Origin of the sequence: Qipengyuania sp. GPGPB31 (assembly GCF_038396345.1) — a bacterium.
GTDB classification, from domain to species: Bacteria; Pseudomonadota; Alphaproteobacteria; order Sphingomonadales; family Sphingomonadaceae; genus Qipengyuania; species Qipengyuania citrea.
This window is the reverse complement of record NZ_CP149572.1, coordinates 1,804,842-1,917,487: the sequence shown is the minus strand read 5'-3', so window position 1 is coordinate 1,917,487 and position 112,646 is coordinate 1,804,842. Positions and strand designations below refer to the sequence as shown.

Below are 112,646 nucleotides of genomic sequence, written 5' to 3'. Positions count from 1 at the left end.
TCCTGATCGGCACTGGGGCTGGCTCCGAAGTGATGAGCCGAATCGTCGCGCCGATGATCGGCGGAATGATCACAGCTCCGCTTTTGTCCATGTTTGTACTTCCCGCCGCATATCTGTTGTTGCGGCGTCCCCGGCCAGATCGGCCAAACCACTCCGAAGGAGAAGAAAAATGCGTACCACAACCCTCTTGACCTCATTGGCCGCCCCGCTGGCGCTGGCAGCCTGTGATTCCGGCCAGGATATGGCTGAGATGAACGATATGCCGATGGCTGAAGATGGCATGATGATGGATGATCAGGACATGTCGGCAATGGACCCTGGTGACATGATGCAGACCGCCAGCGCTGAGGGAACCGTCACCGCCATCGATGGCGAAGCTGGCACGATCACCGTCGAGCATGGCCCGGTCGCCGCAATTGACTGGCCGGCAATGACGATGGCGTTCGAGGCAGACGAGCAACTGCGGAGTGATGTCAGCGTCGGTGAGGGAATTTCCTTCGAGTTTCGTACTGGTCCTGAAGGCAGTGTGATCACGTCGATCACGAAGCAGTGAAACGATGGGGCGGCGTCGGACAAATCCGGTGTCGCCCTCGAGGAGCAACGCTATCATGAACCGCAAAGGCCAGGTATTCCCCATCGAGCGTCGTGCATTGCTGAAGCACGCGGGCCTGGCCGCAGCGGGATTTGCGGTCATGCCGCTTGCAGCGTGCGAGGCACCCAACAAGCTTTTGCAGGGCAGCACTGGCGGTTCCAACCCGCTCGCCATACCGCCGTTGCAGGTGGGCCGGATCGAACAGGGCGAGCGTGTTTTTCGCCTCTCCTTGACCTCGGGCCAGAAGGAATTCGTGGCTGGCGTCGCCTCACCCACGATCGGCATTGACGCACCCTATCTCGGGCCGACACTGGAAATGCGCCGCGGCGAACGGGTGCGCTTCCACATCGACAATAATCTGGCCGAAGGCGCCACGGTCCATTGGCACGGGTTCGAACTCCCCGCCTCTGCCGATGGCGGACCGCATCAACTGATCTGCCCAGGCGAGAGGTGGAGCCCGTCTTTCGAAGTGCGCCAGCGCGCCTCGCTCTACTGGTATCATTCGCATCTGCACCGCAGAGCCGGGTCGCAGGTTTATGCCGGACTTGCCGCGCCGATCTATGTGCGCGACGATCAAGAAGAGCGCCTCGGTCTGCCGAGCGAATATGGCATCGACGACATTCCGCTGATCGTCCAGGACCGGATAATCGATGGGTCCGGTCAACTGATTTACCCAAGCGGAATGCAAGCGCGCATGATGGGCGTTCGTGGCAACCGGATTTACGTCAACGGCACCGAAGACGCTGTCTTTGACGCAGCGACCGGACAGCTCCGTCTGCGCCTTCTCAACGGATCGAACGCACGGTTCTATGATTTCTCGCTTGAGGGCGGTGCACCGATGCAGCTTATTGCGAGCGACGGCGGCTTGCTTGATCGACCCCATCCTGTCCGGTCGCTCAGGCTTGCGCCGGGGGAGCGGGCGCAGATCATCCTTGATCTCGCCGAAGGACGCCCGCTGCGCCTTGTCGCCAGCAGCCCGGACAACATGATGGGCATGATGGGCGGACAGGGCCGCGGCATGATGGGCGGAGGGATGATGGGCCGTGGAAATGACGGTGATCCTTCCGACGGGGTATTTCGCATTCTCGACATCAGGCCCGCAGATACGGCTCGGTCTGTCAGGCTGCCGGCCGAACTTGCTCCGCTTGGTGTGCCCGATCCATCGCTCGCCGTGCGAACCCGCCGGTTTGTGATCGATATGGGTATGATGGGCGGGGGAATGTCGATCAATGGCGCGGCGATGGACATGGATGTCATCAACGAACGCGTGCCGGTCGGACAATGGGAAATATGGGAGATCGCCAACGCTTCGATGATGGCGCACCCCTTCCATATCCATAATACGCAGTTTCGCGTGATCGAGCGCAATGGCCGCGCGCCGCCGCCGCTGGAAACGGGATACAAGGACACCGTGGTGGTGAACCCGCGCGAACAGGTGCGCGTACTGGTCCGCTTCGAGGAAAACACCGACCCGGACCTGCCCTACATGTACCATTGCCACATCCTCGAGCACGAGGATGCAGGTATGATGGGGCAATTCGTCGTCATGAACAGCTAGGAAGGAAATGTTGTGAGCAAGGATGAAAGCGTAATCGAGGGCACTGCCATCGACCCGGTATGCGGCATGAGCGTTGCGATCGACGGCGCGAAGCACATTGCGCCGTATGAAGGCGCCGAGCACTATTTCTGTTCTTCGCGCTGCCACGACAAGTTCCTTGCTGATCCCGAACTCTACCTGTCGGGCGCGCACCTCAATGCGGTCGAAGAGGTGCCTGAGGGGACGATTTATACTTGCCCAATGCACCCTGAAATCCGGCAGCCCGGCCCCGGTTCGTGCCCGATTTGCGGAATGGCGCTCGAACCGGAGATGGTCTCGCTCGACGATGGACCAGACCCTGAACTGATCGATATGCGTCGCCGCTTTTGGTGGAGCGCGCTCCTGACGCTGCCATTGTTCGTCTATGCAATGGGCGACATGGTTCCCTGGATCAGTTTCGACCAGCTTATCGAATCTGCCTATGCGCAATGGGCGCAGTTCGCTCTCGCTACCCCCGTCGTTCTGTGGGGAGCCTGGCCGTTTTTCACCCGCGCCGTCGAGTCGCTGAAGACGCGCAATCTCAACATGTTCACGCTGATCGGGTTCGGCGTGGCGATCGCCTACATTTTCAGCGTGGTGGCAACGATTGCACCGCATATTTTCCCGCCCGCGTTTCATGACCATTCGGGGCGGGTCGGGGTCTACTTTGAGGCCGCGGCTGTCATCACGACGTTGGTCTTGCTGGGGCAGGTCCTCGAGCTCAAGGCAAGGGGCTCGACCTCCAGCGCATTGCGCGCGCTGCTCGAACTGGCTCCGCCAAGCGCGGTCAAAATCTTCGGGTCCGGCGACGAGCGCGAGGTGCCGCTCGATCAGCTGGCCACCGGTGATCGTCTGCGCGTCCGTCCCGGCGACAAAGTGCCCGTCGATGGCGAGATTGAGGAGGGTTCGAGCGCAATCGATGAATCCATGATCAGTGGTGAACCGCTGCCCGTCGCCAAGAAAACCGGCGACACAGTTATAGGCGGGACAGTCAATCAGACCGGCGGCTTTGTCATGCGCGCCACCGGTGTAGGCAAGGACACGATGCTGTCCAAGATCGTCCAGATGGTAGCCGAAGCGCAGCGCAGCCGCGCACCGATCCAGCGCTTGGCGGATCAGGTGGCGGGCTGGTTCGTGCCCGCCGTGGTGGTGATCGCCATCGTCACGTTCATAGTCTGGGCTATCTGGGGCCCCGCGCCCGCGCTGGCCTATGCGCTGGTCAATGCCATCGCAGTCTTGATCATCGCCTGTCCGTGCGCGCTTGGGCTTGCCACGCCGATGTCGATCATGACCGGTACCGGTAAGGGCGCGCAGCATGGCATTCTGATCCGTAACGCCGAGGCGCTCGAAACATTGGAGAAGATCGATACGCTGGTGGTCGACAAGACAGGCACGCTGACGATGGGCAAACCCGACCTGGTGGCAGTGACACCTGCAAACGGAATTGACGAAACCGAATTCCTGGCCGCGGTCGCGGGTGTCGAGATGGGAAGCGAGCATCCGCTGGCCCATGCGATCGTCGAAGGCGCAAAAGCGCGCGGCGTATCGCCGGCCGAGGCCACAGACCTCGCCTCGACCACCGGCGAAGGTGTCGAGGCCAGCGTGCAGGACCGCCGCGTTGCTATCGGCAATGAGAAGATGATGCGACGTGTCGGTATCGACGATGACGTCTGGCTTGGCTCGGCGGAGGGCGGTCGCAAGCAGGGCCAGACAGTTATGTTCGTCGCGTTCGATGGCCGTCCGGCAGGTCTCATTGCGGTAGCCGATCCGATCAAGCCGACCAGCGCTGCGGCGATTGCGGCGCTCCATTCGCGCGACATCCGGGTGGTGATGCTCACCGGCGATAGCCGTGGCACAGCCGAAGCGGTGGCGCGCGAAATGGGGATCGACGAGGTGCATGCCAATGTCTCTCCGGAAGACAAGCACAGCAAGATTGAGGAGCTGAAGGCACAAGGCCGCCGCGTCGGTATGGCCGGAGACGGCATCAACGATGCCCCCGCGCTGGCCGCTGCAGATGTCGGAATCGCCATGGGTACCGGCACCGATGTGGCGATTGAGAGCGCAGGCGTGACTCTGGTGCGCGGTGATTTGACGGGGGTAGTCCAGGCCATCGTGCTGTCGCGCTCAACGATGCGCAACATCCGGCAGAACCTGTTCTTCGCGTTTGGTTATAACACGCTTGGCATTCCGGTCGCCGCAGGCGTGCTGTTTCCGTTCTTCGGATTGCTGCTGAGTCCCATGATCGCGGCGGCGGCCATGAGCCTCTCTTCTGTATCGGTGATCGCGAATGCGCTGCGGCTGCGGAGCCTGCGCCTGGACACATGACGCCGAATGGCGGCGATCACAACAAAGCCGTCGTTACCCATTCGCCGGTGACGAACACACCGACAAGGATCACGACTGCAGAGAAAATGTATGTTAGCGTCCGCTTGCGCGCCGCGAGGCTGTGCGAGGCCCGGGTTCCCAGCCAGCCCCCCATCGCGCCTCCGCCAATGAAGAACCCGGCGATCGGCCAATTGATCAGCCCGTCCAATGCGTAATTGGCGGCCGTGGTGGCGCCGAAAGCGGTTACGGAGACTAGCGAAGAGCCGATCGCATTGAGGATCGGCATGGCCGTCGCGGAAACCAGGCCCGGCACTACCAGGAACCCGCCGCCGATACCGAAAAAGCCAGACAGTGCGCCGACAACAAACCCACCGGCCGCCAGCCGCGGGGTCAACCGCAATGCGGTCGCTGCGGTAAGGCGGACATCCGGGTCGGACCCACCCGATTTTTCGCGTATCATCGACAGGCCGACAATGATCATCACCAAGCCGAACAGGCCCAGCAGGAGATCGCCCTGTGTCATCTTCCCCATAGTCGATCCCGCCGCTGCACCGATAATACCGAATGCCGCGAAAAGACTTGCGCAACGCCATTTCACACTGCCGCCACGGGCATGTAACAGCAGGTTGGCCAAGGCGCTCGCGGCCACGGCGGCAGCGGATGTGGCGATTGCGACATGTGTGTCGCGAACGCCGACAACATAGATCAATAGCGGCACGGCGAGGATCGATCCCCCGCCGCCGATCAAACCCAGCGAGAACCCCACGAGGAGCCCTGAGGCTAGCGACAATGACGCCTGAACAAGACCGATATCCATCAGGCGGGCGCAGCCGTCATTAACTTGTCTCGCCGGGTCCGCTGCCGGCTTCGCCGTCCGGACTGCAATAGATGGCGTAAAGCGTTTCCAGCACACGCCGTGTCGCATCGCCGGACAGGGAATAGTGGATTGAGCGACCGTCTCGCCGCGCTGCGACCAAACCGTCCTTGCGCATCAGCGAAAGATGCTGCGAGACGACGGTTTCACCGATCTCCAGCAAATTGGCCAGCTCGCCCACGCTGCGCTCGCCCTCCACAAGCTGGCAGGCGATCATCAGGCGGTTGTGGCTGCCCAATGCCTTGAGCAGGGTCACCGCCTTTTCGGCTTGTTTGCGAATATCTTCGGCTTGCATACTTGCATATATGCGAAGGTGTGCATATAAAGTCAATCGTAATCTGCCGCCGCGCTATTGCGGGCCGGGAGCTTTGAGCCAGATTCAGGATATTCCTTATGACCCACATCAAGACCCTCAACGACAGTTTCGCCGTCTCGGCTGCTCCGCCTTCCGAGAGCGACCTGCGCGCCTTGGCGGAGGATGGTTACAAAGCCGTCGTCAACCTGCGCTGCCAGGATGAGGCGGACCAGCCAATCGCCCCGAACCGGGAAGGTGAAGTTGTGGCATCGCTTGGCCTCGAATATCGTCACCTGCCGATGGCGGGCGGCGCCATGTCGGATGAACTCGTCGATGAATTCAGGGCCAGCGTCGAAGCGCTCCCGAAGCCGGTTCTGGTCCATTGCGCTTCGGGCAAGCGCGCAGGGGCCTTCACAATGATGCATCTGGCGGCGCAACAGGGAATGGGCGGCGACGCGACGCTGCAGCAAGCGGCGGATATGGGCTTCGTTTGCGATGAACCGGCGCTGGAAGATTTTGTCCGTAATTACGTCGACCGAGCGCAGGACTGATCACTCCGACCCGCCTTCAACCTGCATACAAAAAGAGCTTTCGATGAAACCTGACGTAGAGGCATTTTTCGACACAAATACCAATACGGTGACCTATGTCGTGTCCGATCCCGCGGCCAAGGTGTGCGCGGTGATCGATCCGGTGCTCGATTTCGATGCCGCAGCGGCACGAACCGCGACAAAGTCCGCCGATAAGGTGATCGATTTCGTCCGGGAGAAGGGTTTCAAATGTGAGTGGATACTGGAAACCCATGTCCATGCCGATCACCTGTCCGCCGCACCTTACATTCGCAGCGCGCTAGGCGGCAGACTCGCTATCGGCAGCCAGATCACCGTCACGCAGAATACCTTCGGTCCGATCTTCAATGCCGGGGTGGACCTGCCGCGCGATGGGCGCCAGTTCGACCATTTGTTTGCCGATAATGACAGCTTCGACCTGGGCACCATATCGGCTCGGGCACTCCATACGCCGGGACATACGCCCGCGTGCATGACTTATGTTATCGGCGATGCCGCCTTTGTCGGCGATACGCTGTTCATGCCCGATTACGGCACGGCGCGCGCCGACTTTCCCGGCGGCGATGCACGTACGCTCTATCGCTCTATTCGCCGGATCTTCGAGCTACCAGGCGAGACGCGGCTGTTTATGTGTCACGACTACCTACCGGAAGGCCGCTCGGAGCATCGGTGGGAAACTACGGTACAAGACCAAAAGCACAGCAACATCCATGTCCACGCCGGGATCGGCGAGGATGCATTTGTGGCCATGCGAGAGGAGCGCGACGAACAGCTGGGTATGCCACGTCTCATCCTGCCATCAATCCAGATCAACATTCGTGGTGGGAACATGCCTGGCGCAGAAGAAAACGGCACGATCTATCTGAAACTGCCGGTCAACGTTTTGGGTGAACCGCAAACACCGCCCGAAGAAACAGGTCCACGCACCCAGTAAGTTTGCCGTCGATGCATCAACCTGAGGGTGGAGGGTGCATTATGATCCGGAATGTCGAAAACAACCTAGCGATATGGGCCGCAAAAGTGCGATTGATCGATCCGGTCTTCCGCCTCTCTTTGAGCCTCATATTCATCATCGGCGGATTGGGGCATTTTCTTGCACATGAATATATGCTCGACCGGATGGCATTGTCGCCATGGAAAGATCATGTTGTTTTAATTGGTGATGCGTCCATCCTTTTGTGGCTGTCTGGCTTGGTGTTCATCGGTGCAGGCACATCGCTGGCCTTGGGGTGGATGACTCGGCTCTCATGCACCGCGCTATTTCTCACTCTCGTTCCGATAACTTTCGCGATCCATATCGCCCCTGGCCACACAGGCCCGCTACTCAAGAATATCGCTATCCTGGGGGCGCTGGCATTTGTCTTCGTTCGCGGACCAGGAAGTCATTCAATGGATACGGCGCTCGGTCGCGCCGCTAGTTGAGCGACGAGCACGCTGACCCGCCACATACGAGCAAAATCTCGCAAAAGATTTTGACGTGCTTTGCAAGAGTTTCACGCTTCAAGCTACGCGCTTCAGCCGGACGCGTTCTTCCACGCCCCCATGGAACCAAGATAGATGTCGAGGTGCTCGAAACCCTTGCTGGCCAGCCAGCCCGCAGCAACGCTCGCGCGCATTCCGCTCGCGCACATCAGCGTGTAGTGATGATCCTGCTTTAGCTCTTTCCAGCGGGTATTCAGCTCGCCGACGTAGATATGTTCTGAGCCATCGATACTGGTTTGCTGGCGCTCCTCGAGATCACGCACATCGAGCAAGGTCCATTGGCCGCCGTTCTGGTCGAGTCTTTGCGCGACTTCATCGGTGTTGATCATGGGAACGCTGCGCATCGCCGCGCCCTGTGCAGCTGCAGGAACGACGCCCACGTAACCACCAATGATGTTGTCAAAACCGATGCGCACCAGATGCGCCATCGCATTGGCAAGCTGGTCTTCTTCGGAGGCGACCAGCGCTATCGTCTCGCCCTCGGTGATGAACCACCCTGCGAAAGCCGGGATCATTCCCACCGGAAGGCACATCGCGCCCGGCAGGTGGCCGCCGGCATAGCCAAGCGGTTCACGAACGTCGATCAGGTGGTCAGCGCCGCTCTTGGCAATTTGCTGTAGCCCCATCCGGCGGGGGCGCATGATGCGCGGAGCAGCATCTGCGCCTTCCAGATTGAGCCGCTCCATTAACCGGAAATAGGGCGGCTGGTAATGGTGCTCTGCTATTTTCGCCTGAATGAATTCGTCGCGATCAGAGATACGCAGGCGCGAATTATTGCGGCGTTCATGGCCGACCGTGGAGAATTCCCGGTCCGCCATACCCGATCCGCAGACCGAACCCGCGCCATGCGCCGGGTAAATGATTGCCTGGTCTCCGAGACGGCAAATCTTTTGCAGGGAATCGTATAGCAGCCCGGCAACTTCCTCCTTGCGTTCGGGATAGAAATCGGTTCGCCCGACATCGCCGACAAACAGCGCATCGCCTGTGAAGACGCCAACCGGTCCTTCGGAATATTCGCTGTCATGGATAACGAAGGCGAGATGGTCGTCAGTGTGACCGGGCGTTTCAAGCACTTCGATTCTCAGTTGTCCCAGTTCAAAGCAATCGCCTTCGCGCGCAGTCTCGGCAAACACGACTTCGCCTGCTGAATTGGGCCCGTGATAGACCCTCGCGCCGGTCATTTCGGAAAGGATCGGCGATCCGCTGATGAGGTCCTCATTGCGATGGGTCTCGAAGATGTGGGTGATCTCCAGTCCTTCGGCGCGGGCCTTATCGACATAGATTTCGCAGTCTCGGCGCGGATCGATGACCGCAGCCTGCCCGCCGGCACCGATAATGTAGGAGATTTGCGAAAGACCCGGGGTCTTGATCGTCTCGAAATACATGTGGCTTCCTTGTGTCCTACTCGAAATTTGTGATGTTCAGGCCGATTGAGCCTCAATCAGTGGTACCAGGCTCAATCGATCCCCAGCTCGGCTTTGATGGCGGCAGGGCTCTCTAAGCTCTCGTTTTCGGGCCGACCGATGGCAGGCTTTGCGTTGATCCAAATGTCTTCGAGTACAAACTCGAGAAGGCTCGCTGCAAGATCCGCGTGACGGCATCTAAAGCAACCCTCTGCCAGACGTTCGTCGGTAATCACCGCTTCGCCGGTATAGGGTTCGTCAAGCAACCACCCGGGCCGCGCAGCCGTCCACCTGATACCCGGAGCGTCACTCAGCATCGCCTCCATTGCACGCATCTGTTCCAGGATGTTGAACAGTGCAGGCTTGGCCGTCAGCTCAAACCAGGCAGGAACGCTCGACTGGTGTTCGACGAAGGCCGCAGAGATCACAGCAATTCGGTCCATATCGGCTTGCTTCATCGCTTCGAGCAGATTTCGCGTTCCTTCGGTATAAAGCGGTGGCGGATCGATGGCATTGCTCGGACCAAACCCGACACCGAGAGTTGAAATTACCGCGCGGCATCCATCGAGCTGCTGTGCGAAATCATCCGACAGAACATCGCAGTCGATATATTCGAACTCGCCTATACGCTCGCTCGGCTCGGGCAGATTGTGTTCAAAGGCGCGGATCGGTACGTCACGGCCAAAGGCATGCTTCAAAAGCTCGGTGCCTGCTTTACCGCCGGCACCGAAGACAGCAATCGGCCTGGTATCGGGCATGGGATCGCTCCTTTTCAGAAATGATGTCTGCAAGAAAAATCAGCTTTAGCGGGCGCACGGGTGAGCCATCACTCGACCGTGCGCCCTGCTTCAATCAGGCTCCGCCGCCGGGACAGGTGGTATAGCCCCAGAAGCCGAATTCATCCTTGGCTCTTGGCGCAGCCACGATCATCTCCTGCATCTGCAGGCCCGCATCGCCTTCATCATCCAGCATGCGCGTCTTGATGCGAAGCTCGCCGTTCGAATAACTGTCCGGGCCATCGGCAGTGACCGGAATAAGGGTACCGTTGATCTTGACCGCACCCTGGCCGCTATCGTCGTAGACGAAGGACGGGAAGGCAATTTCGGTCAGACGAAACTGACAGGAATTTTGCGCGCCCAGTGCAGCGATATCTGCGCCATTCATGGTTTCGGGAAGCATCAGGCCGGGGCTGACATTTGCCAGAGCAGTGGCGGCATCCTCAATGGGGGCTGCGGTTGCGGGCGGGTCTAGCTGTGCCTCGCGGTCATTGCCCGGGGCGGTGTTGGAATTGCAGGCGGCGAGCGGCAATGCGATGGCCGCTATAAGCGCGAAGTTTTTCATTGCTGCATCTCCTCTGGCAGGCGTTCTTCGGTTCGCGGTCCGTTCTGCTCGATGTCGTCGATCAAATATTTCATCTCGGCGATTTCGCGGCGCTGGGCGACGATGATAGCCTGTGCGAGCTCGCGCACTCTTGGATCCTTCAGACTTGCGCGTTCGCTGGTCATGATCGCGATCGAGTGATGCGGGATCATCGCGGCCATATATTCGGTATCGTCTACGGTGGTCTGACTGCGCACCAGCCACAGGGCGAGGGCGAACACGACGGCACCGACGCCAAGAATGATAAAGTTCTTGGTCCGGTCCTTGTACATGCCCCACATAAAAAGGAGCATCACGATCATCATCATTCCGCCCATGACGAACATCATCCAGAAGCGGGTTTCGCTCCAGAAGATATCGTCGACGGTGAAGGTGTTGGCATACATCAGGAAGAACATAATCACGGTCGAGGTCGAAACCATGGCCATGAACCGCCAGTAGCTGCCTCCCCCTCCCTTGTCCGAGTGGCGCGTCTTCTCAGTCATGCTTTTTCTCCTTCATGCATCATGGTCCAGAATAGCTGCGCCGAGCAGCTGATGAGTGCGAAGCCTGTCAGGGCTTCGATGCCGGCGAGCACCCTCAGGTGGTCGGTCGGATAGATGTCGCCCAGACCAAGCGTGGTCACGTTGATGAGCGAGAAATAAAAGTAGTCCATCCAGTCCATTGTCGGGGCCTTGTCGAACCCTCCAAGATCCCATTCCGCGCCGAGCCAGAAGCCGACCGCGAAAAGGATTGCGACCAGAAAATGCGAACTGAGGACGAGCAGCGAGACGCCAAGTTTGGCCAGCGTGTCTCGCCTGCGGCCGAGCAGGCGGTGGCCGACACCAAGGATCGCGAGGTGTGAGGCGATAGCCAAGAGGAACAGGAAGACGGAAAGAATGAGCGCAATGATCATAGGAAGGCCTTTGCGCCCATCCACAGACCCATGCCCATCATGAACAGGTTCTCGGTCAATGAGACGAAGCCAAGCGGAACATTACTGCTACCCCCGACGCAGGCGCATTTGAGCTCGCGCTTATCGATGTAGACCGCCTTGAATACGCTGACGGCGCCAATAGTCCCGATGAACAGTGCTAGCGGAGCAGAAAACCAGGTCAGCGCGCCAGCGGTCATGAGAATACCTGCGGCGGCCTCACCGAACGGATATACGAAGCCATAGGGGACCCAGCGTTTGGCCAGCAGATCGTAGTTCAGGAACATTGTCGAGAAGCTGCGCACGTCTTGCAGCTTCTGGACGGCCAGCAAGGTCATCGACAGGCTCACGAACCACTCTGCCGCGCGCACGGTAAAGAGGTTGTCGAAGAACGCCCAGCTCAGCCCGAGCGCGAGCAGCAGAGCTACCGCGAAAATCGCGATGACGGGCTGATAACTGGTTTCGCCCTCCTTGGGCTGCGAGCGGCTTTTGCCGAAGAATTCGCGCACATCGTCATAGCCACCGATGCGCCTGTCTTCGATAAAGGTTTGGGGCGTGGTCTCGACCTCGTGCTTGTCTTTAAACGCGTCGGTCTCTTCCCTGCTTGTCAGGTGATTGTCGTCGATCTCGAATCCCTGTCGCTTGAGGAGATCGATCGTCTTGAGACCATAGGGGCAAACGTGATCCTCCATCACCATGCGGTAAACCGTCGCTGTTCGGGTCGTCATAATTCGCTCCGTTTGTTTTTCGTGATGGCGCTACTGGGCAATGCGCAAGCCGGGCACGGTTGTGCAGTGGAGCCCGCCTCGAGAGCTTCCCACCTGGAAAGGAAGTGCATGGTCAACTCGCCTCTCCCGTTCCATCGTTCTCGGGCGATGCTGGTGCGCCGGGATTGCGCGAGAGGTAGAACCATTGGCCAAGAAAAACGGCGGCGATCCCGATCACGGCGTAGGCCACGACGGCAGGATCGCTGCGCAATTTCGCGACAGTGAAAGCTGCCAGGACCACGCCATCGGCTGCGAGTGCAGCGAGAAGCACCGAGGCGCGTGCGCCGACTTTTCCGCGCAGGTGGCGCAGGACGCCCCAGTGAACCAGCATGTCCATGACGAGATAGAAGAAGGCGCCCAGCGATGCGATACGGGAAAGATCGAACAATACGGCCAGCGTTCCGGCAACGACAACCGTATAGACCAGCATGTGGCTGCGGATCCCGCCGCTCATGCCGAAATGGCTATGCGGGATCATCTTCATATCGGTCAGCATCGTCAGCATCCGCGACACCGCAAAAACACTCGCGATGACGCCCGACGTGGTGGCAGCGATCGCGATCGCGACGGTGAAATAGAAACCGAGATCGCCAAGTGCCGGGCGCGCCGCCGCCGCCAGTGAATAATCGCGTGCTTCGATAATCTCGGAGATGCTGAGGCTTGAGCCCACCGCAACAGCGACGAGCAGATAGACCACGATGCAGATGCCAATCGAGATCATGATTGTGCGGCCGACGTTCTTGTGCGGATCGACGATCTCGCCGCCACTATTGGTGATCGTGGTAAAGCCCTTGAAAGCGAGAATCGAAAAGGCAACCGAGGCGACCAGGGCTTCCGCGTTGGTCAGCGATACAGGCTGCGAGAATGCTCCTGATGAAAAACCGCTCACCCAGATCGCCGCTACTGCAAATAGCGCAATGCCGCCGATCTTGATCGCCGACATGATAAGTGAAAACCCGCTAACGGACTTGTTGCCCGCTGCATTGACGAAATAAGCAAAGATAATGAGGGCAAGCGCTGCCAGAGAGACAAGCCATCCGCTGCTTTCGAGATCGAACGGACGCAGCGCATATGTTGCGAAGGTCCTTGCCACGAGACTTTCGTTGATAACCATCGACAGGGCCATCAGCAGCGAGGCTGATGCGGCGATGACGCCGGGCCCGTATGCTTTTTGCAAAATCATCGCGATGCCGCCCGATGAGGGCCATTTGTTCGACATCTTGATGTAGCTGTAGGCCGACAATGAAGTGACCAGCGCCCCGGCGATAAAGGATAGCGGAAAGAGGGGGCCGGCAAGTTCGGCGATCTGCCCGGTGAGTGCGAAGATGCCCGCACCGATCATGACGCCGGTTCCCATGGCGATGCCGCCCAGCAGCGTTATGGAGCCTGCGGTATTGCCCGTTCGATCGTGACCATGGTCTTGCAATACATTCCCCTAAGGATGTCCTCCCGTCCGAGAAACATCATTGCCGAACAGTACGTTCGGCAGGGCTTCACCCCTCAAAAAAGATTCTGCGAGACTCCAGGCGCCTGTGTGCGACCGGGTTATAGTTACATCGGCCCGGCTTCTCTTCGTTGAAGGTGCGCCTGAGCTTCGCGAACATCCAGCTCCCGGGTACTGTTTCCGGTGCGCAGCATGAGATGAGCGACACCCCCTTCGGTGTAGTAGACCGGATGCACGCTTTTCTCGACGATCACCCTGCAAACGGTCAGCCCGCCAAGCCCATGGAAACGACTATGGACCAGGGCACAAGCATCCCCGCCCAGGGCGTCTCTTGCAGTGTCCATCAAAAGTCGTTCGAATCCATCTTGGTTCGCGTGCTTGAGCGTTCGCATATCCGCTTCAATGCCCGCAACAGTCCCGTCATCTTCCACGCCGATCAAGAGCGTGCCACCTTCATGGTTGAGAAAACCCGCTATTGTCTTCACGACAACCTGCTGCAGGCGCCGGTTTACGCGCTCTTCGCGTCTGTCCCAACGCATAGACGACTTGAACTCGACATGCTCTCCTTCGCCCCGGGCAATGAGCAAAGGTAGCTCTTCTTCAAGCTCGCGTTCGAGGAAACGAACTTTCGAGCGTTCATCCAAAAGGCGGCTGTGATAAATACCAAACCCCAGCCCAATCGCAGCGCCCAACGCCACATACACAGCGCTCATCGTTAGCATTTCAAACGCGAATGCCGAAGACAGACGGTCAAGCAGAAAAGCGAGCGCGTTGCTTTGGGCGGCAATATTCGAGGCACCGAATTCATACCAGTAGACAAGTGTCGTCACCGGATGAAGGATCGCGAAACCCATGACTGCGCCTATGGCGGTGTGCAGGAGCAGACCCCGTCTATCTTCGCTGGATCGATATCGCGAAATTGTTCGTCTCCTGTTGAGGCGTCATTCTGATTGGTGTCACCAGCCTTCTTTTGTCGCATCCGACACCCGCGTGGAACCAAGTGCTTGTTCCGATCGATAGAGCGCCGTTCCAAGCCAGTCTGATTTCCTCAAGCGTTATCTGAAGTACCGGTACAAAGGCACCACGATCACCGCGATGTACCACCCATATAAGAAGCTGCCGATTGCGCCTGCGAGAAATCCAGGGAGTGTCAGCCATTCGAATCCGGGAAGCAGCGGTTCCCAGGCTTCATGCATATGGAACCGTTCGGGCGCGAGCAGGCCGAAAGCTATGCAGATCAAGTAGCTGAGGAGCAGAAACAGGCTGAGTGTACAGCCCCAGGCGATGATCGAGGATTTGAGCGAATGCTCTGACATCATGGTTCTCCTGTTGAATTACCGTCATCTGGGCTGGTCGGCGTTTACGGATAGGATGCGAAGACTTTCTGGCCGTCCGGACCGAAAGCGATGACCTCATAGGGCTGCACTCGATCGCCCATTTCCATGCCGGGGGAGCCTAGCGGCATTCCGGGAACGGCGAGGCCGGTCACGCCCTCGGGCCTTTCGCGCAGGAGCCGCGCGATCGCTTCGGCGGGCACATGACCTTCGATGATGTAGCCCTCGACTTCCATTGTGTGGCACGACCACAGATCCTCCGGTACGTCCTTGGCTGCCTTGAGCGCACTCATATCGTCAGTATCGACCGAAGCCACTTCTGCTTCCATGCCGCCCTCGACATGTCCTGCCCAGCTCAGGCAGCAACCACATCCCGGATCTCGGAACATCGTGTAGGTGGCGGCCTGTGCGGCATTCGAGCAGGCCGCAAGCGTGAGAAGAACCGATGCCGTCAGCGAACGCCGCAGCGGCTTCGATGGGTTGTCTTTGATCATGTTACATTGCCTTTCTTGGAGCCGCGCCAGAGCGAAATGGTTCCGGTTGCGGTATGGATTTGAGCGAGCAGCTCTGCGCTTGCAAAAATTTCGCCGAGCAATTTCTCGACTGCTCCGTCAGCGCTCGGCTGGGTGTCTGGTAAACCGTCGAGGAGCTGAACGGTCGCGCGGAACATTGCGCGCATGAGCGGATGGTCCTGGCGCATGTAATCAGCGATCAGCACCATGCCGCCAGGAGCTAGCAAGGCCTCCATTTGCTCGAGGATTGCGCGCTTCTGCGACACGGGAACCTGGTGCAAAACAAGCGAGCTGACGATCATATCGGGTCGCCGATCACCCGAAAGGTCGAGACTGTCGAGAAATCCGTTGTGCCATCGAACGAGGCCCGCAGCAGGACCAAGCTTGCGCCGTGCGATCGCAAGCGCTGCCGGATCGGGTTCTACGCCTAATAAATCTGCTTGGGGGCAGCTGGTCATGAATGCTCGCAACAACGTCCCCGTGCCGCAACCTACATCCATGACCTTATCGCCAGGTTTTACTCGAGCCTGTTTGACGATCTCCCGGCGCCATTTCGCCTCGCGCGTGAAAACGCCAATCGCACGATCATAGAGCGGTGTGAGCCAGCTGTGGCCAAGCAGAGGAGTGAACTCCCGTTCCACTTTTGTGAGGCGTGCATTTTTCACCACATAATTTCCGATCTGTTCAGACAACCTTCGCTATTGTTCGTTGCACGTTCTGATACGCACAGCCGGGCCGCAGCCCTCAAAAAAGAAACTTAAGGGTTCGGGTATTCTATTGCGTATAGGAAGCGGGCAACCGACAGGAGCAATGGATGCGAAACAATCAGACACTCGATGCGATGCTTGGGACGCTGGGCACACAGGACTCCTTCAAAGTTCCGGACGATTTCATGACCGGCGTGTGGCAACGGGCAGGCCAGCTTGGCGAAATCGTTGAAAGACGCCGCAGGATGGCCTTGTTCGCGGGCCTGTTCGTCGTCGGCCTGGGAGCCGGCGCAGGCACCAGCGGGTGGCCTGCACAATTTGCTGGTTCCCAACCTGGCATAGCAGATAGCATCATTGTCGGAGAGCGGCTCTCGCCCTCCGCGCTGCTGCATGTGGAGCGCTAGACATTGAAGAAATTGCATATTGCCCTCGCGGTGCTGCTCGCGGCGCTCGCCGGTTGTCTCGGTGCGCTCGCCGCAGATCGCTGGGCCAATCACGATGCTGATACGGGCCTGCATGCGTTCGTGCATGATGAACTCACACTAACAAACGAGCAGAAGCAACGCCTTGAAACACTCGAAGCGCGCTTCGCTGTGGAACGGGCCAGGCTCGAGGCCTCTGCGCGCGCTGCCAACGCCCAACTCGCGCAGGCGATGGAAGCCGAACACGAATACGGACCCGGGGTGGGGGCTGCCATCGACGAGGTTCATGCCCGCATGGGCGATCTCCAAAAAGCAACGGTCCGCCATGTCTTCGACATGCGTGAAATTCTCGACCCCGATCAGCAAAGACAATTTGACCAGCAAGTGTCCAAAGCTCTCACCGACAGCCCGCGCAGCTGACCCCGCATGCCGGTAAAAAAGGGGGGCAATTCAGAACAAATACTTGTCGCGCAGGTCGTGGCCGGCAGCAGGCAGGCGTTTTCGTCTCTTGTCGAAGCCCACATCGCGCGGCTGATTGCGCTGGCGACGCGCATGCTGGGGTCTTCCTCCTCCGCTCAGGACGTGGTCCAGGACAGCCTCGCATCGGTCTGGCTCACCCGGCATCGTCTCGATGCATCCAAGCCTATCGGCCCTTATCTTACAACAATTGTCCTGAACCGGTGTCGCGACCAACTTCGCCGAAGGAAGGTCGTCGGTTTCTTCGGTTTTCCGAGTTCCGACGAGGTACAGGCGGTGGCCGACGACACGCCCGATCCCGAAAACCTTGCAGCGAGCCGTGAGCAACTCAGGCTCGTCGAGGCGGAGATCGGGCGGTTGCCCATACGCCTGCGCGAAGCGCTTGTGCTCGTAAGTGTCGAAGGCCGAAGCCAGGCCGAAGCCGCCGCGTTGCTCGGCACGACCGAGAAGGCGATCGAGACGCGCATATATCGTGCGCGCAACCGGCTGAGAGAACGGGTCAAAAACTTTGAGGGGTACAGCTGACAGGCGCGTAAGGGTGGGTGTATGTCACATCAGGAGCCGCATTCAATGATTTCCGTAAATCGACGCAAATTCCTTGGTACGGGAGCAGGCGGGATGGGCCTGCTTGGCCTTGCCGGAGCAATGCCGGCCTGGGCGCGCGGCGGTGACCTCCTGGCGGGAAATGCCCGTAAGGGACTGGACGAGGTGGCGGGGCCGAATATCGACCTCACCGTAGCCCGGTCCGCCTTCGCAAGCGGCAACAGGCGCGGCGGCGCGATCGCTGTCAATGGCAGTATTCCAGGACCTCTCCTGCGCCTGCAGGAAGGAACGACGGTCCGGCTAAACGTGCATAACCAGCTTGAGGAAGATACGTCCATTCACTGGCACGGGCTTCTCGTACCATTTGAGCTCGATGGCGTTCCGGGAGTGAGCTTCCCCGGCGTCAAGCCGGGTGAGACCTTCACCGCCGAATTTCCCGTGCGGCAATCGGGAACTTACTGGTGGCATTCGCACAGCGGCCTTCAGGAACAGGCGGGCCACTATGGCGCGATCGTGGTCGATCCCGCAGGTCCCGATCCGGTGCAGGCCGACCGCGAATATATCGTGGTGCTGAGCGAATTCAGCGACATGTCGCCGCACGCGATCTTCGACAAGCTCAAGAAGGGCGAAGGCTACTTCAACTACAACCAGAACACCTGGACTGATGATTATCCGCTGTCGGGTGAAGACCGCCGGATGTGGGCGAAGATGCGCATGATGCCGACTGACATCCTCGACGTATCGAGCGCGGCCTATACCTATCTTCTGAATGGCCATGGCCCGCTGGACAATCTGGAGTATCTGTTCCGGCCGGGTGAGCGGGTGCGCCTTCGCTTTGTCAATGCCGGCGCGATGACTTTCTTCAATATACGCATCCCCGGCCTACCCATGACAGTGGTTCAGGCTGATGGACAGAATGTCGAACCGGTCGAGGTCGATGAGCTGCAGATCGGTGTCGCCGAAACCTACGACGTTGTCGTCACCCCGCGCGAGGAACCGGCCTACACGCTGGTGGCGGAGTCGATGGACCGCTCTGGCATGGGCATCGCGACGCTGGCGAGCAGGCCCGGCGCGCGCGCAGCTATACCTCCGCTGCGCGATCCGCCGCTGCTCACCATGGCCGACATGGGCATGAGCGGTATGGACCACGGTGCAGGGACTGGTGGTGACATGTCAGGGATGGATCACGGAACCGATGGTGCCATGGCGGGCATGGATCATGGTTCGAGCGGAGCGCCGAACGGCGACGCAATGGCGGGGATGGCAGGCATGTCTGGCATGCAGATGCGCGATACGTCGCGCCTTCCGCCTGACGTGAAGGTCGGCCCGGGCCTCGACATGGTATCGATGAACCCGGTCGATCGCATGGGCGATCCGGGCATTGGCCTTGCCGATGTGCCCCATCGCACGCTCGATTATCGCAAGCTTCGCGCGCTGAGGCCGCACGAGGAAGGCAGAACTCCGTCCCGGCGGATGGAAATCCATCTGACCGGCAATATGGAGCGCTACATGTGGTCGTTCGACGGCAAGAAGTTTTCCGCCGTCTCCGACGAACCGATCCGCTTTGCCTATGACGAGCGGGTACGGGTCAAGCTCATCAACGACACGATGATGGCGCATCCGATCCATCTCCACGGTCATTTCTTCGAACTGGTCAATGGTGCCCCTGCGGATCGCCAGCCCTTGAAGCACACGGTAATCCTGCAGCCAGGCGGCAGCGCCCAATTCGACCTGACTGCCGACGAGCCGGGTGACTGGGCCTTTCACTGTCATCTTCTTTACCACATGCACGCCGGGATGTTTCAGATCGTCACGGTCGCCAATCCGGACGGGAGCGAAGCATGAAGACTTTTCTAGCAAGCCTGCTTGCCTCGCTCGCTGCCGGAACGATGCTGTCGGCACCGGCTTCGGCACAGCATGCCGGGCATGACACCAGTCAACCCCAGCCCGGGGCTCAGCCGGTCACGGGCCAGGATGCTGCGGACAGGTGTGCGCAGGAAGCGCAGCGCCATCGGGACATGGGCCATGCCGTTGCGGACGGCGCCTGCGAGCCGACCGCCAGCGACCAACCGGCGATGGATCACGGAACCATGGATCATTCGCAGATGAGCCAAGGGGCGATGGCCGAAGGTGAAGAAAGTTCGGGCATGGAGATGCCCATGGCGCAGTCCGGTCAGGAATCCATGGAAATGGATCACAGCCAGATGAATCATGGCGATATGCCTCAAGGCCAGGCGAGCCAGAGCGAGATGGACCACAGCCAGATGGACCACAGCCAGATGGACCACAGTCAGATGGGCCAGGTTTCCGCGCCGTCACCAGCCATGCAGGGAATGGATCATTCCGCAATGCAAGGGTCTGCCGACGATATGATCCCGCTCCTCCCGCCTCCGCCCGAAGCTGGCAGCGGCCCCGCGCGCGCCGGTATTGCAATTTGGGGCGAGGAAGCCATGAACGAAGCCCGGCAGGAGCTGGTCCGCGAAACCGATGGCGGCATGCGGCTATGGATACAGGGCGACCGCGTGGAATACCGGGCGCGCGAAGGCGCGGACGGCTATCTTTGGGACGTTCAGGGTTATTACGGCGGCGATATCAATAAGTTCTGGTTCAAATCCGAGGGCGAAGGCAGTTTCGGCGAAGCCGTCGAGGGAGCCGAGATGCAGGCGCTGTGGAGCCGGGCCATCGCCCCCTTTTTCGATCTGCAGGGCGGTATCCGGCAGGATCTGACCGGACCGGAACGCACGCATGCAGTCATCGGCATTCAGGGCCTCATCCCATACCAGTTCGAAGTCGATGCCGCAGCGTTTGTGTCGAACAAGGGCGATGTTACCGCAAGGATCGAAGCCGAAGTCGATCAGCGGATCACGCAGCGACTGATCCTTCAGCCTCGCGCCGAAATCGCTCTGTCCGCTCAGGATATTCCGGAGCTGGGAGTAGGCGCAGGCCTCGATACGATCGAGGCGGGCTTGCGGCTGCGCTATGAATTCGCGCGCGAGTTCGCGCCGTATATCGGCGTCTCTCAGGAATGGCGGATTGGCGATAGTGCCGCCTATGCCCGTGCGGCCGGCGAAGACCCGAGCGTGACGAACTATGTCGTCGGTGTCCGGTTCTGGTTCTAAAAAAGGGGAATAACTAATGAAAAAGTCGATGATTATTCAAGGTTTGATGGCTTCGGCCCTCGCAGTTTCCGCAGTACCGGCAATGGCGCAGACCATGGATCATTCGGCGCATCAGGAACAAACTGACGCGATGGAGATGGACCATTCGGCGCAAGGCATGAACCATGCCGATCACATGGCGGCCATGAACGACGATGTCGCCGGTGCAGAAGCGGTTCTGGTCGCCTACCGTGAGGCATTGATGGCCCGCGACGCTGACGCAATGGATGCCCTTTTTGTAGACGAATCTTTCGTTTACGAGAACGGCAAGGACGAAGGCAGCTTCACGCATTATATGGAGCATCATCTCGGGCCCGAACTGGATGCAATTACAAGTTTCACCTTCGGTGATCCGACCGTTGCGGTCACCCGCATGGGGCATCTCGCTTACGGGCGCGAAACGTACACCTACCGGATCGAACTGACGGATGGTCGGGTTATCGAGCGCGAGGGCGTGGCAACATCCGTACTTGCCCATGACGCCGATGGCTGGAAGATCGTGCAATACCATTCGTCGTCGCGCGCGCCGCGCAACCGCTGATCGGAGTGCGAGGGGCCAACCGGGTGGCGAAGCGCTCGTTCAAGCTGCGCCTGCATGTCCTGGGCAGCAAGCTGCACAAATGGCTGGCGATCTTCGTCGGCCTCCAGGTGCTTCTGTGGATGGCCACCGGAGCTCTGATGTCCTTTCTCGATCTGGAGGAAGTACGATCCGAGCATGTCATCTCGCGTGCAGCGCAAACGCTTCCCGACGATGCCGCCATCCCGCGATGGCTGTCCGACAGCGATGACATTACCGCAATCACGACCCGGGTTCTTGATGGCAAGACTGTTACTGAGGTGCGGCGAGCCGATGGCGCGGTGAGCCTGCATGAGCCACAAAGCGGGCGCATACTATCTCCCATTCCAGCAGCCACGGCACGTTCAATTGCGCGCCGCGCCTGGGTCGGTCCGCAAACATCCATCCATGCGGCGCGCCTGGTCGACGAAAGCGTTGGCACCGAATTCAGGGGCCCGTTTCCTGCATGGCAAATCACCTATAATGACGTGGCTAACACGCGCGTCTATGTCGATGCATCGAGCGGTGCGGTCCTCTCCGCGCGAAGCGACACGTGGCGGTTCTTCGATTTCATCTGGGGGCTGCACATCATGGACTGGACGCAGCGCGACCGGATCAACAGCTGGTGGCTTTTGCTGTTCGGCATCGGCGGGACAATTATCGCGATCTCGGGCTTCGTTTTGCTGGCGAACAGGTTCCCGAGGATGAAGCGCCGGGCGAGACATGGCCAAGTCGCTCGTTGAGACTGCTTTCAGTTCAGTTGCGCTCGGTTTGAGCAAACCGAACCAGAAGGATGGTTAGCAGAGGCACGATCGTCCACATCGCGATCGGGATCAGCGCCATGCCGGTCAATGGATCATGGGGCATCAGATCGCTATAGCGCCAGCTCAGCAGGCTGTCTGACGGTAGCGACGTCGCCATGATTTCGACAGCGATTGCAATGACAAGGCCGAAACCGAAGTAAATTGCATAAGATATCCTGGCGCCTCGGCGAAACCAGGCGCGCCCGCCCTTGATGGCTGCGAGCGAGTAGGCTGCGAGCAGGATAAGTCCATCGCCCAAGCTCGCAATGCCGCAGCGAATGGTCTGTTCATAGGGTTCGAGATTGCCCGGAACGAAAAACGGCATCTGGTAGATTTCCCAGACGAACGCGATCAAGCTGCCGCAAATATAGACTAGCCAGTGGGTTCTGGTCACCTTGCCAGGACACCGCAGATATGTGCATCACAAAGCCGCGCCTGGCCTGCATTTTCGGTCCTCAATCGCGTCTGCATTGCCAGATTACTCAGCCTCTCCATCATCCGCGTTGTCGGCAAGCCGAGCAGCGCGGTCAAGAAATTTGCGCATGTCGTTCGCTGCCAGTTCGGTGAGGGGGTGCCTGCTCGCATCGGGACGGGGCTCAATCATGTCCGCGCGCTTTCTGATCTGTTCAATCTGCTCACTGCTCGCTCCGGACAGCAGGCCAAGAACGATGTTTTCGAGCGTGATGAGCCGAATGCGCATCTGCACCAGTTCGGCGTGATCCGGTTCCGGGACTTCCCAGCTGCCGTCTTCGTTGACCGCGCTCATTGCGGCATTCCCGGCGTCTTTTCCGATGTCATGACGTTACCTCTCTTTTTTCTCCCGGCTTATGCCGGAAACGTGGCTGAAAATCAGTAATGCTGCAACCGGCTCGGCTGTTGTCCTGCCCTTCGCAACCACCATCTTTTGCGTGATTGTTTGAGGGGGAGCGACGTTCGCTGCGTAAAGGTGATGAATGCACAAGGCATCCACCACATGACCAAAGAAGGGAATTCGACGATGAAACGCACAACCCTGGCCCTCTTGCTCGCCACTGGCCTGACAGCCTCCCCGGTAATGGCACAGCAGCAGCATGACCATGCAAATCAAGCTGCAGCACAGCAGCAGGATCACAGTGGCCACATGATGCAGGATTCCGAGGCCATGACAGCCCATCGTGAGAAGATGGCTGAAATGCGCGCGCTGATGCAGCAGGCCCGCGCCGCGAGCGATCCCGCCGAACGCCAAAGGCTGATGGCCGAGCACCGCGAAAAGATGCAGGAGCACATGGCGGGCATGATGCAGGGGGACAACGCCGATATGATGGCGGCTTGTCACCAGCGCATGACGATGATGCACGATATGATGGGGCAGATGGCTGCCCAGCAGGACATGGCGCAGCACGACTAGGAACCGGCGGCCCGGGTGGGTGTGCTAACGCCCCCCGGGCTTCGCTCGTTGCCATGGATCGAAATTTGGCCAGACGTTCAATCGCCCGAGCACGCGAAATTCGAATGCATCCCGCGCTAGCGTACCCTCAATAAATTGTTCTGAGGGGTGAGAGCTCCAGATGCGTAGCAATCTGCATAGGCAGCGGTAAGTCGCCATGAAAGGGTACCCGTCATTATGAAGCCATTCCAACTGTTAGCGCTTGTTTGCGCAAGTCTTCTTTGGGTCAGCCCGGTGCACGCGCATGGTGACGAAGCGCATGGCGGGGCCGAGAGCGCAGCTGCGCCTGCGACAGCCAGTCCAGCGCACAATTCCGGTGAAGCTCAGGAATTATCGAATGGAGCATCGGGCGACACTCATGCTTCCGGCGGGCACGACGAAGCATCGGGAGAGACCGCCAATGTGAACGAGGAGGGCTTCGTTGGTGTGCTCAAGAGATTGCATCCCGCCACGGTACATTTCCCGATTGCCCTGTTTCTGATGGCCGCGCTGGCCGAGCTCTTCGTCGGTAAGCGAAGAGGGGCCGGCTTGGAGCCTGCGGTACGCGTGCTCATTTACGGTGGTGCGGGCGGCGCCGTCATTGCGGCCATATTCGGGTGGATACACACCGGACTGTGGTTTGGCGGTGATACGGCAATGCAGCTCCATCGCTGGAACGGCATGCTCATTGCCGTTCTGGGTCTTGTGCTCGCCGCGCTCGCGCACCGCCGCCCGGAGAGCCGGACGATGCTGCGCATTGCGCTTGCTTCGATGGCTGTGCTCATTCTCGCCCAGGGGTTCCTCGGAGGCGAACTGGCGCATGGCCAGAACCATCTCGGCATATCTTGGCTATAGAGGATAGTATGATGCGTAAAAGCAAGTCGAAGATGACAGCCACCGGTCTCGCTCCAGCCGTGGCTGCCCTGTTTTTCCTCGCCGGGTGTGACGAAGCGCAGGTTTCGGCACCTGACGCGCAGACGCCAATTACTATCGGAACTGCGCCATCGACTGCCACAGCTTCCCCCGGTGTTGATGGCACGGAAAATTCCTCGGATGCTAACGGCGAGGCGCAGCCGGTGACTGCAGGAACTTCCCCTGAGAGCATGGACGAGGTCTCAAACAGGCCGCGCTCCGGCAACTCACGCGCGGCACCCGTGCCGCCGATTCAGCCGGCAGATGCGAGCGCAGTTACGCCAACAGCCGAGCCCGCCGACCCGCATGCGGGTCACGATATGCAGTCGATGCCGGATCACGATATGAAAGTCATGTGACGAAAGCGGGCAAGACCTCGAGTCTCTCTTGCCTGGCCCATCGAACAGGCGGTCCCGACTTCCCCCCGAAGCCCTGCGGGTCGCAGGTGCAATGGGGCCGCTTTGAAACCCCGCGTATGACACGCTCATGCGCGGGGTTTCTTCTGCACAAGGCAATTTTCAGGAGAGCCGCGATCTGAAACGAATACCGTGTCGTGCAAGTGTCATCCCCCTCCCGAACGGGCGACCGGAACAGTGCTATCGGAGCTGTGATAATACTGGTTCTGTAGGCGCTGGGCCTCTGCCCGATACGATGATTGACTGCTGCGTCGCCGCTTCAATTTGGAGAATTCCACATGATGATCGAGAAGAAGGATAAAGACCTTTTGCGATGGGAAGAAGAAGGCGGCGCGCTGCCTTGTGGACCGCAAGAAGCTGTGGAAGCTGCATGTGACAAACGCGATAGTTCCGAACGCTCTGATGCAAGCAACGTAACGCCTGATAGCGCAGAAATGAAAAAGCTAGCCTGTCACGATGAATCCCGGCGATCTCCTTTTACGCTAATTCCTTGCAACTGATATGTCGTCGGATAGCCCCGAGACGATGGCCTCGGGTGTCGAGCGCTGCCGGGTCGATTTCGGCTTTGAGCAAGGCCGGGTGAAGCGCTTCACTTGGTGGGGGTTGCCTCATAGGCTTGGGTCTGCCTCTGACCTTGAGCCGTGTTGGAGTCTCCTGTTGATTGCGGCGCTGCCCGCGATTTCATGGACCTTCTTGCTGGAAGCGGAGGCACCGCGGCCTGCGAATAAAGCGTTGGACCATGGCGCTGCCTTCATGCCCACTCCGAACCCAGTCCGGCTTTTCCTGCGAACCTGTCTGAATCAGGTCAGCTGAGCCCGGCAACCCATTTTCTTTCCGGCCGTGTTGCCCGCTGCGCGGGCTGCCCGCACCACCCGGCGTAAACGGGTTTCCCTTGGCGCTGCGCGCCTGCGGTGCAGTCCTCCCATGCCCTGTTTCTCATCGACGGTCGCAAGCCGGAAATGGTTTCCGGGTTGAGAGCTGAAGGAGAATTTATCATGACCAATATCGTTATCCTCACCGGCCGCATTGCCCGCGATCCCGAAACACGGGAAACCAAGAGCGGAACCAGCGTCACCGGGATCACCGTCGTCACCGATCGCCCCGCTCGCGACAAGGACGGCAAGACCTACAAGGATGAAAACGGCTACACCGCCAAGGACAGCGAATTTCACCGCGTGACCTGCTTCAACGGCCTCGCCAAGACGGTCGGCCAGTATTGCTCGAAAGGCCAGCTGGTGTCGGTACAGGGCCGTCTGCATTACACCCAGTGGGACGATCAGGACGGCGTGAAGCGGTACGGCTGCGAGATCCTCGCCGACAAGGTCGACTTTCTCTCGCGCGGCAATAGTCAGAGCGGTGAATCTGGCGGCGAAAGCGATAATCGCGACGCTCCCGAAATCGACTGATCTTTCCCAACTGATCTCTCCCGAAGGGGTCCTGTCCTCACCGGACAGGGCCCCTCCTTGTGTTGTTCAGGAGCGTAAGAGCGGGGAGGGGCTGACCCACGGAAATCTTATTGTGACGGGCGTGCAGCCACCGCATCAAGGACGGCGGGGCCCCACCATTTTGTCTTCTTTCGCTGCGCTGCAGTTCGACAAAATCGTTTCCCCCAACGCCACTTCGTGGTCGCCCGTGCGGGCGATCCTGTGACCCGGCACCTGCACGCCCGTCCGCCGGTCCTCCTGCCGTTTCAAGGCAGGCATCAGGAGGATATCATGGCTACACTCACTCAATCTGTATCGAGCTCGGACAGCTATTTCGAAGCTCTGGCTGTTGCTGAACGGCGTGCTTTGCACAGCTTCTTCGACCAGCATGTCGTCGAGGATGACGACCTTGGTCATTTCGCCTTCGATGAGGGCGACTACAATGCGGTGCCGCCGCATCTGGCAAACCGCATAGTGCATACTGTGCCCGGTGCGATGCTCGAGTTCTGACGCGCGATTGGGCAGGAGCCTTCTCCGGTTCCTGCCTCTTTGCGTCTCCGCATGCAGGAGTGATGGCTGCGAAAAGCGGAGCGGGGCTGGGGACGCGCTCTGTCCCGCGCTGCCTCCAGCAGCGCTCCTGAGGGCGCGGCATATTCGTTTTGGGGCCCCCCGCGCACTGCGAACCGGTAGCGGGTCGGACCGGCGCGAAGCTGGCGGGACCGACAAGTCCCGGTCCCTGGCTCCGCACGCGATCCTTGGCCGCCCCCTTGTTCGCGGTGCGGAATTTGTTGGGGGGCGCTCATGGTCGGGTGGGCGATAGACTCTCGTGCATCCGCACGGGCAGCGACACATATTTGGCGGCAGGGCAGCAAGGCACGGGCGACAATTGTTCTCGCGTAGTTCTGTCGCTCCCCCATGGGACCAATTGCCCGCCATCACTCTCTGCAACAAGCGGCAGCTCGCCGCACCATCCATCCCATGTGTTGCGGAGACTACCGATGACTGCCGTTCCTGAACCAGTTCGCCCCCATTTTCTGCGAACGCCCGATGCTGCTGTGCATCTGGGCCTATCGCCGCGTACACTCGAGAAACACCGCTGCTACGGGACCGGTCCCGTCTACCACAAGCTGGGCGGGCGGATCGTCTACCGGCGCGAGGATCTCGATGCCTGGGCCGAACAAGGGGTGCGCCGCTCGACCAGCGATCCGGGCAAGGGCGTGGTCCATCCGGCCAAACGGATCGACGGCTACACTGGCCCGGTTCGGCGCTGAGGGCCCGTTCAATGGCGTCCCGCACGACCTTCGCCAGCGCAGCGCAGCAGCTCGATCTGTTCGTTGGAACCAGCGCAGCAATCGCGGCGCGCGATGCGCAGGATTTGATGGCATGGCCCTTTTTCAGCCTCGCCAAGTCGAAGCGGGTGAAGCCGATCGACTTTCGCATGGGCGACGTCTCAATTCTTGTCGAGGCCACTGCCGAACATGGCATGGCAACAATCTGGGACGCCGATGTGCTGATCTGGGTGGCCAGTCAGATCGTCGAGGCGCGCGATGCCGGAAAGCCAACGTCGCGGCTCATTGCCGCCACGCCGCATGAAATCCTCGCCTTTACCCGCCGCGGTACCGGCAAGGCCGCCTATGAGCGGTTGAAAGCCGCGCTCGACAGGCTGCAATCGACCAGCATCGCGACATCGATCCGCCAACTGGGCGCACGCCGTCGCCACCGCTTTTCCTGGATCAACGAATGGCGCGAATGCCTCGATGGCAATGGCCGTGCGCTCGGCATCGAGATGATCGTGCCGGACTGGCTCTATGGAGCGGTAATCGACCGAGCGCTCGTACTCACGATCGACCCGGCCTATTTCACGCTGACCGGGGGCCTGGAGCGCTGGCTCTACCGGATCGTGCGCAAACATGGCGGCAAACAAAAGGGCGGATGGAGCTTCGACATTGCCCATCTTCACCTCAAATCGGGCGCGCTTTCACCGCTCAAACGGTTCGCTTTCGAGATGCGCGCAATCGTCCGGCGCCAACCGCTCCCTGGCTATACTCTCTCGCTCGACCACCAGCTGGGCCGCGAGCGGCTCAGTTTCGTGGCAATTCCCGTCGATCCCTTCGATGTCGCCCGTCGGCGGATCGGCATGCCTCCTGTGGACAAGTCGGTGTGATGTTCGGACTATCAGGAACCCCCGCACACGGACTATCAGGAACCGGAAGTTCGGACTATCGGGAACCGAAATGCTGCGCAAACCCGCAGAAATGCTGGCCTTGCGAGCTCCTTAACTATCCTAACAAGGAATCTTGTCGATTCCTGCTAACGTCGCCGCGCCTGTGCACGGCCGACCGGCTGGCACCGCCGCGCAGCAGCGCCGGGCGATGCGACGGCGATCCGCCGCTGACCCACGTCACTCTGGTGTGGCAGGAAGGCCTGCGCGAAGACTGGCTGCGTTTCGGCAAGCCGGTCGGTCAGCGCATCATCGATCGCAGGACACGGGTTGAGAGTTATACGCCCGGGCAGCTCTTCGCGTTGGTGCGCTGGGCGTCCAACGCATATGGCACCATCCGTTCGGCTCTCGCCATTGCGCGCGCGGTCGCAGCGGGCGACACCTATTCTACTGTGCCGCAAGTCGATCCTGGTGCAGACATACTGCTCTCGGTCCAGGGCTGGCCAAAAGTTCGCCGGGTCCTTGGCCTGATCGATGCAATCGAGGCAGCTGGCACCGATCCGTGCGATGTCGCGCCCGACCACTGGCGGCACATGCACAACCGCCTTGCAGCTGGAATGGAGCCACGCGCCTATAGTCCAGACCGGCACGGCGTATGGCTGCGCTACCGGAATCTTCGGCCATGAAGCGTCGAACGGTCCTCATCACGGGCACTGTCTGTGCTGCCGCATTGGTCAGCGCCGTGCTGCCGCTCTCGCGCGTTCTGATCTGGAATGCGACCGCCAGTGTGCCGACGGGGCTGTATCATATCCGCGGTACGACTGGTCTGCAGGTTGGCGAGCGCGTGGCGATCGATCCGCCGCCTCGGCTGCGCGATTACCTTGCGACACGCGGTTATCTGCCGACGGGAATTCCGCTGCTGAAGGAAATCGCGGCACGTCCCGGCGACACTGTCTGCAGGCAGGGTCTGACCATCACCATCAATCGTGCGCGCGCCGGTGTGGCGCGCTCGGCAGACAGTATCGGGCGCGCTCTGCCGGTCTGGCAAGGCTGCCGGACCATCGCAGCAGGCCAGATATTCGTCATGAACCGGCGCGCGTCAGGCAGCTTCGACGGGCGCTATTTCGGACCCATCGCGCGCGATCACTTGCTTGGCCGGGCCAGCCCTGTCTGGACCGACGAGCACGGTGACGGCGCGCATATCTGGTTCGCGCAGCCAAGCATCACCGCAACCTCAATCAACAACCAAGGAGACGATCAATGACATATATCGGCACATTCACAGCGACCCGCGATGGCTTCGAAGGGCGCTTGCAGACGCTCACACTCGATACAAGGCTCGCCCTCGTACCTGCGCAACCGTCCGAAACCGAGAATGCGCCGGACTACCGGATCATGGTGGGTGACAATGACGCCGTCTACGAAATTGGTGCGGGCTGGAAGCGCGTCGGCGACAAAGCCGGCGACTTTGTCGCGGTGCTGATCGACGATCCGGCATTCGCCCGGCCAATACGCGCCAATCTGTTCGCATCCGATGACGGCTCCCACGTTCTGACGTGGTCGCGCCCTGCGCAGCGCGCCAGCAAGGCTTGAACCGTGCGCCTCGGTATCGCACTAACCGCGCTTCTCGCCGCGCTGGCGCTCGCGTATCCTCTGCAAGCGAGCGGGCAATCGCGCGCAGCGCAAACGCACCCAGATTCGATCGATATTGCAGCACATGTGCGCGAGGCCTCGCAGCGCTTCGGCATTCCCGAGCACTGGATTTATGCCGTGATCCGCATTGAAAGTGCGGGCCGGACGCGCGCAGTGTCGTCGGCAGGCGCGATGGGATTGATGCAGCTCATGCCTGGCACCTGGGCGCGCCAGCGCGATCGGTACTCGCTCGGCAGCGATCCTTTCGACCCGCGCGACAATATCCTCGCGGGCACATCGTACTTGCGCGAAATGTATGACCGCTACGGTGTAGCTGGCTTCCTTGCAGCTTATAATGCGGGGCCGGGGCGCTACGAGGCCTGGCTTGCAGGACGGCGTTCGCTCCCCCTCGAAACCCGCCGCTATGTCGCGAAGATTGCGCCCCTGCTGCAGATCGAGCGCATCTTCGTCGCGGCGGGTTCACACTCTGCGGACGCTCCGGGCGCGCCCGATGCACCTGTTTCCACTTCGGATTATGCCCCCGGCGATCGGGGTCTCCCGGAGGCCTCGGGCACCGCTTTTGTCCGCCCGGTACGGCCCGCGCATGATCTTTTCGCGCCCATATCGACAGTTGCCGACCAATGACAGCCAGGCGGGCATCCCTGCGTTCTGCGTCGTCCGCTAGCGAAGTTTTGCGAACGGGTTGCGGGCTGGTCAGAAAGGGTAAGAGAGGATGGCAAGATAAAAGCAGCGCCGTCGACCGGGCTGCATGTGGTTGGTTTTCCAGGGCAATTAGCGCCGTCTGGACGACTACAGTGCCGTCGCTACTGCTGATTTTCTGTGTTTTTTCAAAGGCGAAGGCGCCATCGCCTCTTGTTGCGCGGCATGGCTGACGATGATTTCAATATCGAGCCCGGGCGTTCGCGCGACAGCGGCGCTCGCTCCTACAGAAAGGCCAAGACGCTGCTCGGCCGGGTAGCTCAGGTCTCTCACAAGGCTGGATACACACGGTCCAAGGCAAGCGGCGCAGGCGGTCGCGGCACGGGACATTATGGACGCGGTAAGCTCGCTGCGCTGACGCGCAGCAGAGGCGCATTTGGGCGGCGTGTCCTGATCAAGGCCCGCGTTGTTCGCCAATGGCAATCCCAGACCAGGTCCGCGCCGCTCGCGCGTCATATCAACTATATTCAGCGCGAGGGAGCGACGCGCGACGGATCGCATGGCCGGATGTTCGATGCCACGTCCGACGAGGCCGATGGGGACAGCTTTGCCGAGCGCTGCGAGGACGACCGGCACCACTTCCGCTTCATCGTCTCGCCTGAGGATGCGAACGATATGGGCGACCTGCGCGCCTTCACGCGTGAATTGATGACCGACATGGCCAGCGATCTCGACACCAGCCTTGACTGGGTGGCCGTTCCTGTCGCGATTATCGAGAGGGCCGTATTTCGCCGATCTTCGGTTAAACTGTGGCGCGCGGCATCGTTGAACGGGGTCCAACACAGGCCTGCGCTGGATCCCGCGATGACTATCCCTGCGGTCAGCATTGTCGCATTCGATGCAGTAGCTACCAGCACTGATCCCGCGCACGCCATCAGGCAGGCCAGAATGACAGGAGTGCGAGGTCCGAGCCGAAAAACAAAGATAGCAGTTATTGGCAAAGCCACCATAAAGGCGGAAAATGCGATACTCGCGATATGCCCGCCATCGGCCACCGAAAGGCCGAACTCATCGGCGAACTGGGGCATGAAGAGACCTAGACCGACTCTCGCGGGACCGAAGCCGATTGCAGTGGCGAGAAATCCAGCGATCGTGAGACGCTCGGCCGAGTTCAACGCGTTCTTTGTCCTGCAGTGCTGCACGAGCTAGAGCATGGTTTCGGTGAAGATGCCAAGAGGCTTTACCTCATTCCCCAGCAAGCGACCGGGTTAATTCCGCCAAGCGCTCACGGAGCAGATGGTCCGTATCCCGAGCTTGCTGGCGAAACGCATTTAACGCTTGGTTTTTCGCGGCCCCTTCGTACTGATCGAGCGCAATGGCCGTTTCCAGCGACACGATGTCAGCAGCCAGAAATTTGCGGATCGCTCCAATTACGGCGACGTCTCGCACCCGTCCCTGCGCTGTCGACGCTACGTCGCGCAATGCATCGTCCATTATGCCATTTGCCCAGAGATTAGGTTTCCCATCAGGATCACCCAGCATCTGGCCGAGGATGTTTGCTTCTTCATTGGACCGAGTAATCAAAGTACGGAAGGTCTCTCTCGTAACGGCATCGTTTGTTGCGACAGCAACTTTCTGCATCCTGCACGCAAGTGAGCGACGGCCCTCCCGCAGGTCATCAAGCGCCACTCGTAGCAATTGGCTGAAGTTCGTCGTGGTCATACTCCGTGAGCGCCGGACGTTCGAGTTTGTTCCAGCCTTCCCTTGTTCCGCGGGTTTCTCGACTTTTCATAATAATGTGAGCGTGTTAGATAACATTTCTTATCGTCAAAAGCAGAGCTTGGGCGGAACCTATCGATCTAATTGAAATTGATTCTGCATTCGTCCGAACCTGCAACACTAGGTTCAGGAGATGCCCTTGTCTTTCAATCCACTTACAGAAAAAGGCATTCCGATCGACCGTCAGTTCCGCAATTGGTCGGAATTGACGAGCAAACCTTTCGACACCCGCGAGGTCCATCCCTATACGAGATGCCGCGTGATCCTGATGAACGGGATCGAGGTGGAGGCGATCATCAATTCGCACAACGCCGCGCGCCGCATTGCCGATACGGGCGTTAAGCAGATGCTGGCTCTGGTCCGCAAGGAGGATAGCTTAGCGAACTCGGGGGTCATCTACCGTTCCTCAATCGTAGCGTCCGATCAAACTGCAGATATTGCATGACGACAAAGCGTCTAAAGAATCATGGTCCGACAGGCACCAAGAGATATTTTATGGGCGCACGCTTTCGACGCTTATCGGCTAGGCGAAAAGTACGCGCATATGAGCCCGATCACAGCGATGCGCTCAGTGCTTCCTGATTAATCTTCCGTGCTTTCGTTTGGCTTACCTATCAGCCAGACCCCCGTTTTGCCGACCAGTTCCATAGAGCAGACAGGTCTTCCGTTTTCGTAAAGGTCGGCCTTGGTCCCGCGCGCAACCTTCTTCGCCTTGTCCAGCGCTCCAGCAATTGAAACGCTATCGAAAGCGATCTCTTCGCGTGCCGCAGAACGTTGGTCCCAAGAATGCAGAACGTAGTGACTCATAAGCAACCTCACTTCTGAAATTGATTTCCGGTCCCCGTCCTTGCCTTTTAAATATCCGCTTTCCGGCGACGAAACGAAATCCACGCCCCTGGCGCACCGTTTCCCCGCCTCAACGGCCGAGCTTAGAATATCATCTGCACTCACTACGGCAACGGCAATGGCTGTTAAACGGTCGCATGACGGGAACCATTGGTCGCACATGATCAAGAGCGAGCCGCAAGTAAACACACAGTACCCCTCTTAGCCCACTTGTTGAACGTCCTGTCTGACAGGGTCCACGAGTTCCGGATCAACATTCAATCGAAGGCATTTTTTGCCGTAGCACCGGCCCGTTCTCGATGTGCTTTCGGGTAGTCTGGTGTGTTTCAGCAAAGGAGGGGGTGTATCCCCTTCGCATACGGAATTGCAGGAGACATGAAATGCTCCTAGACCATGACCCTCGAATCAGGAGGGATTATGGCTGGCGGCGACGAGATCGAGGATTTGCTTGGCGGCTATCGGAAGAAGCCCGAAGAAGAACAGCTCCGCTCGACGATAGAAGGGAATGGGCCGGAGCAACCCAAGAACGAGAACCCCTCAGAAATGGTTCAAGTGAATGGCCCGAAGGACGCGCCCACAGTTTTTGCAGACGGTCTGCTATTTGCCACACTGGTAAACGGGAATGTCCGCCTCCAATTCGCGGAATATGTCCCCCACGCGACCAATGGTCCGGACCCAGGTTTGAAAACTCGGGTGATTGCCAATGTCATTATGCCGCTGGAGGGATACCGTGGCATGATGGAGTATTTGAATACCGTGAGCGGCCCCTACATATACGGGGAAGATGCGTCCGATGGCGAATAGGGCTAATCAACCGAACGCAAATTGGCCGGATCAGGCGCGCGTTTTGTTGGGGCAAGACGGCAACCCTTGGAAGCCGAACAATCCTCCGCAACCCCCTTCCAACACCGGCGGTGGCGATGGCGGTGGAAGTGGAGAGCCAAGCATGAGCACCCGCGTAGATCGCCTTGAAACGCATCGTGGCTGGCTGTGGAAAGTGATGGGTCTGGCTTTTGCTGCAATCGGTGCCAGTTTCCTCTTTCTACTCACACAAATCGACAGTCGTTTTGATCGGGTGGACGAACCCTTAGACACGGTCCGAGAGACCGTTGCTCGCCAATCTGCTACTCTTGACGCCCAAAATGCCACTTTGGGGCGGATTGAAGGAAAGCTTGATGCCGAAAATGACCCTACAAGAAGCGCGAACGCTGGGAAAAATTGAAGAGTTCATCGCCGAGCACGAAAGCGAGATTGGCGACCGAGCAGCTTTCGAAGCTACGCTGCGCTCAATGGCCGGAACGTCGAAAGAAGCTCGGGAAGCATCGTCTCCGGACGATTGCGACGATTGAAGCGATACTCGAATTCCTTGACGTAGCTGTTCAGGTGCTTGGCGCTGACGCTCGTGTGAGTGCCGTTGATTGAGCATTTCAGGTGACGCCAGAAATTCTCGATGCCGTTGACCGTGACAGTCTCGGCAAGGCGGTAATCGTAGTAAGCATATTCCATCGCGCCGTGGTTCACGCGAGCATGGCGATAGCCAGCATCCGAGAGGCTTGCGTAGCTGCGCAGTTCGTCAGTGTGGACGTTGCCGCCGATACGGACGTTGGCGGTCACAAACGGCTCTAGGGTAGCGCGGCGCTGGTTCGGGACCACTTGGGCCACCAGATCGCCGCCACGTTCCAGAGCGCCCACTACAACGGTCTTGGCAGCGCTACCGCGATTGTGCTTACCGCGCTTCACGCCGCCCATGAGAGTTTCGTCAATCTCGACGTTCGTGCCTTCACCGCCAATGGGAATATCGCCGTCAACATCGGCCATGTGTTCGCGGATTAGCTTCGCCATACGCCATGCGGTCTTGTAGGTGACGCCCAGCTGGCGCTGGAGTTCCTTGCCGCTCACGCCGTGACGGGTGACGGTGAACAGGTGGATTGCATAGAACCACAGTTGCAGCGGAGTGCGGGTTTTCTCGAACGGGGTGCCTACGGTCGGGTGCAGGTGGTGGCCGCACCACTGGCAGGAATAGGCGCGCTCCGCTTTGATACGGAACCACTTACTTTCGCGCTCACACTTGGGGCACTCGTAACCCTGTCCAAAGCGAACATCGAACAGGTGCTGGAGGCAGGTTTCATCGTCAGGAAACTGGCGGAAGAACTGGGCGGTAGTGAGTGGCTTCGTCATGCATATTGTATAGCAGACCTATTTACGTATGGCAAGGGGATACACCCCCAAAGGAGTGGCAAAATGCATACTGAAGCAGAAAAAAATTCCGCTGTTATTTCGAGTGATCGCGTCGAAGGTACAGCCGTCTTTGATCGCGGCGGGAAAAACATCGGCCACGTAGATTACGTATTGATCGAGAAGCGCGGTGGACAGGCAACAGAGGCAGTTTTGTCGGTCGGCGGTTTCCTGGGAATGGGTGATGAGAAGCACTGCGTCCCTTGGTCGAAGCTCGATTACGATACCGACCTTGGTGGCTACCACCTTAACATCGACGAAGATGCCCTTCGCGAAGGGCCGCGCTTCACTTCCGAGGAACGACACAAGGCCTACGACGATAATTTCCGGTCTGGCGTTCACAAATACTATGAAACAGCGCAGGTAGCTTAGCACTATGAGCATTGGGGGGCCCGGCTTGACTGTCGGGCCCTTTTGCAACTGTCATTCCGGCCGCGACCGCGGTTACAGCCCTTTAGCGGAGGCTCAGTTCTTGCCCCCATTCCGGATATCAGAGAGTCGAATGATCACATCATTGGTTTGCCGCTCGTAACGGTGATTGTAGCTCCCGAAATGTAGCTTGCGTCATCGCTCGCCAGCATGACGTATGGCGGCGCAAGTTCGGCGGGCTGCGCGGGGCGGCCAAGCGGATAATCCTTGCCGAATTCAGCAACATCCTCTTCCGGCATCGTCGAGGGAATAAGCGGTCTCCAAACCGGCCCGGACGCGATGCAGTTCACCCGTAGCGGCCTCGTGGCTGTCGATCGACATCTTTGGCATCGCCTTCTCCGCCACGGGATTGGACAGCAGGTCTCTACCCCATAATCGTCGGAAAGTCATTCGGCAAAGGCGCCGCCCAGGATCGCCGCCATTCCCGCACAATAGGCGACAAGCACGGCGATTGAATCGTAGCCCATGCGGAGCATGGCCTTGTCCCGCCGTTCGAGCAGGCCGATCAGGACCAGCATGGTCAGCAATATGCCGAGGAGCGCGGCCACCATCGCGCTGCGATCGACCTGATTGAGTACGAGCGGACCCGCCGCCAAGATATCGATCAGCAGGATCAGCGTCACATCGAACATGTTTCCGCCCAATATATCGCCAATAGCCAATTCCACACGGCGAATGCGAACCGCGGCAATTGCCGTGCTGAGTTCGGGCAGTGACGTGGCGAAGGCGAGTAGGGTCAGGCCCATCACTCCGGTATCGGTACCCGTTTGTTCGGCCATCCCCTCCGCCGCCAATGTCACGAGTGTGCCGCCTGCACAAATCAGCACGGCTGCTGTCACGGTGACGCCGACAAGTCGGATATTGGAAAGCTCGGAAGGAGCTTCTTCTTGTCGATCCACCTCCGGCAAGGCTTCCGGCGTCCAGCCTCTCGAAGAGACGCTCCTCCCTAACCGCCAGAGGCACAAAAGATAGATTGTGGCGATCAGCACCGGGAAGAAGCCGACCCCGATACCCCATAATTCCCAGTCGCCCACCATCACGCCCAGCGCCACGAGCACCAGAAGCACGATGCTGACTGCCGCGTTGAGCATAACGCGCGGCCCCGGCACCATACTGGTCAGCGCATTTTTGCCCACGAACAGATCAGCCAGCGCGATGACGACCACCTGAAAGGCGACCCCGCCGACGAGATTATTGACCGCCATGCGCGGATTGTCGGAGATTACCGCAACGCTGGTGGTGGTGATTTCGGGCAACGAAGTCACCGCGCCCAGCAAGATGACGCCGATAGTCCCCTGTCCGATGCCACTCCGCTGCGATATCGTGTCGGCATAGCCCGCCAGCCGTGCTCCGGCGAACCAGACGAGCACGGCTCCGGTCAGGAACAGCGGGACGAGCGCGAACAGAGACAAGCCAGCAAGGCTCATGTCACTGTCCAAGATAAGCCGAGGTCAACAGGAGTGCTCCGAAGCCCAGTGCGAAGGACGGGCTCGATATACGGCGCTTAGCCTTGGGCTGGTCGGCTTCGGGCACGATATCCTCGATCGTCGCGGTCAGTAGCAGGCCCGCGAACACAGCGAGCACGAAGCCCGTCAGCACATCCCCCGCTCCGGCCAACACGGTATACCCCGCGAACGCACCGATCACCGGAAGCAGCGGATAGATCGCCAGCGCGCTTAGCCGGTGCCTGCGCGTAATCTTTGCCGAGCGGAAATTCGCAGCGATGGCGAAGCCACCCGGCAAGTTGCCCGCCACTTGAGACAGGGCCAGCAGCAGCCCCAGTTCGCGCGCCACCGCTCCCCCGCCGCCGGTCATCAGTCCATCGGTCAGCAAGTCAACGCCCACTGCGGCATAGGCCCCCCAAGTGGTCGCACGGCCTGCGGCGCTACCCATTCGGTCGCGGATCTTTCGTGTGGCTTTGGCGATACTTGCGGAGCAGATTGCCCCGACGATCAGCGCCACGACCAACAGCCAGGTCTCGATCCGCTCCTGCGAACGCGGGATGAGCTCAATTGCGGCAACCGCGGTGGCGATCCCAGCAGCGGCATGGAGCGCGCCGCCGACCAGCCATTCGGGCGGCTTGCGCCACTCGGCCAGCGCAACGCCAAGAAGATTACCCAGCGAAGGCAGCAGCGCGAGAGCGAGTACCGCAAGAAGGCCAGAAGACTCCATACTGTCAGCGGATCACCGCTTGAGCGCGTCCGGCACGCTATCGAACCGCACCGCCACCAAAATCGCGTCGAAGGGCGCCTCGTTCGGCAGACCCTTCAGACCATCTCCCGTAATGATCTCGCAATCGTCGTAGGCCAACTCCCTAATCCGCGCCGCCGCCTGCCTTGCCAGCGCCTCGTGCCACTTGATCGCATGGACCTGCCCAGCAGGGCGGGAGAGGACGGCTGCGGCATAACCCGTTACCGCCCCGACCTCGAGCAATCGGTCGTCTGCCCCGACTTCCCCCGCATCCATCCGGTGATCGACGTAGGTCTCGCGCGGGGCTTTGGCAAAGGCGGACAGAAACGCCTCGTCGCGAAAGCCGCGCGCGGCAATCAGGTTGCGGTTGATCAACTGGCGCCGGTCAGCATAGTCGGTGCCGCTCACGATGCACCTCCAGCCTGGTTGGCGAACACCACGCGCGTCCCCTGGCGCACCGCATCCGCCAGTTCCTTCGCATCCCAGTTGGTAAGCCTTACGCAGCCATGGCTGGCGGTCTTGCCGATCAGTTGCGGGTCGGGCGATCCGTGGATGCCATATCCGGGTTTGCTCAGATCGATCCAAATGCCGCCCACCGGATTGTTCGGCCCGGGCGGGACGATCAGCGTTTCGTCGGGACCCCATTCGCGCCCGCTCGGATCGAAGGTATAGTTTGCATCGGGCGCTACCGCGACCACCTCCATCGAACCGGAGGGGCTGGGAAATTGCGCGCTGCCCACCGTCGCGGGATAACTGGCAAGGATATTGCCCCGCTCGTCGAAAGCGACGACCGAATTGTCCGACTTGCGGACCTCAATCCGGGCGACCTGCGAAGGAAGTGTTTCCTCTCGATGCGCAACAATAGTGATCCGCGTCCCCACGCGGCTGAAATCGGCCTCGGGATTGAGCGCCCGAAGCAGGTCCTGATCCATATGGAACCGGTCTGCGATCAGCTCCTGCGGCGAGGTCCAGCCAACACGTTCCAGCGCTGCCATTGCCGACATAGCGTCGGGAACACGAAAGAACGGTCCGTCCACGTCGTCGCGCGTGATCGTGTAGGTCTGGAAAATCTCACCGCTCTGCGACTTTATCAGTGATCGCATCAGCTGCGGATCGAGGCCTCCCTCAGCAGGAAGCCCGCGGGCGCGTCGGAAATGCTGGATCGCCCGCATCGTGTTGCCGCCCATGTAACCATCGATCACGCCGGGCGAATGGCGGCTTCGATCGAGCATAACCTGCGCGGCAAGCACTACGCGCGAACGAGCGCCAGAAAATGCCGTTTCCGGCACCGAGGGTGGGATTTTCAGATCAAGACTTTCGCTTTGTGTCGTCTCGATACCCGCTTCGGCATCGGTTGTTGACTGGGCCGGCGATACCGAGGGAACACAGAGAAGCGCGGTGGCGATCAACACCACCAAATTTCGGTCAATGCGAAGAAATCCAAGCATGGTTAAGTAACTGGGCTGTCCGCGCGGATGTTCCGATCTGGTCAATTCCGAGAAAGCTGTTGAGCGTACGATCTGACATTTAAACCAAGGACGCGCATCCGACGTACACAAGCAGCATCCCGATTTCAGGCGGCGCTACTAAACCGGATTACCTCGTGGTGGACGTTGTGGACGGCGGCCGTGCCCCGCCAAGCACCTGGGTCCTGTCCTGCGGGGAAGCGCGGCGTACTGCACCGCGTGGGGCGATACGCCAAACGGTGTTCGACACATCATCCGCGACATATAATACGCCACGCGCCTCGTCGTATGTCACGCCCACCGGACGCCCCCTCGCATGCCCGTCTTTCAAGAAACCTGTGAGCAGGTCGATCGGCCGCCCATCCGGGCGTCCACCACGGAAGGGCACAAAGACGACCTTGTAGCCCGACGGATCGGCGCGGTTCCAGCTTCCGTGCATCCCGACGAAAGCACCTTCGCCGAACCGGCCACCCAAGCCACCGTCGGTTGTGAAATCGACACCAAGTGCGGCAACATGTGAGCCCAGCGCGTAGTCAGGCACTACGGCCTTTTTGACCAGGTCGGGCCTCGCCGGCTTGATCCTCGGATCGACGTTTTGACCGTAGTAACTGTAGGGCCAGCCATAAAAGGCACCGTCGCGCACGGAAGTCAGGTAATCAGGCACGAGTTGCGGTCCAAGTTCGTCACGCTCGTTGACGACCGCCCAAAGCTGCTCGTTCCACGGGTCAAAAGCGAGTGCTGTGGGGTTGCGGATGCCGGAGGCAAAAATCCGGCTGGCGCCCGTTTCGCGGTCTATTTCCCATATGACCGCACGGTCCTCTTCCACATCCATGCCGCGTTCGCCGACATTACTGTTCGAGCCAATGCCTACATATAACTTCGAGCCATCGGGGCTGGCGGTCATCGCCTTCGTCCAATGGTGATTGATCTTGGCAGGGAGCTTTGTAACTTCGGTGCCAGATCCCGCGATACTGGTCGCTCCCTCGGAATATTCAAAGCTTACCAGATTTCCCTGATTGGCTACGTAGAGCGTGCCATCAACGAAAGCTAAGCCGTAGGGTGCATCGAGACCCTCGATAAAAGTAGTCTGGAGATCGGTCTGCCCATCTCCGTCCTCATCGCGCAGCAGCGTTATCCGGTCTCCGCCTTCGACCGGGCTTTTGCCGCGCTTCTTTATCCAGCCTGCGATAACATCCTTGGGCCTCAACTTTGGCGCCTTGCCGCCAGAACCCTCGGCGACCAGAATGTCCCCATTGGGCAGCACGAGCGTCTGCCGTGGAATCTTCAGATCCTGTGCAATGGCGGAAACAGTGTACCCCTCGGGTACGATGGGTAGTTCGTCCCCCCATCCTTCCGGCGTCGGAATTTCCATCGCCGGCACGAGAGCATCGTTCTGTTCGGGAAGCTCGGGACGCTCGCCAGTCTGATCGAGATCGGGATCGCTGCTGACCTGGCACGCGGCAAGCGCGAAAGTAAGCGGCAAGACGAGATAGGCTAGGCGGTTCATGCACGTTTCTCCACCGTCTGGGTGCTGTAGGCGACAAACGCTGCGATCAAGGCCAGGATCGAGCACAGTATCGAAAGCACGAGGCCCAAAGTGCCGACGGAATGCCAGCCATCACGAGCATGCTGGAAAGCATTCAGCACACCGAGACCGAACATTGCGGCGATGACAATCAGATAGAGCGTACCGCGACCTTTCGCGTGTCGAGCTCGTCCGAAGAAGAGGGCGAGCAGTGCCGAGGCGAGGACCAGGCCAGCGAACAGGTCTGCCCCGGCAATGAGCCAGGACGAGAAGTTGGACCACTGGATCTCCGCCGTATTCAGATAGGTTATATCGGTAAGTAGAGCGGCAGGATAAAGCGCCACGGGAAAGGCGAGCAGTATCGCGTGCAAGGGATTTGCAAAAGAACGAGAATTAGTGACTGTGCGATCCATGCGGGCAATCTCCTCTTCCGGCTTTGCCACTCTGACTAACCAACAATCGCGGGGAAGGTGCCGAAGATTACACCCGCCCCAGCCAGACCGAGGGCGCCGAGAGCGAGCGGCGAGCGTGGAGCACGTAGCCTCAGGACTTGTCCCAGCAATGCGGCGATTGCGATGAGACCAGCTCCTATCGCGATGATCCGCGCGATCCCGTCATCGGGGAAAACCAGCACTCCGGTGTAGCTGATAGCGAAATGCGCCGACCAGATCACGAAGGCGATCAGAAGCGTGCGATAGATCGAAGGACGGTCGATGGGCTCGCCAATCTCGCTGTTCTTTGCTTCAGACACCGGGGAACACCCTCGGCAAGAGAGTAAAGACCATGCCCTGCAGCGCGCAGAACATTATGAAACGTGCGACAATATCCATGGTGACGTTTGTCGGAGTGGTCATGATTCCCCGCGCTTCGCGAAAAGCGAGATAGGTGGCCATGATGACAGCGACCACGACCACCTGTCCCTGAAGCACCGAAAGCATAAAAACAGTCGCACCCATCCCATTCGCGGTGGGTTCAAGACCCGTCGCGAGCCATCCAGTCACATCGAGGTATAAGGCTCCGACCAGCAGGGTCGCAGCAAGTGCCTCCAGCATCCAGGGCAGGTCTTCGGCAAGCCGCCCTTCTTTCGATGCGAGAAACCGACGCCCGCCCCAGGCCGCAAGAAGCGCCGCCGCTTCTATCCCGACAATGATTGCAGTTGCGCCGAGCGGCGGAGGCGCACTCCAGACTTCGGGATTGATGCCATAGAGATAGAGGTAGGCGAACACGGCCATGAAGCCGATCATGCCGATTACGACCATCAAAGTGTTCAACGCCCACCAGCCGTGGCTTTTCGGCCCGGTGATGGCGATCGGAACTTCGATACCGCCGCCGATGTCGGCGCTTTCCTGTTTGATGGGACGGTCGGTTTCCCAAAGCCATCGAAGCGTACTTAGCACTGCTACAATCCCGCAAAACACTGCAAAGGCGTAGCCCTGCACCGTCAGCGAGAGGAAAAAGAGAGCGGTGAACACAGCTGCTGACAATGGCCATGGCGACGGGCCGGGCATGAGTTGAACGTACTGTGGTTCAGCCATCACGGTCGAGGTGATCAACGTCTCGCGCTGACCAGTGGCAGAGTTCGGGAGGAAATAGCGCCCTTCTTCGACTTCCTTCGAGATTTGGGGGCGATCCCATAAAGGCTCGCGAGACGTAACCAGCGGGATCGAGCGAGTGGAGTACAAACCGGTGGGAAGCCATTCGAGCGTACCGCCCCCGTAGATATTACCTGCATCGTCATGAACCGTGAAACGAAAGCGGCGCGCGAGATCGAACAGGAAAAGGAGTATCCCAGCGGCCATCACGAAAGCGCCGATGGTGGACACCAGATTGAGCAGATCGAGATCGCGCCCGGGCAAATAGGTATAGACCCTGCGCGGCATACCCATCAAGCCGGTCAGGTGCATGGGGAAGAAAGTGATGTGAAGACCCGCGAACATCAGCCCGAAGACCCACTTCCCGACACGCTCAGATAGCGCCCGGCTGCTAGTCATGCCGTGCCAGTGGTAGAACGCGGCGAACATCGGGAAAACCATGCCGCCCATCAGCACGTAATGGAGGTGGGCGACGATGAAATAGGTGTCATGCGCCTGCCAGTCGAAGGGCACCATGCCCACCATAACGCCGGTCAACCCACCCATCGTGAAAATCACTACGCTGCCGACTACGAATAGCGCAGGCGTGGTCCATCTTATCTTGCCGCTGGCAAGCGTCGCAATCCAGCAGAACACCTGGATGCCGGCCGGCAGGCTGACCGCCATGCTGGCGGCGGAGAAATAGCCTGCCGAGACGCGCGGCATGTCGGTAGTGAACATGTGATGCGCCCAGACGCCGAAGCTGATGAAGCCGGTAGCGACCAGCGCCAGAACGTTGAGGCGGTACCCAACGAGCGGCACCTTGGCGACTGCGGCCACCATCATGCTCATCAGACCCGCGGCTGGGATAAAGATAATGTAGACTTCTGGATGGCCGAAAAACCAGAAGAGGTGTTGCCACAGCATGGGATCGCCGCCGCGTAGCGCATCGAAGAAAGGCCAATTGAAAGCTCGTTCGATCTCCAGCAGCATCGTGCACAGGATCACACTGGGGAAAGCGACCACGATCATTACCGCGAACACCAGCATGGCCCACGCAAACATCGGCATCTTGTCGAGGGTCATCCCCGGCGCGCGGGTGCGCAGCACACCCACGATGATCTCGATCGCTCCGGCAATGGCCGAGATCTCGATGAAGCCGATGCCGAGCAACCAGAAGTCTGTATTGATACCGGGACTGAAGGCGATGCTCGTCAGCGGGGGATACATGAACCAGCCGCCGTCGGGCGCCAACCCCACGAACAGCGAGAGAAAAAACATCGTTCCGCCTACGAAATAGGCCCAGAAGGCGAATGCTGACAGCCTGGGAAACGGTAGATCGCGTGCCGCCAGCATCTGCGGCAAAAGCATGATCCCGATCGCCTCCACCATTGGCACGGCAAACAGGAACATCATCACCGTTCCGTGCATGGTGAAGAACTGGTTATAGGTATCGACGCCGAGGAAATCCTGCATCGGAGCGGCGAGTTGCACACGCATGCCCAGCGCCAGAATTCCTGCTGCTAAGAAGAAGCCGAAAGCAGTGACGACGTACCAGAAGCCAACGTAGTTGTTATTGACCGCGGTAAGACGTGCCCACCCCTTGGGCGCGCGCCAGATGCGGTTCAATTCTTCGACTTCGCTATCGGGACGCTTCTCGGTGGGGAAGCGCTCATAGAGCGAATAATCGAAACCCGTCTCGGATCTCATTTCTGCTGCTCGAGCCAGATGGCGATAGCTTCGAGCTCGTCGGCATTGAGCATGTCATAGCTCGGCATGCGATTGCCAGGCTTGAGCGATTGGCTGTCGCCGATCCAACCAATCAGCGTCCCGCGGTTGTTCGGCAAAATACCCGCTCCCAGCGTCCGGCGCGACCCAACATGGGTGAGGTCCGGGCCAGCGAGGCCGTTTGCCTCAGTCCCTGCGACACGATGGCAGGCAGCACACCCGGACTGCATGAATAGTGTTCTTCCGGACTGCTGACCGGAATTTGTGTTAGCGCCCGCACCCGTACGCGTAACTGTTGATCGCTCCGAACCCTGCGTCCCTGATCCGGACGATGATTCTACTTGCCGCGTTATGTCGAGGCCCGCTGAAACGAGGCGCTCATTCCGCTCGGCATACCATTCTCGAAAATCGTCGTCCTCATGCGCTACGGCAACGAAGCCCATCAGCGCATGTTGCCGCCCGCAATACTCCGCGCACACCCCGCCGAATTCTCCTGGGCGATCGGCTTCGATCCGCAGCAGTGTGCGTCGCCCGGGGATCATGTCCTTCTTTCCCGATAGATGCGGCACCCAAAAGCTGTGAATCACATCGGCGGATTCCAGTTCGAGCACCACCGGACGTCCGACGGGAATGTGAATCTCATTCGCATCTTCCATCACAACCGCGCCCGATGGGTCCAGATATTGCACACGGAACCACCACATTTCACCGGTAACGCGAATACGCATCTCGTCCCCGTGGATCGGCTCTGTCAGGCTGGCCGTAAGTGTGAGTCCCCACACCAGTAGCGCGGTCAATACGACGCCCGGAAAGGCCACCCCGCCGAGCAAGATCGCGCGTTCGCCTCCTAGCTTCGCTTTCCACTTGTCTGGTCCCTTGATGGCGACCCAAAGAGCAAACACCACGACCAATGTGACGAAAGCGCCCAAACCGAAAAGCGACCAGGCCAGGGTTGTAACTTTGCCTGAATACGGACCTGCCGGGTCGAGTACCGGAGGTGGCCAACCCCAAAGTGCGTCAATCATGGTCGAGACCATACAAATAGGCTGCGATATCTGCCGCCTCAGCCTCGCTAATTGGCATTGGCGGCATGGAAGAGCCCTCCTTCACGGAAGGTGCGTTGCGGATGAAGGCCGCCAATACGTCCGGCCGGTTCGGCAATTGGCCAGCTATCAAGCCGACATCGTCGAAGCCATCAAGCGATGGTCCCAAGCGCCCGGATGGCCAGTCCAGCCCGGGAATTTCGTGGCAAGATCCACAGCCTGCGCGCTTGATTGCTATTAAGCCGCGATCCTTCGGTCCGATAGCCGGCTCTCGCCGCGTCTCGACCGGGTCCTTGCATGCGGCAAGCGCTGCACAAGCGGCTAAGGCTACGCCGGCCACGATGGCTTTCCAATTCCGATGCTCCACACTCCCCATTCCCATGGGAACCGGACAATTGCATGCTTCGTTCCCGCCAGACGATGCTTTTCCGCTCTAACCTGTCCGTCGCCGCCTTTGCTATGGCGCTGGCGTCATGCACTCCTGCCCCGATCGACGATCCATTCGACGACACCGGCGAATTGATTGCCTTATCAGGCGGGGACGCGGGTCCGCAGGCCGCTTGCCACACTTGTCATGGGCTGGACGGCGGCGGCGACGGAGCGTTGGTGCCGAGAATAGCGGGCATGGATACGGGATATCTTGTGCGGCAGCTGGGCTTTTACGCGGACGGCCAACGTAGCCATCCCCAAATGACTTGGCTTGCAGGCCGTCTAAATTCCGAGGAGCGGTTGGCTGTGTCAGCCTATTACGCGGCCATGGACTTTCCCGAGGGCATGGAGGGAAGCACGACTTTGACTGAACCCTCGTGCGAAATTGCGAAAGCATACGAGATCTACCATGCAGGCTTACCCGAACGCGCTCTATCGTCCTGCGCATCTTGCCATGGGGAAACCGGTCTGGGCTCGGGTGGCGGCAACCCACCCCTGATCGGTCAAAGCGCTGAGTACCACGCCGAACAATTGCGCCGCTGGCGCAACGGTGAGCGATACGGCGATGCACTAAACGTCATGCACGATGCGGCCAGCAAGCTGCAAGAGAGCGAAATTAGCCCACTCGCGGCGTATATTGCGTATGGTCCGGAGCCGTCTCGTCGTCTCGGATTTCCGGAAGAATGCCCCTGACTGTATCATCGCGATCCCAGAAATGGTGTTTCAATGCCGCAATGACATGCAGCGGCACCAGCAATGCGAGGCCGATAACGCCTAGCACATGAAGGCTCTCCGCCCAGTCGAGTACCTGATACTGCCACGCTGGGGAGAGTGTATGAAAGGGCATCGGGGGTATAGCGACCAATCCGGCAAGCCGCAGAGGCTGCACCGGCTGTATCGCCGACCACATCGCCCATCCGCTCAGCGGAAGTAGCGCGAACAGGCCATAGAAAAGGTACTGTGTGATATGTGCTGCCGTGCTCTGCCAGCCTGGCGCATCGGCGTCGTTGACCGGATCGGGGACAAAAAGGCGCCAGCCAAACCTTAAGATGGCGAGGAACAGGATGGTCAGCCCCAGCTCGCTATGCAATTCGTAGGTGGCAAGCTTGCTTGCCCCGACGGGATAGCGCAACATCATCCAGCCTGAGCCGAGCTGAAAGAGAACCAACCCTGCCATTATCCAGTGAAACCAGACACCGACCGGAGAATACTTTCCATGCTCGGTATAACTGACCGCCCATCTTCGGATCAGGTCATGAAGCCTCATGCAGCCGCTCTGTTACCAAGCGATCGATAGAGTATCGTCAATGCAGCGATTAGATAGACCAGGCTCGCGGGGGCCCACATAATGATACCCGCAATCTGCTGATCCTCTATTGGCGAGAGACCCCACAAGCGGGTCGTTAGCCAATGTGGGGCATAATACGCACGGTGCGCAAAGGTAAGTAGCGCGCCAAGTGCCCCCATTGCGACCATCGTCGCCAACAGCCCTGTCGCGGCAGCTGGAGACGGCGATCGAATGACCTTGACCCACCATGCTGCTGCCGTGGCGACAATGCTGATTTGCATGAGCCAGAAAACCGCGTCGCTACGCATCGCGAGTTCGTACAATGGAGGTGCATGCCAGGCCAGGAAGGTGATGGCATGTACCGCAGTCCATACGGTCAACGTCCCGGGCAAGCTCTTGTCCTCGAGCCGAAAGGCCGCAATGAGCAGTGGGGCGAAGACCGCTGCGAGTATGACATCGTGGATGATGCGAACTGTGAACAATGCGGATCCGAGCGCGCAGAAGGGGCTGATGTAGAGAAGGCAGAAGACGATCAGGATTGCGTATGTCGGCGTGGCTCTCAGACTTTCGCGTTGCCAATATGCGCCCCCTACCACGACCAGAAGGCAGGCGACCAATTCGGGTGCGAAATTCCAATTGGTTAACCAGCCCCCAGGATCTGGAGCTTTTCCGCAATAGGGCAACCAATCGTGCAGCATCCGTCTCCCGTGAGCGTGTGGTTAGATCAGCAATTGCATGCTCACAACAGTCATTGGTGTCCTGCAAACCGACGCAATGAGCAGAAAGCGATCGCAATCTAGGATGAAAGACGCTCGGACAGAATTTAGGGTCCCGAGAGCATGTAGGTAGGCCATAATCGGTGAACCGCATTCGCTCTGATCATACCCGTGAGCCAGGTGAAGGTCGGCTTTGGCTACAATCGCGTCTGAAGCCGACAGTCCGCTACCGGCCCAACAGCGGACAAACCATACAAGCTACTTCGATTGCGCGATCCGCTTGCAAGCGGATCCGACCATCGACCAGATGGTTTCGATCACTTCCTCAAGGCTGACTTTTTCCAGGTCGATTGACTCGGCGTATGCGGCCCATTGGCCTTGCTTGGTACCATCCTGCGCCATCTCTTCCGACAGGCCGGGCGGGCGATCGATTGGAATCTCAGTTCCTCTGCGTGCGAATGTCGCCGCTATGGCAGCGTCGAGCTCGTCGTCCGAGACGTCGAGGGCCTGGGGCATCGCCCAGAGGTCGTAATAATCCTTCATACGTCCGTTCGCGATGCCCAGCTGAACCATCGCCTGAAATTTCTCGGCTATCACTGTGGCAGGCGGATAGGCGCGAATGTCGGGCGGTGGAAGATCGAGCAATGTCGGGTAGGTGAGTTCATGGGATGGGTGGGCAAGGGCGTCACCAAATCCGATGTCGATGGTGACCGGGATCCTCGTTCGCTCGAGATAGGCGAAGGTCTTGAGCCTCGTCCCACCATATTCCATCTCTTCTCTGATGGGATTGGCTTTCAGAGCGTCGAGATCGAATTCTATGCCATCCTCAACCGCGATGCTCATGATCTCCCGAAAGTCCGCAACGAGTTGCTTGGGGCCTTCATCGCCATGACCCAGGAAGTCGGCATCGCGGGTTTCGCGGCTTTCGCTTTCCAGCCAGACGGTAACCAGCATTCCGCCTTTGAGGACGAATCGATCACGATGGGCGGACTGCGACAGGCGATAAAGCAGGCGTTCGAGCGCAAAGCGAACGAGGACAACTTCAAACACCCGGCCGTTCGCACGTGCGATGTTGAGCAGCCGGTCTTTGACCGATTTTGCCAGATTGATGGGCTTCTCACCCATTCGAGGTCAGCGCCTCGAGATAAGGCTTCATCGTGCTCCAGGCTCCGCCTTCAATCGCGGCCTGAGAGATTTCAGCCGGTGTGGCCTTGCGCTGTTCAAGCGCGGCCCTCAGTCCCTCAATTGCGACTGATCGATCGACGAGCTTTGGGTTTCGAAACATATCGGCAAGCGTCTTCGGCACAGAATATATCGGAACGGATACGCCGGAGACCTTGTGATGCTCGATCCCTTGCTGGTGATAGGAATCGCTAAATCGAACAGTGCGTGTAGGGGGATAGGAGGGGGCGGGAGACCAGTCGCTGCTGCCGATAGCAACCCACACTTTGCGCGGCATCTGATCGGTCAGTTCATGAAAGGCGAGCGCTGAGAACATGGCGATCACGCCATTGGGGATGCGTTTTGCAATTTCAGCGAGCGATTGGTCGGCATCGATGTCTGCGTCGGCGGTCTGGTAGAGCCCGCGCGAGATGCGGTTGATCTCTCCATCGTCGACCGCCCGGGCTATGGTTTTTCCATCGACACCCGCTTCGCGCAGCTCGCGCGCGCGCAGGATCGGTTGCTGCGCAAAGAGCCCGCGCATGATCTCACGTTGTGTGGGTTGGGTCGCCGCCTTCATGTCACAAATCCTTGCACTCGACATGCCCCTATCAGAGGTTTTGTGACAAGTCACGGTGAAGGGTCTCCGAAAATCGGGAACGCCTAAGATACCATGAGCAGGCGCCATTGGGGGCAAACACGAGAAATTCACAACCCAGCAAACGAGGGCGGCATCGACACGAGAACCGTGCCTGCTGGATTCGCACCGCCCTTTCCGGCCAATTTCACTCTACTCTACGCTTCGCGCAAATTCCTGTTGCCTGACAGCATTTTGATGTCCTTTTGATCTGCCTCGCGAGTGCAGCCGGTGGTCGGTTGCCGCAATTCGAGGCAATTCATGAGCGTTATTCCGATCCGGTCCGAGGCATTGTCGCGCGGCGCGCGCATGCTGCGCACGGCGCTTGGCTGCGAGATCGCACGCTGGCTTGAAGAGCCTGCGGTGATCGAAGTGATGCTCAATCCCGATGGTCGTCTGTGGGTCGACCGGCTGGGCGAAGGCCTTGCCGCGACCGACTGCCTGATGAGCGCCGCCGACGGAGAGCGGATCATCCGGCTCGTTGCCCATCATGTCGGCGCCGAGGTGCATACTGGAGCTCCGCGCGTCTCGGCAGAGCTTCCCGATGGCGGCGAACGCTTTGAAGGTCTTCTGCCACCGGTGGTCGCCGCGCCGAGCTTTGCCATCCGCAAGCCTGCTGTCGCCGTCTTCACGCTCGCCGACTATGTCTCGGCGGGAATCATGGATGCATGGCAGGCCGAGGCGCTTGGCGCTGCGGTTGCGGAGCGAAAGAACATCCTGGTCGCGGGCGGCACATCGACCGGCAAGACGACGCTTACCAATGCTTTACTCGCCGAAATCTCATCGAGTCCCGACCGGGTTGTCTTGATCGAGGACACGCGCGAACTGCAATGTGCCGCGCCCAATCTCGTCTCGCTGCGGACCAAGGATGGCGTTGCAACTCTGTCCGATCTGGTCCGCTCGGCGCTGCGTCTGCGACCCGATCGCATTCCCATCGGTGAAGTGCGCGGCGCTGAAGCGCTCGATCTGCTCAAGGCCTGGGGAACGGGTCATCCAGGCGGGATCGGCACAATCCACGCAGGCTCTGCGCTCGGCACGCTGCGGCGGCTCGAACACCCCGTTTCGTTTCTCGCTTCATGTCGGCGATGTCGGTCACAGCCTGGTGGTCGGCCCAACCGGCGCCGGCAAGTCTGTCCTGCTGGCCTTCATGGCGATGCAGTTTCGCCGCTATGCCGGCGCTCAGATATTCGCTTTCGACTTCGGTGGCTCGATCCGCGCCGCAGCGCTTGCCTGCCGCGGCGATTGGCAGGATCTCGGTTCAAGCCTTTCGCAGGACAGCGACAATGGCGTCCTCCTGCAGCCGCTTGCGCGCATCGACGAACCGGCCGAACGAAACTGGGCCGCCGAATGGCTGCAGGCTATTCTTACCTCGGAAGGTGTTGCGGTCGATCCGGCCACCAAGGATCATCTGTGGACTGCATTGACGTCGCTCGCCACAGCGCCTGTTGCGGAGCGGACGCTTACCGGTCTTGCGGTTCTGCTCCAGTCGCAGGCATTGAAGCAGGCGCTCGCGCCCTATTGCATCGGCGGCCCGTTCGGACGGCTGCTCGACGCCGAAAGCGAACGGCTCGGTGAAGCGCGCTTCCAGGCGTTCGAGACAGAAGGGCTGACCGGCTCGGCGGCAGCGCCTGCGGTCCTTTCCTATCTCTTTCACCGGATCGAAGGGCGGCTCGACGGATCGCCTACCCTCCTCATCATCGATGAGGGCTGGCTGGTGCTCGACAGCCCTGCCTTCGCTGCGCAACTGCGCGAATGGCTCAAGACGCTGCGCAAGAAGAATGCGAGCGTGGTCTTCGCGACCCAGAGCCTCGCCGATATCGAAACATCGGCGATTGCGCCCGCCATTATCGAAAGCTGCCCGACCCGCATATTTCTGCCCAATGAGCGGGCGATGGAGCCGCAGATACAGGCGATTTATCGCCGCTTCGGGCTTAATGACCGGCAGATCGAAATCCTCAGCCAGGCTGCGCCTAAACGCGATTATTATTGCCAGTCGGCACGCGGTAATCGCCTGTTCGAACTCGGGCTTGGAGAAGTGGCGCTCGCTTTCACGGCTGCCTCTTCGAAAAGCGATCAGCTCGACATTGCCCGGATTGCCGAAAACGAAAGGCGCGAAGGTTTTACCGAAGCCTGGCTGAGGCATCGCGGCCTCGACTGGGCCGCAGAGCTGCTCGCTATTCCCGAGCCGAATTCGGCCTTTTCAACCCTCAGAATGAAGGAGACTTCCAATGACCTTTCGTAAGAATTTGAACGGACTGGCTGGTGGCCTTGCGCTTGCTGTCGCCGGCGTGGTTGCCACAGCACCGGTGCCCGCCCATGCGCAGTTCGGCGGTATCGTTTACGACCCGTCCAACTATGCCCAGAATGTGCTGACTGCAGCGCGAACGCTTGAGCAGATCAACAACGAAATCCGCATGCTGCAGAACCAGGCGACTTCGCTCATCAATGAAGCCAGGAACCTGCAGAGCCTGCCGCTCAATATCGTCCAGCCCCTACAGCAGCAAATCCAGCAGACCCAGCAATTGCTGCAGCAGGCCCAGCGCATCGCTTATGATGTACGCGAGATCGAGACGACGTTTGAAACGCAATACAAGAACATCCCGCTCGGTGCTTCGCAGCAGGCCATGGTGACAAGCGCCGAGGTGCGCTGGCAAAATAGTGTCGCCGCTTTCGAGGATGCGCTCAAGGTGCAAGCGGGAGCGGTTGCCAATATCGAAGGCTCGCGCGAAGCGGTGAATAGCCTGCTGGGCGCGAGCCAGTCGGCTGCCGGTGCCTTGCAAGCTGCGCAGGCCGGGAACCAGCTGCTTGCACTGCAAACACGCCAGCTCGCCGATCTTACCGCGACCATGGCGGCCATGGGACGAGCGCAGGCACTCGACGCTGCCGAACGTGCGGCGGCGAAGGCTCAGGCGCGCGAGCAGCTACGGCGCTTTCTGGCGACGCGCCCGCGCGATCTTCCGGCCAAATCGGACTGACCCGCCATGGATAGCAAAGTCCTCGCGCGCACCGGTGCAGCCGTTTTTGTAGGCCTCGCTGTCGCCATGACGCTCGTGCAATTGCGCGAGGAGCCTGCAGTGCGTCCCGAGGCTGCCACGAGCATCTGGGAGCCTGACGGCGATCCGCTGCCTGCGCAGCTCAGGGCCTGCGCGCAAATGGGCGAGCTCGCGCTGTCCTCGCCCGATTGCCGTGCCGCCTGGGCCGAAAAGCGCCGCCGTTTCTTCGGGGTTGAGCACCCCGACGCTTACGCCGCGGTAGGTGATAAGCCCGTGACGAGCGCTCCTGCGCCTCAATCTCCTACGCCTCAATCGCGCGGAGAGAATTGACATGGGAGGCACCGGCGTCGTCGACCGTTTTCTAGCGATTTTCTCGCAATATATCGACAGCGGGTTCGGCCTGCTTTCGGGCGAGGTTGCCTTCATCGCGACGACGCTGATCGTTATCGATGTCACGCTCGCTGCGCTGTTCTGGAGCTGGGGCGAGAATGACGACATTATGGCGCGCCTCGTCAAGAAGACGCTCTTCGTCGGAATCTTCGCCTATATCATCGGCAATTGGAGCGCGCTGGCCAATATCATATTCCAAAGCTTTGCCGGACTTGGCCTCAAAGCCAGCGGTTCTGGCCTTGGCGCTAGTGATCTGCTGCAGCCGGGACGGGTCGCGCAGGTGGGGATCGATGCTGCCGCGCCCTTGCTTGCGTCGATGGCCGATCTGCTCGGCTATGTAAGTTTCTTCGAGAACTTCCTGCAGATCATCATCCTGCTGGTGGCCTGGGCCTTGGTGGTCGTCGCCTTCTTCATTCTGTCGATCCAGCTCTTCGTGACGCTCATCGAATTCAAGCTGACGACGCTTGCAGGCTTCGTGCTCATCCCTTTCGGCCTGTTCGGCAAGACCGCTTTCATGGCCGAGCGCGTGCTTGGGAATGTCGTCTCTTCAGGCATCAAGGTGCTCGTGCTCGCCGTCATTATCGGGATCGGCTCGACGCTTTTCGCTGAGTTTACCAGTGCCATTCCGGGCGAGCCGACCATTGAAGATGCGCTGGCGATCGTGCTCGCCAGTCTTACCCTGCTCGGGCTCGGCATATTCGGTCCCGGTATTGCCAACGGCATCGTCGCAGGCGGCCCGCAGCTCGGCGCAGGGGCCGCGGCAGGCACCGCTGTGCTGGCCGGCGGGGCAGCCGTCGGCGGCATTGCCGGCGCCAAGCTTGCGGGCGGCGCTGTAGCCAGCGCAGCATCCTCGGTCGCCAGTGGCGCATCGCGCGCTGCTGGAGGCGCCACCATGGCCTATGCGACAGGTTCGGCAGGCAAGAGCGGCGGCGCCGCGGTTGCAGGCGGCATGGCCGGTGTCGGACGTGCCGCAGGCGGTGCTGCCCTCTCACCTCTGCGTAAGGCGGCGGATAGCGCCAAAGGAAATTTTCGCGAAGGTGCGCGCGCAGCGGCCAGCAATATGGGTGGCCGGGTTGCTTCCTCGTCGGGGTCGCCGTCTTCAGCGCAATCCGAAAGCGGCCCGCCGAGCTGGGCGAAATCCATGAAACAGCGACAGTCTCTGGGACATTCCGCGTCGCTTGCCGCGCACACCGTGCGCGCTGGCGACGGGCACGGCGCAGGCGCTTCCATCGACACTCAGGAAAAGGACTGACGCCTCATGTTTAAACGCCCTTCGATCCGATACGGCAAGACACCGCAAGCCGAGACACCTTACCAGCGCGCGGCCCAGGTCTGGGACGAGCGCATCGGTTCGGCGCGGGTGCAAGCGAGAAGCTGGCGCTATGCCTTTTTTGGTGCGCTCGCGCTGTCGGCAATCCTGACTGGCAGTCTCGTCTGGCAGAACGCGCGGGGAACCATCGTTCCCTGGGTGGTCGAAGTGAACAAGCTCGGCGAAGCGCGTAGCGTCGCGCCCGCCAATGCCGCATTCGACCCAAGCGATCCGCAGATTGCGTTTCATCTTGCCCGGTTCATCGAAAACGTGCGCGCCATTCCCGACGATCCGATCGTGGTGCGCGAGAACTGGATGTCAGCCTATGACTTTGCCAGCGACAAGGGTGCGCTGGCGCTCAACGACTATGCGAGGGCCAACGATCCGTTCGCCGCGATCGGCCGCGAACAAGTTGCGGTCGATGTCACAAGCGTAATCCGCGCTTCGCCAAGGAGCTTCCGCGTGGCCTGGATCGAGCGCCGCTACCGTGACGGCTCGCTCGCCGAGACGAGCCGCTGGACCGCGATTCTGGGCATCGCCGTCCAGCCACCCACCAACGCGGATGCGCTTCGCACAAACCCGCTCGGAATATTCGTCACTTCCATCAACTGGTCAAAGGAGCTCGGCTGATGTCCCGCTCGCATACAACACCCACAATCGGCTTTTTCGGCCTTGTCTCGCTCGCTCTCGCCTCGCCTGCCGCAGCGACACCGGCCCCGCAAGCGGCGGCGTCAATCGACGCATTGGGCGCGCTCGCAGGGGCTTTCCCGGCCCTGCAAGACAACATCGGAATTCCTCACCTTTTCAGTTCGCGGCAGGCCTCCCCCACTGCCGCGCGCCGCTCCCCTGGCTCTGGCCCCGCCCCTGACCCCCAAAGCCAAGTGGGAGCGGCGAACGATGCCGCACGGGTCGAGCCCGACGATGTCGGATTCGACAATGCGATCCAGCGCTATCCCTATACCGAGGGCGCGCTGTTTCAGATCTATACCAAGCCGGGCCAGGTGACCGATATCGCATTGCAGGAAGGCGAAAAGCTCGTCGGTCCCGGACCGGTTGCTGCCGGCGATACGGTGCGCTGGATGATCGGCGATACGCTGAGCGGGACCGGCGCTACCGCGCGCGTCCACATCCTCGTCAAACCCACCCGGCCCGATATTGCGACCAATCTCGTGATCAACACCGATCGGCGAACCTATCATGTCGAACTGCGGGCGAACCCCAGTGTCTATATGGCGTCGGTCAGCTGGAGCTATCCGGCAGACGAATTGATCGCTCTTCGCCGGGCCGAAGAGGACGCAGCGCGCGCCGCGCCGGTTGCAAGCGGATTTGCGCTCGAGAATCTCAATTTCGACTACCGGATTTCGGGCGATAGGCCCGACTGGCGACCGGTGCGGATATTCGATGACGGGCAGCGCACCCTGATCGAGTTTCCGCCCGATATTGCGCAAGGCGAGATGCCGCCGTTCTTCGTTATCGGCGAGGATGGGCAGGCGGAGCTGGTCAATTACCGCGTTTCGGGCCGCTACCTGATTGTAGACCGCCTGTTCGAGAAGGCCGAACTGCGGCTCGGCGCCAAGCGCAGGCAGGTTCGGGTCAAAATCACCAATCGGGCGTGGGGCCGGTCATGAACAATGAAGCCGAACCGGACCGGCCTAGTGATGCTGAATCCATCGTTCGTTTACGCGGAGAGGGACCGCGCGTCGTCCGCCTCTCGCGCAAAGCCATCGGCATCGCCAGCGCCGCTGCTCTGACACTGGTTGGCGGCGCGTTGATTTACGCCCTGCAACCGGTCTCGGAGGCAGGGCCGGATGAGCTGTTTGGAACCGAAACAGTGGCGGTCGCCGACGGTCTTGCTTCGGGCCCGAGCGACTATTCGCAGGTACCGCGTCTCGGCCCGCCGCTTCCCGGCGATCTCGGCGAGCCCATCAGCCAATTGTCTTTGGCGATCGTTCGCTGGCGGGCTCCACTGATCTGCCCAGCGCCGCTGAGAGAGTAGCGCCTACCCGGTCGGCGGCCTCTTTGGCCGGATCATAATCGATGTGGGCATAAATCATGGTCGAGCGCATATTGGCGTGGCCGAGGATAGCGCCAGTCATAGCGAGGGCTTCGCCACTCGAAGTGGCGATGGCACCCATGGTATGGCGCAGTGTGTGCGGCGTCACGTTCTTGAGACCGGCCTTGGCAACGATCTTTGGCCATAGTTTTTTGGTTCCCTGGAAGTAGCCTTCCCCGGAGTCCGCCGGGAATACATATTTGCTGTCATCGTTTCTTGAGATCGTCCTGATCAATCCGAGTGCCGCCCCTGAAAGTGGCCGGGTCGATTGCCCGGTCTTGCTGTCGGCCAGCACCAGCAATCCACGCTCGAAGTCTACTTCGTCCCATTTAAGCTCGACGATCTCCTGGCGTCGACAGCCGGTCAGGATCCACATGCGGGTGATGTTGAGAGCCTTCGGATTAAAGCCCTCTTCCTCTAGCTTGTCACAAGCTTCGCCGAGCTTCCTGATTTCGGCGAGTGACAGAAAACGCGTCCTTCGACCGTCGGTTTTCTTGACCACGGCTTTCTCGCAAGGGTTCGAATCGACCAGTCCTCGTCGGACTGCGAAGCTGTACATGGCGGAAAGGTCCCGAAATGCTTTTCGGGCAGCACCGGGACCGCCGCGCACGACAATACGTTTTCGGTGGCCGATCTTCTGGTCCTTACGTGACTTGCCCTGCTCGACATCGCGGAAGAAACGTTCGATATCGCCAGCGGTCAGTTCGTTGATCCGCTTATGACCGAGCAGGCGAACCACGTGATGACGCAAGCGACCAATCGTGTGTTTCTTGGTCAAAGGTTTCATCGGCTCGCCCTGCCGTAGCCCGCGCTGGATATAGCATCCTTCTTCTTCATAGAGATCGACCAGCCCGGCGATCTTCAGTTCAAGGCGCTTGGCATTGCGTTCGGCCGCAGGGTCGGCACCAAGAGCTGCTGCCGCAAGAACCTCCTTGGCGCGCTTTCGTGCCTGCTCGACAGTCAGCGCACCAAATCGACCGATCGACACGAAGCGTTTGGGTGCCGAGCGGCCGCCGCCTTCGGCCCGGTAGCGAACAACGAAAGTCTTGATCCCGCTTGGGCCTACTCGCACCCCGAAACCCGAAATCTGACTGTCCCAGATCTCATAGCGCCTAGATCTTGGCGCCGTCGCATCAAGCAAACGCTTTGTGATCAAAATCGACTTGGGACTCGCCATTTTATGCTCCGTCAAGCGACCCCAACCTTGGGTGTCGGGGTGACCACCGGGTGACCACGGGAACGGAAATCGCCGGTCACCTCTGGAAAAGCCTAGCGTAGCCGAACTCAAAAAATAATCAAGATATCAGATATTTGAGGGCATTTTGGCGTAGAATCGAAAAGCATAGAAAAGGCGACTGGGAAGTTTGCCAAGGTTGGGGTCGGGCGTTCGAATCGCCTCGCCCGCTCCATTTTCCTAGATAATCCGGATATCTGTTGGCCGATGAAAGGCCTGCGCGCCCTGCGGCGCGCGCGGTCGTTGGTCGCTTTGCCGGGCCAATTCGTCGAGCGGCAAGGCAATCGGGCCAAAAAGAGGTTGCGCCACAGGCTGAGCGCGCTAACAGCGACGATATGTTGTATCGTCTTGCTAGCTCGCTTCGTCTCGTCGGCTCCACCGTCTCGCTCGCGGCATTGGCCGTGGGCAGTCAGGCCTACGCCCAGTCCGCCGAACCGGCAGATCCCGCACGGGACGCCGAAAATCCCCCTTTGACCGACGATCTGCACGACCGGCGGATCAACTATCAGGGCCAGATCGTCGTCAGCGCGCAAGGGATACGCGATCTCGATCTGCTCGCCGGGACCGACGTGGTCGAGGGCGAGGAATTGCAGCGCAATCTCGCGGGCCAGATCGGCGACGTGCTCGACAGCCAGCCGGGCGTATCGGCAAGCGGGTTCGCGCCCGGGGCATCGCGCCCCATCCTGCGGGGTTTTTCCGGTGAACGGGTCAAGGTGCTGATCGACGGAATCGGAGCGATCGATGCCTCGAACACCTCGGACGATCACGCGGTCTCGATCGATCCGCTGACCGCCGAACGGATCGAGGTGCTGCGCGGCCCCGCAGTCCTGCTGTTCGGCAGCCAGGCGATCGGCGGCGCGGTCAACGTCATCGACAAGCGGATTCCGCTGCGGCTGCCGAGCGAAAGCGTGCATTTCGACTTCCTTGCCGGCGGCGACACCGCCGCCGACCAGCGTGAAATCGGCGGATCGGTCGATATGCGGCTGGGCAATAGCGGCTTCGTCTTCCATGCCGATGGTTCGTGGCGCGAGACCGACGATCTCGAAGTCCCCGGTTATACCGTCGCGCCTGCGCTGCGCGCCGACCTGCTGGCCGATGCTGCCGAAGAGACCGAGGAAGGCAATCTCGAAGAAGCCGAGGAATTGCGCGAAGCCGCCGACCAGCGCGGTTTCGTTCCCAACACCGGCACCGAGACATGGACTGCGAACGCCGGGCTCGCGTTCTTCAGGAACGACAGCAGCCTTGGGTTCTCCTTCGGGGTTTACGATACCCAATACGGCGTGCCGGGTCGCCCCGGTGCGGGCCACCATCACGGCGAGGAAGAAGGCGAGGAGCATGATGAAGACCACGGCGCCGAAGAGGAAGAGGGCGAAGAAGCCGTAAGCATCGGCCTGCGCCAGTACCGCGCGGATCTGCGCGGCGACATCTATCTCGGCGAAGGCCTGTTCGAACGCCTGCGCCTGCGCGCCGGCTATTCCGACTATACGCATACCGAATTCGAGGGCGACGAAATCGGTACGGTGTTCGATGTCCAGGGGATCGAGGCCCGCGCTGAGCTGATCCAGAACGACAGCGGCCCGTGGCGCGGTTCGATCGGCATGCAGTATTATTTCCGCGATTTCGAAGCGATCGGGGCCGAGGCCTTCGTCGCGCCGAACCGGACGGACCAGTTCGCCGTGTTCGCCTTGCAGGAATATGGCACCGGACCGCTGCAGGTCGAGGGCTCGCTGCGCTACGAAAACACGCATACCGAAGCCAATACGCTCGGCATCACGCGCGATTTCGACACCTTCTCGGGCGCGGTGGGGCTGTCTTACGAAGCGACGCCTGCCATCCGTACCGGTATCAACCTGTCACGGGTGGCACGCGCGCCCGCCGCCGAGGAACTGTTCTCGAACGGGCCGCATATCGCGACGCAGGCATTCGAGATCGGCGATCCCAACCTGAAGCAGGAAAAGGCCTGGGGCGCCGAACTGTTCGCCCGCGGGAGCCTCGCCGGCGCGACGTTCAGCCTCGCGGCGTACCGCACCTGGTTCGACGACTTCATCTACCTGTCGCAGACGGGCGCCGAAGAGGACGACCTGCCGGTCTTCGTCTTCCTGCAGCAGGATGCGACCTATTCCGGGATCGAGGGCGAAGTGGCCTTCGATCTGCTCGATACGGACAACTTCACGCTGGGGACCGAACTGCTGGGCGAATACGTCCACGCCAAGCTCGACGACGATACCTTCGTCCCGCGGATTCCGCCGTTGCACCTGGCCGCCGCGCTCAAGGCGTCGACGGGTGACTTCGACGTGCGCGGCGAGGTCGAATGGTATGACAAACAGAACGACATCGCGCCGTTCGAAACCGCGACCGACGGCTACACCTTCGTCAACGCATCGATCGCGTGGCGCCCGTTGCGGGGGACCAATTCGGTCACCCTGTTGCTCAAGGCGGACAACATTTTCGACGTCTCGGGCCGCCGCCACACCAGCTTCACAAAAGATTTCGTCCCGCTGGCCGGGCGCAATTTCAGCGCCAGCCTGCGCGCCAGTTTCTGAACCGGTCCGCCCACCCGGGTTTTCGGTGACCGCCATGGCTAGCCTTGGCGGTCACCGTATCGGTTCTGCCGCGCTTACTGTTCGACGGCCAAGGTCAGTTCGGCACGTTCCTGCAGCCGAGTGACCAGCGCTTCGCCGAGGAACGAGCCCGGAGTACCGACCCCGCCTTCGGCATCGCTTTCGAGCAGGCCCATGCCGGTTTCCGCCAGCATCCGGCTGGTCGAACCGTATCCCGGGTCGTACTTGCCCTTCACGGCATAGTGCAGCCGCTTGCCGTCGTCCCATTCGCCCACGAAAAGGACATCGTAGAAGCCGTTCTCCCGCTCCTCCTTGGTCGGGCCTTCGCCCGGCTTGGGGGGCTTGGCACCGAACGGGTTCTTGAGCATCGAGACGACCGCGTCGGCTGCAGCCTTGCCGGCCTCGCCGGGGCTGGTCAGCATCATCTCGTCATAGCGGAAGTCTTCGCCATAGGGATGGCCGCGCAGGAAATTGGTGCGGTGGACGTTCTTGGTGTTGATCGTCGCCATAATGAACGGCGCGGCCCATTTGCCCAGTTCGTCCTCGTAGTGCGGCATCATGCCCGAAGGTTGATCGGGGCCGGTGAAACCCGGCGTCAGGCCGAAGGGATCGTTGAGTACCTTGATGATCCCGGGGTTCTTGGCCGCGTTCTTCATCGTTGCGGTGAGGCTGGCCGCAGTGCCGCCCGAAAAGGTCCCCTGCATCGCGCGGACGCGGCCCTTGACGCGCGGAGCGGGCGAACCGTGGCGCTTCACCGCCTCCTGCTGCAGCATCAGCACGCCGAGATCGAAGGGTATCGAATCGAACCCGCTCGAGAAACAGATCCGCGACCCACTGTTCTTGGCTGCCTCGTGATGCAGGTCGATCTGTTCGCGCATCCAGCCCGGCTCGCCGCATAGGTCGGCGTAGTCCGTCCCGCTCTTTACGCAGGCAGCGACCAGTGCGTCGCCATAGAGCTGGTAGGGCCCGACCGTGCTGAGAACGACCTTGGTCCGCGCGCACATGGTGTCGAGGCTGGCGGGATCGTCAGCGTCGGCCACGACCAGCGGCGTGCTCGCCGGTGCGCCGATTTCGTCGCGGACCGCTTCGAGCTTGTCCATGCTGCGCCCCGCCATTGCCCATTTCGGAGCATTGGCGGCATTGCCATATTCGCGCACGAAATGCTCGGCGACGAGACGCCCGGTGTACCCGGTGGCGCCATAGACGATGATGTCGAATTCGGTGTCGGCCATGTCAGTCTCCTTTGCCGCCTGAATGCGCGTGGCGGGCAGGAGAGTCAAAGACGTTACGGCGTGCGCGGAATGCGCGGGAGGACGCCCGACTGGCTCGAAATGGCCAGCAAGCGCCCGTCTTCAGCGAAGTGCCGGGCACTTCCGTGAACCACGCCGCGATCGAAGGCGGCAAGCTCGGTCACCGAAAGCACCCAGCCATCGTCCGCCGACTGGATATGGCGATAGGTATCGTCGAGGCTGGAGCCGCCGCGCGCGGCGTGATGCGCGCCGAGGAAGAAGTCCGAGACGATTGCCAGCCAGCCTGAATCCGCTGCGAATCCCGCCTGCGAGCGGGACCACAGCGCCTGGATGCCGCGCTCGTCGTCCTGCATCGCTACGCGGGTCTCGAGCTGGTCGCCCAGCGTACCGGGCACGCCCCAGCTGCGATCGCCGCTTTCGCATTCAGCGGGGGGCGGGACGTCGGGCATTGCGGCGAAGATGCGCTGCTCGCTCGGCTCGCGCGCGCCCAGCGCCGCACTGACGCGGTGGGTCAGCCGGCTGTTGCTGCGAATTTCCGCCTGCCATTGGCCCACCGACTGGCCGCCGCCGCACTGCTCGCAGGAAACGACCAGCTCCTCCGCATGCGTGGTCGGGGCGAGGAACTGGATGTTCGACCATAGCAGCGTCTGCCCGCTCGCCAGTTCGAGCGCGTCGACCGCTGCCGCCAGTGCGACCCCGCCCATCACATGCGGTGCGCCTTCGGGCCCAACCGTGGCAGGCGGCATGACCGGCAGGACGTATTCGCCCTCGCGCTCGCCCGGCGCGACACGCCAGAAGGGAAAGCGTGAAACGCTCACCCGATCGCGGTCACAGCCGCGGCAGCGTCACGCCGCGCTGACCCATGTATTTGCCCGCGCGGTCACGGTAGCTTGTTTCGCAGCGCTCGTTGCCCTGCAGGAACAGGAACTGGCACGCGCCTTCATTGGCGTAGATTTTCGCCGGCAGCGGGGTGGTGTTGGAAAATTCCAGCGTCACATGGCCTTCCCAGCCGGGTTCGAGCGGGGTGACGTTCACGATGATCCCGCAGCGTGCATAGGTGCTCTTGCCGAGGCAGATCACCAGCACGTCTTCGGGCACGCGGAAATATTCAACCGTCCGTGCCAGCGCGAAGCTGTTGGGCGGGATCACGCAGATGTCGGTTTCGCGGTCGACCAGGCTGTCGCCGTCGAAGTTCTTCGGATCGACCACCGCGCTGTTCACATTGGTGAAGATCTTGAACTCGGGCGCGACGCGCGCGTCATAGCCATAGCTCGACAGCCCGTAACTGATCACCCCTTCGCGGCGCTGCGCCTCGACGAAGGGCTCGATCATGCCCTCGTTCTGCGCCTTGTCGCGGATCCACTTGTCGGAAAGAATCGCCATGCGAGAACGATTCCCGAGCCGCGCCACGGGGGCAAGCGGCCCGGGAATCTTATCCGCCCTTTAGCTCGCCAGTAGCGTGGCGTTGCCGCCGGCGGCGGTCGTGTCGATGCACACCACGCGTTCGGTTGCGAACCGTGCGACGTAGTGCGGCCCGCCCGCCTTGGGGCCGGTGCCCGACAGGCCTTCGCCGCCGAACGGCTGGCTTTCGACTACGGCACCGATCTGGTTGCGGTTGACATAGAAATTGCCGACCTTGGCGCGCGCCTCAACAAAGGCGCGCGTGTCGTCATTGCGGCTGTGAAGCCCCATGGTCAGCCCGTAGCCGGTCGCGTTGATATCCTCGACCACGCGGCCGAGATCGGCGGCGCGGTAACGCACGACATGGAGGATGGGGCCGAAGTTCTCGCGTTTGAGGTCGAGGATCGAATCCATTTCCACGATCGTCGGCGCAACGAAGCACCCGGCATTGGCACCGCGATGAAGGCGGCGGCGCCATACGGGGAAACCGCCCTTCTTGCGCCGGGCGACATGCCGTTCGAGCGAGGATTTGGCGTCCATGTCGATCACCGGGCCGACATCGGTGGCCAGGTGCTCTGGATTGCCGATCGTCAGCGCCTCGAAACCGCCGCGGATCATCTTCAGCATCTCGTCGTAAACGTCGTCCTGAATATAGAGCACACGCAGCGCCGAGCAGCGTTGGCCCGCGCTCTGGAACGCGCTGGCGACGACGTCGCGGGTCACCTGCTCGGGCAGCGCGGTCGAATCGACGATCATCGCGTTCTGTCCACCGGTTTCGGCGATCAGCGTGGCGATCGGGCCCTCGCGCGCGGCGAGGCCGCGGTTGATGGCCTGCGCAGTCTGCGTCGATCCGGTGAAGGCGACGCCCGCAATGCGCGGATCGGAAGTGATCATCTCGCCCACTTCGCCCGCACCCGGCAGTAGTTGGAAAGCCTCTTCGGGGATGCCCGCCTGGTGGCACAGGCGCACCGCCAGCGCCGCGATCAGCGGCGTCTGCTCGGCCGGCTTAGCGACGACCGTATTGCCCGCGGCGAGCGCAGCGGCGGGTGTCCCGATGAAGATCGCCAGCGGGAAATTCCACGGGCTGATGCAGGCGAACACGCCGCGGCCATGCAGGCTGAGCCGATTTTCTTCGCCCGTTGGCCCGGGCAGCGGGATCGGGCCGGTAAACTGGCGCCGCGCCTCATTGGCGTAGAAGCGCAGGAAATCGACCGCTTCGCGCAGCTCGAGCACTGCGTCCATCAGCGTCTTGCCCGCCTCGCGCTGGCACAGGCTGAGGAATTCGTCGGTGTGTTCCTCGAACAGATCGGCCGCCGCTTCGAGCAGCACCGCGCGTTTCTCGCCGCCGAGCCGGTCCCAGCCCGGCTGGATCGCTTCGGCGCGCGTAATCGCTTCCTCGACTTCGAAATCGAGCGTATCGCGGCGCGTGCCGACTTCGGCCGACAGGTCGTGCGGCTTGTTGATCGGGGCGATTTCGGCATCGGCACCCGACATAAAGGTCGGCTCTGCCGTCCAGTGCCGGTTCTCGAGTGCGGCGAGGCGTTCCTGCAGCGGTTCGAGCACCAGCGGATCGGACAGGTCGATCCCGGCCGAATTCTTGCGGCCCGGGAAGATGTTTTCCGGCAGCGGAATGGTTGGATTGCGATAGGGATCGAGCTGCGCCATGTCGGCCACCGGATCGGTCGCCAGATCGGAAGCGGGCACTTCGGCATCCGCCATGCGGTTGACGAAAGAGCTGTTCGCGCCGTTTTCGAGCAGCCGCCGGACCAGATAGGCCAGCAAATCCTTGTGCGTGCCGGTGGGGGCATAGATCCGCACATTGGTGCGGTCGTTACCTTCCATCTGCGCGAGCGCGCCGTAGATATCCTCGCCCATGCCATGAAGGCGCTGGAATTCGAGTGGCTTGCCGCCCGCCAGCGCCTTGATCGCACCGATGGTGTAGGCGTTATGCGTGGCAAAGGCGGGATAGATGGCATCGTCTGCGGCCAGCATCTTCTCCGCGCAGGCGAGATAGCTCACGTCGGTGGCCAGCTTGCGGGTGAAGACGGGGAAATCCTTGAACCCGCCAACATGGCTGAGCTTGATCTCGGTATCCCAATAGGCACCCTTGACCAGCCGGACGAAGAACTTGCGGTCGTATTTGCGGGCCAGCCGCGCGGTCCATTCGACCATCGGCACGCCGCGTTTCTGATAGGCCTGGATGGCCAGCCCGAACCCTTCCCAGCGGCTGCCGTCGGGCCGTGTGAACAGGCTGTCGTCGCGCGCGAGGGCCTCGATCAGATCCATCGACAGCTCGAGCCGGTCGGCTTCTTCGGCATCGATGGTGAAATGGATATTCGCATCGCGCGCAGCGGTCGCGAGATCGCGCACGATCGGCAACAGGTCGGCGATCGCCAGATCGGCATGCAGGAAAGTGTATTTCGGATGCAGCGCGGACAGCTTCACCGAGATGCCCGGAGCGGTCCGCACGTCGCCGGTCGATTCGCGCACCAGGCGTTCGATCGCTTCGTGGTAATTCACCCGGTAGCGTTCGGCATCGGCGAAGCTCATCGCGGCTTCGCCAAGCATGTCGAAGCTGTGCGTCAACCCGCGCGCGCGTTCGGGGGCCGCGCGCTTGAGCGATTCATTGATCGTGCGGCCATAGACGAACTGTCCACCGAGGATGCGCATGGCCTGCAGCGTCGCGGTGCGGATCACGGGTTCGCCCAGCCGGTTGACCGCGCGCTTGAGCGTCTTGCCCATGCCCTTCTGCGCTTCCTCGGGACGTTCGAGCACTTCGCCCGTCAGCATCAGCGAGAAGGTCGCGGCGTTGACGAAGGTGGATGAGCTTTCGCCCATGTGTTCGGCCCAGTCGATATCGCCGATCTTGTCGCGGATCAGCGCGTCGGCGGTCGCCGCATCGGGCACCCGCAGCAGCGCTTCGGCGAGACACATCAGCGCCACGCCTTCCTCGGTGGCGAGGCCATACTGATGCAGGAAGGCATCGATCCCGCTGGCCTTGCGCTTGCGCGCCTCCTCGATCAGCCGGGTGGCGATCTCGGCGGCTTCTTCGTGCTTGGCGCTCGCCCCGCTGGCTTGTGCCATGCGCTCGGCGACGCAGGCGTTCTCTTCCGCGCGGTAGGCCTCGCGGAGCGCTTGGCGGGAAATGGGGGACAGGCGGGCAGGATCGTGCAGGGCCATACGACTCCGGACAGAAGGAGGGATAAAGCAGGCCCATTGGACCTGCGGTGTATCCCTTTCAAGCTTTGCGGAGCGCGCTGGTTCCGTAGCGTCGTGTCAGTCGCGCGCGCCAAACCAGTCGGCGACCGCCTGCTGTGCTTCGTCAGGCAGGTGCAGGCCCAGCTTGCTGCGCCGCCACAGCACATCCTGCGCGGTGCGCGCATATTCGTGGTCGACGAGGTAGCGCAGCTCAGCCTCGTACAGCGTACCGCCGAAGTGCCGGCCGAGATCGGCCAGCGCAGTTGCCCCGCCCAGCACACGGTCGATCCGCGTGCCATAGGCGCGCGCCAGCCGCAGCAGCATTTCGGGCGGTATCCAGGCATAGCGTTCACCCGCCTCCCACAGGAAACCGGCGAAATCGGCATCGGGCATGTCACCGCCCGGAAGCGGCGCATGGGCGGTCCAGTCGCGCCCCGGCAGCGGCATCACCTCGCCCAGCTTTTCCAGCGCATGTTCGGCCAACTTGCGGTAGGTGGTGATCTTGCCGCCATAGACCGACAGGATGGGCGCCCCGTCCTGCGCGTCGAGTTCGAACACGTAGTCGCGGGTCACGGTCGAATTGCTTGCGGCATCGTCTTCGTACAGCGGGCGCACGCCAGCATAGGAGGACACGATTTCCTCTTCCGTCACCGCGCTGGTGAAATAGCGCGAGGCCGCTTCGCACAGATAGCGGGTCTCCTCGGGGGCGATCGTCACGGCGTCGAGATCGCCTTCGTATAGCAGGTCGGTCGTGCCGATCAGCGTGTAGTCGCGCTCATAGGGGATCGCGAAAATGATGCGCCCGTCGGGTTGCTGGAAGATATAGGCATGCTCACCCGAAAACCGCCGCGACACGATGATGTGGCTGCCCTTGACCAGCCGCAGATGCGCCGGTGTGCCGGCCCCCAGTGCGATCTTGGCCACCCGGTCGACGAACGGACCCGCCGCATTGATCACTGCGCGCGCCGTCACGGATCGTTCGCCAGCAGCACTCCGCAGTGTCGCGCTCCAGCCATCCGCGCTTCGCTCCAGCGCGGTGCATTCGGTACGCACGCATATCTCCGCGCCGCGTTCCTCGGCGTCGCGTGCGGTCAGCACGACCAACCGCGCGTCTTCGACCCAGCAGTCCGAATATTCGAAACCGCTAATCAGCCGGTCCTGCAGGATCGTGCGGTGCGGGGCCACGCGCAGCTTAACGCGCTTGCTCTTGGGCAGGCTCATCCGTCCGCCGATGCGGTCGTATAGCGCGAGGCCCAGCCACAGCATCCACTTGGGCCGCATGCTCGGTTCATGCGGCATGACGAAGCGCAGCGGCCAGATGATGTGCGGGGCGTTGCGCAGCAGCACTTCGCGTTCGCGGAGGCTTTCGGCAACGAGGCGAAATTCGTAATTCTCAAGATAGCGCAGCCCGCCATGGACCAGCTTGGTGCTGGCCGAGGAGGTATGCGAGGCCAGATCGTTCTTCTCGACCAAGAGCGCCCGCAGGCCGCGGCCCGCGGCATCGCGGGCAATGCCTGCGCCATTGATCCCGCCGCCGATAACAAGGAGGTCGTAGGCTTCGTTCATTGCTGGCGGATCACGCGGCCGACGACGGCATCAAGCCTGGTCATCAGCGCCTTGTCGCGGGCCTCGGGCGCGGTCACCACGGCATTGTCCAGCGCATGGTCGATGGGCGATGGCGTGCGTTTGCGCGGCAGGGCCTTGCAGAACGCCTCGATCGTTTCGCGCGCCAGCCGGGCATTGTCCTGCATCCGGTCGAGGACCTGACCGACATCGACCGCTTCGGTCTCGTCACGCCAGCAATCGTAATCGGTCACCATCGCCAGCAGGGCATAGGGCAGCTCCGCTTCGCGGGCCAGCCGGGCCTCGGGCATTCCGGTCATGCCGATCACTTCGGCGCCCCAATGGCGATAGAGCCGGCTTTCGGCGCGGGTGGAAAACTGCGGCCCCTCCATGGCGAGATAGGTCGCGCCCTCGGTGCATTCGCCCCCTGCTGCGGCGACGGCTTTCGCAGCGTGTCTGGACAGGCGGTCGCACACCGGATCGGCCATGGAGACATGCGCAACGAACCCGTCCTCGAAAAAGCTCGATGGGCGACCCTTGGTGTTGTCGATGAACTGGTCGACGGTGACGAACCTGCCCGGTGCCAGCTCTTCCGACAGCGAACCGACCGCGCTGACCGCGAGGATATCGGTGCAGCCAGCGCGTTTGAGCGCATCGATATTGGCGCGTGAATCGAGCGTCGAGGGGGCGATGCGATGACCGCGTCCATGGCGCGGCAGGAACCGCACGCGAACGTGCCCGATGGTGCCGCACAGGATCTCGTCGGAGGGATTGCCCCAGGGCGACTGTACCGCAATCCATTGCGGATCCTCCAGCGCATCGATGGCATAAAGCCCCGACCCGCCGATGATGCCGATGGTCCAGTCGCTCATATATCCCCTCTGCGTCGCCGGCCGATCGCTTGTCGCAGCTTCTCCCCTACGGGAGCTTGCCGCTTGCGGTTAATTTGTGCCTGAGCGGTGGCGTGTGGCAAGCGGCAAGTCCAGAGGGGAGTTGCAATCGGGCACTCGTGGCGCCCGCATCCGTATTCATCGTGCGGGGCGTGGCGGTGCGCTTGACAGCCAGCCGCGTTTACCGCGCAAACACCGCCTAGGCGGGGCATAGGGAAAGATGATGGCCGAAACGAATATCGAACCGACACTGGCAAGCCTGAGCGAACGCCTGCGCGTCCTGCACCGGCAGACACGCGAGACGCCGCTGTTCAACCCGGTGTTCCAGTTGTCCCTGGATATTTCGCGCAAGCTCGAAAGCGGCGATTTGGGGATCGCGGACCTGGGCGGTCTGGTCGACGAGCTGGAAGCGCAATCGCTCGATGCGCGGGCCAATCGGCTGCGCAACCTGCTGGCGCCGGCCGACGCGGGCGAGCGTCTCGCATCGCTCGCATCGAGCGGCGCGGCGTTCGATAGCTATCGCGCGTTCTGGGAACAGCCGCACATGCACGTGGTCTTCACCGCGCATCCGACTTTCCTGCTGTCCCCTCAGCAAAGCGAAGCGGTCGCGCAGGCAGTCGCAAACGGAGGTGACGTTCGGCCCGGGGCCGCAGGGGAGGCGCCGGAAATCACGCTGCGTTACGAACACCAATGCGCGATGGCCGCGCTCGCCAATGCGCAGGACGCGCGTGACCGGATGGTGAGTGCGGTGCTCGACCGGGCGCAGGCCGAATTTCCCGGGCGCTGGTGTGAATTGCAACCCCTTCCGTTCCGTTTCGCCAGCTGGGTCGGCTATGACATGGACGGGCGGACCGACATCAAGTGGTACACCTCGATTGCATTTCGTCTGTCGGAAAAGGCGCAGCGGCTCGAACGCTATGCCGCCTCGCTCGCGGCGATCGACGAAGCGCATCCGCTTATCGCCAAATTGCGCAGCGCCGCTGAACATGCCGCCGCCAGTGCCGACGAATTTGCCGGCGATCTGTCCGATCCCGCCGATCTTTCGGCAGCGGCCAACCGGCTGACCGCAGACCATGCCGACAAGCTGCTTTCGCTCGAACCGCTGATCGACCGGCTGGAAACCGAAGCGCGCGATTGTGCGGCCGAACGGGCGGTTGCGCTGCGCACGCTCGTTTCCGCGATGCGCGCCGACGGGCTGGGGATGAGCTGGATTCACTTCCGCGTGAATGCCAAGCAGCTCCACAATGCGATCCGCACCAAGCTGGGTGATGCGGCGGATATCGACTTGTCGAGCCGCGGCGCAATCGCCGCCTTGCGCGAACTGCTGGCCGGGGTCGAACCGCAAAGCGCCAATTTCGCCAGCCTCGCAGTCGAAAGCTCGACCGCGGTGCGGCAGTTCCTGGTGATGACTCAGATCCTCAAGCATGTGGATGCCGATGCGCCGATCCGCATGCTGGTGGCCGAATGCGAGCAGCCCTCGACCGTGCTCGCCGCGCTCTATTTCGCCAAGCTGTTCGGAATTGCCGACAAGGTCGATGTCTCCCCGCTTTTCGAGACCGAGACCGCGCTTGAACACGGCGGGCGGTTCCTCGACCTGCTGCTGGCCGAGCCCGACTACCGCGCCTATGCCAAGACCCGCGGCCGGATTGCGATCCAGACCGGGTTCTCCGACGCCGGGCGCTTCGTCGGCCAAATCCCTGCCAGCCTCGCGATCGAGCGGCTGCAGGGCCGCCTGGCCGAGGCAATGGATGCCAACGGTCTCGGCGATGTCGCCGCGCTGATTTTCAACACGCATGGCGAAGGGATGGGGCGCGGCGCGCACCCTTCCGGCTTCGAAGACCGCATCGAATGGGCCCTCAGCGCCTGGACGCAGCGCCGCTTCGCCCGCGCGGGGATCACGCTCGAACCCGAAGCGAGCTTTCAGGGCGGCGACGGCTACCTGCTGTTCGCCACCCCCGATATCGCGCTGGCGACGCTGACGCAGATCGCCGCGAACAGCCCGGCGCATACCGACGCCGATGTCCCCACCGATCCCTTCTACCGGCGGACCGACCTCAGTCTCGATTTCTATCGCGCGATCAAGGATCACCAGCGCGATCACCTGGAAAGCCGGACCTACAGCCGCGCGATCACCGCCTTCGGCCTCGGCTTGCTCAACCAGACCGGCAGCCGCAAGTCGCGCCGGCAAAGCGATCTGTCTGCCGATCGCGAGATGAGCCTGCGGCAGATTCGGGCGATCCCGCACAACGCCATCCTGCAGCAGCTTGGCTATCCGGTGAACATCATCGCCGGGGTCGGCAGCGCGGCGGAAAGCAATATCGAGGAGATCGGTACGCTCCTGTCCGAAAGCCCGCGTGGCCGGCAGATCATGCGGCTGGTGCGCGCGTCGAATGCACTGGCCAGCATCAAGACGGTTGCGGCCTTCGGCGAACTGTTTAACTCCGCCTATTGGGCCAGCCGCCCCTATCGCGGGACCGAACAGCATCTGGGCGCGGCCTGCGAGGCCTTGGCCGAATATCTTATCAAGGACGATCGCAATGGCGTGTTTCGCCGGCTGGCATCGCGCCTGCGCGTCGACGCGTTGAAGCTGCACCGATTGTTCGAGCTGGTGCCCGACGACGATCCGCATCCCGAACGCGAAAGCGTGCGCCGGGCAATCGGCGTGCTCCAGGCCGTGCGCCTGGCGCTGTTGCAGCACATGTTCCTCAAGGCGATCTCGGTTCCGGCATTCAGCCGCGCCAACGACATCAGCCGCACCGATGTGCTGGAAATGGTCTTCACACTGCGCATCGACGATGCGCTTGCCCAATTGCGCCGCGCCTTTCCGACCAGCTTTCCGCGCAAGGACGATTTCGCGCTCGACGAGCCGGGCGAATATCCGCGCGGCGAGGGCGAAGGTTATGCCGCGATCCGGCGCGATCACATCGATCCGATCGAACAGGCCTACGAACTGTGCCTGCGAATTTCGACTGCCATCGCGAACGAGTTCGGCGCGCACGGCTGATTGAATTCGCTGCGGTTCGCGCGCATTGTCCTGCCCTGTCAGCTGGGGGGAGGACAGAATCGTTGGACAATTTCCTGTGGGGTGTGGCCGCCGGGGTGCTGGGCGTTGCGGCGCTCGCCTTTTTCGCGTTCACGATGTTTCGGCGCGGGCCGCTGACGTTCCAGATCGACGGGTTTTACACCCATGTCGCCGATGGCGATGTCGGCCCCCTGATCCGCGATGTGCAGGCGGACGTCCCCGATGCCGCGGTGTGCAGGCTCGACGACCGCATGTCCTGTTCGATCCGCGAGGCGGTGCAATGCCACAATGAAGCCGGCCGCCCCGATTGCCACGTGCTGCTGCTGTCGGGCGGCGGCCAGTGGGGCGCCTTCGGTGCGGGGCTGTTCGACACGCTGAGTCGCAACAGCGGCAACGAACTCGCCCTTGGTGGCGTGGGCGTCATCACCGGCATTTCCACCGGCTCGTTACAGGCGCTGATGCTGATGGTCGCGCTCGATCCGAAGCAGACCCCGGATATGCGCCGCTTCGCGCTCGACCGGCTCGTCTGGGGTTACGCGCCGGAGCGGGAAAGCGATGTGGTTAGGCGCACCGGGCTGATCGGCGTTCCGCTGTTCGGTTCGGCGGCAGGCACGCAGCGGCTGCGCCAGCGTATCATCGAAGCGCTCATGCCGGGCGGCGACGAACGGCTGATCGAGGCGATCGGGCAATCCAGCATCGAGGCTTTCGCCGGCTTCGTCGAAGCCGAGCGCGGGGTGTTCCGCTATGCCGATATCAAGGAATTGGTGAATGCCGCCCCCACGGCCGCGGCGGCAGCGGAAGCGCTGGCGGCGGCGACCATGGCCTCCTCCGCCATGCCGGTGTTCCACCAGCAACTGCGCGTCGCGGGAAGCGATGGCGAAGCGCTGGCGCTCTACGATGGCGGGGTGCGCCGTTCGGTCTTCTTTGACCGCGCGATGGCGGCGGTCGACCGGGAAGTGCGCGAACAGATGAAGGGCCATGCACTGGCCAAGATCGCCGGCGGTGCGACGCAGGCTGCGATCGCGCAGGATTACGAAGATACTGCGCCCACGGTCTATGTCGTGCGCAACGGCCCCACCGTGCGCAAGCGCGATGCCGCTTTCAACACCAGCTCTGGTCCGCTCAAGAACGGACAGCGCGGGTACGATCTGCTGGTCAATGAAAGCGAGATCGGGGCCATTGCGGGCCTGCGCCTGAACAATCCCTACGGACGGATCATGCTGACCAGTGCCGACCGCTACGACACTTTCCCCAGCAACGTGGGCGAGAATTTCAAGGACGACGAAATGTTCAAGCCCGCCTTCATGGCGCGGCTGCGCGACCTCGGCCGGCACAAGGCCGAACGCCCCGAAGGGCCCTGGTGGCCGCTCAGCAGGATCGAACAGGTCTGAGAGAAATCTTTCGGGACTGTTGGTGCGGTCGAGAAGACTCGAACTTCCACGGCCTTGCGGCCACAACGACCTCAACGTTGCGCGTCTACCAGTTCCGCCACGACCGCACACAGTCTGCATCGGAGGCCCATCACAAGGACGGCCCCCGCCGGTAGGAGCGCGCCACTAGCAGCGAGGCTGCGCTGCCGCAAGCACCTTTATCGCATGGTAGCGCCGGTTAGCGCGGAGCCCAGCCGATATCCGCGAACACCGCCGATTTCGGCACATCGGTGACCGCTTCGTTGATGGTCAGTTCCTCGCCCGGGGCCAGCGTCGATTGCGGCGGCTGGACCACCCAGCTGTACACCTGCCGTTCGCGCTGGTCGCGCAGTACGATCAGGATCGGAGGGATCGGGCGGGATTCGCGCGCGGTATTGGTGACGATGATGCGCGCGCCGAAGAATTCGGTCCCGTTGGGCAGCGTGCGGCGTTCCTGTTCCTCCACCGGGAAGGCAAGTTCCAGGTCGGGTTCGGCAACACCGAACAGCGGGCGCGAAACCGGTACCCATTCGGGCAGGCCGACGTAATTGACCGCGGCAATAGTGGCGAGCGCGATGGCGGCGAAGATCGCCGCCGCCCAGGTCCACAGCTTGGCGATGTTGCGCCGCGGGCGGAACGGGGGCGCATGCTCGAACCGCGAGGGGCCTTCATCGATTTCGGCGGCAGGCGCGGGGGGCAGGTCATCCTGCACTTCGCCATAGGGCGGGGCGGTTTCGTCGAAATCGGGACCATCCGCCGGCACGGGCCGGTCCGGGGTTTCGGCAAAGGTGAACCCGGGTTTCGCTGCCGGATCCGGCTGTTCCTGCGTATCTGGCGCGCTCGCTGCGGGCGGGGGCGGCGGCGGAGCGGGTGCAGCCGCCGGTGCCGGTCGCGAGACGGGCGCCATGTCGCCGGGCGTCAGCCGGTCCGCGTCGGGCCCGTCCTGGAACCAGCTGTGCTTGCATTTGGCGCAGCGGACGGTGCGTCCGTCGATCCCGATCGCACTGTCGGGCACGACATAGCGCGTGGAGCAAGCTGGGCAGGCGATAATCATGGTGACCCAAGGCTTAGGCCGGTGCGCGAATCCCGACAAGCGACTGTACTGTTCGCAAACCCCCATGGGCGCTTTTTTCCACATGCAAGCGCGGTTATAGGCTGTGGCCGACGATGATGGGCGCTTTTTTCTTCTCGATCGACCGGGCTGCGCGATGAGCGTGGCCGAGCAGGAGATCGTCAGTTTCGACAATGTCGGATTGCGCTACGGTACCGACCGCGAAATTCTGTCCAACGTGTCCTTCACGCTGTTTCCCGGGCGGTTCTATTTCCTCACCGGTGCAAGCGGTGCGGGCAAGACGTCCCTGCTGAAGCTGCTTTATCTTGCGCAGCGGCCTTCGCGCGGGGCGATCCGCATGTTCGGCACCGATGTGATCACCCTGCCCCGCGAACGGCTGCCTGCCTATCGCCGCCGCATGGGCGTGGTCTTCCAGGACTTCCGCCTGGTCGACCACCTTTCCGCCTTCGACAACGTCGCCTTGCCCTTGCGCGTTTCGGGCGTGCGCGAGGCCGATTTGCAGGGCCCGGTGGCCGACATGCTCGAATGGGTCGGCCTGGCGCATCGCGCTGATGCCCGCCCCGCAACCCTGTCGGGCGGGGAACAGCAGCGCGTGGCGATCGCGCGGGCGGTCATCGGCCGGCCCGACATGCTGGTGGCGGACGAGCCGACCGGCAACGTCGATCCCGAAATGGCGCTCAAGCTGATCCGCCTGTTCGAAGCGCTCAACCGCCTTGGAACCACGGTGGTGGTGGCAACGCATGACGTGCACTTGCTGAGCAAGGTGCCCGATTCGCTGATCATGCGTCTGGACAAGGGGGTGCTGTCGGACCCCACCGGCGCATTACGCTATCCCCCGCGCCGGATCGGAGCGGGGGAATGAAGAAGCCTCCCGTTATTGCCGGTGCTGCCGAGCGCGGACTGTCACCTTTTCGCGGACGCCGCGCCGCGCATCTCTTGCCCCAGGCGCGGCTGGGAGGGCCGATGCCGTGGGTGATCGCCATCATGGTTGCCCTTACGGTGCTTGCCGCAGGGGGGGACTTGCGCTCGCCAATCTCGCCGATCGGGCGCGCGGCGAACTGGCGGGCAGCGCAACCGTGCAGATCGTCGATCCCGACCCGCAATCGCGCTCGCAGCAAGCCGATGCAGCGGCCACCCTGCTGGTCCAGGATCCCGCGGTCGCCGGGCTGGCGATCGTCCCGCCCGAAAGCGTTGCGGATTTGCTCGAACCATGGCTGGGTACTGACGATCCGGAACAGGCGGTGCCGCTGCCCGCGCTGATCGACCTGCGGCTGCGGGACGGCGCCGATGCCGCCACGCTGGACCGGCTGCGCAGCCTGCTGGCGGATGCGGCACCCGCTGCCCGGATCGATGCGCAGGCGCAGTGGCTGGCGCCGGTCCTCGATGCCCTGTCGGCGCTCGGCTGGATGGCGTTCGGACTGATCGGCCTGCTTGCCTTCACCAGCGCGGCGGCCGTGTGGCTGGCCGCCCGCAATGCGCTGGGGGGCAATCGCGACACGATCGAAATCGTGCACCTGCTGGGCGGCAGCGACGCGCAGATCGCGCGGATATTCCAACGTTCGATCCTGGCCGATGCCGTGATCGGCGGCGCGCTGGGTCTGGTAATCGGGATGGCCGCCGTGTGGCTGATGGGGGCGCAGTTCGCCGCGCTCGATCCGGGCCTCGTATCCAGCGGGGGGCTACAGGGCAGCGATTGGCTGGTCTTGGCCCTTGTCCCCGTGGGGGCGGTTGCTCTAGCGGTGCTGACAGCACGGTTTACCGTGCTCGCTTCGCTCAGGAAAATGCTGTGATCCTCCGCCTCTTCGCTGCAGCTGTGCTGGTCTATGCGTTCGGCTTCCTTGCCTTTGCCGTCTCGCTGCCCAAGCCGGTGAGTGGGCAGCGCACCGATGCCGTTATCGTGCTGACCGGCGGTCCGGGCCGCATCGCGCGCGGGCTGGAAGTGGTCGACGAGGGGCTGGCCGAGCAGATGTTCGTTTCCGGCGTCGATCCCGAAGTGACCCCGGCCGAATTCGCCACCGAATTCGACGTTCCGCGCCGGACAATGGAATGCTGCGTCAAGCTCGGATATCTCGCCGTCGATACGCGCAGCAATGCGGGCGAGGCCGCGCAGTGGCTCAAGGAACACGATTATACGAGCGTGCGCCTGGTAACCACCGACTGGCACATGGCGCGGGCGGCCTCCGAATTCGCCGGCACGCTGCCGCCGCAGATCGATGTGCTGAAGGACGCAGTGCCCTCGCATCCGAACCTGCCGACGCTGTTCCTCGAATACAACAAGCTGCTCGCCGCGGCGATTTCGCAAGGTCTGCCAGACTGATCCGCCTATGCGATTGTTACGCAACCTTGCCTTCTACTTCGCTTTCTATCTGGGGAGCCTACTGATTACCTCGGCATCGCTGGCGGTTCTGCCGTTCAGCGTGGAAGCGTTCCGCCGGCAGGTGCGCAACTGGTCGCAGTGGCAACGCTGGTGCCTCACGCATCTGCTCGGCTGCGAGATCGTGCTCGAAGGCGCGCCGCTGGCCGAACCGGTGCTCTATGCGATGAAGCACGAAAGCTTTTTCGAGGCGATCGATACGCCCGCACTGTTCGATTGCCCCAGCGTCTTCGCCAAGCAGGAATTGTTCAGCATCCCGTTGTGGGGGCGCGCGGCAGCGGCGTTCGGGCTGGTGCCGGTGGAACGCAATGCCGGGGCCCGCGCGCTGATGACCATGATCCGTTCGGCCAAGGCGCTCGCGGCGGATGGGCGTCCCCTGGTGATTTTCCCCGAAGGGACGCGGGTGCCGCATGGCGAAAAGCGTGAACTGCAATCCGGCTTTGCCGGCCTGTACAAGATGCTCGGCCTGCCGGTGGTCCCGGTCGCGGTGGACAGCGGGCCGGTCTATCACCGGCTCTACAAGCAGCCCGGACGGATCACTTATCGCTTCGCCGAACCGATCCCGCCGGGCCTGCCCCGGGCCGAGGTGGAAACCAGGGTGCGCGAGGCGATCAACACGCTGAATCCCTGAGGACGCCACCCGGCACGACGTTTTCCATCTTGCGAAAAAGGCATGCTGTGCAGTCATTTATGACGCTATGCAGTGGTCTCTGTAGCACTAAATTGCGCATACGCGTCTATCCGGCCTTATTGTAAACGGGTCGATAACCTTCTCCTGTCTATCGCGAGCGGATGGATTCGCCGTCCGTCCCCAATCCGAAACCGGAACAACTGCGCCTGGCTGCGCTGGGCGAGCTGGGCGTGCTCGACACCGAGGCCGAGCGCGAGTTCGACGCACTCGCGCGGGTTACGGCCTCGATCATGGGCGTACCCAATGCCGGGATCAGCCTGGTCGATGCCGATCGCCAGTGGTTCAAGGCCTCGCACGGGATCGAGATCGGGGAAACGCCGCGCGATATCGCCTTTTGCGATCAGGTGGTGGCTCGCGGCGAGGCGCTGCTGATCGCGGATACGCTCGAGTCCGAAGAGTTCGCCGCCAACCCGCTGGTCACCGGACATCCCAGGCTCCGGTTCTACGCCGGCGCGCCGCTGATGCTCGACTCGGGCGAGTGTGTCGGCAGCCTATGTGCGCTCGATACGGTGCCGCATGCCGATTTCCCCATCGAGAAACTCGACCGGTTGCGCGATCTCGCGACACTGGCATCCGAGTTGCTCGAGGCGAGGGGGCGCCGATTGCGCGGCGAGATCGCCGCCAAGATCGTTTCGGCCACGCCGCATGCGGTCATGGCCGCCAACCACCGCGCCGAGATCGTCTACTGGAATACTGCCGCCGAGAAGATGTTCGGACTGCCCGCGGCCAAGGCCATCGGGCGCAATGTCATGACCATCATCCCGAAGAAGTTTCACCATGGTCACCAGGAACGCTTCGAAGCAGCCGCAGAAGGGGGGCCGACGCGCCTGGTAGGGACATTCGTCGAACTCGAAGCGCGCCATGCCGACGGCACGGTTTTCCCGGTGGAACTGTCCTTGGCACCATGGGGCAGCCAGGACATGGGCGGGTTCGCCGCAGTCATTCGCGATACGACCGACCAGATGAAACTGCGCGCCGAACGCGACCGCAACAAGCAGTTCCTCGACGCGGTGGTGTCCAATCTGCCGTCGATGCTGTTCGTCAAGGACACCGACACGCGCCGCTACCTGCTGGTCAATCGCAAGGCCGAAGAGGTCATTGGTCGTTCCGCCGAGTCGATGAAGGGAAAATCGGATGCGGAACTGTTCCCGGGAGCGGGCCAGACCTTCGAACACAATGATTTGAAAGTGATCACCCAGGGGGGAACGAGCCAGACCGAAGCCGAATTCGAACGCGATGATGCCACGCGCGTCCATATCAGGACGACGCGGGTGCTGATCGATGGTCCCGACCGGCCCAACCAGTATCTGCTGGGATTGTCCGAAGACATCACCAGCATGCGCAAGACCGAGGCCGCCCGCTGGCGGCTGGCCAATTACGATACGCTGACCGGCTTGCTGAACCGCGGCAGCATGCTCGCCCAGATCGAACGCCTGATCGAGGCGGAGCACCGATTCGCCATTTTGAACATCGACCTGGACCGGTTCAAATCGGTGAACGACCAGTTCGGGCATGTGACCGGGGACGAAGTGCTCAAGGTGGTCGGCGCCCGCCTTGCTGACCTGTCCGACGAGAACACCCAGATCGCCCGCATCGGCGGTGACGAATTCGTCTGCCTGATGACCGGCGAGCGGCTGCGGGAACGCGCGGCGCGGTGCGCGGAGATGATCATCGCCGGGCTCCGGCAACCGATCAAAACGCGTGGCATTACCGCGCATCTCGGGGCTTCGATCGGAGTGGTCCTCTATCCCGATGATGGCCGCTGCGTCGAATCGCTGCGGCAGAACTCCGACCTCGCCATGTACCGCGCCAAGAACGAGGCGAAGGGCGAGCCGTGTTTCTTCGATGACGAGATGGATGCCGCGGAGCGCGATCGCCGCACGCTCGAGCGCGACCTGCGCACGGCGATCGAAGAAGGCCGGATCGACATCGCCTACCAGCCGATTGTCTGCGTCGCGACCGGCGAGATAACCAGTGTCGAGGCGCTCGCGCGGTGGAGCGAACCCGATCGCGGGGCGATCCCGCCCGACATTTTCATCGCGCTTGCGGAGGACTGCGGGCTGATCGACGAACTGGGCGAACAGATCCTTCGCCGCGCCTGCATCGACGGTCTGGCCTGGCCGGAGAAGCTCAAGGTCGCGGTCAATCTCTCGCCGCGCCAGTTCTATTCGGGAATGCTGACCGATACCGTACTGCGCGTGGTCGAGGAAACGGGTTTCCCCGCCCACCGGCTACAGTTCGAGATTACCGAGAACCTCGTCATCCAGAACGCGGCGGAAGCGTTCTCGCAGCTGGAGGAGCTCAAGAGCCACGCGATCGGGATCTCGATCGACGATTTCGGCATCGGCTATTCCTCGCTGAGCTACTTCCAGTCGTTCAGCTTCAACAAGGTGAAGATCGACAAGTCGTTCGTGTCCGAACTCGACCATTCCAAGGCCGCGAAGGCAATCGTCCAGGCGGTGGTCGGATTGGCCACGCAGCTCTCGATGTCCGTAGTGGCCGAAGGGGTGGAAACGCCGTTGCAGCGCCAGATGCTCGAAGACCTCGGCTGCAGCCATCTTCAGGGCTATCTTATCAGTCGCCCCGTCTCAGCCAGTGCGATCAGCGCCATGGTGATTTCCGAAGCAGCGCTGCTGCCGGCCTGATCTGGATCCAGCCGGCTGAGCTTTGGCGCCTAGTGGTCCTTGCGCCCGAAATCGGGGCGCGCATCATCCTGGCCTTCGTCGATGATCGACCGGCGGATGGTGCGGGTACGGTCGAACAGGTCGAACAGCGTATCCCCATCGCCGTTGCGAATTGCCCGCTGGAGCAGGCTGAGATCCTCGGTGAACCGTCCCAGCACCTCGAGCACGGCATCGCGGTTCGACAGGAAGACATCGCGCCACATCGTCGGATTGCTGGCCGCGATACGCGTGAAATCGCGAAACCCGCCCGCCGAATATTTGATGACTTCGCCGCGGGTGACCTCTTCCAGGTCGGATGCGGTCCCGACGATGGTATAGGCGATCAGATGTGGAATGTGGCTGGTCACCGCCAGCACCAGATCATGGTGCCGCGCATCCATGACCTCGACCGTGGCGCCGAGCCCGACCCAGAAATCCGCCAGCGCATCGACCGCGGTCTGCGGCGTATCCTCGGCCGGCGTCACGATGCACCAGCGCTGCCGGAACAGCGTGGCAAAGCCTGCATCCGGACCGCTGTTCTCGGTCCCGGCAACCGGATGTGCGGGAATGACGATGGCCTCGGGGAGGGCTGCGCCCAGCGCTTCGCACACGCTGCGTTTCGACGAGCCCACGTCGCTGACGATGGTGCCGGGCGTGATATGCGCGGCAATCGCCTGCGCGGCGGCTGCCATCGCGCCCACCGGCACGCACAGGATGACGAGATCTGCATCGCGAACGGCGTCGGCCGGCGTTTCCCCGACCGTATCGACCAGGCCCCGCGCCGCCGCCTGCGCGCGGACGTCGCCATCGGCATCCCAGCCCGTGGTGGTCAGGTCGGGCAGGTTTTCGCGTACTGCGAGGCCGATCGACCCGCCGATCAGTCCCAGGCCGATGATCGCGACACGGCGGATGGTCATGCCGCGTTCCCGCACAGGCGCTGCAACACGCCGGCGATATCGTCCATCTGGCTGGCTGTGCCGATGGTGATGCGCAGCGCCTGCGGCAGCCCCTGGCCCGGCAGATGACGCACTGCATAGCCCGCTTCGGCAATCGCGTGCAGCGCGGTTTCCGCCTGCAGCGCGCCTTCGAACAGGACCAGCACGAAATTCGCCTTGCTCGGGACCGCACGCAGCCCGTGATTGCCAAGTGCTTCGATCGCCTGTGTAAAGCGCTTGCGCTCTTCGCGGTTGGCCTCGCGCGAACGGGTAACGAATCCGTGGTCGCTTACCGCGGCGATCGCAGCGCGCTGTCCGCCTGCCGTGACATTGAAGGGGCCGCGGATGCGGTTGAGAACGTCGATCAGCTCGGGGGCGCCCGTCGCCCAGCCGATCCGCTCTCCTGCCAGGCCATAGATCTTGGAGAAGGTCCGCGTGACCAGCACGTTTGCGGCATTCGCAGCAAGCGCGAACCCGCCATCGGCCTCCTCGGGTTCGAGATATTCGGCATAGGCCTGATCGAGCACGAACAGGACGTCGGTGGGCAGGCCGGCGTGCAGGCGCCCGATTTCGCTACGCGGCAGGTACGTGCCCGTGGGATTGTTCGGATTGGCGAGGAAGACCACCCGCGTGCGATCGGTCACCGCAGCCAGCATCGCATCGACATCGGCGCCGAAATCGGCATCCCCGACTTCGACCGGTGTCGCACCGCAACGGCGTGCGGCAATATCGTAGACCGCGAAGCTGTAACGGCTGAACAGCACTTCGTCGCCCGGCCCGGCGAATCCCTGCGCGGCAAGGTTGAGCAACTCGTCCGATCCGGTGCCGCAGACGATCCGCGCCGGATCGATGCCGTGTTCGCGCCCCAGCGCCGCGCGCAATGCGCTGGCGTCCGGATCGGGATATTCTGCGGGGGCGTGATCGCGCGCCAGCGCCGCCAGCGCAGCGGCGCTGCAACCCAGCGGGTTTTCGTTGGCGGACAGCTTGGTCAGCCTGCGTCCGTCCGCGCCGGTGGACTTGCCCGGAACATAGGCGTGGATGCCCGCAATCCAGGGCTTCATCGCGGGTTTTCCCGCGCGTGTATCGTTCTCTGCCATAGCGGCTTTGTCGCATGGAAGAATATCGGCCCTTCGACAAGCGGCAGGCTTGTGGTTAGAGGCAGGCTTTGATTGTTTCCGTCCAAGGTCCGATTGTGTCCACCGCCTCGCAAACCCTTGTCCTGCCTCATGCCCTGCCGCTCGATGGCGGCGGCGAACTGGCGCGTGTCGAGATTGCCTACGAAACCTATGGCGCGCTCGATGCGGACCGATCGAACGCCATTCTGCTGTGTCACGCGCTGACCGGCGACCAGCATGTCGCCTCGCCGCATCCGGTGACCGGCAAGCCCGGCTGGTGGCAGCGCATGGTGGGGCCGGGCAAGCCGATCGATACCGACCGCTTCCACGTCATCTGCGCCAATGTGATCGGCAGCTGCATGGGCTCGACCGGGCCGGCCAGCGACGCGGGCGGCGGCAACCCGCATGCGATGCGCTTCCCGGTCATCACGATCCGCGACATGGTGCGCGCGCATGTCGGCCTGCTCGACACGCTGCGGATTGCGCGGCTGCATGCGGTGGTCGGCGGATCGATGGGCGGGATGCAGGCGCTGAGCCTGGCGGCGAACTGGCCCGAGCGCGCCGAGCGCGTGCTGGTGATTGCCTCGACCAGCCGCCATTCGGCACAGAACATCGGCTTTCATGAACTGGGGCGGCAGGCGATCATGGCCGACCCGCGCTGGCAGGGCGGCGATTACTACGGCGGCGAGGCGCCCGAAAACGGGCTCGCCGTCGCGCGGATGGCGGCGCATATCACATACCTGTCGGAAGAAGCGCTGACCGCAAAGTTCGGGCGCAATCTGCAGGATCGCCCCGATGGGTCGAAAGGCGCCAAGACATTCGGGTTCGACGCCGATTTCCAGGTCGAAAGCTATTTGCGCTACCAAGGCAGCGGGTTCAGCCGCCGCTTCGATGCCAACAGCTACCTCTATATCACCCGAGCGATGGATTATTTCGATCTGGCAGAAGAACATGGCGGGCGGCTGGCAGATGCTTTCGCTGGCACCACGGCACGCTTCTGCCTTGTGAGCTTCGACAGCGACTGGCTCTATCCCACGGCCGAAAGCCGGCACGTGGTCCATGCGCTCAATGCGGCGGGTGCTGCGGTCAGTTTCGTCGAACTGTCGGCCCCGCATGGCCATGACAGCTTCCTCCTCGATGTCCCCGCGCTCGACCGGGTCGTGGAAGGTTTTCTCGGTTGACCCTGCGCGCCGACCTCGCCGTGATCGCCGACCATGTCGCGCCTGGCAGCCGCGTGCTCGATATCGGCTGCGGTGACGGTGCGCTCATGCTAGCGCTGCGCGAAAAGCAATGCGACGTCCGCGGGATCGAAATCGATGGCGCCAGTGTCGAGCGCTGCGTTGCACAGGGCCTGTCGGTCGTACAGGGCGACGCCGATCGCGACCTGCGCGACTATCCCGACAAGGGGTTCGATTACGCGGTGCTCAGCCAGACGCTGCAGACCGCGGTGCGGCCCGACCGCATGCTCGACGAATTGCTGCGGGTGGGCACGCGGGCCTTCGTCAGCTTCCCGAATTTCGCGCACTGGCGCACGCGCGCCGCACTGATGTTCGGTGGGCGCATGCCAGTGACGCGCAGCATCCCGGTAAGCTGGTACGAAACGCAGAACATCCACCACGTCACCATCAGCGATTTCCGCGATCTGGCGCGCGAGAAGGCAGCGACGATCGAACGCGACTGGTATTTCGCCAGCCGTGGCCCGATCGGCCGGAAGGGCGCCAATGCGCGCGCCGAATTTGCCGTGTTCGAACTTTCACGCTGAGATTAGCGCGCGCTCGGACGCGCAGGCGGGGGATGACGGAGATTCGACCGTGCATCCCCCGGTGCGGCGATCACCCGGCGCGGTGCAGGCCGCAGATCTTGTGTCCGTCGAGATCGCGGAAATAGCACAGGTGCATCGCCCCCATCGCGCTTTCGCGCAGGCCCGGCGGGTCTTCGATGCTGGTGCCGCCCGCGGCGATCGCGGCATCGTGCAGTTCCTTCACCTGTTCGGGCGAATCGCATTTAAAGCCGATGGTCATGCCATTGGCGCAGGTCGCGGGTTCGCCGTCGATCGGCTGCGACAGCGCCAGCACATTGCCGCCATGCATGAAGAAGACGCGCTTGATCCCGCTGTCGAGCGTGTTGTCCATCGCCCCTTCGACACCGATCACCTTGAGCACCTTCTCATAGAACGCCTTGGATTTCTCGATATCGTTGGTGCCGATCATGATGTGGTTGAACATCGCATCTCTCTCCTTTGAGTTTCGTTTCGCCACCTTAACCGTGCGCAGTGGCGAGACAAGCGACGATCGGCATCCGGAGTAGCTTGCGGTTCATCCGTGCAGGTCTAGAAGCAGGACATGACCATGCTTCTCGCACCGCTCGCCCTTTCCTTCATGCAGGTCGCCTCGGCCGCACCGGCCGCTCCGTTGCCCGATCTGACGCTCGAACAGTCGGGCGCGCTGCGCTGTTCGGTCGCCTTCGGGCTGGTCCACAAGGCGCAGCGCGCGGGCGAGGACGGGGCAGCCGGCTATCCCGTGATGGCCGAGCGCGGACAGGAATTTTTCGTGCGCACCACTGCACGGCTGATGGACGAACTCGGCGCGGATCGCAGGACGATCATGGGGCTGGTGATGCGCGAACGTGCGGCGCTGGCCGAAACTCCCGAGCAATTGGACGAGGTCATGCCTGCCTGCCTGATGCTGCTCGACGCCGCGGGGCTCTGATCGCTTCGCCGGGGGCATTCCGGCCCCGCTTTCGCCGCGGCCAGAATGCGCGCAATTTTCTGCGTAGAGTACCGCGGCCCAGTGGACGCATGCCCTGGGCTTGTGGCAAGGCAATCAATCCATGTGGCAGCTCTACCAATTCCCCCTGTGCCCATTCAGCCGCAAGCTGCGCCTGCTGATGGGCGAGAAGAACATTGCCTACGAACTGGTGCGCGAACACCCGTGGGAAGGGCGCGACGAATTCTGGCATCTGAACCCGGCCGGACGCACGCCGGTGCTGCACGATGCGGGCCGCGGCGTCAGCCTGTCGGACAGCCAGGCGATCTGCGAATTTCTCGAGGAAACGGTCGAGCGCAACCCGATGATCAACGGTTCCGCGCTGCAACGCGCCGAGATCCGCCGGCTCGTCGCGCTGTTCGACGAGAACCTCTATGCCGATGTTTCAGGGCCCTTGCTGCACGAACGGATGAAGAAGCGGCTCGTGTTGCGCCAGCCGCCCGATTCGCGCGTCCTGCGTGAAGCGATGAAGAACGCGCATGCCCATCTCGACTATATCGACTGGCTGGTGGATACCCGCCAGTGGCTTGCCGGGCCGACGCTCGGCCTCGCCGATCTCGCCTGCGCGGCGCAATTGTCGGTGGCGGATTACCTCGGCGGGATCGACTGGAAGGGCCACGAACAGACGCGGCACTGGTATTCGGTTATGAAGAGCCGCCCCAGCTTCCGGCCGCTGCTCAGCGAGAAGATGGAAGGGCTGCCGCCGCCCCCGCATTACGCGCTGGTCGACGCCTGACCGGCTATTTCTGGCACAGGGGGCAGAACCACGTGCTGCGCCCGCCCTGCACGATCCGCCGCACGGTCCCGCCGTCATCGCGGTGGCAGGCGTCGCCTTCGCGGCCATAGACATGGAAGCGGGTAGCGAAATAACCGAGATTACCGTCGGGCTGCGCAAAATCGCGCAGCGTCGAGCCGCCGTCTTCGATCGAGCGCGTGAGCACATCCTTGATTGCCGGGACAAGCCGCCTGAGCTGCGGCATGGTTACCTTGCCGCCGGCCTTGCGCGGGTGAATGCCCGCCTGCCACAGCGCTTCGCACACATAGATATTGCCCAGGCCCGCCACGATCCGCTGGTCGAGCAGCAGCAGCTTGATCGCCTGCTTGCGGCCGCGCGTCGCCTCGCGCAAGTGCTCGGGGGTCAAATCGGCGCCCAGCGGTTCGGGGCCAAGCGCGGCAAAGGGCGGCCATAGATCGAGTTCGGGGGCGAGCAGCAGGTCGACCGAGCCGAAGCGGCGCGGATCGTTGAGCGCGAAGACATGGCCCTCGGTCTCCAGCACCAGATGATCGTGCTTGTCCGCTGCTTCGGGATCGATCCGCCAGCGCCCGCTCATGCCGAGATGGAACACCATCGCATGGTCACGGTCGGTATGGAGGATGCCGTATTTCGCGCGGCGCGACAGGCCCGAGACGATCGCCCCGGTCAGCGCCTGCACCAGATCGGGCGGGAAGGGGCGCCGCATGTCGGGCCGGTTCACCCGCACGCTGGTGATCCGCTCGCCCTCGAGAAATCTGGCAAGCCCGCGGACGGTGGTTTCGACTTCGGGAAGCTCGGGCATCTGAAAATCTCGTCACCCCGGCGAAAGCTGGGGTTATTGTCGGAGGGCGATCCCAGCTTTCGCTGGGATGACGGGCTAATTCAAGGCCTTTGCCGCGGCCGCAATTCCCCCTAAGGCCCCCGCATGAGCGAAACCGTTTCCTTCGGCTACGAAGATATCGATGCTGCGGAAAAGACCGGCCGCGTGGGCGAGGTTTTTTCCAATGTCGCCGCCAAATACGACGTGATGAACGACGCGATGAGCGTGGGCATGCACCGCTTGTGGAAGGACCGCTTCGTCAAATGCGTCAAACCGCAGGCGGGCGAAGCCATTCTCGACATGGCGGGCGGCACCGGCGACATCGCTTTCCGCATGGCCGAAAAAGGCGCGAGCATCACTGTCTCGGACATCAACCAGGACATGCTCGATGTCGGGATCGAGCGCGCGATGGAGCGCGGGATCGACGGGCTGGTATGGTCGCGCCAGAATGCCGAGGAACTGAGCTTTTCGAGCCGTATCTTCGATGCCTACACGATTGCGTTCGGGATCAGGAATGTCACGCATATCGACCGGGCGCTGAAGGAAGCGCATCGCGTGCTGAAATATGGCGGGCGCTTCTTCTGCCTCGAATTCAGCACTGTCGAATGGCCCGGCTTCAAGGAAGCCTACGACCTCTATTCGCACAAGCTGGTGCCGCAGATCGGCAAGGCGATTGCCAATGACGAGGACAGCTATCGCTATCTCGTCGAATCGATCCGCCGCTTCCCCGACATGCCCGGCTTCGAACGCATGATCCGCGAGGCGGGTTTCGAAAACACCCGCGTCGAACCGATCCTCGGCGGGCTCGTCGCGATCCATTCGGGATGGAAGGTCTAGGGGTGGCACGGCCCTCGACGCATATCTGGCGCCTGCTCAAATGGGGGCGCACGCTGGCGCGCCACGGAGCGCTGCGGGGGATCGAAAGCGATCCCAACACGCCCGCACCGATCAAGCGGCTGGCACGCATTGCGCGTTTCGGCACCCGGCAACCCGACACCCCCGACTACGCCGGAGCGTTCCGTGACATCGGCCCCGCCGCGATCAAGCTGGGCCAGACACTCGCCACCCGCCCCGATCTGGTCGGAGAAGAGGCAGCCCGCAATCTGCTCATGCTGCAGGACAACCTGCCGCCGGTGGATTTCGCCGAGATCCGGGCCAGCATCGAAGCCAGTTTCGAGCAACCGATCGAGGCGCTGTGGGCCGAATTCGACCCGGCGCCGATCGGCGCGGCGTCGATCGCGCAGGTCCACCGCGCGGTTACCACCGAAGGCCGGCAGGTCGCGGTCAAGGTGCTGCGTCCCGGCGTGCGCGAACAGTTCGCCCGCGACATCAGTACCTATGAGTGGGCAGCGGCGCATCTCGAGAGCTTCGGCGGCGAGGCCGCGCGGTTGCGGCCCCGTCTGATCATCGCCAATTTCAAGCGCTGGACCAATCGCGAGCTCGACTTGCGGCGCGAGGCGGCAAGTGCCTCCGAACTGGCCCAGCACATGGTCGGCACGGCCGGCTATGAAATCCCCGGGATCGACTGGGACCGGACCAACGGCCGCGTGATGACGGTCGACTGGATCGACGGAATCAAGATCAGCAACACCGAGGCGATCCGCGCAGCAGGGCACGACACGGCGGAACTGGCCAGCCGGCTGGTGCTCGCTTTCCTCAAGCAGGCGATCGCGGCGGGCTTTTTCCACGCCGACATGCACCAGGGCAACCTGTTCGTGAAAGCCGACGGCACGATCGCGGCGATCGACTTCGGCATCATGGGGCGGATCGATCGCCGCGCGCGTATGTGGCTGGCGGAAATCCTCTACGGGCTGACGACGGGCAATTACAAACGCGTCGCCGAAATCCATTTCGAAGCGCAATACGTGCCCAGCTATCACGATGTCGACGAGTTCGCGACAGCGCTGCGGGCGGTGGGCGAACCGATGCGTGGCAAACCGGTCAGCGAGCTGTCGGTCGGACAGATGCTCGATGGGCTGTTCGCGATTACCCGCGATTTCGACATGCAGACGCAGCCGCACCTGCTGCTGCTGCAGAAAACCATGGTGATGGTCGAAGGCATCGCAACGCAGCTCGATCCCGCAATCAACATGTGGGATGTCAGTGCGCCCTACGTGCGCAGCTGGATCCGCGATGAACTCGGTCCCGAGGCCGCGCTCGCCGATCGCATCCGCGAAGACACCGGAACGCTGCTGCGGATTCCCGAACTTGTCCGCCGTATAGAGGAACGCTTTCCCCCCAAGGGTGGCGCCCCCGAAGCGCCGCCGCTGCCCAAGGTCGAATTGATGTGGGAAAGGCGCCGCCGCAAGGCGCGCGGTCGCGGTATGCTGGGCTATGCCTTCGCGGCAGTGGCAGGGGGCTCGCCGCATGGGCAGCGACAATGCAGGGGTGGATCGTCTGACCGGCACCGGCGCGGGTGATGCGCCGCGCTGGGACCGTTTCGCTCGCTGGGCTCGCTGGCCGGCTCGGGCGCTCCTCGCTCTGGTCGCGGCACTGCTGCTGCTTGCTGCGCTGACGCCGCTCGACCGCGGACACACCGTACCGCCGGTGGCGCGCGATACGCATACCGCCCTCATCCAGCCCACGCGTGACGACGATCTGGCCTTCTATGATCGCGTGATCGAGCGGATCGCAGGCGGCGAATCCTATTACGACTTCATTGTCGAAGAGCAGCGCGCACGCGATTATCCGGTTCGCCCGGGGATTACTGTCCGTCTGCCAACACTTGCTTATCTCCATGCCATACTCGGCGAGTCGTGGATGGCCGTACTGGCGGCGGCCTTGCTTGCTGCCACTCTTGCTGCCTGGTGGCACCGCTTGGGGGATGAGCCGGGTGGTGAGCGTCACCGGCTCGTCGCCATCGCGCTGCTGGCGGCAAGCGCAACGCTCGGTCTCAACCGATGGTTTTTCGTCTTGCACGAATTATGGGCGGGGATGCTGATCGCGCTCGCGTTCGGCCTGCATCGGCCGGGCCGTTGGGGCTGGGCACTGGCGGTGACCGCGTTGGCGCTCGCCATTCGCGAACATGTCCTGCCCTTTGTGCTGCTGCTCGCAGCGATGGCGGCATGGCGGCGCGACTGGACGGAGGCAGCCGCCTGGGCCGGGCTCGTCCTCCTGTTTCTCGTGGGAATAGGCGCGCATCTGGCGCTGCTGTCGCCGCAGATACTGGCGAGCGATCCGCAAGGCCCGGGCTGGCTGGCCCTGCGCGGACTTGCTGGATGGCTCGGCAACGTGGTTCTGAGCTCGAACCTCCGGTTCCTACCGCATGGTATCGCCGGGCCGATCGTACTCCTGGCATTGCTGGGCTGGGCAGGGTGGAAATCCGCGGCAGGCACCACCGGCACCCTGCTTTATCTCGGGTACGGGATTGCCTTCATGCTCGCCGGACGCACCAACAATTTCTACTGGGGCGCGGTGGTCGCGCCAGCCATTTTTGTCGGTCTTGCCTTTCTTCCGATGGCAGGGGCGTCCCTGCTTCGAGCGGCGCGGGGGCGCTGATGAGACTTCCCGCGCACCCGCTCGCTGTGCTGTCCCGGAAGATGGCAGTGTTGTTGGCTGTCATCACCCTGCTTGCCTGCGTGTGGAACGGGTTTGCGCTCGAGATGCGGGATGCGGCTCATACGGGCGACATCGCGGAGCGTCTCGAACGCGGCGAGCGTCTCGATATGGATCTCTACCGTGCAATTAACGGCCGGGTTGCCGCAGGCGAAAGCTATTACACCGCCGCGGCGACTGAGCACCGCGTTTTTGGCATGCCGACCGCACCATTCGTGACGATGCGCACGCCCGTCCTGGCATGGACCACCGCCCTGTGGGGCGCGGATGGCTGGCGGATCATCGCTGTCCTGTTATGGGCAGCCAATATCCTCGCCTGGTACGGTGCATTGCGTAGAAGCGGCCGTTCGACCGCATTGGCAGCAGCAGCTCTGGCTGCAGCGTTTGGCATGGTCGGCTTTATCCCCGACATTGCCTTCAGCCACGAACTGCTTGCCGGGATGATGCTGTCGCTCGCGCTTGCGCTGTCGGCGGGCCCCGGCTGGCTTGCAGGTTTGCTCATGGCGACCTGTGCGATCGCGCTGCGCGAACTCGCACTGCCGTTTCTGGGGGCCTGGGGTGTGGTTGCCTGCCTTGCGGGCGAGCGAGGCAAGGCGCTGGCAATTGCGGGTGCGCTGCTTGCTTTGCTGGTCGGCTTCACCGTGCACGCTGCGATGGTGGGTGCGGTTCGCGCGCCGGGCGATCTCGTCTCGATAGGATGGAGCGGCCTGTTGGGACCCGCGCTGCCGCTATACGGCATTCATGTGACCACCTTACTGCAGACATTGCCGAGCTGGCTTGCAGGGACGCTCGGAGTGCTTGCCTTGCTCGGCTGGCTCGGGGCGGGTGGCCGGCTGGGCATGTTCGCGGCGCTGTGGTTCGCAAGCTTCATCACTGCCGTAGCGCTGTTCGCGCGGCAGGATAACTTCTACTGGATGGGGCTGTTCGTCCCTGCTTACGGCGTTGGTCTCGCGCTGGTTCCCCGCGCTCTGGTCGACCTTGCAGGCGCGGTTAGGCAGTCGCGGGTTGCCCGGAGCCCCACGCGCGTATCGCAATGATGATCACGATGCAGTGGAACCCTTCCACCGCCATCGGCACCATCCACCCATCATAGGGCCCCTGCGCCACGACATTGATGAAGCGTCCGATGAAGGCGATGCCGAACAGGCCGAGCGCCGGCAGCAACACCTCGCCCCGTCGTTTCCATGCGCCCCACCCCAGCGACAGCGCGGTGACATAGAAGAAGGCGGTCATGTCGCCCCGCAATGTCGATTCGCCGTGGGTCGACGCGATCGTCAGGCCGAAGTCGCTCGCCGCGCTGGCGGGATCGACGAGGAAGCTGGTACCCAGCACCAGGTCGAGTATCGCAAGGGCCAACAAAATCGCGCTCAGAATCACATGCATCGAAACCTCCCCGTTTCCTTTTCTTTCACCATACAAGGTTAGGGAGTATCGCGTAAAACGCCAGTGCTACACGCTGGCAATACCAAACGGGGGGCGCTAGCAAGCGCGGCGATGACACACTGGCTATGCATTTGCCGATCCGTACCGGCGCGTCCGGAGCCACCGCTGCAAGGCGCAGTCCCGGCGTGAGCGGCCCGAAGATTCTCCTCGTCATTGGCGGCGGCATAGCGGCCTATAAGTCGTGCGAACTCGTGCGCCTGATCCGCAAGGCCGGCGGCGAAGTGACCTGCGTGCTGACGAAGGGCGGCCAGCAATTCGTCACGCCCATGGCGCTTGCCGCGCTGAGCGAGAACAAGGTCTATACCTCGCTGTTCGATCTCAAGGACGAGGTCGAGATGGGGCATATCCAGCTGAGCCGCGAAGCCGACTTGGTGGTGGTGTGTCCGGCAACCGCCGACCTCTTGGCCAAAATGGCCGCCGGGATCGCCGACGACCTTGCCACTACGCTGATCCTGGCGACCGACAAGCCGGTGCTGACCGTGCCGGCCATGAACGTGCGCATGTGGGAGCATTCGGCGACCCAGCGCAACGCCGACTGGTTGCGCCAGGCGGGTGTCGCAGTGATGGATCCCGACGAGGGCGCGATGGCCTGCGGCGAATTTGGCGCCGGGCGGATGCCCGAACCGCCGTCCATCCTCGCGCGGATAGCGCAGGAGCTCGATCTCGACCTCGATTTGCCCGAACTCGGCGCTCCGGTGCCTGCGCAGCTTGCCGCCCCCGCGCAAAGCGTGCCGCTCGGCGAGACGCTCGAACCTTCGGAGCCCATGTTCGAGGATGACGGGGAGGAAGAAGACGATACCCCCAGCGGCGGCGGGCTGGGCGGCTTGCTGTCGATGATTATTCCGCGGACGACGGAAGCCCGCACCCACGAGGAAATCGAGGCCGAACTGGAAGAGCTGCCCGAAGCGGGCGATGAAGCCGGCTTCGAGGGCGCGGAACTACCCGAACCGTCCGAACCCGATCCCGCCGCAGGACCGATCCTGGCGACCAAGGGCAAGGCTTCGGCAGCCCCGCCGACCGATCCCGGGGCGTTGGCTTACGGCGACGATGGCCACGCGATGCCGCAGGCCATGGCCGGCGCCTTCCAGACACAGGCCGCAGCCTTCGACGCTTCGCCGCTGGCGGGACAGGCGGCGTTCGATCCCGATCCCGAACACCGGCCGCTCTATGGCAAGCATGTGCTCATCACCGCGGGGCCGACGCGCGAACCGATCGATCCGGTGCGCTATATTGCCAACCGGTCAAGCGGGAAGCAGGGCTTTGCCATCGCCGCGATGGCCGCAGCGGCGGGGGCCCGCGTTACTCTGATCGCCGGACCTGTGCACCTGCCCACCCCGGTCGGTGTCGACCGTATCGACGTCGAGACCGCCGAAGACATGGCCGAGGAAGTGCGCCGCGCATTGCCGGCGGATATCGCCTTCATGGTCGCCGCGGTTGCGGACTGGAAGAGCCGGCATGTCGCGGGCGAGAAGATGAAGAAACGCGGCTCGGCGCCGCCCGCGCTGATCCTCGCGGAAAACCCCGATATTCTTGCCAGCACGGCGGCGGGTCGCAAGCGCCCGACCTTGCTGATCGGCTTCGCCGCCGAAACCGAGAACGTGGTCGAAAACGCCAAGTCCAAGCGCAAGCGAAAAGGCGCCGACTGGATCGTGGCCAACAATGTCGCAGGCGATATCGGCGAAAGCGTGATGGGGGGCGACCTCAACCAGGTCCATATCGTCACCGCGCGCGGGGTCGAGAGCCTGCCCGAGATGGCCAAGGAAGACGTAGCGCGCGAACTGGTGCTGCGTGCCGCGGAAGCGCTGGTGCCGGGGGATGACGCCGATGACTGATCCGGTGGGCGTGCAGGTCAAGCGGCTGCCGCATGGCGGAGGACTGGCGCTACCCGTCTATGCCACCGATGGCGCGGCGGGGATGGACGTGCTTGCCGCCGAAGACCTGACGCTGGCCCCGGGACAGCGGCATGCTGTGGCTACCGGTCTCGCGGTCGCAATTCCGCAGGGTTTCGAAATCCAGGTCCGCCCGCGATCGGGGCTCGCGCTCAAGCACGGGATAACCGTGCCCAATACGCCGGGAACGATCGACAGCGATTACCGCGGCGAGATCAAGGTCATCATGATCAACCACGGGACGGAAGATTTCGCGATCGCCCGGGGTGACCGGATCGCACAGCTGGTGCTGGCCCCGGTCACGCAGGCCGCGTGGCACGAAGTGGGCCAGCTCGATGCGACCGTTCGCGGTGAAGGCGGCTTCGGCTCGACAGGCGGCCACGCGAAACTGGGCTGAGCGCCGGTAGGAAAAAGGCGGCCCGCTCGCGGACCGCCCTTCGCTTGGCTGAATTTTCGCCCGCGCGGATCAGTCGATCTTGCGCACGGTGGTTTTTTCGGGCGCGATCGAGATACGCAGCGTTTCGCCCGAATTGCCGGGGAAATCGGTAAACATCGCTTCGACGAGGTTGGGCACCAGATACTGCAGCCGGTTCGAGGTCGAAATCGCCTGCGCCTGGCCTTCGAACAAGCGTTCGCCCGTCGCGGCGCGGTCGATCTTCATGTCGATCTCGCTGGTGTAGACGGTGTAGCTGCGGACTTCCTGCCCGCCGAACCACGGGTCGTAATAGCCATAGCCCCAGCGGCTGCCGACATAGCGCGGGCGGTAATAGCCGGTCCGCGCACGGTAGCCGTACCACGGCGAATAGAAAGGGTCGCTGAAGCCGGTCGACCGCACGCGTTCGCGGCCCTTGTCGACCTCGTAGTCGAAACGGACGAGCAGCGAAGCGTCTTCGGGCGATGCCGCCTGGGCATAGCCGAGGCTCGACATCTGCGCTTCGACGAGATCGGCATATTGCGCGAACTCTAGCCCGCCGGCGAGCGCCGGGTCATCGGCCACGACGAAATAGGTTTCCCCCTGCGGGGCGGGTAACTGCGTCTGGAAACGCGAGACATCCGCCTTGAACGGGGTGGCACAGGCGGCGAGGCCTGCAAGGATGACGGGAACGGAGGCGAGCTTGAGTTTGCGCCCCCAACCCTGGTACAGGTTGGTCATGCTCAGTCCTTTGTACTGTTGGCGTTTCTTACACGGAAACGCGATCGTGCGCAGCCCACCGCTTGCCCGAGGCACACTGCCATTAGCTGCGCATGGCTATGGACGAATGGCGATTAACCCGGATTGAATGTCCGGATTCACATTTGATGCGATGACCGCGCGCTTAACGCACCAGCCCCAGCGCCGAATATGTCGCGTCGAGCGTGGGGCGCGCCAGTTCGCGGGCCTCGCTGGCGCCGCGCGCCAGTATCGCATCGAGCGCCTCGCGGTCGTCGAGCAGCTCGTTGAACCGGGTGGAGATCGGTCGCAGCGTTTCGACCAGCAGTTCGCCCAGCGCGGGCTTGAACTTGCCGAAGCCCTCGCCGCCGTATTCGCCCAGCACGGCCTCGACCGTGGTGTCGGCAACCGCAGCATAGATCGTGACGAGGTTCAGCGCTTCCGCTCGGCCGACCAGCCCGCCTGCCTCGCTCGGCAGCGGTTCGGGATCGGTCTTGGCCTTTTTGACCTTCTTCATCACCGTATCGGCATCGTCGGCCAGTTCGATCCGGCTCATCTCGGACGGGTCGGACTTGCTCATCTTCTTGGACCCGTCGCGCAGGCTCATGATCCGGGCGGCCTGCGGCGGTGTGATCGCTTCGGGCAGGGTGAAGACCGGCGTATCCTCACCAGCGAAATCGTTGTTAAACTTCTGCGCGATGTCGCGTGCCAGTTCGAGATGCTGTTTCTGGTCTTCGCCGACGGGAACATGCGTTGTCTGGTAGAGCAGTACATCGGCGGCCTGCAGCACCGGATAGGCGAACAGCGCGACCGATTGGCCTTCGCGGTTCTTGCCCGCCTTGTCCTTCCACTGCGTCATGCGGTTGAGCCAGCCCATTCGTGCGGTTCCATTGAGCAGCCACTGCATTTCCGCATGCGCGGGGACCTGCGCCTGGTTGAACAGGATGCTCCGGTGCGGATCGATCCCGCAGGCGACCACGGCCGCGGCCATTTCCAGCGTGCCGCGGTGCAGTTCGGCCGGATCGTGCGGCATCGAAATGGCATGCAGGTCGGCGAGGAAGAACAGGCATTGCTCGCCGTCCTGCATATCGTCCTGCATGCGCACCCAGTTGCGGATCGCCCCGAGGTAATTGCCGAGGTGGAGATGGCCGGTGGGCTGGATGCCGGAAACTACCCGCATGTCAGGACGCATGAATTCTCTCAATCAGGTTCGGGCCGGCCAGGATCGGCCCGTCGGGTTCAGGTCTGGCGGCGCAGCAGCCGGGCGATCGTCGCCCGGTCGAGCACCCCGAGGAGGATCGCCGCGATGCCGTAGACCGCAGTGCCCGTCAATGTCACCGCGGCGATCCCGCCCGCACGCTGGAGTATCGTGCCGTCGAACCACGGGTCCAGCGGACCCATCAGCGCCCATAGCGCCAGCGCCATCGCCAGCGCGGCGATGAAGATCCGCACGATCCGCCCCGCGATGCGTGACGGCAGGCGGAAATACCCGCGCCTGACCAGGATCGCGTAAAGCAGCATGACATTGCACCACGCGCCGATCGACCCGGCCACGGCCAGCGCCAGCACGCCCAGGCGCGGGACCAACAGGATATTCAGCCCCACCGTGACCACCAGCGACGCCGCGGCGGTGAACACCGGGGTGCGCGTGTCTTTCCGGGCAAAGAAATTGGGCGTCAGCACCTTGATCAGCACATAGGCGGGCAGGCCGATCACCAGCCCGCTGACCACCGTGCCGGTAATCAGGGCATCTTCGACGCTGAACGCGCCGCCAGCGAAGAACACGCGGGTGAAGGCGCTGCCCGATACGAACAATGCCGCAGCCGCGGGCACGGTCAGCAGCATCGCCAGCTCGATCGCGTTCGATTGCAGCCGCTGCGCCTCGTCGTTCTCCTCGCGCGAGAGGTAGCGCGAAAGGGCGGGGAGGATGGCGGTGCCCAGCGCGATCCCGATGATCCCCAGCGGCAACTGGTTCCAGCGGTCAGCCATTGCGAGATAGGTGTAGCTGCCGACCTCCAGCGTGGAGAGGAAGAACAGGTCGACGAAGCGGCTGATCTGGTAGATGCCCGCACCGAACACCGCAGGGACGATCAGCACGCCCAGTTCCTTTACCCCGGGCGAGACCCGCGGCAGCAGCAGGCGGATCCGAAAGCCCGCGCGGTGCATCCAGAACGCCAGCCACACCAGTTGCAGCAGGCCCGAGGCGCTGAGCGCGACCGATTGCCAGAACGCACTTTCGCGGCGCGCCATCACCCCTTCGCCCAGCGATGCGCCGTATAGCAGCGCTGCGATCAGGCAGAGGTTGAGCAGCACCGGTGCCGCCGCCGCGGCAGCGAAGCGCGACAGCGAGTTGAGCACGGCGGCGACCAGCGTCGCAAGGCTCATGAACAGGAGGTAGGGGAAGGTAATCCGTGCCATCATCACCGCGATCGGCAAGGCTTCGGGATCGCTTTCGAGGCCGTCGGGTGCGAAATAGGCGACCACCCACGGCATCGCCACCATCGCCAGCCCGCCAAATACGATCAGGATCGGAAGCAGCAGCGACAATACGCTTTCGGCGAAGCGCTGGGCCTCGCTCTGCCCTTCGACCATCCGCCGGTTGAAAAGCGGCACGAAGGCGCTGGCAAAGGCGCCTTCGGCGAACAGGCGGCGGAAGATGTTGGGCAGCATGAAGGCCAGCTGCCACGCGTCGCCCATCGGCGTTGCGCCGAGCACACGCGCCACCAGGATGTCGCGCACGAAGCCGAAGACGCGGCTGACCGCGGTCAGCCCGCCGATGGTCCCGACGTTCTTGAGCAGGCTCACCTGTCAGAGCCTCCCGGGCGAATCAGCGGCTCAGGCTTCGCCGGCGGGCGGGGTCGCCGCGGCGCCCTGCTGCTGTTCCTGCGCGCGCGCAGCCAGCTGCTGCTGGTAGAGCGCGCCGAAATCCATCGGATCGAGCATCAGCGGTGGGAAGCCCGCATCGCGGCTGGCATCGGCAATGACGCGGCGCGCGAAGGGGAACAGAATTCGCGGGGCTTCGGCGAACAGGAAAGCGTGCGCCTGCTCGTCGGGCAGATTGCGCATGCCCATCAGCCCGCAATAGTCCAGATCGATCAGATAGAGCGTGCCCTGGCTGGTCTTGGCGCTGCAGGTAACCTTCAGCGTCACTTCGTGAACGTCTTCGGCGATCTTGTCGGCGGCGATGTTGACCTGCACGTCGAGCTGCGGCTGCTCGTTCCACTGGTAGCATTGCGGCGCGCTGGGGTTCTCGACCGAAAGGTCCTTGATATATTGCGAGATCACGCCCGCGCTGGGCTGGTTGTCGGCCCCGTTGGCGCCCGCTGCGGGATTGTTCAGGTCGGTGAGAACGTCGCCTTCGTCGGCCATGTGCATTCGCTTTCCATTTATCCGATAATGCCGCCCGCGCGCGCCATTTCCGGGCGCAGCGGGCCTTCGGTGCGCGCGCCTAGCACTGTCGGACGAGTCTAGCAATCCGCGACCCGGCCCGGCGGTACGCGGCGCGGCGCCGGGGCCGCAGGACCATTGTCGGTTTGTATTTCCTTCCTATCTAGGGCAGGACAGATGTTGGACTGCCGGAGGCGCGTTGCCTTCGCGAATGAAGTTGGGAAGCAGGTTAATCACGTGATCACCGAGATCGTCATCCTCGCCATGATCGCCGCCTTTCTGGGGTTGCGGCTCTATTCGGTGCTCGGCCGTCGGTCGGAGCATGAAGAAGAGGTGGTGCCGCATCGGTTCGAGCGCGCGGATACGCCTGCGCAGGCCGAGAATGCACCGCGTCCCGCCCGCCAGCCGGTGGTGCTGCGCGGGGGCGACAATGCGGCTCCGGCCAGCGAGGCAGGCGTGCGCGCCATCGCCGCGGCCTCGCCGGGCTTCGACCTGCTGGGTTTCCTCGAAGGTGCCAAGGGCGCTTACGCGATGATTCTGGAGGCCTTCTGGAAAGGCGACAAGGATACGCTGCGCGAACTGACCGATGGCGACGTCTACGAAAGCTTTGCGCAGGCCATCGACGCGCGCGAAGAAGCGGGCGAAACGCTCGACAACCGGCTGATCAGGATCGAGGACGCGACCGTGTGTTCGGCCGATCTCGATGGCCGCATCGCCCGCATTGCCGTGCTCTTCGTGGCCGATATCGCCGCAGTGACCCGTAGCGCGGAAGGCAATGTCGTGGCCGGTTCGCTCGACGACGCGATCGAAAGCCGCGACGTCTGGACCTTCCGCCGCAATGTCGATGCCGCCGATCCCAACTGGGTTCTCGACGAAACCGACGAAGGCTGACGCGCCGCTCGATCCGGGGGAGGGATGATGCGCTACCTGCTGGTAATCGCGGTCACGCTGGCGCTGTCTGCCTGCGTCCGCGTCGTGCCCGACATGCGCCCGCAAACACCGGTCGCCATGCCGCCCGGCACCGTCTCCAGCGCCGCCTTCGCACCCGTTTCTCGCGGCCTTAAGGTAACCGAACTGGGCATCGGCGCCGATGATGCGGGTACCGCGCTCGTCTCGTTTCTCGAATCCTGTCCCGCTATCCTGCGCCGCGAGGACCAGAGCGGTCTGACCTTTGCCGATGACTGGCGCCCCGCCTGCGAGGCCGCCGCCACCTGGCCGGTCTCGGACGCGCGCCGGTTCTTCGCCAGCTATTTCGAAACCGCCCGCGTGGGCGATGGGGCAGCCTTCGCCACCGGCTATTACGAGCCCGAGATCCGCGGCAGCCGGACGCGCGCGCCGGGATATGACGTGCCCGTCTATGCCATGCCTCCCGAACTGGTGCGCGCATGGCCCGACGATATGCCTGCAAGCGAGCGGAGCGGGCGCCCGCCGCTGGGCCGGTATGACGCCAGCGGGCGCTTCGTCCAGTTCCACGATCGCACTGCGATCGAACTCGGCGCGCTCGAAGGGCGCGGGCTCGAGATCGCCTGGGCTGCCGATCCGGTCGAGCTGTTCTTCCTGCAGATCCAGGGTTCGGGTCTGCTGCGCCTGCCCGACGGCTCGCTGATGCGGATCGGCTATGCCGGGCAGAACGGCCGCGAATATGTCGGCATCGGCCGCGTGATGCGCGAACGCGGACTGATCGGCGAAGGCACCGATTACGCCACTTCGATGCAGGGCATCATGGCGTTCATCCGCGACAATCCCGCGCAGGGGCGCGATATCATGCGCCTCAACAAGAGCTGGATTTTCTTCCGCGAACTGAACAGTGACGGCCCGCTCGGGTCGCTCGGGGTGCCCGTCCGGCGCGAAGCATCGGTGGCGGTCGATCCCAATTTCGTCCCCTATGGCGCGCCGGTCTTTCTCGACATGGAACGCGACGAGGCCGACGGGCTCTGGATCGCGCAGGACACAGGCGGGGCGATCAAGGGCACCAATCGCTTCGACACCTTCTGGGGCAATGGCGGCGATGCCCGCGAAATCGCCGGCAGCATGAGCGCCAGCGGATCGGCTCTCGTCCTGCTGCCGGTGGGTACGCTCGACCGTCTCGAAACGCGGCGGTGAGCTCCCCGCGCGGACTGTCCGACGAAGAAGCCGCTGCGTGGGAAAAGCTCGCCGCGACAGTCGAACCCCTGCATCCGCTGCGCCCCGTCCAGCCGCAACCCGCGCATGAGGCCAAGGCGCCGGCCCCGCCGAAAAAGCAGGCGAAGAAACAGGTGTCCCCCGCAAGGCCCCGCCCGGTCCCCGCGCCCCCGCCGCCGAACATCGCAGCGCCCGATCGCGGGCTCGATTCGCATTGGGACCGGCGGCTCAAGGGCGGTCAGTTGCAGCCCGAAGTGACGATCGACCTGCACGGCCACACGCTCGACGGTGCCTATGACCGTTTGATGAGCGGCGTAGCGCAGGCCCGCGCCATCGGCGCGCGCAGCATATTGCTGGTGACCGGCAAGCCGCGCCCGGTGGCAGCGGCCGACCGCGGCACACAGCGCGGTGCCATTCGCGCCAAGGTGCTCGACTGGCTGGCCGCCTCGAGCCACCATCCGGCGATTGCCGCCGTACGCCGCGCGCATCAGCGCCACGGCGGCGACGGCGCGCTCTACATCGTGCTCAAGCGCGAACGCTAGCGGTGGTCATCTTCGACTGCGACGGGGTTTTGGTAGACAGCGAAGTACTGCTGACCGACGTGCACGTGACCCAGTTGCGGAAGCTGGGGCTGGACATCTCGCATGCCGAACTGACCGAACGCTTTCTCGGGGTAACCGACCGCGCGATGCATGCCGCGCTCGAGGCAGACCTCGGCGCACCGTTTCCCGATGACTACGACCGCGAAGTCAAGGCCGAGCTTCGCAGGCGCAGCGCGCGCGAGTTGCGCGCAGTACCCGGTGCTGCCGCGGCACTGCGCCGTTTACACGGACCATGCTGTGTCGCATCGAGCAGTGCGCAGGCCGAGCTCGAGTTCAAGCTGGATGCCACCGGCCTCGCGCCATACTTTGCCGGCAATGTCTTCAGCGCAGATGTTGTCGCCGCAGGCAAGCCGGCGCCCGATATCTTCCTTTACGCCGCCCGCGCGATGCGCGTCGACCCGGCGGAATGTCTGGTGATCGAAGACAGCGTGAACGGGGTCAAGGCAGCCGTCGCCGCGGGCATGGACGTGATCGGCTTTACGGGCGCCAGCCATCTGATGCCCGCCTATGGCGATCGTTTGCTGGCCGCAGGTGCGCACGCGGCAGTCGGCGATTTCGGCAGCTTGCCCCGGCTGGTGCCGGAACGGTTCGTCCAGCTCGACTAGGCACAGCCGCCGCGCTCCAAAACGCGAAATGCCGGGCGCCTCCTGTAAGACGCCCGGCATAAAGCACGGTTCATTCGCGCCGATTCACATCGCGCCTAGTCCTGCTTGACGCTCTCGCGGTCCCAGAAGCGCAGCTTGCCGCAGGTCTCGATGAAGCTCGCCGCGGCGTCCTTGCCCGACGATACATCGAAGAAGCCGTCGTCTCGGCCGCTCCACACGCCTGCATTTTCGAACAGCGGCTGGACCGCGGGGACATAGGCCACGAACTTGGCATGCGCGAAGGCGTCGTTGACGAAGTCGATGCTCGGCTTGTCCTCGGCGTAGCGCTTGCCGCTGTCCTCGCCCATTACCACCGCGACTGCGTCATAAACCACCGAGGGACCGCCATCGATCTTCTCGTCGGCTTCCATCATTTTGCCATCGGACAGCTTGGCGCCCGCGACATGCGGGGCAATGATTTCCGCCATCGCGCCGGCATCCTTGGCCGCCTGCTGCAGCGCCTTCACGACATCCGCATCGGCGCCTTCGGCAATGTAGATACCCAGCTTGCGGCCCTTGAAGCTGTCGGGGCCGTTCTTGAGGATCGACAGCGCGGGGCTTTCGGGCAGGTCGGTGATCGGCTTGCGCGCGAAGGGCACCTTGTCGGGCAGTTCGGTCAGGCCGATGCCGTCGGCGACGTCCTGCGCCAGTCCTTCGTCGATATGCCGCAGATGGCCGACCATGCGCTTGCGGATATCCATCCGCTGCACTTTCGACAGCTCGAAGGTCAGCGCATTGCCCATGTGGGTCTGCTCGACCGGGGTCTGCGAGATGTAGAACTGCCGCGCCTGGCTGTAGTGATCGGCAAAGGTCGGGCTGCGCTCGCGCACCTTGGCGCCGCTGATCTCGGCCGGATAGGACTGGAAGCCGCGTTCGGCCGACGCGCGCGGACCGGGATCCACGTCTGCGCCGTCGCCGCTGCCCCAGCTGTTGGGTTCGTAATTCACGCGGCCCTTGGGATTGTGCATCGCCATGTGCCCGTCCTGCTGGAAATGCCGCACCGGGCATTTGGGCGCATTGATCGGCAGGTGCGTGAAGTTGGGCCCGCCGAGCCGCTTGAGCTGCGTGTCGAGATAGCTGAAATTGCGGCCCTGCAGCAGCGGATCGTCCGAATGGTCGATGCCGGGCACGATGTTCTGCGTGCAGAAGGCGACTTGCTCGGTCTCGGCGAAGAAATTGTCGACATTGGCGTCGAGCGTCAGCGTGCCGATGATCTCGACCGGCACCTGTTCTTCCGGAATGATCTTGGTCGCGTCGAGCACGTCGAATTCGAACTTTTCGGCGAATTCCTCGTCGAACACCTGGATGCCGAGGTCCCACTGCGGATAGTCGCCCGCGTCGATCGCGTCCCACATGTCGCGGCGATGGAAATCGGGGTCCATCCCGTTGACCTTGAGCGCCTCGTTCCAGACCACCGACTGCAGCCCGAGCGAGGGCTTCCAGTGGAACTTGACGAAATGCGCCTTGCCCTCGGCATTGACCAGCCGGAAGGTGTGCACGCCGAAGCCTTCCATGAAGCGGAAGCTACGCGGGATCGTGCGGTCGGACATGATCCACATGACCATGTTCATCGCTTCGGGGCTGAGCGAGATGAAGTCCCAGAAATTGTCATGCGCTGTCTGCGCCTGCGGGAAGCCGCGATCGGGCGCGGGCTTGGCGGCGTGGATCAGATCGGGGAACTTGATCGCGTCCTGGATGAAGAACACCGGGATATTGTTGCCGACGAGGTCCCAATTGCCCTCGCTGGTGTAGAACTTGGTGGCAAAGCCGCGCACGTCGCGCGCGAGGTCGGGTGAACCCTTGTTGCCCGCCACGGTGGAGAAGCGCGTGAAGGTCGGCACCTTGACGCCTTCCTGGTTGAAGATCGCCGCGCGCGAATATTGCGGGATCGCCTTCTTGAGCTCGAAATGGCCGTGCACGCCGTAGCCACGCGCATGGACCACGCGCTCGGGAATCCGTTCGTGGTCGAAGTGGAAGATCTTCTCGCGCGCGATCTGGTCTTCGAGCAGCTGCGGCCCGCGCGGACCCGCGCTCAGCCAGTTCTGGTCGTCGGCGACCGGGTGACCCTGCGCGGTGGTCATCACGTGGTCGTCATCCTGCGGCTTCTGGTGGTTGGCGCCGCCTTCCGACAGTTCGAATTCATTGGCCATGTCTGCTTGCTCCATCTGGTTTCCCGGCCGCCATAAAACGGCCACCCATTGGCCTACGGACCCTGGCGCGCTTCGTTCCGCAATTCGGTGCAAAAGCGACGCAATCAAACAAACATCAGCCGCGCATGAAAAAACCCCCGGCGCATGCGCCGGGGTTCTCGGTGGACGACCAAGGGTCGCCGGTTAATCAGTCGTGGTATTTGGCATAGCCGATATCGAACCGGTCGGCGTCCATCACCTTGGTCCATGCGCTGACGAAATCGTCGACGAACTTCTGTTCGTGGCCGTTTTCGGCATAGACCTCGGCAACTGCACGCAGCTGCGAATTCGAACCGAAGACGAGGTCGGTGCGCGTGGCATGCCATTTGACATCGCCCTTCAGGCGGCACTTGCCGACGAACTCCTCGTCGCCGCTCTCGTCGATGACTTCCCATACCGTGCCCATTTCGAGCAAATTGACGAAGAAGTCGTTCGACAGCACGCCCGGACGGTCGGTGAGAACACCGATGCTGTTGCCGTGCTGGGTGTGCTTGGACACGGCGCCCAGCGCACGCATCCCGCCCAGCAGCACGGTCATTTCGGGCGTCGAAAGGCCGAGCAGATGCGCCTTGTCGACCAGCATATCCTCGGTCTTCACCGAAGCCTTGGTCTTGAGGTAGTTGCGGAAGCCGTCGGCAAACGGTTCCAGCGGCTCCCAGCTTTCGGCATCGAACTGGTCTTCGCGCGCATCGCCGCGGCCGGTGGTGACATCGACGCTGACTTCGAAGCCGCCGTCCTTGGCCGCCTTTTCGATCGCTGCCGCGCCGCCCAGCACGATGGCATCGGCCATCGAAATATCGCCGCGCAGCTCGTCGAGCTTGGCCAACACCTTGCCCAGTTCATCCGGATCGTTGACCGCCCAGTTGCGCAGCGCATCGAAGCGGATATGCGCGCCATTGGCACCGCCGCGGTGGTCCGAATTGCGGTAGGTCGAGGCCGAGGCCCAGGCGGCCTTGACCAGTTCGCTGACCGACAGTCCGCTATCGAGGACCGCTTTCTTGAAGTCGGCTACCGCGCTGTCCGACGGCGTGGTGCCGGCGGGGATCGGATCCTGCCAGATCAGGTCTTCGGCGGGGACTTCCGAACCGAGGTACCGGACCTTGGGACCCATGTCGCGGTGCGTAAGCTTGAACCAGGCGCGGGCGAATGCATCGTCGAGCGCGGCCTGGTCGTTGAGGAAACGCTCCGAAATCTTGCGATATTCGGGGTCGCGCTTCAACGCCATGTCGGCCGTGGTCATGATCGTCGGAACCTTCTTGTCCGGGTCCCGGGCATCGGGTGCCATGTCTTCCGGATCGGGATCGATCGGCGTCCACTGGTTCGCGCCTGCAGGGCTCTGGGTGAGCTCGTAATCATATTTGAACAGCAGGCGGAAATAGTCATTGCCCCACTGCGTCGGATTGGGCGTCCACGCGCCCTCGATCCCGCTGGTGGTGATATGACCCTTGCCGATTTCCTCGGGATCGGTCAGCCAGCCGAAGCCCATGCGGTGCAGGCCTTCGCCTTCGGGACCGGTGCCGAACGTGTCCGACGGGGCCGCGCCGTGGCACTTGCCGAAGGCGTGACCGCCTGCGGTCAGCGCGACGGTTTCCTCGTCGTTCATCGCCATGCGGGCGAAGGTTTCGCGCATGTCGCGCGCCATGCCTTCGGCATCGTGCGGGTTGCCGCCGGGGCCTTCGGGATTGACGTAGATCAGGCCCATCTGGATCGCGGCGAGCGGATTTTCGAGCGCCTTGCCTTCATCGGGGATGATGCGCGTTTCGACGCCCTGGTCGACCCACTGCTCTTCCGAACCCCAATAGACCATCTCGGGTTCGAACACGTCCTTGCGGCCGCCCCCGAAGCCGAACACCGGACCGCCCATCGATTCGATCGCGACATTGCCGGTGAGGACGAAGAGGTCGGCCCAGCTGATGTGCTTGCCGTATTTCTGCTTGATCGGCCACAGAAGGCGCCGTGCCTTGTCGAGATTGCCGTTGTCGGGCCAGCTGTTCAGGGGAGCGAAGCGCTGCTGCCCGCTCGAAGCCCCGCCGCGGCCGTCGCCGGTGCGATAGGTGCCCGCAGCGTGCCACGCCATGCGGATGAAGAACGGGCCGTAATGCCCGTAATCGGCCGGCCACCATTCCTGGCTATCGGTCATCAGCGCCTTCAGGTCCTCCTTCAGCGCCGCGTAATCGAGCGCGTTGAAGGCTTCGCAATAATCGAAGTCCTCGCCCATCGGGTCGGGATTGCGGCCCTCGGTCTGGAGGATGTCGATCTGCAGCTGGTCGGGCCACCAGTCGCGATTGGTCCGCCCGAGCAGGTCACGCGTGCCGCCATTGCCATGGAAGGGGCAGCCGCTCATTTCACCGGTCTTGGCATCCATTGTCCGTTTCTCCGCTTATTATGACTCGAAATATGTCTCGGAGTAAGGGATGGGCCTTTCCCGGTAATTCGTCCAATCGATTAATTGCGTCTCTCGGATTGGATTTGCCGATGATGCGGCAGGCCGTGCAGCACATGCGAAAAGCGCCGCCATCCGGTGAGGATGACGGCGCCTTGCAAGTGACGGAGTACTCCGATCAGGCGGCCTGTGCCACTTCCTGTGCAGGCTCGTTGCGGATGAGGTAGTCGAAGGCGGACAGACCAGCTTTCGATCCTTCGCCCATTGCCACCACGATCTGCTTGTACGGCACATCGGTGACATCGCCGGCGGCGAACACGCCGGGCAGGTTGGTGCGACCTTCCTCGTCGGTGGCGATCTCGCCGTGCTTGGTCAGCGTGAGCCCGCTGTCCTCGAGCCATTCGGTGTTGGGCACCAGGCCGATCTGAACGAACACGCCTTCGAGCTCGATCGTGCGCTCATCGCCGCTGGCGCGGTCCTTCACGCGCAGGCCGTTGACCTTGCCGTTGGCGCCGGTGATCTCGGTCGTCTGGCCATTGGTGACGATCTCGACATTGGGCAGCGAGCGGAGCTTGGCCTGCAGCACTTCGTCGGCACGCAGCTTGGTATCGAATTCGATCAGTGTGACGTGGCCGACGGTCTTGGCCAGGTCGATCGCCGCTTCGACGCCCGAATTGCCGCCGCCGATGACCGCAATGCGCTTGCCCTTGAACAGCGGCCCGTCGCAATGCGGGCAATAGGCCACGCCCTTGTTGCGGTATTCGGCTTCGCCGGGGACGCCCATGTTGCGCCAGCGGGCCCCGGTGGCGAGGATCAGGCTGCGGGCCTTGAGGCTGGCGCCGTTGCCCAGTTCGATCGTGTGCAGGCCGCCCTTTTCGCTAGCCGGAACCAGTTTGACCGCCTGCGCCAGATCCATCAGGTCGATATCGTAGTCGCCGACATGCCGCTTGAGTTCGCCGGCCAGCTTGGGCCCTTCGGTATAGGGCGTGCCGGGCAGGTTCTCGATTCCCAGCGTGTCATGCAGCTGCCCGCCGAAGCGTTCGGCTGCGACGCCGGTGCGAAAGCCCTTGCGCGCAGTGTAGATCGCGGTCGCCGCACCGGCCGGACCGCCGCCCACCACCAGCACTTCGAACGGGTCCTTCGCGGCAAGCTTCTCGGCCGCTTTCGCTTCGCTGCCGGTATCGATCTTGGCGAGAATCTCGGCCAGCTCCATCTTGCCGTTATAGAAGGGCTCGCCATTCAGGAAGGTTGCGGGCACCGCCATGATGTCGCGGCTGTCGACCTCGTCCTGGAAGGTGCCGCCTTCGATCAACGTGGCGGTGACGCGCGGATTTTCGAGCGCCATCAGCGTCAGCGCCTGCACCACGTCGGGGCAGTTATGACACGACAGCGAGAAATACATCTCGAAATTGAAGTCGTCCTCGAGCCCGCGGACCTGTTCGAGCAGGTCGGCATCGACCTTGGGCGGATGGCCGCCGGCCCACAGCAGCGCGAGCACCAGCGAGGTGAACTCATGCCCCATCGGCAGTCCGGCAAAGCGGACCCACTTTTCCGCATCGCTGGCGCGGCGGATCACGAAGCTGGGCTTGCGGCTGTCGGTGCCGTCGAAGCTGGCGCTGACGAGGTCGTGCAGCGCGGCGATCTCTTCGAGCAGTTCGCGCGTCTGCGCGCTCTTGTCGTCATCCCCGAGCGAGGCGACGAGCTCGACCGGCTCGCGCAGATTGGCGAGATAGGTCTTCAGTTGCTGGGTCATCGTTGCGTCGAGCATGGGCGGACTCCGGGTTTCGAGAGGAAACGGTGCAGAAAATCGAGGGGGTGAAAAGGCCCGGGGCGGGGGAGGGGGAGGGTGCCCCGGGCCTTCCAGCGACCCGAGTCAGGCTCGGGCTTTTGTACGGGCGCCGTTACGGCGCCCGAACTTTCCAGCGGATGAACGCTTAGATCTTGCCGACGAGGTCGAGCGAGGGAGCCAGCGTGTCGCTGCCTTCTTCCCAGGCTGCCGGGCAGACCTGGCCGGGGTTGGCGCGGACGTACTGTGCCGCCTTGATCTTGCGCGCGAGTTCGTTGGCGTTGCGGCCGACGCCTTCGCAGGTCTGTTCCATGATCTGGATCACGCCATCGGGATCGACCACGAAGGTGGCACGATCGGCCAGGCCGACGCCTTCGCGCAGCACGTCGAAGTTGCGCGCGAGAACGTGGTTCTGGTCACCCAGGAACGGGAACTGCAGCTTGCCGATCTTTTCCGAAGTGTCGTGCCATGCCTTGTGGCTGAAGTGGGTGTCGGTCGACACGCCGTAGACTTCGACGTCCATCTTCTGGAGCATGGCATACTGTTCGCCGAGGTCTTCGAGCTCGGTCGGGCAGACGAAGGTGAAATCGGCCGGATAGAAGAAGAATACGGCCCACTTGCCCTTCACGTCTTCGTCAGTGACGTCGAAGAAGTCCTTGCCGGCCTGGAAGGCGGTGGCGGTGAACGGTTTGATCTGGCTTCCGATGATACCCATGGTGGTGGTTCTCCGTGTGTTCGGGTTGAAACGGTTCGGGTGGTAACTCGTCACTCCCAGATAGGCGCTGTTGCGATGCACAAAAGCGATATGATGCGATTGCCCGTATCGGAATAATCGATCAATCCGATGGAACTTTCGTAAAGCGCAACGACTCGGTCGAATTGGTTGCGTTTTGCGCAATAAACGCCCCTTTCTCTCCCCGAAGTCTGGTAGCGTTGGGGGCACATGCGGCGGGGTTCAAGACGCTGGCATATCCCACGGAACGGCGACCGATCGTCAAGGGCTAGCGTGCTCGGCGCGCTGGAATGGGGAGGTATGCGACGGCCTGCCGTGCCTACCCGCACTGCGCCCGGTGCAACAGCCTGTGGTCGGCCAGGACGAGCGCCATCATCGCTTCTACCACCGGTGTGCCGCGGATGCCCACACAGGGGTCGTGCCGGCCCTTCGTGCGGACCTGCGCGGCCTGCCCCCGGCGGTCGATGCTGTCGACCGGGGTCAGGATCGAACTGGTCGGCTTGAACGCCACCCGGCAGACGACCGGCTGGCCGGTCGAGATGCCGCCGGCGATGCCGCCCGCGTGATTGGCCGCGAATTCGGGTCCGTCGTCGCCCGGCGACATCGCATCGGCGTTCTGTTCGCCGGTCAGCCGGGCGGCATCGAAGCCGTCACCGATCTCGACACCCTTGACCGCATTGATGCTCATCATCCCTGCCGCCAGATCGCTGTCGAGCTTGGCATAGATCGGTGCGCCCCATCCCGCAGGCACGCCGGTGGCGACGCATTCGACCACTGCGCCCAGCGAAGAGCCGGCCTTGCGTGCTTCGTCGACCATTGCCTCCCAGCGTTTCGCCGCCGCGGCATCGGGGCACCAAAAGGGATTGCGCGCAATTTCCTCGGTATCGAAATTCGCCGGATCGATCCTGTCGCCGCCGATCTCGGCGACATAGGCGAGGATCGACACCTCGGGGATCACCAGCCTCGCCACCGCGCCCGCGGCCACGCGCATTGCGGTTTCGCGTGCGCTGCTGCGCCCGCCGCCGCGATAGTCGCGCAGCCCGTATTTGGCATCATAGGCGTAATCGGCATGGCCGGGGCGGTAGGTGTTGGCGATCTCGGAATAATCCTTCGACCGCTGGTCGGTGTTCTCGATCAGCAGCGAGATCGGCGTGCCCGTGGTGGTGCCTTCGAACACGCCTGACAGGATGCGCACCGCATCGGGTTCCTTGCGCTGCGTGGTGAACTTGTTCTGCCCCGGCTTGCGCGCATCGAGGAAGGGCTGGATGTCTTCTTCGGCCAGCGGCAGCCCCGGCGGGCACCCGTCGACCACTGCCCCGATCGCGGGCCCGTGGCTTTCGCCCCAGGTGGTGAAGCGCAGCGTCCGTCCGAAGGTGTTCCAGCTCATGCCACATCTCATGCCCGCAACTGTGGGCGCCTGTCCATTCTCGCTGGACCAAATCCTTCTTGAGGGCCAAGAACAAACCATGATTGCGAAGCTGAAGGGCCTGCTCGACGAAACCGGCACCGACTGGGCGGTGATCGACGTCGCGGGCGTGGGCTATCTGGTCCATTGTTCGGCGCGCACGCTTAGCCAGCTGGGCGAGCGCGGCGAGGCCTGCACTGTCTATACCGATCTGCAGGTGAGCGAGACCGACATGCGCCTGCTCGGCTTTGCCGATGCGGCTGAGCGCGACTGGTTCCGCCTGCTGACGCAGGTCCAGGGGGTGGGCAGCAAGGTCGCGCTGGCGATCCTCTCGGCGCTGTCGACGGGCGAAGTGCAGACGGCCTGTGCGCAGGGCGATGCCGCAATGATCGCACGCGCCAATGGCGTAGGGCCCAAGCTCGCCGCGAGGATCGTGAACGAACTCAAGGACAAGGCGGGCGCGCTGCCCGGCGTTGCTGCCGGCGTGGGCGCAGCCGCACTGCCAAGGGGCGGGGCCAGCGCCGATGCAGTGAGCGCGCTGGAAAACCTCGGCTTCAAGCCCGCGGTCGCCGCGCGCGCGGTGACCTCGGCGCAGGGCGAGCTGGGCGAGAGTGCAAGCGAGGGCGAGCTGATTCGCGTCGCCTTGAAGAAAGCAGCGGGATGACGATGACGGCGAAACGCTACACGATACTGGCGGCGGCGGGCGCGCTGCTTGCCAGCGCGGCCGGCGCACAGGACATGAGCGCGTTTCGGACCGGTCCGATCTTCGAGGATTTCGGTGCCCATGCCCCGGTCGAAGGCATCGACACCTTCGCTCCCGATACCGAATTCGCGATTGCCTTCGACGTCGCCGGACAGACCGATGCGGGTACGCGCAACCGCGGGTTCGAAAGCGCCGCACGCTTCGTCAACATGCACGCCTCGCACGCGGTCGACCCGGCGAACATGCGGATCGCGGTGGTTGTGCACGGCGGCGCGGTGAAGGATTTGCTCGACGCCGAGGACAACCACTCGCGCGCGATGGTCACGCAATTGCTCGATTACGGCGTGCGTTTCATCGTCTGCGGCCAGAGCGCGGCGGCGCATGGCGTGGCCAAGGCGGACTTCATCCCCGGCGTCGAACTCGCGCTCTCCGCGATGACCGCGCATGCGCAATTGCAACAGGCAGGCTATACGGTGAACCCGTTTTGAGGAAAGAGGAAACCTCAAGCCTTCGTCATCCTGAAATCGTTTCAGGATCCATCTTTCGCCCTGCTCGAAGCAAGCGGATCAAACCCAAGGTCGATCGCAAGATCGACCCAATGCGGATTGTCTCGCTCGACCAGATTGATCTTCGATTGACGGTGCCAGCGCTTCAGCTGCTTTTCGCGCAGGATCGCCGCCTCCATGTCGCCGAACATTTCGAAGCGCACGAGGCGATGGACCTTGTACCGTGCGACGAAGCCGCCGGTAACGCCTTCGCCGTGTTGCCAGAGCCGCTTCACAAGGTCGGATGTGACCCCGATATAGAGCGTTCCACGCGGCTTACTCGCGAGGATGTAGACGCAGGGTTCGCGTTCGAACGGCATCCTCCGGTGATTGCCGCGCGTTGGATGCTGAAACAAGTTCAGCATGACGGTATGGGGGCAGTGTGACCGAACCCGTCCCCATCCACTCTCCCGACCGCCAAGCCGAAGACCCCGATGCCGCGCTGCGCCCGAAGTCACTTGCCGAATTCGTCGGGCAGAAGGCGGCGCGCGAGAATTTGCGCGTCTTCGTCGAGGCCGCCAAGGGCCGCGGCGAGGCGATGGACCATGTGCTGTTTTTCGGCCCGCCTGGGCTCGGCAAGACCACGCTGGCGCAGATCGTCGCCAAGGAACTGGGCGTGGGCTTTCGCGCCACCAGCGGGCCGGTGATCGCCAAGGCGGGCGACCTGGCCGCGCTGCTGACAAATCTCGAGCCCAACGATGTGCTCTTTATCGACGAGATCCACCGGCTCAATCCGGTGGTCGAGGAAGTGCTCTATCCCGCGATGGAAGACCGGGCGCTCGATATCATCATCGGCGAAGGGCCGTCCGCGCGCAGCGTGCGGATCGACCTGCCGCCGTTCACGCTGGTCGGCGCGACCACGCGGCAGGGCTTGCTGACCACGCCGCTGCGCGACCGGTTCGGTATCCCCGTGCGGCTGAACTTCTACACCGAGGACGAGCTGCTCCGCGTGGTCACGCGCGGTGCGGGGCTGCTCGGCATGGGGATCGACGAGGGCGGCGCGCGCGAGATCGCCCGCCGCAGCCGCGGAACACCGCGCGTGGCGGGGCGGCTGATGCGCCGCGTGCGCGATTTCGCCAGCGTGCTGGGCGAAGCGGTGGTGACCAGCCGCGTGGCCGACGACGCGCTCACCCGGCTCGAGGTCGACAGCCTTGGTCTCGATGCGATGGACCGGCGCTATCTCACCATGATCGCCACCACCTACAAGGGCGGGCCGGTCGGGGTGGAAACGCTGGCGGCAGGTCTCAGCGAGCCTCGCGACACGGTCGAGGAGGTGATCGAGCCCTATCTCATCCAGCTCGGCCTGATCGCGCGGACCGCGCGCGGGCGCTGCCTCAACGATGGCGGCTGGAGTCATCTCGGGCTGGCGCCGCCCTCGGGGCCGCAGAGCGACATGTTCGACGAATGAGGTTAGCGCTGCGGTAAGAACCGTGGCACGGAAGGTCCCGAAACGGGACGAAGCTTGCGAAAGCCTCGCAATTCCGCGAAAAATTTACTTTCTGGCGGTAATTGCGATCCTGAATACACGCGATTCGCCGGGGGGTGATTCGTTAAAACAACTCAAGGATCGCCTTAAGGGACGCAAATTGCTTCCCTTTTTCGGTCGCAACAGGAAGTTTTATAATGTCGGTCAAATCAGCTCTCGCTAAACTCTCGGCCACGGCGGCGGGTGGTGCGCTGCTCGCAGGCGGGGCGGTCCACGTCGCCGAGCGCCCGATTACCGACAATCCGCAGTACAAGTCGAAATCGGTCAAGCAGGCCAAATACGTCAAGCAGGCGACCCCGCGCGCCGTGCCGCGGCCGACCGTACCGCGTGCCCGCACGATCCCGCGGCAGGTCGAATGCGTTCCCGCCGATTCGGCGG

At 62.4% G+C, this 112,646-nt stretch carries 120 protein-coding genes, 1 tRNA gene and 2 pseudogenes (2 of these 123 cut by a window edge); 65 read left to right on the top strand and 58 right to left on the bottom strand.

What is annotated here, in order from left to right:
• The 4 genes in view from WKH79_RS09670 to WKH79_RS09655 are tightly spaced (at most 55 nt apart) and all read left to right on the top strand, a layout consistent with a single transcriptional unit that may run on beyond the window.
• Positions 1–191 carry the end of an efflux RND transporter permease subunit gene (locus tag WKH79_RS09670; protein WP_063506064.1) on the top strand. Its footprint begins 2,977 nt before the window's first position, so only the last 191 of its 3,168 coding nucleotides appear in the window; its start codon lies off the left edge, out of view; the stop codon is at positions 189–191.
• The gene (locus WKH79_RS09665) at positions 170–553 is read left to right on the top strand and encodes a copper-binding protein (RefSeq protein WP_228135259.1); all 384 of its coding nucleotides are present in this window, start codon (positions 170–172) and stop codon (positions 551–553) included. The genes WKH79_RS09670 and WKH79_RS09665 overlap by 22 nt, the downstream gene beginning before the upstream one ends.
• 55 nt (positions 554–608) lie before the next feature.
• Positions 609–2,150, top strand: a complete 1,542-nt coding sequence (locus tag WKH79_RS09660) for a multicopper oxidase domain-containing protein (protein WP_063535324.1) — start codon at positions 609–611, stop codon at positions 2,148–2,150.
• A gap of 12 nt (positions 2,151–2,162) precedes the next feature.
• Positions 2,163–4,493: a heavy metal translocating P-type ATPase gene (locus WKH79_RS09655; RefSeq protein ID WP_050600425.1), complete on the top strand. Its 2,331-nt coding sequence runs from the start codon at positions 2,163–2,165 to the stop codon at positions 4,491–4,493.
• 16 nt (positions 4,494–4,509) lie between these two features.
• Here WKH79_RS09655 and WKH79_RS09650 read toward each other — a convergent pair whose 3' ends face one another.
• Together WKH79_RS09650 and WKH79_RS09645 are read right to left on the bottom strand one after the other, a co-directional pair.
• Positions 4,510–5,310 (bottom strand): sulfite exporter TauE/SafE family protein, encoded by an 801-nt coding sequence (locus WKH79_RS09650; protein ID WP_197458193.1) that lies wholly within the window; start codon positions 5,308–5,310, stop codon positions 4,510–4,512.
• A 19-nt stretch (positions 5,311–5,329) separates the two neighbouring features.
• Entirely contained in the window at positions 5,330–5,662 is a 333-nt protein-coding gene (locus tag WKH79_RS09645) for a metalloregulator ArsR/SmtB family transcription factor (RefSeq protein WP_063505481.1), read from the bottom strand.
• A 98-nt stretch (positions 5,663–5,760) separates the two neighbouring features.
• On the opposite strand from WKH79_RS09645, the gene WKH79_RS09640 reads away from it, so the two are divergent.
• The 3 genes from WKH79_RS09640 to WKH79_RS09630 are packed head-to-tail and all read left to right on the top strand — an operon-like array spanning position 5,761 to position 7,653.
• On the top strand, positions 5,761–6,213 hold the full coding sequence (locus WKH79_RS09640; RefSeq protein ID WP_063505480.1) for a protein tyrosine phosphatase family protein: 453 nt from the start codon (positions 5,761–5,763) through the stop codon (positions 6,211–6,213).
• Between the two features lie 43 nt (positions 6,214–6,256).
• Positions 6,257–7,165: an MBL fold metallo-hydrolase gene (locus tag WKH79_RS09635; protein ID WP_063505479.1), complete on the top strand. Its 909-nt coding sequence runs from the start codon at positions 6,257–6,259 to the stop codon at positions 7,163–7,165.
• Between the two features lie 41 nt (positions 7,166–7,206).
• Positions 7,207–7,653: a DoxX family protein gene (locus tag WKH79_RS09630; RefSeq protein WP_063505485.1), complete on the top strand. Its 447-nt coding sequence runs from the start codon at positions 7,207–7,209 to the stop codon at positions 7,651–7,653.
• Positions 7,654–7,745: 92 nt separating this feature from the next.
• On the opposite strand, the gene WKH79_RS09625 is transcribed toward WKH79_RS09630, so the two are convergent.
• The 11 genes from WKH79_RS09625 to WKH79_RS09575 form a co-directional block, all read right to left on the bottom strand.
• The gene (locus WKH79_RS09625) at positions 7,746–9,098 is read right to left on the bottom strand and encodes an MBL fold metallo-hydrolase (protein WP_063505478.1); all 1,353 of its coding nucleotides are present in this window, start codon (positions 9,096–9,098) and stop codon (positions 7,746–7,748) included.
• A gap of 71 nt (positions 9,099–9,169) precedes the next feature.
• Complete coding sequence (locus WKH79_RS09620; protein WP_341858735.1) at positions 9,170–9,874, bottom strand: NAD(P)H-binding protein; 705 nt, start codon at positions 9,872–9,874, stop codon at positions 9,170–9,172.
• Positions 9,875–9,968: 94 nt separating this feature from the next.
• On the bottom strand, positions 9,969–10,457 hold the full coding sequence (locus tag WKH79_RS09615) for a DUF6692 family protein (protein WP_341858734.1): 489 nt from the start codon (positions 10,455–10,457) through the stop codon (positions 9,969–9,971).
• Positions 10,454–10,981, bottom strand: coding sequence for a DUF305 domain-containing protein (locus WKH79_RS09610; protein WP_063511835.1), 528 nt, complete (start codon positions 10,979–10,981; stop codon positions 10,454–10,456). The genes WKH79_RS09615 and WKH79_RS09610 overlap by 4 nt, the downstream gene beginning before the upstream one ends.
• Complete coding sequence (locus tag WKH79_RS09605; protein ID WP_063511834.1) at positions 10,978–11,391, bottom strand: potassium channel family protein; 414 nt, start codon at positions 11,389–11,391, stop codon at positions 10,978–10,980. The genes WKH79_RS09610 and WKH79_RS09605 overlap by 4 nt, the downstream gene beginning before the upstream one ends.
• Entirely contained in the window at positions 11,388–12,137 is a 750-nt protein-coding gene (locus WKH79_RS09600) for a glutaredoxin (RefSeq protein ID WP_063505474.1), read from the bottom strand. Before WKH79_RS09600 ends, WKH79_RS09605 begins: the two co-directional genes overlap by 4 nt.
• 112 nt (positions 12,138–12,249) lie before the next feature.
• Positions 12,250–13,602, bottom strand: a complete 1,353-nt coding sequence (locus WKH79_RS09595; protein WP_341858733.1) for an APC family permease — start codon at positions 13,600–13,602, stop codon at positions 12,250–12,252.
• Between the two features lie 125 nt (positions 13,603–13,727).
• Positions 13,728–14,474 carry an ATP-binding protein gene (locus WKH79_RS09590; protein WP_050600414.1) on the bottom strand — a complete coding sequence of 249 codons (747 nt, stop codon included), beginning with the start codon at positions 14,472–14,474 and terminating at the stop codon, positions 13,728–13,730.
• A 201-nt stretch (positions 14,475–14,675) separates the two neighbouring features.
• Positions 14,676–14,936 carry a DUF5676 family membrane protein gene (locus WKH79_RS09585; RefSeq protein WP_341858732.1) on the bottom strand — a complete coding sequence of 87 codons (261 nt, stop codon included), beginning with the start codon at positions 14,934–14,936 and terminating at the stop codon, positions 14,676–14,678.
• 44 nt (positions 14,937–14,980) lie between these two features.
• Positions 14,981–15,448 carry a DUF411 domain-containing protein gene (locus WKH79_RS09580; protein ID WP_341858731.1) on the bottom strand — a complete coding sequence of 156 codons (468 nt, stop codon included), beginning with the start codon at positions 15,446–15,448 and terminating at the stop codon, positions 14,981–14,983.
• Positions 15,445–16,158: a methyltransferase gene (locus tag WKH79_RS09575; RefSeq protein WP_341858730.1), complete on the bottom strand. Its 714-nt coding sequence runs from the start codon at positions 16,156–16,158 to the stop codon at positions 15,445–15,447. The genes WKH79_RS09580 and WKH79_RS09575 overlap by 4 nt, the downstream gene beginning before the upstream one ends.
• Before the next feature lie 122 nt (positions 16,159–16,280).
• On the opposite strand from WKH79_RS09575, the gene WKH79_RS09570 reads away from it, so the two are divergent.
• The 7 genes from WKH79_RS09570 to WKH79_RS09540 are packed head-to-tail and all read left to right on the top strand — an operon-like array spanning position 16,281 to position 22,072.
• Complete coding sequence (locus tag WKH79_RS09570) at positions 16,281–16,577, top strand: hypothetical protein (protein WP_290845728.1); 297 nt, start codon at positions 16,281–16,283, stop codon at positions 16,575–16,577.
• A 3-nt stretch (positions 16,578–16,580) separates the two neighbouring features.
• Positions 16,581–17,015 (top strand): periplasmic heavy metal sensor, encoded by a 435-nt coding sequence (locus WKH79_RS09565; RefSeq protein ID WP_341858729.1) that lies wholly within the window; start codon positions 16,581–16,583, stop codon positions 17,013–17,015.
• A gap of 6 nt (positions 17,016–17,021) precedes the next feature.
• Complete coding sequence (locus WKH79_RS09560; RefSeq protein WP_341858728.1) at positions 17,022–17,597, top strand: RNA polymerase sigma factor; 576 nt, start codon at positions 17,022–17,024, stop codon at positions 17,595–17,597.
• A 45-nt stretch (positions 17,598–17,642) separates the two neighbouring features.
• Positions 17,643–19,460 carry a copper resistance system multicopper oxidase gene (locus tag WKH79_RS09555; RefSeq protein ID WP_063505472.1) on the top strand — a complete coding sequence of 606 codons (1,818 nt, stop codon included), beginning with the start codon at positions 17,643–17,645 and terminating at the stop codon, positions 19,458–19,460.
• A complete protein-coding gene (locus WKH79_RS09550; protein WP_341858727.1) occupies positions 19,457–20,734 on the top strand; it encodes a copper resistance protein B in 1,278 nt (425 codons plus the stop codon). Before WKH79_RS09555 ends, WKH79_RS09550 begins: the two co-directional genes overlap by 4 nt.
• A 16-nt stretch (positions 20,735–20,750) precedes the next feature.
• On the top strand, positions 20,751–21,314 hold the full coding sequence (locus tag WKH79_RS09545; protein WP_341858726.1) for a nuclear transport factor 2 family protein: 564 nt from the start codon (positions 20,751–20,753) through the stop codon (positions 21,312–21,314).
• A 23-nt stretch (positions 21,315–21,337) separates the two neighbouring features.
• Complete coding sequence (locus WKH79_RS09540; protein WP_341858725.1) at positions 21,338–22,072, top strand: PepSY domain-containing protein; 735 nt, start codon at positions 21,338–21,340, stop codon at positions 22,070–22,072.
• Between the two features lie 13 nt (positions 22,073–22,085).
• Here WKH79_RS09540 and WKH79_RS09535 read toward each other — a convergent pair whose 3' ends face one another.
• Together WKH79_RS09535 and WKH79_RS09530 are read right to left on the bottom strand one after the other, a co-directional pair.
• Positions 22,086–22,487: a hypothetical protein gene (locus tag WKH79_RS09535; protein WP_233996516.1), complete on the bottom strand. Its 402-nt coding sequence runs from the start codon at positions 22,485–22,487 to the stop codon at positions 22,086–22,088.
• A gap of 123 nt (positions 22,488–22,610) precedes the next feature.
• On the bottom strand, positions 22,611–22,898 hold the full coding sequence (locus WKH79_RS09530) for a hypothetical protein (RefSeq protein ID WP_063505470.1): 288 nt from the start codon (positions 22,896–22,898) through the stop codon (positions 22,611–22,613).
• Positions 22,899–23,105: 207 nt separating this feature from the next.
• Here WKH79_RS09530 and WKH79_RS09525 point away from each other — a divergent pair, with 207 nt between their 5' ends.
• The 13 genes from WKH79_RS09525 to WKH79_RS09465 all read left to right on the top strand — a co-directional run bounded on the left by WKH79_RS09525 (position 23,106) and on the right by WKH79_RS09465 (position 31,951).
• Entirely contained in the window at positions 23,106–23,519 is a 414-nt protein-coding gene (locus WKH79_RS09525; RefSeq protein ID WP_341858724.1) for a hypothetical protein, read from the top strand.
• Positions 23,520–23,735: 216 nt separating this feature from the next.
• Positions 23,736–24,392, top strand: coding sequence for a DUF2231 domain-containing protein (locus tag WKH79_RS09520; protein ID WP_341858723.1), 657 nt, complete (start codon positions 23,736–23,738; stop codon positions 24,390–24,392).
• 11 nt (positions 24,393–24,403) lie between these two features.
• Positions 24,404–24,808, top strand: a complete 405-nt coding sequence (locus tag WKH79_RS09515) for a hypothetical protein (RefSeq protein ID WP_341858722.1) — start codon at positions 24,404–24,406, stop codon at positions 24,806–24,808.
• Positions 24,809–25,143: 335 nt separating this feature from the next.
• Positions 25,144–25,365 (top strand): hypothetical protein, encoded by a 222-nt coding sequence (locus tag WKH79_RS09510; RefSeq protein ID WP_341858721.1) that lies wholly within the window; start codon positions 25,144–25,146, stop codon positions 25,363–25,365.
• Between the two features lie 495 nt (positions 25,366–25,860).
• A complete protein-coding gene (locus tag WKH79_RS09505) occupies positions 25,861–26,271 on the top strand; it encodes a single-stranded DNA-binding protein (protein ID WP_341858720.1) in 411 nt (136 codons plus the stop codon).
• A 309-nt stretch (positions 26,272–26,580) separates the two neighbouring features.
• Positions 26,581–26,799, top strand: coding sequence for a hypothetical protein (locus WKH79_RS09500; protein WP_341858719.1), 219 nt, complete (start codon positions 26,581–26,583; stop codon positions 26,797–26,799).
• 488 nt (positions 26,800–27,287) lie between these two features.
• Positions 27,288–27,560, top strand: coding sequence for a helix-turn-helix domain-containing protein (locus WKH79_RS09495; RefSeq protein WP_341858718.1), 273 nt, complete (start codon positions 27,288–27,290; stop codon positions 27,558–27,560).
• A gap of 11 nt (positions 27,561–27,571) precedes the next feature.
• A complete protein-coding gene (locus tag WKH79_RS09490) occupies positions 27,572–28,453 on the top strand; it encodes a replication initiator protein A (protein ID WP_341858717.1) in 882 nt (293 codons plus the stop codon).
• A gap of 245 nt (positions 28,454–28,698) precedes the next feature.
• Positions 28,699–29,136 carry a DUF2840 domain-containing protein gene (locus WKH79_RS09485; protein ID WP_341858716.1) on the top strand — a complete coding sequence of 146 codons (438 nt, stop codon included), beginning with the start codon at positions 28,699–28,701 and terminating at the stop codon, positions 29,134–29,136.
• Positions 29,106–29,714: a S26 family signal peptidase gene (locus tag WKH79_RS09480; protein ID WP_341858715.1), complete on the top strand. Its 609-nt coding sequence runs from the start codon at positions 29,106–29,108 to the stop codon at positions 29,712–29,714. Before WKH79_RS09485 ends, WKH79_RS09480 begins: the two co-directional genes overlap by 31 nt.
• The gene (locus WKH79_RS09475) at positions 29,711–30,043 is read left to right on the top strand and encodes a DUF736 domain-containing protein (protein ID WP_050600396.1); all 333 of its coding nucleotides are present in this window, start codon (positions 29,711–29,713) and stop codon (positions 30,041–30,043) included. Before WKH79_RS09480 ends, WKH79_RS09475 begins: the two co-directional genes overlap by 4 nt.
• A gap of 60 nt (positions 30,044–30,103) precedes the next feature.
• On the top strand, positions 30,104–30,727 hold the full coding sequence (locus WKH79_RS09470) for a lytic transglycosylase domain-containing protein (RefSeq protein ID WP_050600493.1): 624 nt from the start codon (positions 30,104–30,106) through the stop codon (positions 30,725–30,727).
• A 240-nt stretch (positions 30,728–30,967) separates the two neighbouring features.
• Entirely contained in the window at positions 30,968–31,951 is a 984-nt protein-coding gene (locus WKH79_RS09465) for a hypothetical protein (RefSeq protein ID WP_341858714.1), read from the top strand.
• A 36-nt stretch (positions 31,952–31,987) separates the two neighbouring features.
• On the opposite strand, the gene WKH79_RS09460 is transcribed toward WKH79_RS09465, so the two are convergent.
• Positions 31,988–32,464, bottom strand: coding sequence for a hypothetical protein (locus WKH79_RS09460; RefSeq protein ID WP_157052051.1), 477 nt, complete (start codon positions 32,462–32,464; stop codon positions 31,988–31,990).
• A 196-nt stretch (positions 32,465–32,660) separates the two neighbouring features.
• Here WKH79_RS09460 and WKH79_RS09455 point away from each other — a divergent pair, with 196 nt between their 5' ends.
• Positions 32,661–32,966, top strand: a complete 306-nt coding sequence (locus WKH79_RS09455) for a hypothetical protein (protein ID WP_156491280.1) — start codon at positions 32,661–32,663, stop codon at positions 32,964–32,966.
• 137 nt (positions 32,967–33,103) lie between these two features.
• Here the strand turns inward: WKH79_RS09455 and WKH79_RS09450 are convergent, their stop codons facing one another.
• Positions 33,104–33,529, bottom strand: a complete 426-nt coding sequence (locus WKH79_RS09450) for a hypothetical protein (protein ID WP_230834155.1) — start codon at positions 33,527–33,529, stop codon at positions 33,104–33,106.
• A gap of 231 nt (positions 33,530–33,760) precedes the next feature.
• Here WKH79_RS09450 and WKH79_RS09445 point away from each other — a divergent pair, with 231 nt between their 5' ends.
• Both WKH79_RS09445 and WKH79_RS09440 read left to right on the top strand, forming a co-directional pair.
• Entirely contained in the window at positions 33,761–34,171 is a 411-nt protein-coding gene (locus tag WKH79_RS09445) for a hypothetical protein (protein ID WP_341858713.1), read from the top strand.
• Positions 34,172–34,313: 142 nt separating this feature from the next.
• Entirely contained in the window at positions 34,314–34,589 is a 276-nt protein-coding gene (locus WKH79_RS09440; protein ID WP_341858712.1) for a hypothetical protein, read from the top strand.
• 53 nt (positions 34,590–34,642) lie between these two features.
• Here WKH79_RS09440 and WKH79_RS09435 read toward each other — a convergent pair whose 3' ends face one another.
• Entirely contained in the window at positions 34,643–35,545 is a 903-nt protein-coding gene (locus WKH79_RS09435; RefSeq protein ID WP_341858711.1) for an IS1595 family transposase, read from the bottom strand.
• Between the two features lie 63 nt (positions 35,546–35,608).
• Here WKH79_RS09435 and WKH79_RS09430 point away from each other — a divergent pair, with 63 nt between their 5' ends.
• A complete protein-coding gene (locus tag WKH79_RS09430; RefSeq protein WP_082850799.1) occupies positions 35,609–35,974 on the top strand; it encodes a PRC-barrel domain-containing protein in 366 nt (121 codons plus the stop codon).
• 134 nt (positions 35,975–36,108) lie between these two features.
• Here the strand turns inward: WKH79_RS09430 and WKH79_RS09425 are convergent, their stop codons facing one another.
• The 11 genes from WKH79_RS09425 to WKH79_RS09375 are packed head-to-tail and all read right to left on the bottom strand — an operon-like array spanning position 36,109 to position 45,723.
• Complete coding sequence (locus WKH79_RS09425; RefSeq protein WP_082835581.1) at positions 36,109–36,381, bottom strand: SDR family oxidoreductase; 273 nt, start codon at positions 36,379–36,381, stop codon at positions 36,109–36,111.
• 36 nt (positions 36,382–36,417) lie between these two features.
• Entirely contained in the window at positions 36,418–37,458 is a 1,041-nt protein-coding gene (locus WKH79_RS09420; protein WP_341858710.1) for a sodium:calcium antiporter, read from the bottom strand.
• A gap of 1 nt (position 37,459) precedes the next feature.
• Positions 37,460–38,203 (bottom strand): hypothetical protein, encoded by a 744-nt coding sequence (locus tag WKH79_RS09415; protein WP_063512442.1) that lies wholly within the window; start codon positions 38,201–38,203, stop codon positions 37,460–37,462.
• A 12-nt stretch (positions 38,204–38,215) separates the two neighbouring features.
• A complete protein-coding gene (locus WKH79_RS09410) occupies positions 38,216–38,629 on the bottom strand; it encodes a hypothetical protein (protein WP_341858709.1) in 414 nt (137 codons plus the stop codon).
• Positions 38,626–39,780: a L,D-transpeptidase gene (locus WKH79_RS09405; protein WP_253520284.1), complete on the bottom strand. Its 1,155-nt coding sequence runs from the start codon at positions 39,778–39,780 to the stop codon at positions 38,626–38,628. Before WKH79_RS09405 ends, WKH79_RS09410 begins: the two co-directional genes overlap by 4 nt.
• A gap of 37 nt (positions 39,781–39,817) precedes the next feature.
• Positions 39,818–41,194, bottom strand: coding sequence for a sorbosone dehydrogenase family protein (locus WKH79_RS09400; protein WP_050599081.1), 1,377 nt, complete (start codon positions 41,192–41,194; stop codon positions 39,818–39,820).
• A complete protein-coding gene (locus tag WKH79_RS09395; protein ID WP_063505650.1) occupies positions 41,191–41,625 on the bottom strand; it encodes a DUF2231 domain-containing protein in 435 nt (144 codons plus the stop codon). The genes WKH79_RS09400 and WKH79_RS09395 overlap by 4 nt, the downstream gene beginning before the upstream one ends.
• 35 nt (positions 41,626–41,660) lie before the next feature.
• Positions 41,661–41,963 carry a hypothetical protein gene (locus WKH79_RS09390; RefSeq protein WP_063505649.1) on the bottom strand — a complete coding sequence of 101 codons (303 nt, stop codon included), beginning with the start codon at positions 41,961–41,963 and terminating at the stop codon, positions 41,661–41,663.
• A complete protein-coding gene (locus WKH79_RS09385) occupies positions 41,956–44,493 on the bottom strand; it encodes a cbb3-type cytochrome c oxidase subunit I (RefSeq protein ID WP_063535109.1) in 2,538 nt (845 codons plus the stop codon). The genes WKH79_RS09390 and WKH79_RS09385 overlap by 8 nt, the downstream gene beginning before the upstream one ends.
• Positions 44,490–45,536, bottom strand: a complete 1,047-nt coding sequence (locus WKH79_RS09380) for a cytochrome c oxidase subunit II (RefSeq protein WP_224801993.1) — start codon at positions 45,534–45,536, stop codon at positions 44,490–44,492. The genes WKH79_RS09385 and WKH79_RS09380 overlap by 4 nt, the downstream gene beginning before the upstream one ends.
• Positions 45,529–45,723 (bottom strand): hypothetical protein, encoded by a 195-nt coding sequence (locus WKH79_RS09375; protein ID WP_197459409.1) that lies wholly within the window; start codon positions 45,721–45,723, stop codon positions 45,529–45,531. Before WKH79_RS09375 ends, WKH79_RS09380 begins: the two co-directional genes overlap by 8 nt.
• Before the next feature lie 230 nt (positions 45,724–45,953).
• On the opposite strand from WKH79_RS09375, the gene WKH79_RS09370 reads away from it, so the two are divergent.
• A complete protein-coding gene (locus WKH79_RS09370; RefSeq protein WP_197458104.1) occupies positions 45,954–46,676 on the top strand; it encodes a c-type cytochrome in 723 nt (240 codons plus the stop codon).
• Here the strand turns inward: WKH79_RS09370 and WKH79_RS09365 are convergent.
• The 4 genes from WKH79_RS09365 to WKH79_RS09350 all read right to left on the bottom strand — a co-directional run bounded on the left by WKH79_RS09365 (position 46,600) and on the right by WKH79_RS09350 (position 49,728).
• Entirely contained in the window at positions 46,600–47,250 is a 651-nt protein-coding gene (locus WKH79_RS09365) for a cytochrome b (protein ID WP_050599076.1), read from the bottom strand. The two genes, WKH79_RS09370 and WKH79_RS09365, sit on opposite strands and share 77 nt — an antisense overlap.
• Positions 47,247–47,969, bottom strand: coding sequence for a cytochrome c oxidase assembly protein (locus WKH79_RS09360; protein ID WP_063512440.1), 723 nt, complete (start codon positions 47,967–47,969; stop codon positions 47,247–47,249). The genes WKH79_RS09365 and WKH79_RS09360 overlap by 4 nt, the downstream gene beginning before the upstream one ends.
• Positions 47,970–48,245: 276 nt before the next feature.
• The gene (locus WKH79_RS09355) at positions 48,246–49,112 is read right to left on the bottom strand and encodes a nucleotidyl transferase AbiEii/AbiGii toxin family protein (protein WP_050599511.1); all 867 of its coding nucleotides are present in this window, start codon (positions 49,110–49,112) and stop codon (positions 48,246–48,248) included.
• Positions 49,105–49,728: a type IV toxin-antitoxin system AbiEi family antitoxin domain-containing protein gene (locus WKH79_RS09350; protein ID WP_063504975.1), complete on the bottom strand. Its 624-nt coding sequence runs from the start codon at positions 49,726–49,728 to the stop codon at positions 49,105–49,107. Before WKH79_RS09350 ends, WKH79_RS09355 begins: the two co-directional genes overlap by 8 nt.
• A gap of 318 nt (positions 49,729–50,046) precedes the next feature.
• On the opposite strand from WKH79_RS09350, the pseudogene trbB reads away from it, so the two are divergent.
• The 8 genes and pseudogenes from trbB to WKH79_RS09310 form a co-directional block, all read left to right on the top strand.
• Positions 50,047–50,838 (top strand): annotated as a pseudogene (trbB, locus tag WKH79_RS09345) (P-type conjugative transfer ATPase TrbB); the annotation flags it as partial.
• Positions 50,831–52,027 (top strand): annotated as a pseudogene (locus WKH79_RS09340) (conjugal transfer protein TrbE); the annotation flags it as partial. The pseudogenes trbB and WKH79_RS09340, both read left to right, overlap by 8 nt.
• On the top strand, positions 52,014–52,760 hold the full coding sequence (gene trbJ / locus WKH79_RS09335) for a P-type conjugative transfer protein TrbJ (protein WP_050599505.1): 747 nt from the start codon (positions 52,014–52,016) through the stop codon (positions 52,758–52,760). The pseudogene WKH79_RS09340 and the gene trbJ, both read left to right, overlap by 14 nt.
• A 6-nt stretch (positions 52,761–52,766) precedes the next feature.
• On the top strand, positions 52,767–53,108 hold the full coding sequence (gene trbK-alt, locus WKH79_RS09330) for a putative entry exclusion protein TrbK-alt (RefSeq protein WP_050599504.1): 342 nt from the start codon (positions 52,767–52,769) through the stop codon (positions 53,106–53,108).
• 1 nt (position 53,109) lies between these two features.
• Entirely contained in the window at positions 53,110–54,420 is a 1,311-nt protein-coding gene (gene trbL / locus WKH79_RS09325) for a P-type conjugative transfer protein TrbL (protein WP_341858708.1), read from the top strand.
• Positions 54,421–54,426: 6 nt separating this feature from the next.
• The gene (trbF, locus tag WKH79_RS09320) at positions 54,427–55,107 is read left to right on the top strand and encodes a conjugal transfer protein TrbF (protein ID WP_050599502.1); all 681 of its coding nucleotides are present in this window, start codon (positions 54,427–54,429) and stop codon (positions 55,105–55,107) included.
• The gene (gene trbG, locus WKH79_RS09315; protein ID WP_050599501.1) at positions 55,107–56,105 is read left to right on the top strand and encodes a P-type conjugative transfer protein TrbG; all 999 of its coding nucleotides are present in this window, start codon (positions 55,107–55,109) and stop codon (positions 56,103–56,105) included. Before trbF ends, trbG begins: the two co-directional genes overlap by 1 nt.
• Positions 56,102–56,473: a hypothetical protein gene (locus tag WKH79_RS09310; RefSeq protein WP_341858707.1), complete on the top strand. Its 372-nt coding sequence runs from the start codon at positions 56,102–56,104 to the stop codon at positions 56,471–56,473. Before trbG ends, WKH79_RS09310 begins: the two co-directional genes overlap by 4 nt.
• Here the strand turns inward: WKH79_RS09310 and WKH79_RS09305 are convergent.
• A complete protein-coding gene (locus WKH79_RS09305; protein ID WP_063504980.1) occupies positions 56,403–57,707 on the bottom strand; it encodes a site-specific integrase in 1,305 nt (434 codons plus the stop codon). The genes WKH79_RS09310 and WKH79_RS09305 overlap by 71 nt on opposite strands.
• A 392-nt stretch (positions 57,708–58,099) precedes the next feature.
• On the opposite strand from WKH79_RS09305, the gene WKH79_RS09300 reads away from it, so the two are divergent.
• Positions 58,100–60,307, top strand: a complete 2,208-nt coding sequence (locus WKH79_RS09300) for a TonB-dependent receptor (protein ID WP_341858706.1) — start codon at positions 58,100–58,102, stop codon at positions 60,305–60,307.
• A 74-nt stretch (positions 60,308–60,381) separates the two neighbouring features.
• Here WKH79_RS09300 and WKH79_RS09295 read toward each other — a convergent pair whose 3' ends face one another.
• The 6 genes from WKH79_RS09295 to mtnP all read right to left on the bottom strand — a co-directional run bounded on the left by WKH79_RS09295 (position 60,382) and on the right by mtnP (position 68,609).
• A complete protein-coding gene (locus WKH79_RS09295; protein WP_341858705.1) occupies positions 60,382–61,557 on the bottom strand; it encodes a saccharopine dehydrogenase NADP-binding domain-containing protein in 1,176 nt (391 codons plus the stop codon).
• A gap of 53 nt (positions 61,558–61,610) precedes the next feature.
• Positions 61,611–62,393, bottom strand: a complete 783-nt coding sequence (locus WKH79_RS09290; protein WP_341858704.1) for a hypothetical protein — start codon at positions 62,391–62,393, stop codon at positions 61,611–61,613.
• Positions 62,394–62,403: 10 nt separating this feature from the next.
• On the bottom strand, positions 62,404–62,958 hold the full coding sequence (gene dcd / locus WKH79_RS09285; protein WP_050599494.1) for a dCTP deaminase: 555 nt from the start codon (positions 62,956–62,958) through the stop codon (positions 62,404–62,406).
• Positions 62,959–63,018: 60 nt separating this feature from the next.
• Complete coding sequence (gene putA, locus WKH79_RS09280) at positions 63,019–66,156, bottom strand: bifunctional proline dehydrogenase/L-glutamate gamma-semialdehyde dehydrogenase PutA (protein ID WP_341858703.1); 3,138 nt, start codon at positions 66,154–66,156, stop codon at positions 63,019–63,021.
• A gap of 96 nt (positions 66,157–66,252) precedes the next feature.
• A complete protein-coding gene (gene glpD, locus WKH79_RS09275) occupies positions 66,253–67,740 on the bottom strand; it encodes a glycerol-3-phosphate dehydrogenase (RefSeq protein WP_341858702.1) in 1,488 nt (495 codons plus the stop codon).
• Entirely contained in the window at positions 67,737–68,609 is an 873-nt protein-coding gene (gene mtnP, locus WKH79_RS09270) for an S-methyl-5'-thioadenosine phosphorylase (RefSeq protein ID WP_341858701.1), read from the bottom strand. The genes glpD and mtnP overlap by 4 nt, the downstream gene beginning before the upstream one ends.
• Positions 68,610–68,850: 241 nt before the next feature.
• Here mtnP and WKH79_RS09265 point away from each other — a divergent pair, with 241 nt between their 5' ends.
• The gene (locus tag WKH79_RS09265; RefSeq protein WP_341858700.1) at positions 68,851–71,631 is read left to right on the top strand and encodes a phosphoenolpyruvate carboxylase; all 2,781 of its coding nucleotides are present in this window, start codon (positions 68,851–68,853) and stop codon (positions 71,629–71,631) included.
• Between the two features lie 62 nt (positions 71,632–71,693).
• Complete coding sequence (locus tag WKH79_RS09260) at positions 71,694–73,040, top strand: patatin-like phospholipase family protein (RefSeq protein ID WP_341858699.1); 1,347 nt, start codon at positions 71,694–71,696, stop codon at positions 73,038–73,040.
• A gap of 20 nt (positions 73,041–73,060) precedes the next feature.
• Here the strand turns inward: WKH79_RS09260 and WKH79_RS09255 are convergent.
• Together WKH79_RS09255 and WKH79_RS09250 are read right to left on the bottom strand one after the other, a co-directional pair.
• A tRNA-Leu gene (locus tag WKH79_RS09255) sits at positions 73,061–73,147 on the bottom strand.
• A gap of 110 nt (positions 73,148–73,257) precedes the next feature.
• Positions 73,258–74,112, bottom strand: coding sequence for an MJ0042-type zinc finger domain-containing protein (locus tag WKH79_RS09250; RefSeq protein WP_341858698.1), 855 nt, complete (start codon positions 74,110–74,112; stop codon positions 73,258–73,260).
• A 154-nt stretch (positions 74,113–74,266) separates the two neighbouring features.
• Here WKH79_RS09250 and ftsE point away from each other — a divergent pair, with 154 nt between their 5' ends.
• From ftsE to WKH79_RS09225, 5 genes are all read left to right on the top strand, one after another.
• Entirely contained in the window at positions 74,267–74,992 is a 726-nt protein-coding gene (gene ftsE / locus WKH79_RS09245) for a cell division ATP-binding protein FtsE (RefSeq protein ID WP_341860110.1), read from the top strand.
• 106 nt (positions 74,993–75,098) lie between these two features.
• Entirely contained in the window at positions 75,099–75,920 is an 822-nt protein-coding gene (locus tag WKH79_RS09240; RefSeq protein WP_341858697.1) for a cell division protein, read from the top strand.
• Entirely contained in the window at positions 75,917–76,447 is a 531-nt protein-coding gene (locus WKH79_RS09235) for a YdcF family protein (protein WP_341858696.1), read from the top strand. Before WKH79_RS09240 ends, WKH79_RS09235 begins: the two co-directional genes overlap by 4 nt.
• Before the next feature lie 7 nt (positions 76,448–76,454).
• A complete protein-coding gene (locus tag WKH79_RS09230) occupies positions 76,455–77,135 on the top strand; it encodes a lysophospholipid acyltransferase family protein (RefSeq protein ID WP_063507127.1) in 681 nt (226 codons plus the stop codon).
• Positions 77,136–77,296: 161 nt separating this feature from the next.
• Positions 77,297–79,840 (top strand): EAL domain-containing protein, encoded by a 2,544-nt coding sequence (locus WKH79_RS09225; protein ID WP_341858695.1) that lies wholly within the window; start codon positions 77,297–77,299, stop codon positions 79,838–79,840.
• 29 nt (positions 79,841–79,869) lie between these two features.
• Here WKH79_RS09225 and WKH79_RS09220 read toward each other — a convergent pair whose 3' ends face one another.
• Both WKH79_RS09220 and hisC read right to left on the bottom strand, forming a co-directional pair.
• Complete coding sequence (locus WKH79_RS09220) at positions 79,870–80,775, bottom strand: prephenate/arogenate dehydrogenase family protein (protein WP_063512917.1); 906 nt, start codon at positions 80,773–80,775, stop codon at positions 79,870–79,872.
• On the bottom strand, positions 80,772–81,890 hold the full coding sequence (gene hisC, locus WKH79_RS09215) for a histidinol-phosphate transaminase (protein ID WP_341858694.1): 1,119 nt from the start codon (positions 81,888–81,890) through the stop codon (positions 80,772–80,774). The genes WKH79_RS09220 and hisC overlap by 4 nt, the downstream gene beginning before the upstream one ends.
• A 95-nt stretch (positions 81,891–81,985) precedes the next feature.
• Here hisC and WKH79_RS09210 point away from each other — a divergent pair, with 95 nt between their 5' ends.
• Together WKH79_RS09210 and metW are read left to right on the top strand one after the other, a co-directional pair.
• The gene (locus WKH79_RS09210) at positions 81,986–83,089 is read left to right on the top strand and encodes a homoserine O-acetyltransferase (RefSeq protein WP_341858693.1); all 1,104 of its coding nucleotides are present in this window, start codon (positions 81,986–81,988) and stop codon (positions 83,087–83,089) included.
• A complete protein-coding gene (metW, locus tag WKH79_RS09205; RefSeq protein ID WP_341858692.1) occupies positions 83,086–83,670 on the top strand; it encodes a methionine biosynthesis protein MetW in 585 nt (194 codons plus the stop codon). The genes WKH79_RS09210 and metW overlap by 4 nt, the downstream gene beginning before the upstream one ends.
• Positions 83,671–83,740: 70 nt before the next feature.
• Here the strand turns inward: metW and WKH79_RS09200 are convergent, their stop codons facing one another.
• Entirely contained in the window at positions 83,741–84,133 is a 393-nt protein-coding gene (locus WKH79_RS09200; RefSeq protein WP_050599481.1) for a VOC family protein, read from the bottom strand.
• Between the two features lie 117 nt (positions 84,134–84,250).
• Between WKH79_RS09200 and WKH79_RS09195 the strand changes: the two genes are divergently transcribed.
• Together WKH79_RS09195 and WKH79_RS09190 are read left to right on the top strand one after the other, a co-directional pair.
• Complete coding sequence (locus WKH79_RS09195) at positions 84,251–84,616, top strand: hypothetical protein (RefSeq protein WP_341858691.1); 366 nt, start codon at positions 84,251–84,253, stop codon at positions 84,614–84,616.
• A gap of 121 nt (positions 84,617–84,737) precedes the next feature.
• Positions 84,738–85,409 (top strand): glutathione S-transferase family protein, encoded by a 672-nt coding sequence (locus WKH79_RS09190; RefSeq protein WP_063507133.1) that lies wholly within the window; start codon positions 84,738–84,740, stop codon positions 85,407–85,409.
• A gap of 4 nt (positions 85,410–85,413) precedes the next feature.
• Here the strand turns inward: WKH79_RS09190 and mutM are convergent, their stop codons facing one another.
• Positions 85,414–86,229: a bifunctional DNA-formamidopyrimidine glycosylase/DNA-(apurinic or apyrimidinic site) lyase gene (gene mutM, locus WKH79_RS09185; protein WP_341858690.1), complete on the bottom strand. Its 816-nt coding sequence runs from the start codon at positions 86,227–86,229 to the stop codon at positions 85,414–85,416.
• Between the two features lie 123 nt (positions 86,230–86,352).
• On the opposite strand from mutM, the gene WKH79_RS09180 reads away from it, so the two are divergent.
• Genes WKH79_RS09180 through WKH79_RS09165 form a run of 4 tightly spaced genes read left to right on the top strand, consistent with a single transcriptional unit; the run spans position 86,353 to position 90,839 of the window.
• Positions 86,353–87,084 (top strand): class I SAM-dependent methyltransferase, encoded by a 732-nt coding sequence (locus tag WKH79_RS09180; protein ID WP_063511915.1) that lies wholly within the window; start codon positions 86,353–86,355, stop codon positions 87,082–87,084.
• A 2-nt stretch (positions 87,085–87,086) separates the two neighbouring features.
• Complete coding sequence (gene ubiB / locus WKH79_RS09175; protein WP_341858689.1) at positions 87,087–88,667, top strand: 2-polyprenylphenol 6-hydroxylase; 1,581 nt, start codon at positions 87,087–87,089, stop codon at positions 88,665–88,667.
• Positions 88,615–89,745 (top strand): hypothetical protein, encoded by a 1,131-nt coding sequence (locus tag WKH79_RS09170; RefSeq protein ID WP_341858688.1) that lies wholly within the window; start codon positions 88,615–88,617, stop codon positions 89,743–89,745. The genes ubiB and WKH79_RS09170 overlap by 53 nt, the downstream gene beginning before the upstream one ends.
• A gap of 53 nt (positions 89,746–89,798) precedes the next feature.
• Complete coding sequence (locus WKH79_RS09165; RefSeq protein WP_341858687.1) at positions 89,799–90,839, top strand: hypothetical protein; 1,041 nt, start codon at positions 89,799–89,801, stop codon at positions 90,837–90,839.
• Here the strand turns inward: WKH79_RS09165 and WKH79_RS09160 are convergent.
• Positions 90,793–91,185: a hypothetical protein gene (locus tag WKH79_RS09160; RefSeq protein ID WP_341858686.1), complete on the bottom strand. Its 393-nt coding sequence runs from the start codon at positions 91,183–91,185 to the stop codon at positions 90,793–90,795. The two genes, WKH79_RS09165 and WKH79_RS09160, sit on opposite strands and share 47 nt — an antisense overlap.
• A 185-nt stretch (positions 91,186–91,370) precedes the next feature.
• On the opposite strand from WKH79_RS09160, the gene WKH79_RS09155 reads away from it, so the two are divergent.
• Both WKH79_RS09155 and dut read left to right on the top strand, forming a co-directional pair.
• Positions 91,371–93,077, top strand: a complete 1,707-nt coding sequence (locus WKH79_RS09155; protein WP_341858685.1) for a phosphopantothenoylcysteine decarboxylase — start codon at positions 91,371–91,373, stop codon at positions 93,075–93,077.
• Entirely contained in the window at positions 93,070–93,531 is a 462-nt protein-coding gene (gene dut, locus WKH79_RS09150) for a dUTP diphosphatase (protein WP_341860109.1), read from the top strand. Before WKH79_RS09155 ends, dut begins: the two co-directional genes overlap by 8 nt.
• Positions 93,532–93,600: 69 nt before the next feature.
• On the opposite strand, the gene WKH79_RS09145 is transcribed toward dut, so the two are convergent.
• From WKH79_RS09145 to secB, 4 genes are all read right to left on the bottom strand, one after another.
• Positions 93,601–94,287 carry a DUF4136 domain-containing protein gene (locus WKH79_RS09145; protein ID WP_341858684.1) on the bottom strand — a complete coding sequence of 229 codons (687 nt, stop codon included), beginning with the start codon at positions 94,285–94,287 and terminating at the stop codon, positions 93,601–93,603.
• A 163-nt stretch (positions 94,288–94,450) separates the two neighbouring features.
• Entirely contained in the window at positions 94,451–95,464 is a 1,014-nt protein-coding gene (trpS, locus tag WKH79_RS09140; protein WP_341860108.1) for a tryptophan--tRNA ligase, read from the bottom strand.
• Between the two features lie 59 nt (positions 95,465–95,523).
• Positions 95,524–97,089 carry a murein biosynthesis integral membrane protein MurJ gene (murJ, locus tag WKH79_RS09135; protein ID WP_050599472.1) on the bottom strand — a complete coding sequence of 522 codons (1,566 nt, stop codon included), beginning with the start codon at positions 97,087–97,089 and terminating at the stop codon, positions 95,524–95,526.
• 30 nt (positions 97,090–97,119) lie between these two features.
• The gene (secB, locus tag WKH79_RS09130; protein ID WP_050599471.1) at positions 97,120–97,653 is read right to left on the bottom strand and encodes a protein-export chaperone SecB; all 534 of its coding nucleotides are present in this window, start codon (positions 97,651–97,653) and stop codon (positions 97,120–97,122) included.
• A gap of 255 nt (positions 97,654–97,908) precedes the next feature.
• Here secB and WKH79_RS09125 point away from each other — a divergent pair, with 255 nt between their 5' ends.
• The 4 genes from WKH79_RS09125 to WKH79_RS09110 are packed head-to-tail and all read left to right on the top strand — an operon-like array spanning position 97,909 to position 100,999.
• A complete protein-coding gene (locus WKH79_RS09125) occupies positions 97,909–98,562 on the top strand; it encodes a Tim44/TimA family putative adaptor protein (protein WP_341858683.1) in 654 nt (217 codons plus the stop codon).
• Positions 98,563–98,586: 24 nt separating this feature from the next.
• Positions 98,587–99,774, top strand: a complete 1,188-nt coding sequence (locus WKH79_RS09120; RefSeq protein WP_063506854.1) for a murein transglycosylase A — start codon at positions 98,587–98,589, stop codon at positions 99,772–99,774.
• Positions 99,771–100,334 (top strand): Smr/MutS family protein, encoded by a 564-nt coding sequence (locus WKH79_RS09115; protein ID WP_341858682.1) that lies wholly within the window; start codon positions 99,771–99,773, stop codon positions 100,332–100,334. Before WKH79_RS09120 ends, WKH79_RS09115 begins: the two co-directional genes overlap by 4 nt.
• A 2-nt stretch (positions 100,335–100,336) precedes the next feature.
• Complete coding sequence (locus WKH79_RS09110) at positions 100,337–100,999, top strand: HAD family phosphatase (RefSeq protein ID WP_341858681.1); 663 nt, start codon at positions 100,337–100,339, stop codon at positions 100,997–100,999.
• Between the two features lie 95 nt (positions 101,000–101,094).
• Here the strand turns inward: WKH79_RS09110 and WKH79_RS09105 are convergent, their stop codons facing one another.
• The 5 genes from WKH79_RS09105 to aroC all read right to left on the bottom strand — a co-directional run bounded on the left by WKH79_RS09105 (position 101,095) and on the right by aroC (position 109,516).
• Positions 101,095–103,188: a catalase gene (locus tag WKH79_RS09105; protein WP_341858680.1), complete on the bottom strand. Its 2,094-nt coding sequence runs from the start codon at positions 103,186–103,188 to the stop codon at positions 101,095–101,097.
• Positions 103,189–103,375: 187 nt separating this feature from the next.
• Entirely contained in the window at positions 103,376–105,592 is a 2,217-nt protein-coding gene (katG, locus tag WKH79_RS09100) for a catalase/peroxidase HPI (protein WP_341858679.1), read from the bottom strand.
• A gap of 196 nt (positions 105,593–105,788) precedes the next feature.
• The gene (gene ahpF, locus WKH79_RS09095; protein ID WP_341858678.1) at positions 105,789–107,378 is read right to left on the bottom strand and encodes an alkyl hydroperoxide reductase subunit F; all 1,590 of its coding nucleotides are present in this window, start codon (positions 107,376–107,378) and stop codon (positions 105,789–105,791) included.
• A gap of 166 nt (positions 107,379–107,544) precedes the next feature.
• Positions 107,545–108,111, bottom strand: a complete 567-nt coding sequence (gene ahpC, locus WKH79_RS09090; protein WP_050599515.1) for an alkyl hydroperoxide reductase subunit C — start codon at positions 108,109–108,111, stop codon at positions 107,545–107,547.
• Between the two features lie 337 nt (positions 108,112–108,448).
• The gene (gene aroC, locus WKH79_RS09085; RefSeq protein WP_341858677.1) at positions 108,449–109,516 is read right to left on the bottom strand and encodes a chorismate synthase; all 1,068 of its coding nucleotides are present in this window, start codon (positions 109,514–109,516) and stop codon (positions 108,449–108,451) included.
• Positions 109,517–109,595: 79 nt separating this feature from the next.
• Between aroC and ruvA the strand changes: the two genes are divergently transcribed.
• Both ruvA and WKH79_RS09075 read left to right on the top strand, forming a co-directional pair.
• A complete protein-coding gene (gene ruvA, locus WKH79_RS09080; RefSeq protein ID WP_341858676.1) occupies positions 109,596–110,198 on the top strand; it encodes a Holliday junction branch migration protein RuvA in 603 nt (200 codons plus the stop codon).
• Positions 110,195–110,725, top strand: a complete 531-nt coding sequence (locus tag WKH79_RS09075; protein ID WP_341858675.1) for a DsrE family protein — start codon at positions 110,195–110,197, stop codon at positions 110,723–110,725. The genes ruvA and WKH79_RS09075 overlap by 4 nt, the downstream gene beginning before the upstream one ends.
• A gap of 41 nt (positions 110,726–110,766) precedes the next feature.
• On the opposite strand, the gene WKH79_RS09070 is transcribed toward WKH79_RS09075, so the two are convergent.
• Entirely contained in the window at positions 110,767–111,102 is a 336-nt protein-coding gene (locus tag WKH79_RS09070) for a GIY-YIG nuclease family protein (RefSeq protein WP_341858674.1), read from the bottom strand.
• 62 nt (positions 111,103–111,164) lie between these two features.
• On the opposite strand from WKH79_RS09070, the gene ruvB reads away from it, so the two are divergent.
• Entirely contained in the window at positions 111,165–112,190 is a 1,026-nt protein-coding gene (gene ruvB, locus WKH79_RS09065) for a Holliday junction branch migration DNA helicase RuvB (protein WP_341858673.1), read from the top strand.
• Positions 112,191–112,332: 142 nt separating this feature from the next.
• On the opposite strand, the gene WKH79_RS09060 is transcribed toward ruvB, so the two are convergent.
• Positions 112,333–112,646, bottom strand: the final stretch of a protein-coding gene (locus WKH79_RS09060; RefSeq protein ID WP_341858672.1) for a hypothetical protein. 772 nt of this gene lie beyond the right edge of the window; 314 of the gene's 1,086 nt are visible here — the last part of the coding sequence; the start codon falls outside the window, past its right edge; it ends in the stop codon at positions 112,333–112,335.

Coding starts and splice junctions, on each gene's coding strand:
- WKH79_RS09665 (WP_228135259.1), top strand. CDS start 170: ATGCGTACCACAACCCTCTTGACCTCATTGGCCGCCCCGCTGGCGCTG.
- WKH79_RS09660 (WP_063535324.1), top strand. CDS start 609: ATGAACCGCAAAGGCCAGGTATTCCCCATCGAGCGTCGTGCATTGCTG.
- WKH79_RS09650 (WP_197458193.1), bottom strand. CDS start 5,310: ATGGATATCGGTCTTGTTCAGGCGTCATTGTCGCTAGCCTCAGGGCTC.
- WKH79_RS09645 (WP_063505481.1), bottom strand. CDS start 5,662: ATGCAAGCCGAAGATATTCGCAAACAAGCCGAAAAGGCGGTGACCCTG.
- WKH79_RS09640 (WP_063505480.1), top strand. CDS start 5,761: ATGACCCACATCAAGACCCTCAACGACAGTTTCGCCGTCTCGGCTGCT.
- WKH79_RS09635 (WP_063505479.1), top strand. CDS start 6,257: ATGAAACCTGACGTAGAGGCATTTTTCGACACAAATACCAATACGGTG.
- WKH79_RS09630 (WP_063505485.1), top strand. CDS start 7,207: ATGATCCGGAATGTCGAAAACAACCTAGCGATATGGGCCGCAAAAGTG.
- WKH79_RS09625 (WP_063505478.1), bottom strand. CDS start 9,098: ATGTATTTCGAGACGATCAAGACCCCGGGTCTTTCGCAAATCTCCTAC.
- WKH79_RS09620 (WP_341858735.1), bottom strand. CDS start 9,874: ATGCCCGATACCAGGCCGATTGCTGTCTTCGGTGCCGGCGGTAAAGCA.
- WKH79_RS09615 (WP_341858734.1), bottom strand. CDS start 10,457: ATGAAAAACTTCGCGCTTATAGCGGCCATCGCATTGCCGCTCGCCGCC.
- WKH79_RS09610 (WP_063511835.1), bottom strand. CDS start 10,981: ATGACTGAGAAGACGCGCCACTCGGACAAGGGAGGGGGAGGCAGCTAC.
- WKH79_RS09605 (WP_063511834.1), bottom strand. CDS start 11,391: ATGATCATTGCGCTCATTCTTTCCGTCTTCCTGTTCCTCTTGGCTATC.
- WKH79_RS09600 (WP_063505474.1), bottom strand. CDS start 12,137: ATGACGACCCGAACAGCGACGGTTTACCGCATGGTGATGGAGGATCAC.
- WKH79_RS09590 (WP_050600414.1), bottom strand. CDS start 14,474: ATGGGTTTCGCGATCCTTCATCCGGTGACGACACTTGTCTACTGGTAT.
- WKH79_RS09585 (WP_341858732.1), bottom strand. CDS start 14,936: ATGTCAGAGCATTCGCTCAAATCCTCGATCATCGCCTGGGGCTGTACA.
- WKH79_RS09580 (WP_341858731.1), bottom strand. CDS start 15,448: ATGATCAAAGACAACCCATCGAAGCCGCTGCGGCGTTCGCTGACGGCA.
- WKH79_RS09570 (WP_290845728.1), top strand. CDS start 16,281: ATGCGAAACAATCAGACACTCGATGCGATGCTTGGGACGCTGGGCACA.
- WKH79_RS09560 (WP_341858728.1), top strand. CDS start 17,022: ATGCCGGTAAAAAAGGGGGGCAATTCAGAACAAATACTTGTCGCGCAG.
- WKH79_RS09555 (WP_063505472.1), top strand. CDS start 17,643: ATGATTTCCGTAAATCGACGCAAATTCCTTGGTACGGGAGCAGGCGGG.
- WKH79_RS09550 (WP_341858727.1), top strand. CDS start 19,457: ATGAAGACTTTTCTAGCAAGCCTGCTTGCCTCGCTCGCTGCCGGAACG.
- WKH79_RS09545 (WP_341858726.1), top strand. CDS start 20,751: ATGAAAAAGTCGATGATTATTCAAGGTTTGATGGCTTCGGCCCTCGCA.
- WKH79_RS09530 (WP_063505470.1), bottom strand. CDS start 22,898: ATGAGCGCGGTCAACGAAGACGGCAGCTGGGAAGTCCCGGAACCGGAT.
- WKH79_RS09525 (WP_341858724.1), top strand. CDS start 23,106: ATGACCAAAGAAGGGAATTCGACGATGAAACGCACAACCCTGGCCCTC.
- WKH79_RS09520 (WP_341858723.1), top strand. CDS start 23,736: ATGAAGCCATTCCAACTGTTAGCGCTTGTTTGCGCAAGTCTTCTTTGG.
- WKH79_RS09515 (WP_341858722.1), top strand. CDS start 24,404: ATGCGTAAAAGCAAGTCGAAGATGACAGCCACCGGTCTCGCTCCAGCC.
- WKH79_RS09510 (WP_341858721.1), top strand. CDS start 25,144: ATGATGATCGAGAAGAAGGATAAAGACCTTTTGCGATGGGAAGAAGAA.
- WKH79_RS09505 (WP_341858720.1), top strand. CDS start 25,861: ATGACCAATATCGTTATCCTCACCGGCCGCATTGCCCGCGATCCCGAA.
- WKH79_RS09500 (WP_341858719.1), top strand. CDS start 26,581: ATGGCTACACTCACTCAATCTGTATCGAGCTCGGACAGCTATTTCGAA.
- WKH79_RS09495 (WP_341858718.1), top strand. CDS start 27,288: ATGACTGCCGTTCCTGAACCAGTTCGCCCCCATTTTCTGCGAACGCCC.
- WKH79_RS09490 (WP_341858717.1), top strand. CDS start 27,572: ATGGCGTCCCGCACGACCTTCGCCAGCGCAGCGCAGCAGCTCGATCTG.
- WKH79_RS09480 (WP_341858715.1), top strand. CDS start 29,106: ATGGCTGCGCTACCGGAATCTTCGGCCATGAAGCGTCGAACGGTCCTC.
- WKH79_RS09475 (WP_050600396.1), top strand. CDS start 29,711: ATGACATATATCGGCACATTCACAGCGACCCGCGATGGCTTCGAAGGG.
- WKH79_RS09465 (WP_341858714.1), top strand. CDS start 30,968: ATGGCTGACGATGATTTCAATATCGAGCCCGGGCGTTCGCGCGACAGC.
- WKH79_RS09460 (WP_157052051.1), bottom strand. CDS start 32,464: ATGACCACGACGAACTTCAGCCAATTGCTACGAGTGGCGCTTGATGAC.
- WKH79_RS09450 (WP_230834155.1), bottom strand. CDS start 33,529: ATGTGCGACCAATGGTTCCCGTCATGCGACCGTTTAACAGCCATTGCC.
- WKH79_RS09445 (WP_341858713.1), top strand. CDS start 33,761: ATGACCCTCGAATCAGGAGGGATTATGGCTGGCGGCGACGAGATCGAG.
- WKH79_RS09440 (WP_341858712.1), top strand. CDS start 34,314: ATGAGCACCCGCGTAGATCGCCTTGAAACGCATCGTGGCTGGCTGTGG.
- WKH79_RS09435 (WP_341858711.1), bottom strand. CDS start 35,545: ATGACGAAGCCACTCACTACCGCCCAGTTCTTCCGCCAGTTTCCTGAC.
- WKH79_RS09430 (WP_082850799.1), top strand. CDS start 35,609: ATGCATACTGAAGCAGAAAAAAATTCCGCTGTTATTTCGAGTGATCGC.
- WKH79_RS09420 (WP_341858710.1), bottom strand. CDS start 37,458: ATGAGCCTTGCTGGCTTGTCTCTGTTCGCGCTCGTCCCGCTGTTCCTG.
- WKH79_RS09415 (WP_063512442.1), bottom strand. CDS start 38,203: ATGGAGTCTTCTGGCCTTCTTGCGGTACTCGCTCTCGCGCTGCTGCCT.
- WKH79_RS09400 (WP_050599081.1), bottom strand. CDS start 41,194: ATGAACCGCCTAGCCTATCTCGTCTTGCCGCTTACTTTCGCGCTTGCC.
- WKH79_RS09395 (WP_063505650.1), bottom strand. CDS start 41,625: ATGGATCGCACAGTCACTAATTCTCGTTCTTTTGCAAATCCCTTGCAC.
- WKH79_RS09385 (WP_063535109.1), bottom strand. CDS start 44,493: ATGAGATCCGAGACGGGTTTCGATTATTCGCTCTATGAGCGCTTCCCC.
- WKH79_RS09380 (WP_224801993.1), bottom strand. CDS start 45,536: ATGATTGACGCACTTTGGGGTTGGCCACCTCCGGTACTCGACCCGGCA.
- WKH79_RS09370 (WP_197458104.1), top strand. CDS start 45,954: ATGCTTCGTTCCCGCCAGACGATGCTTTTCCGCTCTAACCTGTCCGTC.
- WKH79_RS09365 (WP_050599076.1), bottom strand. CDS start 47,250: ATGAGGCTTCATGACCTGATCCGAAGATGGGCGGTCAGTTATACCGAG.
- WKH79_RS09360 (WP_063512440.1), bottom strand. CDS start 47,969: ATGCTGCACGATTGGTTGCCCTATTGCGGAAAAGCTCCAGATCCTGGG.
- WKH79_RS09355 (WP_050599511.1), bottom strand. CDS start 49,112: ATGGGTGAGAAGCCCATCAATCTGGCAAAATCGGTCAAAGACCGGCTG.
- WKH79_RS09350 (WP_063504975.1), bottom strand. CDS start 49,728: ATGAAGGCGGCGACCCAACCCACACAACGTGAGATCATGCGCGGGCTC.
- trbJ (WP_050599505.1), top strand. CDS start 52,014: ATGACCTTTCGTAAGAATTTGAACGGACTGGCTGGTGGCCTTGCGCTT.
- trbK-alt (WP_050599504.1), top strand. CDS start 52,767: ATGGATAGCAAAGTCCTCGCGCGCACCGGTGCAGCCGTTTTTGTAGGC.
- trbL (WP_341858708.1), top strand. CDS start 53,110: ATGGGAGGCACCGGCGTCGTCGACCGTTTTCTAGCGATTTTCTCGCAA.
- trbF (WP_050599502.1), top strand. CDS start 54,427: ATGTTTAAACGCCCTTCGATCCGATACGGCAAGACACCGCAAGCCGAG.
- trbG (WP_050599501.1), top strand. CDS start 55,107: ATGTCCCGCTCGCATACAACACCCACAATCGGCTTTTTCGGCCTTGTC.
- WKH79_RS09310 (WP_341858707.1), top strand. CDS start 56,102: ATGAACAATGAAGCCGAACCGGACCGGCCTAGTGATGCTGAATCCATC.
- WKH79_RS09305 (WP_063504980.1), bottom strand. CDS start 57,707: ATGGCGAGTCCCAAGTCGATTTTGATCACAAAGCGTTTGCTTGATGCG.
- WKH79_RS09300 (WP_341858706.1), top strand. CDS start 58,100: ATGTTGTATCGTCTTGCTAGCTCGCTTCGTCTCGTCGGCTCCACCGTC.
- WKH79_RS09295 (WP_341858705.1), bottom strand. CDS start 61,557: ATGGCCGACACCGAATTCGACATCATCGTCTATGGCGCCACCGGGTAC.
- dcd (WP_050599494.1), bottom strand. CDS start 62,958: ATGGCGATTCTTTCCGACAAGTGGATCCGCGACAAGGCGCAGAACGAG.
- putA (WP_341858703.1), bottom strand. CDS start 66,156: ATGGCCCTGCACGATCCTGCCCGCCTGTCCCCCATTTCCCGCCAAGCG.
- glpD (WP_341858702.1), bottom strand. CDS start 67,740: ATGAACGAAGCCTACGACCTCCTTGTTATCGGCGGCGGGATCAATGGC.
- mtnP (WP_341858701.1), bottom strand. CDS start 68,609: ATGAGCGACTGGACCATCGGCATCATCGGCGGGTCGGGGCTTTATGCC.
- WKH79_RS09265 (WP_341858700.1), top strand. CDS start 68,851: ATGGCCGAAACGAATATCGAACCGACACTGGCAAGCCTGAGCGAACGC.
- WKH79_RS09250 (WP_341858698.1), bottom strand. CDS start 74,112: ATGATTATCGCCTGCCCAGCTTGCTCCACGCGCTATGTCGTGCCCGAC.
- ftsE (WP_341860110.1), top strand. CDS start 74,267: ATGAGCGTGGCCGAGCAGGAGATCGTCAGTTTCGACAATGTCGGATTG.
- WKH79_RS09230 (WP_063507127.1), top strand. CDS start 76,455: ATGCGATTGTTACGCAACCTTGCCTTCTACTTCGCTTTCTATCTGGGG.
- WKH79_RS09225 (WP_341858695.1), top strand. CDS start 77,297: ATGGATTCGCCGTCCGTCCCCAATCCGAAACCGGAACAACTGCGCCTG.
- WKH79_RS09220 (WP_063512917.1), bottom strand. CDS start 80,775: ATGACCATCCGCCGTGTCGCGATCATCGGCCTGGGACTGATCGGCGGG.
- hisC (WP_341858694.1), bottom strand. CDS start 81,890: ATGGCAGAGAACGATACACGCGCGGGAAAACCCGCGATGAAGCCCTGG.
- WKH79_RS09200 (WP_050599481.1), bottom strand. CDS start 84,133: ATGTTCAACCACATCATGATCGGCACCAACGATATCGAGAAATCCAAG.
- WKH79_RS09195 (WP_341858691.1), top strand. CDS start 84,251: ATGACCATGCTTCTCGCACCGCTCGCCCTTTCCTTCATGCAGGTCGCC.
- WKH79_RS09190 (WP_063507133.1), top strand. CDS start 84,738: ATGTGGCAGCTCTACCAATTCCCCCTGTGCCCATTCAGCCGCAAGCTG.
- mutM (WP_341858690.1), bottom strand. CDS start 86,229: ATGCCCGAGCTTCCCGAAGTCGAAACCACCGTCCGCGGGCTTGCCAGA.
- WKH79_RS09180 (WP_063511915.1), top strand. CDS start 86,353: ATGAGCGAAACCGTTTCCTTCGGCTACGAAGATATCGATGCTGCGGAA.
- WKH79_RS09170 (WP_341858688.1), top strand. CDS start 88,615: ATGGGCAGCGACAATGCAGGGGTGGATCGTCTGACCGGCACCGGCGCG.
- WKH79_RS09160 (WP_341858686.1), bottom strand. CDS start 91,185: ATGCATGTGATTCTGAGCGCGATTTTGTTGGCCCTTGCGATACTCGAC.
- dut (WP_341860109.1), top strand. CDS start 93,070: ATGACTGATCCGGTGGGCGTGCAGGTCAAGCGGCTGCCGCATGGCGGA.
- WKH79_RS09145 (WP_341858684.1), bottom strand. CDS start 94,287: ATGACCAACCTGTACCAGGGTTGGGGGCGCAAACTCAAGCTCGCCTCC.
- trpS (WP_341860108.1), bottom strand. CDS start 95,464: ATGCGGGTAGTTTCCGGCATCCAGCCCACCGGCCATCTCCACCTCGGC.
- secB (WP_050599471.1), bottom strand. CDS start 97,653: ATGGCCGACGAAGGCGACGTTCTCACCGACCTGAACAATCCCGCAGCG.
- WKH79_RS09120 (WP_063506854.1), top strand. CDS start 98,587: ATGATGCGCTACCTGCTGGTAATCGCGGTCACGCTGGCGCTGTCTGCC.
- WKH79_RS09105 (WP_341858680.1), bottom strand. CDS start 103,188: ATGGCCAATGAATTCGAACTGTCGGAAGGCGGCGCCAACCACCAGAAG.
- katG (WP_341858679.1), bottom strand. CDS start 105,592: ATGGATGCCAAGACCGGTGAAATGAGCGGCTGCCCCTTCCATGGCAAT.
- ahpF (WP_341858678.1), bottom strand. CDS start 107,378: ATGCTCGACGCAACGATGACCCAGCAACTGAAGACCTATCTCGCCAAT.
- ahpC (WP_050599515.1), bottom strand. CDS start 108,111: ATGGGTATCATCGGAAGCCAGATCAAACCGTTCACCGCCACCGCCTTC.
- aroC (WP_341858677.1), bottom strand. CDS start 109,516: ATGAGCTGGAACACCTTCGGACGGACGCTGCGCTTCACCACCTGGGGC.
- ruvA (WP_341858676.1), top strand. CDS start 109,596: ATGATTGCGAAGCTGAAGGGCCTGCTCGACGAAACCGGCACCGACTGG.
- WKH79_RS09075 (WP_341858675.1), top strand. CDS start 110,195: ATGACGATGACGGCGAAACGCTACACGATACTGGCGGCGGCGGGCGCG.
- WKH79_RS09070 (WP_341858674.1), bottom strand. CDS start 111,102: ATGCCGTTCGAACGCGAACCCTGCGTCTACATCCTCGCGAGTAAGCCG.